The organism is Pseudomonas weihenstephanensis (genome assembly GCF_016812185.1).
GTDB classification, from domain to species: Bacteria; Pseudomonadota; Gammaproteobacteria; order Pseudomonadales; family Pseudomonadaceae; genus Aquipseudomonas; species Aquipseudomonas weihenstephanensis.
The window spans coordinates 401,021-515,336 of record NZ_JAAEBV010000005.1 but is presented as its reverse complement, the minus strand read 5'-3'; the positions used below and the strand labels follow the sequence as shown (position 1 = coordinate 515,336).

The 114,316-nt window shown below is 58.1% G+C and carries 105 protein-coding genes and 4 pseudogenes (2 of these 109 cut by a window edge); 69 read left to right on the top strand and 40 right to left on the bottom strand.

Annotation, left to right across the window (positions count from 1 at the left end):
• A protein-coding gene (locus GYN01_RS18520; RefSeq protein ID WP_053221319.1) for an efflux RND transporter periplasmic adaptor subunit crosses the window boundary here: on the bottom strand, positions 1–59 show its 5' portion. It extends 1,069 nt beyond the left edge of the window; the window shows 59 of its 1,128 coding nt (coding positions 1–59); the start codon lies at positions 57–59; the stop codon falls past the left edge of the window.
• A 23-nt stretch (positions 60–82) separates the two neighbouring features.
• Positions 83–496, bottom strand: a complete 414-nt coding sequence (locus GYN01_RS18515) for a VOC family protein (RefSeq protein WP_048363244.1) — start codon at positions 494–496, stop codon at positions 83–85.
• A gap of 47 nt (positions 497–543) precedes the next feature.
• On the opposite strand from GYN01_RS18515, the gene GYN01_RS18510 reads away from it, so the two are divergent.
• Positions 544–1,470, top strand: coding sequence for a LysR family transcriptional regulator (locus tag GYN01_RS18510; protein ID WP_048363245.1), 927 nt, complete (start codon positions 544–546; stop codon positions 1,468–1,470).
• Here the strand turns inward: GYN01_RS18510 and ribD are convergent.
• The 6 genes from ribD to GYN01_RS18480 form a co-directional block, all read right to left on the bottom strand.
• The gene (ribD, locus tag GYN01_RS18505) at positions 1,449–2,555 is read right to left on the bottom strand and encodes a bifunctional diaminohydroxyphosphoribosylaminopyrimidine deaminase/5-amino-6-(5-phosphoribosylamino)uracil reductase RibD (RefSeq protein WP_048363246.1); all 1,107 of its coding nucleotides are present in this window, start codon (positions 2,553–2,555) and stop codon (positions 1,449–1,451) included. The two genes, GYN01_RS18510 and ribD, sit on opposite strands and share 22 nt — an antisense overlap.
• On the bottom strand, positions 2,552–4,252 hold the full coding sequence (locus tag GYN01_RS18500) for a WD40 repeat domain-containing protein (protein ID WP_203307570.1): 1,701 nt from the start codon (positions 4,250–4,252) through the stop codon (positions 2,552–2,554). The genes ribD and GYN01_RS18500 overlap by 4 nt, the downstream gene beginning before the upstream one ends.
• Positions 4,253–4,321: 69 nt before the next feature.
• Positions 4,322–4,921: a GTP cyclohydrolase II gene (locus tag GYN01_RS18495; RefSeq protein WP_203307569.1), complete on the bottom strand. Its 600-nt coding sequence runs from the start codon at positions 4,919–4,921 to the stop codon at positions 4,322–4,324.
• A 42-nt stretch (positions 4,922–4,963) separates the two neighbouring features.
• Positions 4,964–5,914 carry a formylglycine-generating enzyme family protein gene (locus GYN01_RS18490; protein WP_203307579.1) on the bottom strand — a complete coding sequence of 317 codons (951 nt, stop codon included), beginning with the start codon at positions 5,912–5,914 and terminating at the stop codon, positions 4,964–4,966.
• Between the two features lie 92 nt (positions 5,915–6,006).
• A complete protein-coding gene (locus tag GYN01_RS18485; RefSeq protein ID WP_048400104.1) occupies positions 6,007–6,744 on the bottom strand; it encodes a class I SAM-dependent methyltransferase in 738 nt (245 codons plus the stop codon).
• An 89-nt stretch (positions 6,745–6,833) separates the two neighbouring features.
• A complete protein-coding gene (locus GYN01_RS18480; RefSeq protein ID WP_048363250.1) occupies positions 6,834–7,280 on the bottom strand; it encodes a DMT family transporter in 447 nt (148 codons plus the stop codon).
• Between the two features lie 201 nt (positions 7,281–7,481).
• Here GYN01_RS18480 and moaC point away from each other — a divergent pair, with 201 nt between their 5' ends.
• From moaC to GYN01_RS18460, 4 genes and pseudogenes are all read left to right on the top strand, one after another.
• Positions 7,482–7,955, top strand: coding sequence for a cyclic pyranopterin monophosphate synthase MoaC (gene moaC / locus GYN01_RS18475; protein WP_203307568.1), 474 nt, complete (start codon positions 7,482–7,484; stop codon positions 7,953–7,955).
• Positions 7,952–8,194, top strand: a complete 243-nt coding sequence (moaD, locus tag GYN01_RS18470) for a molybdopterin converting factor subunit 1 (protein ID WP_203307567.1) — start codon at positions 7,952–7,954, stop codon at positions 8,192–8,194. The genes moaC and moaD overlap by 4 nt, the downstream gene beginning before the upstream one ends.
• Positions 8,195–8,199: 5 nt before the next feature.
• A complete protein-coding gene (gene moaE / locus GYN01_RS18465) occupies positions 8,200–8,649 on the top strand; it encodes a molybdopterin synthase catalytic subunit MoaE (RefSeq protein WP_048363690.1) in 450 nt (149 codons plus the stop codon).
• A gap of 241 nt (positions 8,650–8,890) precedes the next feature.
• Positions 8,891–9,106, top strand: a pseudogene (locus tag GYN01_RS18460) (hypothetical protein); the annotation flags it as partial.
• A 190-nt stretch (positions 9,107–9,296) separates the two neighbouring features.
• Here GYN01_RS18460 and rhlB read toward each other — a convergent pair.
• Together rhlB and GYN01_RS18450 are read right to left on the bottom strand one after the other, a co-directional pair.
• Positions 9,297–10,787, bottom strand: a complete 1,491-nt coding sequence (gene rhlB / locus GYN01_RS18455) for an ATP-dependent RNA helicase RhlB (protein ID WP_203307566.1) — start codon at positions 10,785–10,787, stop codon at positions 9,297–9,299.
• 84 nt (positions 10,788–10,871) lie between these two features.
• Entirely contained in the window at positions 10,872–11,528 is a 657-nt protein-coding gene (locus GYN01_RS18450) for an alpha/beta hydrolase (protein ID WP_203307565.1), read from the bottom strand.
• A 418-nt stretch (positions 11,529–11,946) separates the two neighbouring features.
• On the opposite strand from GYN01_RS18450, the gene GYN01_RS18445 reads away from it, so the two are divergent.
• From GYN01_RS18445 to GYN01_RS18415, 7 genes are all read left to right on the top strand, one after another.
• Positions 11,947–12,975, top strand: a complete 1,029-nt coding sequence (locus GYN01_RS18445; protein ID WP_048363255.1) for an amino acid ABC transporter substrate-binding protein — start codon at positions 11,947–11,949, stop codon at positions 12,973–12,975.
• Between the two features lie 68 nt (positions 12,976–13,043).
• Positions 13,044–14,225, top strand: coding sequence for an amino acid ABC transporter permease (locus GYN01_RS18440; RefSeq protein ID WP_048400094.1), 1,182 nt, complete (start codon positions 13,044–13,046; stop codon positions 14,223–14,225).
• Between the two features lie 10 nt (positions 14,226–14,235).
• A complete protein-coding gene (locus tag GYN01_RS18435; RefSeq protein WP_048363257.1) occupies positions 14,236–15,333 on the top strand; it encodes an amino acid ABC transporter permease in 1,098 nt (365 codons plus the stop codon).
• Positions 15,334–15,345: 12 nt separating this feature from the next.
• Positions 15,346–16,110, top strand: coding sequence for an amino acid ABC transporter ATP-binding protein (locus GYN01_RS18430; RefSeq protein ID WP_048363258.1), 765 nt, complete (start codon positions 15,346–15,348; stop codon positions 16,108–16,110).
• Between the two features lie 392 nt (positions 16,111–16,502).
• On the top strand, positions 16,503–17,822 hold the full coding sequence (locus tag GYN01_RS18425) for a CynX/NimT family MFS transporter (protein WP_082152864.1): 1,320 nt from the start codon (positions 16,503–16,505) through the stop codon (positions 17,820–17,822).
• A gap of 65 nt (positions 17,823–17,887) precedes the next feature.
• A complete protein-coding gene (locus GYN01_RS18420; RefSeq protein ID WP_203307564.1) occupies positions 17,888–18,358 on the top strand; it encodes a nuclear transport factor 2 family protein in 471 nt (156 codons plus the stop codon).
• Positions 18,283–18,666 carry a GIY-YIG nuclease family protein gene (locus tag GYN01_RS18415; protein ID WP_238936304.1) on the top strand — a complete coding sequence of 128 codons (384 nt, stop codon included), beginning with the start codon at positions 18,283–18,285 and terminating at the stop codon, positions 18,664–18,666. The genes GYN01_RS18420 and GYN01_RS18415 overlap by 76 nt, the downstream gene beginning before the upstream one ends.
• A gap of 45 nt (positions 18,667–18,711) precedes the next feature.
• On the opposite strand, the gene GYN01_RS18410 is transcribed toward GYN01_RS18415, so the two are convergent.
• Both GYN01_RS18410 and yejK read right to left on the bottom strand, forming a co-directional pair.
• Positions 18,712–19,062, bottom strand: a complete 351-nt coding sequence (locus tag GYN01_RS18410) for a glutaredoxin family protein (protein WP_059764388.1) — start codon at positions 19,060–19,062, stop codon at positions 18,712–18,714.
• Positions 19,062–20,066 (bottom strand): nucleoid-associated protein YejK, encoded by a 1,005-nt coding sequence (gene yejK, locus GYN01_RS18405; protein WP_048363263.1) that lies wholly within the window; start codon positions 20,064–20,066, stop codon positions 19,062–19,064. The genes GYN01_RS18410 and yejK overlap by 1 nt, the downstream gene beginning before the upstream one ends.
• Before the next feature lie 398 nt (positions 20,067–20,464).
• Between yejK and GYN01_RS18400 the strand changes: the two genes are divergently transcribed.
• Positions 20,465–20,746 carry an HU family DNA-binding protein gene (locus tag GYN01_RS18400; protein ID WP_003440137.1) on the top strand — a complete coding sequence of 94 codons (282 nt, stop codon included), beginning with the start codon at positions 20,465–20,467 and terminating at the stop codon, positions 20,744–20,746.
• Between the two features lie 281 nt (positions 20,747–21,027).
• Here the strand turns inward: GYN01_RS18400 and rlmF are convergent, their stop codons facing one another.
• From rlmF to GYN01_RS18375, 5 genes are all read right to left on the bottom strand, one after another.
• On the bottom strand, positions 21,028–22,044 hold the full coding sequence (gene rlmF, locus GYN01_RS18395; protein ID WP_048363264.1) for a 23S rRNA (adenine(1618)-N(6))-methyltransferase RlmF: 1,017 nt from the start codon (positions 22,042–22,044) through the stop codon (positions 21,028–21,030).
• A gap of 147 nt (positions 22,045–22,191) precedes the next feature.
• On the bottom strand, positions 22,192–25,038 hold the full coding sequence (locus tag GYN01_RS18390; RefSeq protein WP_048400090.1) for a valine--tRNA ligase: 2,847 nt from the start codon (positions 25,036–25,038) through the stop codon (positions 22,192–22,194).
• A 196-nt stretch (positions 25,039–25,234) separates the two neighbouring features.
• Positions 25,235–25,624, bottom strand: coding sequence for a hypothetical protein (locus GYN01_RS18385; protein ID WP_048400089.1), 390 nt, complete (start codon positions 25,622–25,624; stop codon positions 25,235–25,237).
• Between the two features lie 7 nt (positions 25,625–25,631).
• On the bottom strand, positions 25,632–26,072 hold the full coding sequence (locus GYN01_RS18380) for a DNA polymerase III subunit chi (RefSeq protein ID WP_048363267.1): 441 nt from the start codon (positions 26,070–26,072) through the stop codon (positions 25,632–25,634).
• Positions 26,073–26,131: 59 nt separating this feature from the next.
• The gene (locus tag GYN01_RS18375) at positions 26,132–27,622 is read right to left on the bottom strand and encodes a leucyl aminopeptidase (protein ID WP_048400087.1); all 1,491 of its coding nucleotides are present in this window, start codon (positions 27,620–27,622) and stop codon (positions 26,132–26,134) included.
• Positions 27,623–27,942: 320 nt separating this feature from the next.
• Between GYN01_RS18375 and lptF (GYN01_RS18370) the strand changes: the two genes are divergently transcribed.
• From lptF (GYN01_RS18370) to pdxJ, 8 genes are all read left to right on the top strand, one after another.
• Positions 27,943–29,061: an LPS export ABC transporter permease LptF gene (gene lptF, locus GYN01_RS18370; RefSeq protein ID WP_203307578.1), complete on the top strand. Its 1,119-nt coding sequence runs from the start codon at positions 27,943–27,945 to the stop codon at positions 29,059–29,061.
• Complete coding sequence (lptG, locus tag GYN01_RS18365; RefSeq protein ID WP_048400084.1) at positions 29,054–30,115, top strand: LPS export ABC transporter permease LptG; 1,062 nt, start codon at positions 29,054–29,056, stop codon at positions 30,113–30,115. The genes lptF (GYN01_RS18370) and lptG overlap by 8 nt, the downstream gene beginning before the upstream one ends.
• Positions 30,116–30,277: 162 nt before the next feature.
• The gene (gene lepA / locus GYN01_RS18360; RefSeq protein ID WP_048363271.1) at positions 30,278–32,077 is read left to right on the top strand and encodes a translation elongation factor 4; all 1,800 of its coding nucleotides are present in this window, start codon (positions 30,278–30,280) and stop codon (positions 32,075–32,077) included.
• Positions 32,078–32,082: 5 nt separating this feature from the next.
• Positions 32,083–32,937, top strand: a complete 855-nt coding sequence (gene lepB, locus GYN01_RS18355; RefSeq protein ID WP_048363272.1) for a signal peptidase I — start codon at positions 32,083–32,085, stop codon at positions 32,935–32,937.
• A 261-nt stretch (positions 32,938–33,198) separates the two neighbouring features.
• Positions 33,199–33,888 carry a ribonuclease III gene (gene rnc / locus GYN01_RS18350; protein WP_048363273.1) on the top strand — a complete coding sequence of 230 codons (690 nt, stop codon included), beginning with the start codon at positions 33,199–33,201 and terminating at the stop codon, positions 33,886–33,888.
• On the top strand, positions 33,881–34,783 hold the full coding sequence (era, locus tag GYN01_RS18345; RefSeq protein WP_048363274.1) for a GTPase Era: 903 nt from the start codon (positions 33,881–33,883) through the stop codon (positions 34,781–34,783). Before rnc ends, era begins: the two co-directional genes overlap by 8 nt.
• 161 nt (positions 34,784–34,944) lie before the next feature.
• Entirely contained in the window at positions 34,945–35,634 is a 690-nt protein-coding gene (gene recO / locus GYN01_RS18340) for a DNA repair protein RecO (protein WP_048400082.1), read from the top strand.
• A gap of 50 nt (positions 35,635–35,684) precedes the next feature.
• A complete protein-coding gene (pdxJ, locus tag GYN01_RS18335; RefSeq protein WP_048400080.1) occupies positions 35,685–36,428 on the top strand; it encodes a pyridoxine 5'-phosphate synthase in 744 nt (247 codons plus the stop codon).
• Positions 36,429–36,503: 75 nt separating this feature from the next.
• Here the strand turns inward: pdxJ and mltF are convergent, their stop codons facing one another.
• Complete coding sequence (mltF, locus tag GYN01_RS18330) at positions 36,504–37,961, bottom strand: membrane-bound lytic murein transglycosylase MltF (RefSeq protein ID WP_048363277.1); 1,458 nt, start codon at positions 37,959–37,961, stop codon at positions 36,504–36,506.
• A gap of 285 nt (positions 37,962–38,246) precedes the next feature.
• Here mltF and purL point away from each other — a divergent pair, with 285 nt between their 5' ends.
• Together purL and GYN01_RS18320 are read left to right on the top strand one after the other, a co-directional pair.
• Entirely contained in the window at positions 38,247–42,143 is a 3,897-nt protein-coding gene (gene purL, locus GYN01_RS18325; RefSeq protein ID WP_048363279.1) for a phosphoribosylformylglycinamidine synthase, read from the top strand.
• Positions 42,144–42,148: 5 nt separating this feature from the next.
• On the top strand, positions 42,149–42,460 hold the full coding sequence (locus GYN01_RS18320; protein WP_048363280.1) for a YqfO family protein: 312 nt from the start codon (positions 42,149–42,151) through the stop codon (positions 42,458–42,460).
• A gap of 73 nt (positions 42,461–42,533) precedes the next feature.
• Here the strand turns inward: GYN01_RS18320 and GYN01_RS18315 are convergent, their stop codons facing one another.
• Positions 42,534–43,100, bottom strand: coding sequence for a L,D-transpeptidase family protein (locus GYN01_RS18315; protein ID WP_048363281.1), 567 nt, complete (start codon positions 43,098–43,100; stop codon positions 42,534–42,536).
• 41 nt (positions 43,101–43,141) lie between these two features.
• Positions 43,142–43,699 (bottom strand): NUDIX hydrolase, encoded by a 558-nt coding sequence (locus GYN01_RS18310; protein ID WP_048363282.1) that lies wholly within the window; start codon positions 43,697–43,699, stop codon positions 43,142–43,144.
• 146 nt (positions 43,700–43,845) lie between these two features.
• Between GYN01_RS18310 and GYN01_RS18305 the strand changes: the two genes are divergently transcribed.
• From GYN01_RS18305 to purT, 5 genes are all read left to right on the top strand, one after another.
• A complete protein-coding gene (locus tag GYN01_RS18305; RefSeq protein WP_048363283.1) occupies positions 43,846–44,448 on the top strand; it encodes a CoA pyrophosphatase in 603 nt (200 codons plus the stop codon).
• A gap of 45 nt (positions 44,449–44,493) precedes the next feature.
• The gene (locus GYN01_RS18300; RefSeq protein ID WP_048363284.1) at positions 44,494–45,018 is read left to right on the top strand and encodes a gamma carbonic anhydrase family protein; all 525 of its coding nucleotides are present in this window, start codon (positions 44,494–44,496) and stop codon (positions 45,016–45,018) included.
• Complete coding sequence (locus GYN01_RS18295) at positions 45,015–45,221, top strand: DUF1289 domain-containing protein (protein WP_048363285.1); 207 nt, start codon at positions 45,015–45,017, stop codon at positions 45,219–45,221. Before GYN01_RS18300 ends, GYN01_RS18295 begins: the two co-directional genes overlap by 4 nt.
• A gap of 153 nt (positions 45,222–45,374) precedes the next feature.
• A complete protein-coding gene (locus GYN01_RS18290) occupies positions 45,375–45,839 on the top strand; it encodes a 7-cyano-7-deazaguanine/7-aminomethyl-7-deazaguanine transporter (protein ID WP_048363286.1) in 465 nt (154 codons plus the stop codon).
• Positions 45,840–45,938: 99 nt separating this feature from the next.
• Positions 45,939–47,120, top strand: coding sequence for a formate-dependent phosphoribosylglycinamide formyltransferase (gene purT / locus GYN01_RS18285; protein ID WP_048363287.1), 1,182 nt, complete (start codon positions 45,939–45,941; stop codon positions 47,118–47,120).
• A gap of 68 nt (positions 47,121–47,188) precedes the next feature.
• Here the strand turns inward: purT and GYN01_RS18280 are convergent, their stop codons facing one another.
• The 3 genes and pseudogenes from GYN01_RS18280 to GYN01_RS18270 form a co-directional block, all read right to left on the bottom strand.
• Positions 47,189–48,505, bottom strand: a complete 1,317-nt coding sequence (locus tag GYN01_RS18280) for an MFS transporter (RefSeq protein ID WP_048363288.1) — start codon at positions 48,503–48,505, stop codon at positions 47,189–47,191.
• A gap of 258 nt (positions 48,506–48,763) precedes the next feature.
• A pseudogene (locus GYN01_RS18275) lies at positions 48,764–49,456 on the bottom strand (transporter associated domain-containing protein); the annotation flags it as partial.
• Between the two features lie 198 nt (positions 49,457–49,654).
• Entirely contained in the window at positions 49,655–50,467 is an 813-nt protein-coding gene (locus tag GYN01_RS18270; protein ID WP_048363291.1) for a cytochrome C assembly family protein, read from the bottom strand.
• Positions 50,468–50,675: 208 nt separating this feature from the next.
• On the opposite strand from GYN01_RS18270, the gene ffh reads away from it, so the two are divergent.
• From ffh to GYN01_RS18240, 6 genes are all read left to right on the top strand, one after another.
• Positions 50,676–52,052, top strand: coding sequence for a signal recognition particle protein (ffh, locus tag GYN01_RS18265; protein ID WP_048400071.1), 1,377 nt, complete (start codon positions 50,676–50,678; stop codon positions 52,050–52,052).
• A 249-nt stretch (positions 52,053–52,301) separates the two neighbouring features.
• Positions 52,302–52,553 (top strand): 30S ribosomal protein S16, encoded by a 252-nt coding sequence (gene rpsP, locus GYN01_RS18260; protein WP_048363293.1) that lies wholly within the window; start codon positions 52,302–52,304, stop codon positions 52,551–52,553.
• Positions 52,554–52,558: 5 nt separating this feature from the next.
• The gene (rimM, locus tag GYN01_RS18255; RefSeq protein ID WP_048363294.1) at positions 52,559–53,098 is read left to right on the top strand and encodes a ribosome maturation factor RimM; all 540 of its coding nucleotides are present in this window, start codon (positions 52,559–52,561) and stop codon (positions 53,096–53,098) included.
• 2 nt (positions 53,099–53,100) lie between these two features.
• Positions 53,101–53,853: a tRNA (guanosine(37)-N1)-methyltransferase TrmD gene (gene trmD / locus GYN01_RS18250; protein WP_048363295.1), complete on the top strand. Its 753-nt coding sequence runs from the start codon at positions 53,101–53,103 to the stop codon at positions 53,851–53,853.
• A 45-nt stretch (positions 53,854–53,898) separates the two neighbouring features.
• Positions 53,899–54,249: a 50S ribosomal protein L19 gene (rplS, locus tag GYN01_RS18245; protein ID WP_003440273.1), complete on the top strand. Its 351-nt coding sequence runs from the start codon at positions 53,899–53,901 to the stop codon at positions 54,247–54,249.
• Between the two features lie 97 nt (positions 54,250–54,346).
• A complete protein-coding gene (locus GYN01_RS18240) occupies positions 54,347–54,760 on the top strand; it encodes an acyl-CoA thioesterase (protein ID WP_048363296.1) in 414 nt (137 codons plus the stop codon).
• 41 nt (positions 54,761–54,801) lie between these two features.
• On the opposite strand, the gene GYN01_RS18235 is transcribed toward GYN01_RS18240, so the two are convergent.
• Positions 54,802–56,607 carry a cation:proton antiporter gene (locus tag GYN01_RS18235; protein WP_203307563.1) on the bottom strand — a complete coding sequence of 602 codons (1,806 nt, stop codon included), beginning with the start codon at positions 56,605–56,607 and terminating at the stop codon, positions 54,802–54,804.
• A 133-nt stretch (positions 56,608–56,740) separates the two neighbouring features.
• On the opposite strand from GYN01_RS18235, the gene xerD reads away from it, so the two are divergent.
• The 6 genes from xerD (at position 56,741) to GYN01_RS18205 (ending at position 64,239) form a co-directional block, all read left to right on the top strand.
• Entirely contained in the window at positions 56,741–57,637 is an 897-nt protein-coding gene (gene xerD / locus GYN01_RS18230; protein ID WP_048363298.1) for a site-specific tyrosine recombinase XerD, read from the top strand.
• A 147-nt stretch (positions 57,638–57,784) separates the two neighbouring features.
• Positions 57,785–58,516 carry a DsbC family protein gene (locus tag GYN01_RS18225; RefSeq protein ID WP_048400064.1) on the top strand — a complete coding sequence of 244 codons (732 nt, stop codon included), beginning with the start codon at positions 57,785–57,787 and terminating at the stop codon, positions 58,514–58,516.
• A gap of 136 nt (positions 58,517–58,652) precedes the next feature.
• Positions 58,653–59,957, top strand: coding sequence for a homoserine dehydrogenase (locus GYN01_RS18220; RefSeq protein WP_048363300.1), 1,305 nt, complete (start codon positions 58,653–58,655; stop codon positions 59,955–59,957).
• Between the two features lie 106 nt (positions 59,958–60,063).
• Positions 60,064–61,473 (top strand): threonine synthase, encoded by a 1,410-nt coding sequence (thrC, locus tag GYN01_RS18215; protein ID WP_048363301.1) that lies wholly within the window; start codon positions 60,064–60,066, stop codon positions 61,471–61,473.
• Between the two features lie 119 nt (positions 61,474–61,592).
• Positions 61,593–63,692, top strand: a complete 2,100-nt coding sequence (locus GYN01_RS18210; RefSeq protein ID WP_203307562.1) for a transporter substrate-binding domain-containing protein — start codon at positions 61,593–61,595, stop codon at positions 63,690–63,692.
• Between the two features lie 136 nt (positions 63,693–63,828).
• Positions 63,829–64,239, top strand: coding sequence for a response regulator (locus tag GYN01_RS18205; protein WP_048363302.1), 411 nt, complete (start codon positions 63,829–63,831; stop codon positions 64,237–64,239).
• 169 nt (positions 64,240–64,408) lie between these two features.
• On the opposite strand, the gene GYN01_RS18200 is transcribed toward GYN01_RS18205, so the two are convergent.
• Both GYN01_RS18200 and GYN01_RS18195 read right to left on the bottom strand, forming a co-directional pair.
• The gene (locus GYN01_RS18200) at positions 64,409–65,293 is read right to left on the bottom strand and encodes a TIGR02285 family protein (protein WP_048400060.1); all 885 of its coding nucleotides are present in this window, start codon (positions 65,291–65,293) and stop codon (positions 64,409–64,411) included.
• 49 nt (positions 65,294–65,342) lie between these two features.
• Positions 65,343–66,542: a CaiB/BaiF CoA transferase family protein gene (locus tag GYN01_RS18195; RefSeq protein ID WP_048363304.1), complete on the bottom strand. Its 1,200-nt coding sequence runs from the start codon at positions 66,540–66,542 to the stop codon at positions 65,343–65,345.
• Between the two features lie 134 nt (positions 66,543–66,676).
• Between GYN01_RS18195 and GYN01_RS18190 the strand changes: the two genes are divergently transcribed.
• The 12 genes and pseudogenes from GYN01_RS18190 to GYN01_RS18135 all read left to right on the top strand — a co-directional run bounded on the left by GYN01_RS18190 (position 66,677) and on the right by GYN01_RS18135 (position 80,171).
• On the top strand, positions 66,677–67,219 hold the full coding sequence (locus tag GYN01_RS18190; protein ID WP_048363305.1) for a YaeQ family protein: 543 nt from the start codon (positions 66,677–66,679) through the stop codon (positions 67,217–67,219).
• Positions 67,220–67,272: 53 nt separating this feature from the next.
• Entirely contained in the window at positions 67,273–68,982 is a 1,710-nt protein-coding gene (recJ, locus tag GYN01_RS18185) for a single-stranded-DNA-specific exonuclease RecJ (protein WP_048363306.1), read from the top strand.
• Positions 68,983–69,122: 140 nt separating this feature from the next.
• Complete coding sequence (locus GYN01_RS18180) at positions 69,123–70,229, top strand: NADH:flavin oxidoreductase/NADH oxidase (RefSeq protein WP_203307561.1); 1,107 nt, start codon at positions 69,123–69,125, stop codon at positions 70,227–70,229.
• A gap of 191 nt (positions 70,230–70,420) precedes the next feature.
• Entirely contained in the window at positions 70,421–71,140 is a 720-nt protein-coding gene (locus GYN01_RS18175; RefSeq protein WP_048363308.1) for a tellurite resistance TerB family protein, read from the top strand.
• A 155-nt stretch (positions 71,141–71,295) separates the two neighbouring features.
• Positions 71,296–71,506: pseudogene (locus GYN01_RS18170) on the top strand (short-chain dehydrogenase).
• A gap of 263 nt (positions 71,507–71,769) precedes the next feature.
• Positions 71,770–73,392: a methyl-accepting chemotaxis protein gene (locus GYN01_RS18165; protein WP_048400051.1), complete on the top strand. Its 1,623-nt coding sequence runs from the start codon at positions 71,770–71,772 to the stop codon at positions 73,390–73,392.
• Entirely contained in the window at positions 73,392–73,907 is a 516-nt protein-coding gene (locus GYN01_RS18160) for a chemotaxis protein CheW (protein WP_048363311.1), read from the top strand. Before GYN01_RS18165 ends, GYN01_RS18160 begins: the two co-directional genes overlap by 1 nt.
• Positions 73,904–75,187 carry a CheR family methyltransferase gene (locus GYN01_RS18155; RefSeq protein WP_203307560.1) on the top strand — a complete coding sequence of 428 codons (1,284 nt, stop codon included), beginning with the start codon at positions 73,904–73,906 and terminating at the stop codon, positions 75,185–75,187. The genes GYN01_RS18160 and GYN01_RS18155 overlap by 4 nt, the downstream gene beginning before the upstream one ends.
• Positions 75,184–75,870 (top strand): chemotaxis protein CheW, encoded by a 687-nt coding sequence (locus GYN01_RS18150; RefSeq protein ID WP_048363313.1) that lies wholly within the window; start codon positions 75,184–75,186, stop codon positions 75,868–75,870. The genes GYN01_RS18155 and GYN01_RS18150 overlap by 4 nt, the downstream gene beginning before the upstream one ends.
• Positions 75,867–78,110 (top strand): hybrid sensor histidine kinase/response regulator, encoded by a 2,244-nt coding sequence (locus GYN01_RS18145; protein WP_203307559.1) that lies wholly within the window; start codon positions 75,867–75,869, stop codon positions 78,108–78,110. Before GYN01_RS18150 ends, GYN01_RS18145 begins: the two co-directional genes overlap by 4 nt.
• The gene (gene cheB / locus GYN01_RS18140; RefSeq protein WP_203307558.1) at positions 78,107–79,117 is read left to right on the top strand and encodes a chemotaxis response regulator protein-glutamate methylesterase; all 1,011 of its coding nucleotides are present in this window, start codon (positions 78,107–78,109) and stop codon (positions 79,115–79,117) included. The genes GYN01_RS18145 and cheB overlap by 4 nt, the downstream gene beginning before the upstream one ends.
• 52 nt (positions 79,118–79,169) lie before the next feature.
• On the top strand, positions 79,170–80,171 hold the full coding sequence (locus GYN01_RS18135; RefSeq protein WP_048363316.1) for a response regulator: 1,002 nt from the start codon (positions 79,170–79,172) through the stop codon (positions 80,169–80,171).
• Between the two features lie 76 nt (positions 80,172–80,247).
• On the opposite strand, the gene GYN01_RS18130 is transcribed toward GYN01_RS18135, so the two are convergent.
• Positions 80,248–81,036 carry a class I SAM-dependent methyltransferase gene (locus tag GYN01_RS18130; protein ID WP_048363317.1) on the bottom strand — a complete coding sequence of 263 codons (789 nt, stop codon included), beginning with the start codon at positions 81,034–81,036 and terminating at the stop codon, positions 80,248–80,250.
• Positions 81,037–81,410: 374 nt separating this feature from the next.
• On the opposite strand from GYN01_RS18130, the gene prfB reads away from it, so the two are divergent.
• From prfB to GYN01_RS18095, 7 genes are all read left to right on the top strand, one after another.
• Positions 81,411–82,506 (top strand): peptide chain release factor 2 gene (gene prfB, locus GYN01_RS18125; RefSeq protein ID WP_203307557.1). Its coding sequence is split into 2 segments (ribosomal slippage): positions 81,411–81,482 and positions 81,484–82,506, totalling 1,095 coding nucleotides; the frame shifts between segments, so codons are not numbered across the junction.
• A gap of 116 nt (positions 82,507–82,622) precedes the next feature.
• On the top strand, positions 82,623–84,125 hold the full coding sequence (gene lysS / locus GYN01_RS18120) for a lysine--tRNA ligase (RefSeq protein WP_048363318.1): 1,503 nt from the start codon (positions 82,623–82,625) through the stop codon (positions 84,123–84,125).
• A gap of 151 nt (positions 84,126–84,276) precedes the next feature.
• Positions 84,277–84,993, top strand: a complete 717-nt coding sequence (locus GYN01_RS18115) for a TetR/AcrR family transcriptional regulator (RefSeq protein WP_203307556.1) — start codon at positions 84,277–84,279, stop codon at positions 84,991–84,993.
• A 12-nt stretch (positions 84,994–85,005) separates the two neighbouring features.
• Entirely contained in the window at positions 85,006–85,554 is a 549-nt protein-coding gene (locus GYN01_RS18110) for a hypothetical protein (RefSeq protein ID WP_048363320.1), read from the top strand.
• Between the two features lie 24 nt (positions 85,555–85,578).
• Positions 85,579–86,856, top strand: coding sequence for a flavohemoglobin expression-modulating QEGLA motif protein (locus GYN01_RS18105; RefSeq protein ID WP_048363321.1), 1,278 nt, complete (start codon positions 85,579–85,581; stop codon positions 86,854–86,856).
• A gap of 52 nt (positions 86,857–86,908) precedes the next feature.
• Positions 86,909–87,823, top strand: coding sequence for an alpha/beta hydrolase (locus GYN01_RS18100; protein ID WP_203307555.1), 915 nt, complete (start codon positions 86,909–86,911; stop codon positions 87,821–87,823).
• Positions 87,820–88,146: a PA3694 family proteiin gene (locus GYN01_RS18095; protein WP_048363323.1), complete on the top strand. Its 327-nt coding sequence runs from the start codon at positions 87,820–87,822 to the stop codon at positions 88,144–88,146. Before GYN01_RS18100 ends, GYN01_RS18095 begins: the two co-directional genes overlap by 4 nt.
• Positions 88,147–88,195: 49 nt before the next feature.
• Here GYN01_RS18095 and GYN01_RS18090 read toward each other — a convergent pair whose 3' ends face one another.
• The 3 genes from GYN01_RS18090 to GYN01_RS18080 form a co-directional block, all read right to left on the bottom strand.
• Complete coding sequence (locus tag GYN01_RS18090) at positions 88,196–89,560, bottom strand: lytic polysaccharide monooxygenase (protein WP_203307554.1); 1,365 nt, start codon at positions 89,558–89,560, stop codon at positions 88,196–88,198.
• Positions 89,561–89,897: 337 nt separating this feature from the next.
• Positions 89,898–90,677, bottom strand: a complete 780-nt coding sequence (lptF, locus tag GYN01_RS18085) for a lipotoxin F family OmpA-related lipoprotein LptF (protein ID WP_048400028.1) — start codon at positions 90,675–90,677, stop codon at positions 89,898–89,900.
• A 65-nt stretch (positions 90,678–90,742) separates the two neighbouring features.
• Complete coding sequence (locus GYN01_RS18080; protein ID WP_048363326.1) at positions 90,743–91,156, bottom strand: DUF4398 domain-containing protein; 414 nt, start codon at positions 91,154–91,156, stop codon at positions 90,743–90,745.
• A gap of 416 nt (positions 91,157–91,572) precedes the next feature.
• On the opposite strand from GYN01_RS18080, the gene ppc reads away from it, so the two are divergent.
• The 5 genes from ppc to GYN01_RS18055 all read left to right on the top strand — a co-directional run bounded on the left by ppc (position 91,573) and on the right by GYN01_RS18055 (position 97,295).
• Positions 91,573–94,203, top strand: coding sequence for a phosphoenolpyruvate carboxylase (ppc, locus tag GYN01_RS18075; protein ID WP_048400027.1), 2,631 nt, complete (start codon positions 91,573–91,575; stop codon positions 94,201–94,203).
• A gap of 286 nt (positions 94,204–94,489) precedes the next feature.
• Positions 94,490–95,137, top strand: a complete 648-nt coding sequence (gene adk / locus GYN01_RS18070) for an adenylate kinase (RefSeq protein ID WP_048363328.1) — start codon at positions 94,490–94,492, stop codon at positions 95,135–95,137.
• A gap of 92 nt (positions 95,138–95,229) precedes the next feature.
• On the top strand, positions 95,230–95,916 hold the full coding sequence (gene tsaB, locus GYN01_RS18065) for a tRNA (adenosine(37)-N6)-threonylcarbamoyltransferase complex dimerization subunit type 1 TsaB (protein ID WP_203307553.1): 687 nt from the start codon (positions 95,230–95,232) through the stop codon (positions 95,914–95,916).
• Positions 95,917–96,125: 209 nt separating this feature from the next.
• Entirely contained in the window at positions 96,126–96,422 is a 297-nt protein-coding gene (locus GYN01_RS18060; protein WP_048363330.1) for a hypothetical protein, read from the top strand.
• 3 nt (positions 96,423–96,425) lie between these two features.
• On the top strand, positions 96,426–97,295 hold the full coding sequence (locus tag GYN01_RS18055) for a DUF72 domain-containing protein (RefSeq protein WP_048363331.1): 870 nt from the start codon (positions 96,426–96,428) through the stop codon (positions 97,293–97,295).
• On the opposite strand, the gene GYN01_RS18050 is transcribed toward GYN01_RS18055, so the two are convergent.
• Positions 97,292–97,912, bottom strand: a complete 621-nt coding sequence (locus GYN01_RS18050; RefSeq protein ID WP_048363332.1) for a hypothetical protein — start codon at positions 97,910–97,912, stop codon at positions 97,292–97,294. The genes GYN01_RS18055 and GYN01_RS18050 overlap by 4 nt on opposite strands.
• A 93-nt stretch (positions 97,913–98,005) precedes the next feature.
• Here GYN01_RS18050 and GYN01_RS18045 point away from each other — a divergent pair, with 93 nt between their 5' ends.
• The gene (locus GYN01_RS18045) at positions 98,006–98,788 is read left to right on the top strand and encodes a class I SAM-dependent methyltransferase (protein ID WP_203307552.1); all 783 of its coding nucleotides are present in this window, start codon (positions 98,006–98,008) and stop codon (positions 98,786–98,788) included.
• Positions 98,789–98,797: 9 nt separating this feature from the next.
• Here GYN01_RS18045 and GYN01_RS18040 read toward each other — a convergent pair whose 3' ends face one another.
• On the bottom strand, positions 98,798–99,436 hold the full coding sequence (locus GYN01_RS18040) for a TetR/AcrR family transcriptional regulator (RefSeq protein ID WP_048363334.1): 639 nt from the start codon (positions 99,434–99,436) through the stop codon (positions 98,798–98,800).
• Positions 99,437–99,526: 90 nt separating this feature from the next.
• On the opposite strand from GYN01_RS18040, the gene GYN01_RS18035 reads away from it, so the two are divergent.
• Together GYN01_RS18035 and GYN01_RS18030 are read left to right on the top strand one after the other, a co-directional pair.
• Positions 99,527–100,627: an efflux RND transporter periplasmic adaptor subunit gene (locus tag GYN01_RS18035; protein WP_048400023.1), complete on the top strand. Its 1,101-nt coding sequence runs from the start codon at positions 99,527–99,529 to the stop codon at positions 100,625–100,627.
• Between the two features lie 5 nt (positions 100,628–100,632).
• The gene (locus tag GYN01_RS18030) at positions 100,633–103,704 is read left to right on the top strand and encodes an efflux RND transporter permease subunit (protein ID WP_048363336.1); all 3,072 of its coding nucleotides are present in this window, start codon (positions 100,633–100,635) and stop codon (positions 103,702–103,704) included.
• A gap of 69 nt (positions 103,705–103,773) precedes the next feature.
• Here GYN01_RS18030 and GYN01_RS18025 read toward each other — a convergent pair whose 3' ends face one another.
• The 3 genes from GYN01_RS18025 to plsB all read right to left on the bottom strand — a co-directional run bounded on the left by GYN01_RS18025 (position 103,774) and on the right by plsB (position 107,209).
• Positions 103,774–104,178 carry a YbaY family lipoprotein gene (locus tag GYN01_RS18025; RefSeq protein WP_048363337.1) on the bottom strand — a complete coding sequence of 135 codons (405 nt, stop codon included), beginning with the start codon at positions 104,176–104,178 and terminating at the stop codon, positions 103,774–103,776.
• A gap of 132 nt (positions 104,179–104,310) precedes the next feature.
• The gene (locus GYN01_RS18020; protein ID WP_048363338.1) at positions 104,311–104,592 is read right to left on the bottom strand and encodes a hypothetical protein; all 282 of its coding nucleotides are present in this window, start codon (positions 104,590–104,592) and stop codon (positions 104,311–104,313) included.
• 121 nt (positions 104,593–104,713) lie between these two features.
• Positions 104,714–107,209: a glycerol-3-phosphate 1-O-acyltransferase PlsB gene (plsB, locus tag GYN01_RS18015; protein ID WP_048363339.1), complete on the bottom strand. Its 2,496-nt coding sequence runs from the start codon at positions 107,207–107,209 to the stop codon at positions 104,714–104,716.
• Positions 107,210–107,450: 241 nt separating this feature from the next.
• Between plsB and GYN01_RS18010 the strand changes: the two genes are divergently transcribed.
• A complete protein-coding gene (locus GYN01_RS18010; RefSeq protein WP_048363340.1) occupies positions 107,451–107,660 on the top strand; it encodes a cold-shock protein in 210 nt (69 codons plus the stop codon).
• Positions 107,661–107,779: 119 nt separating this feature from the next.
• Here GYN01_RS18010 and GYN01_RS18005 read toward each other — a convergent pair whose 3' ends face one another.
• From GYN01_RS18005 to GYN01_RS17990, 4 genes are all read right to left on the bottom strand, one after another.
• Positions 107,780–108,157 carry a hypothetical protein gene (locus tag GYN01_RS18005; protein ID WP_048363341.1) on the bottom strand — a complete coding sequence of 126 codons (378 nt, stop codon included), beginning with the start codon at positions 108,155–108,157 and terminating at the stop codon, positions 107,780–107,782.
• Between the two features lie 80 nt (positions 108,158–108,237).
• On the bottom strand, positions 108,238–109,047 hold the full coding sequence (locus GYN01_RS18000) for a putative RNA methyltransferase (protein WP_048363342.1): 810 nt from the start codon (positions 109,045–109,047) through the stop codon (positions 108,238–108,240).
• Positions 109,047–110,198, bottom strand: a complete 1,152-nt coding sequence (gene dapE, locus GYN01_RS17995; protein WP_048363343.1) for a succinyl-diaminopimelate desuccinylase — start codon at positions 110,196–110,198, stop codon at positions 109,047–109,049. Before dapE ends, GYN01_RS18000 begins: the two co-directional genes overlap by 1 nt.
• Before the next feature lie 134 nt (positions 110,199–110,332).
• Positions 110,333–112,924 carry a glycosyltransferase gene (locus GYN01_RS17990; RefSeq protein WP_203307551.1) on the bottom strand — a complete coding sequence of 864 codons (2,592 nt, stop codon included), beginning with the start codon at positions 112,922–112,924 and terminating at the stop codon, positions 110,333–110,335.
• 277 nt (positions 112,925–113,201) lie between these two features.
• Between GYN01_RS17990 and tcdA the strand changes: the two are divergent.
• Positions 113,202–113,996, top strand: a pseudogene (tcdA, locus tag GYN01_RS17985) (tRNA cyclic N6-threonylcarbamoyladenosine(37) synthase TcdA); the annotation flags it as partial.
• Positions 113,997–114,174: 178 nt separating this feature from the next.
• Here tcdA and GYN01_RS17980 read toward each other — a convergent pair.
• Positions 114,175–114,316: the end of a SufE family protein gene (locus GYN01_RS17980; RefSeq protein WP_048363345.1), read on the bottom strand. 266 nt of this gene lie beyond the right edge of the window; 142 of the gene's 408 nt are visible here — the last part of the coding sequence; its start codon lies beyond the right edge, outside the window — the gene reads right to left on this strand; the stop codon is at positions 114,175–114,177.

Genomic DNA, 114,316 nt, shown 5'->3' with positions numbered 1-114,316 from the left:
ATGGCCCAAAGGGTTTTGTGCCGGATTAACGGGCGAGTGCTTGCTGCAACGTGTGCCATGATCTTTTTCCTTAAAGATGCAGTCAGTAAATCGGCCAACAGCCCGGCGTGAGCAGTTCGATGAGGTTGTGGTCGGGGTCGCGAAAATAGATGCTGGAGCCGCCTTTGGGCCATTCGGTTCGGCCTTCGATGGCCACGCCGCTGTCGCTCAGTGTTTGCTTCCAGCCGGGCATGTCATCGGTGTCGATGGCGAAGCACACGTGGATCGAGCCACGGGCATCGTGCGGGGGGATTTCGCCGCCACTCAGGTATTTGGTTTGCAGTGAGGCGCCGCGTCTAAATAGCAGCAGGGTGTTGAGCCCGCCGACGTTGAATGCAACGAGCACGTCGCTTTCGACCATGACCTCCAAATGGAGTGTTTTATAGTAAAAATTTTTCGCTGCTGTAAGATCTTTCACGTAAAGCGCGGTTTCAATAATCCGTTTGAGTTGCAGCATGATGCGCTCCGTATCGGGCAGGTAGTCCCGGATTGGTGAATGACAGGATGGTCATGGTTTTACTGCGCAATATTGATTTGAACCTGTTGGTGGTGCTCGACGCGTTGCTGACTGAAAAACACGTGACCCGTACCGGCGCCCGATTGCATTTGAGCCAACCGGCCATCAGCCACTCGCTGAGCAAGCTGCGGGTCCTGCTCGACGACCCGATCCTGATTCGTCAGGGCAGCGAAGTGGTGTTGAGTGCCCTGGCGCAAAACCTTCAGGCACCGCTCAAGGAGATCCTCAGCCAGATCGAAATCCTGCTCGGCAAGTCGATCGACTTTGTGCCGGCCAACTCCCATCGCACTTTCCGTTTGGCCATGTCTGACTACGGTGCCGCGATTGTGTTGCCCAAATTGTTGCGCCAATTGCGCGTCGAGGCGCCCAACACCACGCTGGTGGTCACTCAGGACAGCCGTCACGGCATGTTTGAGCAGATCGCCCAAGGCAAAATTGATCTGGCATTGGGTGTGTTCCCCCACCTGACAGCGGACATTTCCAGTGAAGTGCTGTTTGAAGAAACGTTTTCTTGCCTGCTGGACCGCAGTACGTTGCCGGCCAGCGGCCAACTGGACTTGGACAATTACCTGCTGCGCCCGCATATTTCGGTGTCGGTGGACGGCTGCACCCATGGTGAAATTGATCGACTGTTGCGCGCCGAAGGGTTGCAGCGTCGCATAGCGGTCAGCGTTCCCCACTGGCGCACCGCGCCCAGCATGATCAGCAACACCGACCTGATCCTCACGGTGGCCACCCGCACCCTGGACAATGCCCCGCTTGACGATGACCTGGTCAGCCTCAGCCCGCCCTTGCCGATTCCGCCGTTTCCGTTCGTGCAGATCTGGCATAACCGTTTTGGCGAAGACCCGGCCCACATCTGGCTGCGCGAGCAAGTCAGGCAAGTGATGAGTCATGGGGCGCCCGCTACCTGAACCGGTCGCAAGCGCAAGCGCAAATCTTCACCCAGTTGTGTGACGTCAAACAGGGTGAAATTCAGCGCTTGCTTGAGGTGAACCAGCTCCGGCATGTGCACCAACGGGCGGGCCAGATCACCCAGCAGTTTGGGCGCCATATACACCAGCACTTCATCTACCAGCCCGGCCTTTAGAAAGGCGCCCGCCAAGGTGGGGCCTGCTTCGACCATCACCTCGTGCAGACCGCGCAGGCTGAGCTGGCACAGCAGTTCATGCAGATCCAGCCCATAGATATCGCCGTCCACACGCAACACTTCAGCGCTGTGCCCCTGGGGTAACGGCGTGTCGTTGTGCAACACATGCAGGCTCGGTGCGCTGGCGTTAAACACTTGCGCACCCGCCGGCACGCGCGCGCTGCTGTCCAGCACTACGCGCATGGGCGCCACAGCTTCAGGCGATGAAGGTTGGCGCACCGTCAGTAACGGGTCGTCTCCCAACACCGTGCCGCTGCCGGTGATGATGGCTGCACAGCGGGCACGCCAGTGCTGTACATCCATTCGCGCCTTGGGCCCGGTGATCCATTGCGAACGGCCATTACTCAGCGCCGTGCGCCCGTCCAGGCTCATGCCCATTTTCAGCTGCACCCAAGGGCGCTGGCGCTCAATGCTGGAGAGGAAACCTCGGTTCAGCTCACTGGCCGCCTCACGCATCAATCCCACCTTGACCTCGATACCGGCCGCTTTGAGTTCGGCGATGCCTTGGCCGTTGACCTGCTTGAACGGGTCTTCGAGGGCCACCATGACTTGACTGACGCCACTTTCAATCAATGCCTGATGGCATGCCCCCGTGCGGCCAACGTGGCTGCACGGCTCCAGCGTGACGTAGGCCGTGGCGCCTTTGGCCAGGGCACCGGCCTGGCGCAAGGCGAACACTTCTGCGTGCGGGCCACCGGCCCGCCGATGCCAACCTTCGCCCACCACACAATTACCGTGAGCAATCACACAGCCCACCCGCGGGTTGGGCCATGTGGAATGGCTGCCTCGTTCGGCCAACGACAGCGCGTGTTGCATGTGCTGAAAGTCGACTTCGGTGAAATAAGTCATGACACTAAATGCCCGCCTGCACGGGCCGCGATCGGGTAAATACGCCCGTCATACGCACTGGCCAGGAAACCATTGCCGTTGGCGGCCTGGGTCAGGCAGGAGATCCCGCTGGCGGTCGGTTTTTCGAATTTCTCCCAACGGCGGGTGCGCACATCAAACAGGGCTACGGTGCCGCCGTAACTGCCGGTGGCGATCAGGTTCTGATCCTTGGAGATGGCAATGCATTTGATGGAGTGGTGATGCGGTGTCTCGAACACTTCGCTTTCGCCATCACGCCACAGGCGCAGCTTGAGGTCGCGACCGATGCTGGCGAAGCCGCCCTGGATTTGTGTGCAACCGTTGGAGATTCGGTCGTGCGCCTGGTCCAGGTAGGTGTGTTCAGTGAAGTCAGCAATGTTGAAAAAGGCGGCAGCGGCGGTGGCGCACACGCTGAAAATGAAGGTCTCGTCAGCGGCAATGCCTTTGATGGCGTTGTCGTGCATGGCCACTTCGGTGAGGAACTCCGGTTGCTGGTGTTGCAGCTTGAAGATCAACGCTTCACCGGTGTACGTACCAATGGCGGCGTGCAACTGGCCATCTTTGATAAACGTGGTGCCACAGTTTAACGGTGAGCGGTGCTGGTAAATGGCCTGGCCGGTGCGTGCATCGAATACGGTGCCCATTTGGCCGCCGGTCAGCACACTGTCACCAAACGCCAGCAAGAAGTTGCACAGGCTGCCAGCCTTGGTGTTGGCGACGCCGTTGACGTGCAGGATGCCCGCGTCGCCGATGCTGAAAATCTCGTCGTTGACCAGTGCGACCGCGTTCAGGCTGATGGCAGGTTCGATGCCGCCCAAGTCCCAGATCTGGGTGCGGAAGTTCCAGGTGGCGTAGCTCGAACCGAAGGTCACGAATGCGATTTTATCTTCGCCAAGCAGGGCGCAACTGCGTGGCCAGATGATGCTCGGCAGCGAGGTCTCGGCGGTTTTTTCCAGCCGATTGTGGCTGTTCAGGTGCCAGAGCATCACGGAGCGGTCATAGCTGAGGCTGATCAACAGGCGTTGGGCGTCATCCCAAATGATGCGCTTGATACCCGCCGTATGCGCCGGTTGCAGGTAAGTGCCTTGAGCGCTGATCAACGATATTTTGCCTTCGTCATCCCCGGCGAAAATGATCCCGTCACGCGACAAGGCCACGGTGTCGGTTTCAACGCCCCCCAAGTCGATGATTTCCAGTTGCTCGCCGGTCATTGCATCCCAGCGGCGGATCGAGCCGTCGTCGCTGCTCGACACCAGCGTCGCGCCATCCACCGCCCAGCACACCGAGATCACGTCGGCGGTGTGGCCTTTGAGGATGCGCAGGGTGCGGCCATTGAGATCAAAAATACGCAGGGTATGGTCGCGTGAGCAGGTGGCGATGGTCTGGCCGTCTGGCGAGAAGGCTGCCATTTCGATGTCATCGTCATGGCCAATTAAAACCGCCTTCATGCGCAGGCTCGGGACTTCCCAGACACGCGCGGTGTAATCGCTGCTGGCGCTGACCAGCAGTGTGCCGGTGGGGTTGAACGCACACTGGTTGGCCAGGTGGTCATGCACCACGCGCTGGATGGGGGTTTTGGTTTTAGCGTCCCAGAGAATGACCTGATTGTCATAGCCTGCGGTGGCGACATAGCAATCTTTAAACGTGGCAATACCGCTGATAGGGCCGAAGTGTTTCATGGTTATTCATCCTGAATAATGTAAGCGTGCGTCATGCCGTTGAGTTCACGCCGGTATTAACGGCCAGACTTAGTTGAACAAGTTGATGTGGTGGTTCTTCTTATTGATCTTGGCTTGTAAATAAGGGCGGTTATGTTGGGTCAAAAAAACACCGGTCGGGATTACGTCGTCGACGTGCACACCATTGTTTTGCAGGGCGACCACTTTTTCCGGGTTATTGGTGATCACGCGGCAGTGTTTCACGCCCAGGGCGTGCAACATGTTGGCGGCTTCGGTGAAGTCCCTATCGTCTTCACCGAAGTTCAAATGCTGATTGGCTTCGAACGTGTCCATGCCGGTGTCTTGCAGGCGGTAGGCCTCTAACTTGGCATATAAACCAATCCCGCGGCCTTCTTGGCGCAGGTAAATCAGATAACCGCCTTCTTCGTGCATGCGCTCAATGGACTCGGACAATTGCGGGCCGCAGTCGCAGCGTTGGGAACTGAACACATCCCCGGTCAGGCATTCCGAATGCAAACGCACCAAGGGACTGTTGAGGGAGGCCGGTCCCAGTTTAATAACGATGTGCTCTTTATCCGCTTCAAGCCCTGTGAAACTGAAGAACGTACCCGGGATACCCGACTCATTCAGATGAATATCAACCTGGTTTCTAACGCGCAGCGGGTTCATAGAATTCCTTTCCTATTAACAGCATTTTTTTATTCGACAGGGTTACAGCGTTTCAGCGAGCCTGAAGCCCATGACATAAATGTCGCGCGGGTATTTGCCATGGCGGCGGCAATTGCGTGCCAAATCACGAAAGCGTGTAAAGCTGCCGCCGCGTGCGATGCGATGCGTGCCTACCACCTGCACCAAGTCATCGTTGATGGCTTTGCCGCCGGGGTAGGGCGCGTAATTGTCCGCCACGTATTCCTCGACATTGCCAGCCATGTCCAGGCAACCAAAAGGCGATGCGCCCAACGGAAACATACCCACGGGGGTGGTGTTGAAAATGGCCATCTCGGCCGTGTTGGCGTGCTCCGGCAAAAAGCGCTCGCCCCATGGGAACTCGAAGTTTTCAGGCCCGGCGCCGGCGTATTCCCACTCAGCTTCAGTCGGCAGGCGAAAACCGCGCCCTGATCGAGCACTCAACCATGCCACGTAAGCATCGGCATCTTCGGCCTCCAGCCCATAGACCGGGTGATTCGAGCGTTCGACCGGAAACTGCCCAAATGCCCAGTTATTGGGGATGCGCGGCTGTAGCGAGTCTTCGAGAAAGGCTTTGTATTCGAGGTTGGTCACCGGGTACTTGCCGATCGCATAGCGGGGCAGGTGCAGGGTATGGCGCGGCACTTCCTTTTCAATCCAGCTGCGGTCCAGCCCCAACCCTTGCAGGGTATCCATCACGCCGTCGACGTTGGCTTCGTCCAGTCCGCTCTCGACCCAGCCACCTTCGATCGTGATCATCGGCGGGTTAAGCACATCCAGACGCGGGTCCATTGTTTCGGCCAAATAACGCCCGGCGCCCAAGCGCAATGGCAACGCAACTTCTGGGTCTTCTACGCGATGGCACAGCAGGCTGGCTGGCGCCTGGATCAATTGCTGCCACTCAGCTAGCGGCAGTGCCAGGTTGAGTCCGGGCTGGAAGTGCTCTTCCAGGCCCATTAATTGGCGGTCCGTCATTTGCGCCGTCAGTGGGCCGTCAAACACCGGCCAGTGAGCAAATGCTTTGGGTGGGTTAGCCACGTCGAACTCCAATACAAGTAAAAAGGGTGTCAGAGGGTGCAGACCAGACCGGTTTGCAGGCAGTTGCGCTCAAAGTCACCCCAGTAGCCTTCAGGGAATTTCTGACGATTGGCTTTGGAGATCAACGGGCGTTGCCAGTGGTAGTCACTGAAACCCGCCTTGCGAATGGCACGTTCGTAGTCTTCGTGGCTCCAGCGGTAAAAGGTGAACTCGCTGGGTGGCGTGGTGACAAACTCTGACGGGCAACGGAAACCGCCTTCGTGGGCATTTTCACTTTTGACATGAACGCCGTACTTAGTGAAGTTGCCGTCGTCCAGGCGAAAGCTCGGGTCTACGGTGTAGGCGATCAGCTTGCCACCCGCTTGCATGTTGTCGGCCACGGCCTTGAACATGGCGTCCAGTTCGGCGGTGGATTGGGCATAGTTGAACAGCCATGCGGCGGTCACGCGTTCGAATTGCCCCATCACCGGCATGTCGCACACGTTGGCGACATGAAACTCAATGGCTTCGTTATGCTGTGCCGACTCTTTGCGCGCCAGATCAATCATCGCTGCAGAGATATCGACCCCTACCACGCGGGCGGCTCCTCGCCGATAGAGTTCGCGGCCGAAATAACCGTAACCGCACGCCAGGTCTAATACAGACTTGCCTTTGACATCCCCCACCATATGAAAGAATGTCTCGGTTTCAACAGACCGTTGTGAGGCGGTGTCCGTGAACACTTCGAAACGATCGCCAATGGCGTCATACGCAGTAAAAGAACTCATTGCTCACCTATTAAATGTGATTGCTGTTATTAAATGCCGCTGCAATAACCCTGCTCCGGGTCTACAGGTGCACGTCTGGACCTTCAACGTTAACTGCGCACGGCAATAAGAAAGCCGGCCAGCACGACACTCACGCCAATGATTTTTTGTACATTGATCGCTTGTTTAGGCAGCCCGACCAAACCGAAATAATCGATCAGTAGCGAGATGGTCAGTTGGCCGACAATCACCGCCATGATGAAGTTGAGAGCCCCCAGGCGTGGCACCAGGATGAGGGCGGCGGTGATATATAAAACCCCGGCAACGCCACCAAACCAAATCCACCAGGGACCGTCTTGCAACGCCGTCAGGTTTGGACGAGGCACTTTAAATATCAGCATGACCAGCATAATGGCCACGCCACTGACCAGCAGTGAAACGGCCGTGGCCCACAGCGGATGACCTAATAAAACGCCCAGTTTGGCGTTAGTGCCCGCTTGTAAAGGCACGGCAAAACCTGCCAGTAAACTTAAAACAATAGAAACAAATAAGCTCATGGGCGGGGGTGTCCTTTTTTTTAATCTTTTACGGGGAATGTAAAAACAGGGCCAATTCTTTGTTCTAATACGCGATATTCGCGCGCTGGATTGCCGTGCTGTAGCCCTTTGGGCATAAGGCGTGTGAGGCAACTGGCTGATCGGACGTGCGCTTGATTAACCCAGAGGTTTACAATCGGCGCACTTGAATGGAGTAACCCTGTGCTGACTCATTTAGATTCTCAAGGCCGCGCCAACATGGTTGATGTCACCGACAAAGCGGTAACAGCCCGTGAGGCCGTGGCACAAGCCGTTGTACGAATGCGTGCTGAGACGCTGGACATGATCGTCAGTGGTGGGCACCCCAAAGGGGATGTATTTGCCGTTGCGCGGATAGCGGGCATTCAGGCAGCGAAAAAAACCTCCGATTTGATTCCCTTGTGCCATCCGTTGATGCTCACGAGCGTCAAGGTTGAACTCAGCGCTCACGGCACTGACGCGGTACTCGTGGTGGCGCGTTGTAAACTTGCCGGGCAAACCGGCGTCGAGATGGAAGCGCTGACCGCAGCCAGCGTTGCCGCGTTGACGATTTATGACATGTGCAAAGCGGTCGACCGCGGCATGACCATCGAAAGCGTGCGCGTGCTGGAGAAACTCGGCGGCAAGAGCGGGCATTTCACGGCGGATGCATCATGACAATTGCGGTCAAGTATTTCGCTCGCTACCGCGAAGCCTTGGGGTGCGATCACGAGGAGGTTGAGGGCGACTTTGCAACGATTGAAGCACTGCGATCGTGTCTGGTGCAGCGCGGCGGTTATCAGGTTTTGACGGAGGCTAATCTGATGTGCGCGCGTAACGAAGAGTTGTGCAAACTTGATGAGCCGCTAGTCAATGGCGATGAGGTAGCTTTTTTTCCGCCAGTGACGGGGGGCTGATGCACATGACCCTTCGAGTTCAGGCAGCGGCCTTTGACCCGGGCGTTGAAGTGAATGCCATGCATGCTGCCAACGCGGGTGTAGGCGCTGTGGTGAGCTTTGTCGGGTACGTGCGCGACTTCAATGACGGGCGCGACGTGGCGGGTATGTTTCTGGAGCATTACCCTGGCATGACCGAAAAAGCGCTGGGCAAGATTGTCGTCGAAGCTCAACAACGGTGGCCGCTGCTCAAACTCCACGTGTTGCATCGGGTTGGGGCGCTGGAACCGGGCGAACCCATTGTGTTTGTCGGGGTGGCCAGCGCTCATCGCCAAGCGGCGTTCGACGCGTGTGCGTTTGTGATGGACTACCTCAAAACCCGCGCACCCTTCTGGAAAAAAGAACACACCGCTGACGGCCCGCGTTGGGTAGAAGGGCGGGCTAGCGATCAGGCCGCAGCGGATCGCTGGGCGTAACGTCAAACCCGCGCGATCATTAAATCGATCCGTTTCTTCTAAAAATTTCAGAATCCTTCTATGCGTAATGACTGAGCTTATCCATGAGCGTTGCTCTCGGTCTCAGAGCAAACCGGGGGGGCTCACGCTTGCGCGTAATCCGAGTCAGCAATACCTTGGCGCTTACGTTGCCTATAGGCGAAAAAACGAAGTTTATCTGGATGTTGGAACATACGCCGTAGGCTCGGTGGTAATGAGTTTGCGGCCGAAAGGCTGGCCGATGGCGTTGCTGTGGGAGGGTTTTTTCGGGTTATTTATTTTCAATATCGTGCTGATCATTGCTTTGCAGCGCTGGAAGTTAACCCCACCGCCTGATTTGACCTAGCCCGACATCATTGAATGGTCGAAACCATTACCCCCCCAGCAATGGGCCAAACGTTCGCCTGAGCTTGAAGCCGCGATAGCTCAGCGCGAAGCGGAGCTGGCAGCGCAGAAGAACCTGTGGCCGCTGACGAGTAATGCGAGGCTGCGTCCGGGCGCGCAGCGCTCGCTAAACCCTTTAATGCGGTGCTTGAGATGCACCGCAATCATCGGGTTTATGATCACCTCGCAATCGAAAGTTGCCTTCGGCCACGGTTACACAACCTCGGCAATTTTCCGTGGAGCGATCAGGCCGTTTCGCTCGGATCGTGAGGTTTACGTACGGCCCGCACCACGGGGCGCAGCAGTTCGGTCGGCGGGGTTTCGCAACTGATTTTGCGGCCCAGCTTGGTTTCGATTGCGGGCAATTGGTACGAGTCGTCTTCACCGGCAAAGCTGATGGACACGCCGTCAGCGCCCGCGCGGCCCGTGCGGCCAATGCGGTGCACGTAATCGTCCGGAACCTCCGGCAGGGTGAAGTTGATCACATGGCTGATGCCGTCGATGTGAATCCCGCGCCCGGCCACGTCGGTGGCAACCAAGACGCGGACTTTTCCTTCGCGGAAGTTTTCCAGGGTCTTGATGCGTTTGTGTTGCGGTACATCGCCCGACAGTTGTGCGGCGTTTATACCGTCGCGTACCAGGCGTTCTTCGATGCGGCGCACTTCGTCTTTACGGTTGGCAAAAACGATGACCCGCTCCCAACCGTTGTCGTTGACCAGGTTGAACAACAATTTGTATTTGTCAGCACCGGCCACGGCGTAGACATGTTGCTCGACACGGTCGCTGGCGACGTTTTCGGCTTCGATTTCAACAATGGCCGGGTCGGTGGTCCATTGTTTGGCAAGGTTCATCACGTCTTCGGTGAAGGTCGCGGAAAACAGCAGCGTCTGGCGTTCGGCTTTCGGTGGTGTCTGGCGAATGATCTGACGTACTTGCGGGATGAAACCCATGTCCAGCATGCGGTCAGCTTCGTCGAGCACCATCACTTCGATCATGTCCAGGTGCACTTCACCGCGCTGGTTGAAGTCCAGCAGGCGGCCCGGTGTGGCCACCAGAATGTCGCAATGGCGGGCTTCGAGTTGCTTGAGTTGCTTGTCGAAGTCCATCCCGCCAACGAAGGTCATGACGTTGAGGTCGGTGTATTTGGTCAGGTCGGCGGCGTCTTTGGCGATTTGCACCACCAGCTCGCGGGTCGGCGCGATGATCAGTGCACGCGGCTCGCCCATGTAACGCTCTTTGGGCGGCGGGGTTTGCGTCAGTTGGCTGATGATCGAGATCAGGAACGCCGCCGTTTTGCCGGTGCCGGTTTGTGCGCGACCAATCGCGTCACGGCCGCTCAGGGTGTAACCCAATACGCCTGCCTGAATCGGCGTGCAGTACGGGAAACCCAAATCTTGAATGGCGTGCATCAGTTCAGGTGCGAGCTTGAAGTCGTGGAAACGGGGTTTGCCTGCTTGCGGCTCAACCGCAAAGTCTTCGAGTTTCCAGGGAATGACCGGTGGCTTGGGTGCCGCCTCGCGCCGCGGTTTGGCAATTTTTGGTTTTTCGCTGCGCGTGGGTGGCTCAACAGGCTGGGCGTCGGGTGTGTTCACCGAGGCTTGAGCGGGAGCAGGGTGGCCAGGCTGTTGCGCGTCGGTTCGCGGGCTGGGGCTGCTGGAAGGAGGTGTGCAAGCTGGCGCGAGCGGCTCAGCCTCGCTTTTACCGAATATTTTTTTGAGTGCTTTGAGCACGGTCATCTCATCAGTTGGTTAAGGAGTGTACGCCGGGCAGTGTAATGCAAGTCGCGTGCTCGGCGTAGTGAACGGCAGGATGTTTCGGATTTAACCCAGGCGGGCTGCGAGCCAGTGACCGATGTCATGGATTTCTTCGAGTAACACTTCGTGTGCCATTGGGTATTGCTGCCATGTAACGGTGACGCCACGTTTTTTCAGATGTTCATACGCCGTACGCCCCATGGCGTTTTGGACTACATCATCGTACTGCCCATGCAGGCACAAGGCCGGAATGCGTTGCTGGCTGGCGGACAATTCCAGCTCATCACTGAAGGTCGGTGCATAAGTAGAGAGGGCAATTACGCCACCCAATGCGCCTTGCCATTTCAGATAGGCGGTGTGAAACACCACCGCACCGCCTTGAGAGAAGCCCGCCAGAACAATGCGGTTGGCATCAATCCCCGAGGCTTTCTGCGCTTCGATCAAACCGATCACCGTATCGGCGGACTCGTTGAGCTCATCTTCACTGATCGAGCGGGCGGGACTCATGGCCTTGATGTCGTACCAGCTGGGCATGGCATAACCGCCATTGATCGTGACTGCACGTGTGGGTGCCTGCGGCAAAACAAAACGTGTACTTAGCAACTGTTCTTGCAACGCCTCAGCCACTGGCAAGAAGTCATAACGGTCAGCGCCTAACCCGTGAAGCCAGATAACACAGGCGTCTGCGGGCTTTTGAGGCTCGATTGTCAAAGGGGTGTGCATGGCTGCTCCATCGTTGTGCGTGCGCGCAGTTCGGGTGCGCGGCCACGGTGCGTGATCGTTTAACGTTTGACGAAAATGTGTACTGCTTGAACGTTTTTTCTGAAATAGGAGGGCGAAATCACTGAGGCCGCCAGTGTGGTACGCGCTTTGCTATGTGGTCTGGGCGCTTGTGCGTTCCCTCCGGCGGTAACACTAACAGGCAACTGCCGACGGGGGGATAGCAAAAAACCTGAGGGTGAAGTTAGACAAGGAATTCAACAGCTCACGTGAGCGCTTCAGTTTGACGGTTTGTGCGATGCATCCATCGCCCAAGACTTAAGCCGCTTGACCTCATAAAAAGCCAACGCGGGTCAACAGCGCCTCACAAGGGGGCGGCGGGTCTTGTTCAAACACAACAAAAGCAGCACTGGAGGTTTGAATGAAGCAGTTGAAATCCACCTTGGCCCTGGCCACCGCAGTGGTAGTACTGAGCGTCAGTGGTTTTGCTCATGCGGGGGCGACGTTGGACAGCGTCAAGAAGAAAGGCTTTGTGCAATGTGGCGTGAGCGATGGTTTGCCCGGTTTTTCGGTACCGGATGCCTCGGGCAAGATTTTGGGGATCGATGCGGATGTGTGCCGCGCTGTGGCTGCTGCGGTGTTTGGGGATGCCACCAAAGTCAAATTCAGCCAATTGAACGCCAAGGAGCGTTTCACTGCCTTGCAATCGGGTGAAGTGGATGTGCTCTCGCGTAACACCACCTGGACCAGTTCCCGTGATGCGGGGATGGGCATGGTGTTTGCCGGTGTGACGTATTACGACGGCGTCGGCTTTTTGGTGAACAACAAACTGGGCGTAAAAAGTGCCAAAGAGCTGGATGGCGCAACCATCTGCATTCAGGCAGGTACTACCACCGAGCTGAACGTTTCGGACTACTTCCGCGCCAATAACCTCAAATACACGCCGATCACTTTCGACACGTCAGATGAAAGCGCCAAGTCGCTGGAAAGCGGGCGTTGTGACGTGCTGACCTCTGACAAATCACAGCTTTACGCCCAGCGCAGCAAGCTGGCCAGCCCGAACGACTACGTGGTGTTGCCCGAAACCATTTCCAAAGAACCGCTGGGCCCTGTGGTGCGCAAAGGCGATGAGGACTGGTTCAGCATTGTGAAATGGACCCTGTTCGCCATGCTTAACGCTGAAGAAGCGGGCGTGACCTCGAAAAATGTCAAAGAAGAAGCCAAATCGACCAAGAACCCGGACGTTGCCCGCTTGCTGGGTGCTGATGGTGAATACGGCAAAGATTTGAAACTGCCCAAAGACTGGGTGGTGCAGATCGTCAGCCAGGTCGGCAACTACGGCGAAGTCTTCGAGAAAAACCTCGGCAAGAGCACTCCGCTGGCCATTGACCGCGGGCTGAATGCCCTGTGGAACAACGGCGGCATCCAATACGCACCGCCTGTGCGCTGATAGCCCTGTCGCCCGGCAGGCCAACTGCCGGGTGATGGTGTTTTGATCCATTTCTGTTGGGGCACTTCATGCAGACAAAAGTCAGCGCACCCAAGCCGAGGCTCAGTCTCAGCGATCCACGTGTGCGTGCGTGGTTATTTCAGATCATCACCGTTGTGTTGGTGGTCTTCATGGGCTGGTACTTGTTCAACAACACCCAGACCAACTTACAGCACCGGGGGATTACCTCGGGCTTTGACTTTCTGGAACGTAGTGCCGGGTTTGGCATTGCGCAACATTTGATTGATTACACCGAGTCCGACAGTTACGCCCGGGTCTTTGTGATCGGCCTGCTCAACACCTTGCTGGTGTCGGTGATTGGCGTGGTGCTGGCAACGATTCTGGGTTTCATCATCGGTATCGCGCGTTTGTCGCCGAACTGGATGATCAACAAGCTGGCAACCGTGTACGTTGAAGTGTTTCGCAACATTCCGCCGTTGCTGCAAATCCTGTTCTGGTACTTCGCGGTCTTTTTGACCATGCCGTTGCCGCGCAATAGCCACCATTTTGCCGACATGTTCTACATGAGCAGTCGTGGGCTGAATATGCCGGCCGCGATTGGCACCGAGGCGTTCTGGCCGTTTGTGGCCAGCGTGGTGCTGGCGGTGATCGCGGTGGTGTGGATGGTGCGATGGGCTAACCAGCGCTTCGAAAACACCGGCGTGCCGTTTCATAAGTTCTGGGTCGGGTTGGCGCTACTGCTGGTGATACCAGGATTGTGTGTGCTGATGGTTGGCACTCCTGTGCACTGGGAAATGCCGCAGCTCAAGGGCTTTAACTTTGTCGGCGGCTGGGTACTGATTCCCGAGTTGCTGGCGCTGACCATTGCCTTGACGGTGTACACCGCTGCTTTTATCGCCGAGATCGTGCGTTCGGGGATCAAATCGGTCAGTCATGGCCAGACCGAAGCGGCACGTTCATTGGGCCTCAGACCTGGGCCGACGTTGCGTAAAGTGATCATTCCGCAAGCACTGCGCGTGATCATTCCGCCGCTGACCAGCCAATACCTCAATCTGGTGAAAAACTCGTCGCTGGCGGCGGGCATCGGCTACCCGGAAATGGTCTCGCTGTTTGCCGGCACGGTGCTGAACCAGACCGGGCAAGCGATTGAGGTCATCGCCATCACCATGAGCGTTTACCTGGCAATCAGCATCAGCATTTCGCTGCTCATGAATGGGTACAACACGCGCATCGCGCTGATTGAACGGTGAGGACGCGCTTATGACCACTCATGTTTTTAAACCCGACATGCCGCCGCCGGGCAATCGCATCGGCATCGTGGCCTGGGCACGGGCCAACCTGTTTTCCAGTGGGCTCAATACGCTACTGACGTTGTTCGCCTTTTATCTGATTTGGCTGATCGTGCCCCCGCTGCTGAGCTGGACGGTCTTTGACGCCAATTGGGTCGGGACGACGCGTGCCGATTGCACCAAAGATGGCGCGTGCTGGGTGTTTATCCAGCAGCGATTCGGCCAGTTCATGTACGGCTATTACCCGCAGGCGTTGCGCTGGCGCGTGGATGTGACGGTGTGGCTGGCCGTGATCGGTGCCGCGCCGCTGTTTATCTCGCGCTTCAAACACAAGGCCGTGTACGGGCTGAGCTTTTTGGTGGTGTACCCGGTTTTGGCCTACAGCCTGCTGCATGGCGGTTATTGGGGGCTGAGCAACGTGGCCACCAGTCAGTGGGGCGGGTTGATGCTGACCTTGGTGATTGCCACGGTGGGTATCGCGGGCGCATTGCCGTTGGGCATTTTGCTGGCGCTGGGGCGACGCTCGGACATGCCGGCCATTCGCGTGGTGTGCGTGACCTTTATCGAGTTCTGGCGCGGGGTGCCGCTGATCACGGTGTTGTTCATGTCCTCGGTGATGCTGCCGCTGTTTCTGCCAGAGGGCATGAACTTCGACAAGCTGCTGCGGGCGTTGATCGGGGTCATTTTGTTCCAGTCGGCGTATGTGGCCGAAGTGGTGCGCGGCGGGTTGCAGGCCATCCCCAAAGGCCAGTACGAAGCGGCCGATGCGATGGGGCTGGGCTACTGGCGCAGCATGGGGCTGGTGATCTTGCCGCAAGCCTTGAAGCTGGTGATCCCCGGCATCGTTAACACCTTTATTGCCCTGTTCAAAGACACAAGCCTGGTGATCATCATCGGCCTGTTCGACTTGCTCAACAGCGTCAAACAAGCGGCCGCCGACCCCAACTGGTTGGGCATGGCGACCGAAGGTTATGTGTTTGCGGCGTTGGTGTTCTGGATTTTCTGTTTTGGTATGTCCCGCTACTCCATGCATTTGGAGCGCAAGCTGGACACGGGCCACAAGCGCTAGGAGTTGTGTGACATGAGTGAAGCCATCAAAAAAACGGCCAGCGCTGAAGGCATTATTCAGATGCTGGGTGTGAACAAGTGGTACGGCCAGTTCCACGTGCTCAAAGATATCAACCTCAACGTGCAACCGGGTGAGCGGATTGTATTGTGCGGCCCGTCTGGCTCGGGCAAATCCACCACGATTCGCTGCCTCAATCGCCTTGAAGAGCATCAGCAGGGGCGCATTGTGGTAGACGGTGTCGAGCTGACCAACGACCTCAAGCAGATCGAAACCGTGCGCCGGGAAGTGGGCATGGTGTTTCAGCATTTCAACTTGTTCCCGCACCTGACCATTTTGCAAAACTGCACCCTGGCGCCGATGTGGGTACGCAAAATGCCCAAGCGCCAGGCCGAAGAAATCGCCATGCATTACCTGGAGCGAGTGCGTATCCCCGAGCAGGCGCACAAGTATCCGGGGCAGTTGTCAGGAGGTCAGCAACAGCGGGTGGCGATTGCCAGGGCGCTGTGTATGAAGCCCAAGATCATGCTTTTCGACGAACCGACCTCAGCGCTTGACCCGGAAATGGTCAAGGAAGTGCTCGATACCATGATTGGCTTGGCCGAGGACGGCATGACGATGCTCTGCGTGACCCATGAAATGGGCTTTGCCCGCACGGTGGCGAATCGGGTGATCTTCATGGACAAAGGTGAAATTGTTGAGCAGGCAGCGCCGAACGACTTCTTCGACAACCCGCAAAACGACCGGACCAAACTGTTTTTGAACCAAATCCTGCATTAATCCAACCCCTCTGTGCAGGCGCAGGCTGCGAGCTTTTGATCGGGTAAATCGGTTATAAAGCGCGCAGCTGGCGCCAGCTACTGCGTATATGTGGATTGCCCCCTACGCCGTCGTCTGGCTAAGATGTCCGAAAATTCACCCTGTGATTGGATGAAAGGGCGGAACACGTGACAGACGAATCCCCCTGATAAAGCATGCTCGGGTTGACCCCGCCCGCGTTTTATCGGCGCTGCATACTTCCCCGCACCTTGCGCACCGTCTTCAGCCTAGTGCGTAAACCCTTGCTACACATCCGTGTCGCCAATCGATGCTTGACCTGCGCATCGATCACTGGAAGGCCGCGGAACAACAAGACCCACAACGGGCGATGGCGCTGTGCCGGACGTTGATCAATGAACCCTGAACCGGAGAAGGCCATGACCCGCCCCCCGTCCCCTGTTAACGACAGCGTAGATCCTGTGCGTCATCTGGATGAGCTGGATGAACTGCTGATTGACGCCGAGGCGGACGATGAAGCCGTTCAGCAAATGCCGCCCGTGGTGGTGCGTGCGTGGTTATTGCTGTTGGGCATGGTGCTGGTGGCCTTGAACCTGCGTCCGGCGTTGTCGAGCATGGCGCCGTTGTTGGGCGAAGTGTCCGAGTACTTGGGGTTGTCAGCCGCCCAGGCGGGCTTGCTGACGACCTTGCCGGTGCTCTGTCTGGGGTTGTTTGCGCCGCTGGCACCGATTCTGGCCCGCCGTTTTGGTACTGAGCGTGTGGTGCTGGGCATTTTACTGGTACTGGGCGCTGGCATCGTATTGCGCAGTTATCTGGGGGAGACCGGGCTGTTTGCCGGTAGCATTTTGGCCGGTGCCAGCATTGGCGTTATTGGCGTGTTGCTGCCAGGCATTATCAAGCGCGATTTTGCCGGGCATGCCGGCACCATGACCGGTGTCTACACCATGGCCTTGTGCCTGGGCGCTGCGTTAGCCGCCGGGGCAACCGTGCCGTTGAGCCATTACTTCGATGGCAGTTGGCAATTGGGCTTGGGCTTTTGGGCCTTACCCGCCGTCATTGCAGCGATTTTCTGGTTACCGCAGGCAGGTAAACGCAATGGCGCCCACAACGTCGCCTATCGGGTACGCGGTTTGCTGCGTGATCCGCTGGCTTGGCAAGTCACGCTGTACATGGGCCTGCAATCGTCGTTGTCGTACATCGTGTTTGGCTGGCTGCCTTCGATCCTGATCGGGCGTGGCCTGACGCCGACTCAAGCGGGGCTGGTGATGTCGGGCTCGGTAATCGTGCAATTGGTTACGGCGCTGACTGCGCCCTGGCTGGCCACGCGGGGCAAGGATCAGCGCTTGGCCATTGTGCTGGTGATGAGCATGACGTTGGCAGGGTTGTTCGGCTGCCTGTATGCACCGCTGGACGGTTTGTGGGGGTGGGCGATTGTGCTGGGGTTGGGGCAGGGCGGCACCTTCAGTCTGGCGCTGACCCTTATCGTGCTGCGCTCACGGGACGCGCATGTGGCCGCCAACTTGTCAGGCATGGCGCAAGGCATCGGTTATACCGTGGCGTCCATGGGGCCGTTTGCGGTGGGTTTGGTCCATGAGCTGACAGGTGGCTGGAACGCGGTCGGCTGGATTTTTGCCGTGGTGGGCATCGGAGCCATCATTGCCGGGTTGGGCGCCGGGCGTGCGAAGTACGTGAATGTCGTCAGCGAGAAGGTCTGAGACCGTAGTGTTTCTGCTCATTGCAGATTATCGTGCTCAGATTCCAGCCCCGCACGGACCCTGCCATGAGCCAAGCCCACCACGCGTTGATTACCCGCTTCTACCAAGCCTTTCAGCAGCTTGACGCGCAAGCGATGGCGGCGTGTTACACCGATGACGTGCTGTTCAGTGATCCGGTATTTGGTCAGTTGCGGGGCCAGGATGTGGGTGACATGTGGCGCATGCTCACCTCGCGAGCCAAGGATTTTACGTTGACCTTCGATCAGGTTCAGGCCGACGCGCAGCGCGGCAGTGCACATTGGGTGGCCACTTACGTGTTCAGCCAGACCGGGGCAATTGTGGTGAACGACATTCAGGCGCGCTTCGTGTTTCGTGACGGCAAAATATGCGAACACCATGACCGCTTCGACGTGTGGCGTTGGTCGCGTCAGGCGCTGGGCATTAAAGGTGTGTTGCTGGGATGGACGCCGCTGGTGAAAAACGCAATCCGGGCGCAAGCGAAACAAGGCCTCAAGGCCTTTCAGGCGCGTGGTTAAGGGTTGAAACAGTGACTGCGCCCGTTTTGACGAAACCCTGGTTTGTGTACTTGGTGCGGGCGGCTAACGGCGCGTTGTACTGCGGTATCAGTGATGATCCGGTCAAGCGTTTTGCCAAGCACCAAACGGGCAAAGGTGCGCGCTTTTTTGCCTCCAGCCCGGCGGTGGCCTTGGTCTATATCGAGCGCTGGCCCGATAAAGGCGAAGCGCTGCGCCAGGAACGGCTGATCAAAAAATTGCGCAAAAGCGCCAAGGAGTGCTTGGTGCAAAGCCAGGCGGCAGACCCCGACATCGCGCTTGCGCGATGAGGCTCAAGACGGTAGCGACAGGTTTTGTGGCGATCGGCGAGATGTTTATTTCAACGCTTGCAGGATCGCGTCGGGCTTGAAGTCGCGGATCAGCGTGCCGTTCACGTCCAGTATCGGAATCCCGCGCCCGCCCAATGCTTCATAGGCTTTGCGCGCAACGGGATCTTTCTCGATATCAAATTCTGAGTACGGGATGCCTTTCTGGTCGAGAAAGCGTCGTGTGGCTTTGCAGTAACCGCACCAGTCGGTGGCGTACAGCACGACGCGGGCGTTGGCCTGCGTGTGCTGTGAAACAACCCCGGAGGGGTTGAGCACGCGCTCGATCTTGCCCCAGTTCTGAAACACCACCACGACCACCAGCACAAACAGGACTTTTTTCAGGATCCCGTTAAACATTATTTGTTGCGCTTGAGCTGGTCGAGGAGCTGAGTCGGCAAGCCCTTGAGGATCAACGTACCGGCTTCTTCGTCGAATTCCACCTTGGACCCCAGCAGGTGCGCTTCAAAGCTGATCGACAGGCCCTCAGCACGGCCAGTGAAGCGGCGGAACTGGTTAAGGGTGCGTTTGTCAGCCGGGATTTCAGGTGACAGGCCGTAGTCTTTGTTGCGGATGTGATCGTAGAACGCTTTCGGGCGCTCTTCGTCGATCAGTTCGGACAGTTCGGCCAAGCCCATTGGCTCGCCGATTTTGGCCTGGCTGCTGGCGTAGTCGACCAGGGTTTTGGTTTTTTCACGGGCCGATTCTTCCGGCAGGTCTTCGCTTTCAACGAAGTCGCTGAAGGCTTTGAGCAGGGTACGGGTTTCGCCCGGGCCGTCGACACCCTCCTGGCAACCGATGAAGTCGCGGAAGTACTCCGACACCTTCTTGCCGTTTTTGCCTTTGATGAACGAAATGTACTGCTTGGACTGCTTATTGTTCTGCCACTCGGAAATATTGATCCGGGCTGCGAGGTGCAATTGGCCCAAGTCCAGATGGCGCGAGGGGGTCACGTCCAGCTCGGCGTTCACCGCCACGCCCTCGCTGTGGTGCAGCAAGGCAATGGCCAGATAATCGGTCATGCCTTGTTGGTAGTGCGCAAACAGCACATGGCCACCGGCCGACAGGTTGGATTCCTCCATCAGCTTTTGCAGGTGCTCAACGGCGACGCGGCTGAACGCGGCGAAATCGGTGCCACCGTCCAGATACTCTTTGAGCCAGCCGCTAAACGGATGTGCGCCAGATTCAGCATGGAAAAACCCCCACGCTTTGCCTTGCTTGGCGTTATAGCTTTCGTTGAGGTCGGCGAGCATGTTCTCGATGGCCTGCGACTCGGCCAGTTCAGTGTCGCGGGCGTGGAGGACTGCGGGCGTACCGTCAGGTTTTTTCTCAATCAAGTGGACGATGCAATGACGGATCGGCATGGGCTTCTCGGCGAATAATGTGAGGGTTACGGGCGGGCCCCGCAAAAGCACCCAGTGTAACGCACCTGAGCGTCTGGGCAGCCTTTGCGCCGGGGTTTAGGGGGCGAGTGTGCGGCTGAAGGTGTTTTTTTACCGTTTTAACGCGATAAAGCAGACCAAATGGGCAGGTAGAGGCGGATATTTGGCCGTCTCTGTGCTAGTTTTGCCCCGTCTTGCGCCGGGTAACGGCGCAAAGCGCGGATTCAGCATGTGTCAGGTCGAACCAAACCCCGTTTTAGCACTCTACATCCGCGATTCGTCGTGAAAGCAAACGGGCGTGCCAGAGCCCAAATATCTGGCTCGATAGCTGACTTTGCACTCTGCAAACCAAATGAATTTGATAGGGAAGGAACATCTCAATGGCTATTACTAAAGACCAACTGATCGCTGATATCGCTGAAGCTATCGACGCGCCAAAAACTACCGCGCGTAACGCTCTGGACCAACTGGCTCAGATCGTTGCTGATCAATTGGAAAATGGCGGCGAAATCACTCTGCCAGGTATTGGCAAACTGAAAGTGACCGAGCGTCCTGCCCGCACTGGCCGTAACCCTTCGACTGGCGCTGCCATCGAAATCGCTGCCAAAAAAGTTATCAAGCTCGTTGTGGCCAAAGGCCTGACTGACGCTGTTAACAAGTAAGACTGCTGTAAAAAAGCCGCGCTCGGGAGTGATCCCGGACGCGGCTTTTTTGTGGGCGCTGTCTCGTCCTGAATAAGGTTTACACCTTCTGACCTATTTTCAGGACTAGACGCGCAAATCCTGTAGCCGCTGACGAGCTGCGCGAGGCTGCGTTCGAGTGCGCAGCGCTCGTAAAACCTGAGCCCGTAATCTAACGGGCAGACCGCAACTTAAGGTTTTGCGACGGCTGGGCCGTCGAACGCAGCTCGTCAGCGGCTACGAGGTTTCGCGTACTCACACGATTACTTCCAGTTCTTTTCGCGCCACAGTTGCTGTTGATCTTTGTCATGGAACGTCCAGGCCACAAAGCGGCTTTGCTTGTTGCCCTGGGACATGTCCACGACCTGGCTTTCGCGTGCACCGGCCTTTTTCAGCGCGGTCTGGATTGCTGGCAGGTTGGAGGCTTTTGACACCAACACGCTGAACCACAGCACCTGACGGGCCACCTGCACGCTTTCGCGGATCAGTTGGCTGACAAAGCGCTGTTCGCCGCCTTCGCACCACAACTCGGCCGCCTGGCCACCAAAGTTCAGCACCGGCAATTTGCGTTTCGGATCGGCCTTGCCCAGTGCGCGCCATTTGCGCTCACTGCCGCGCGTGGCTTCGTCCAGCGAGGCGTGGAACGGCGGGTTGCACATGCTCAGGTCGAAGCGTTCGCTGCTGTCGAGTACATCCAGCAGGATTTTCTTCGGATCAGGTTGCAGGCGCAGGCTGATGGCTTTGTTCAGGCTGTTGGACTGCACGATCGCCTTGGCCGCTTTGACGGCGGTCGGGTCAACTTCGGTGCCCAGGAACTGCCAGCGGTATTCGCTGTGGCCGATCAAGGGGTAAACGCAGTTGGCGCCCATGCCGACATCCAGCACGCGAACGTTTTGCCCACGCGGGATTTGACCATCGTTCATGGTTGCCAGCAGGTCAGCCAGAAAGTGCACGTAGTCGGCGCGCCCCGGAACGGGCGGGCACAGGTAGTCAGCCGGGATGTCCCAGTGAGCAATGCCGTAAAACGCCTTGAGCAGGGCGCGGTTGAACACACGCACAGCACTCGGGTTGGCGAAGTCGATGCTCTCTTTGCCGTACGGGTTGATGATGACGAACTCGGCAAGCTCGGGGCACACCGAAATCAGCTGCGGGAAGTCATAGCGGCCCTGATGGCGGTTGCGCGGGTGCAGGCTGGGCTTGACGCGCGGCTCGACCGGTTTGGCATCGCTGGCAGCCTTAGGCTTGTGGCGTGTGGCTTTGGAAGTGCGGGGGGTAGTCATGTTCAATTCATTCCACAAAAGCAATCGCGGGCAAGCCCTAAAACCGTGTAGGAGCAAGCTTGCTCGCGATGATCTTGATGACCATCGCGAGGCAAGCTCGCTCCTACACAAGAGTAGGTCTTGCCCGCGATCAGGTGCGCAGCTTAATTACAGGCTGGAAATCCGCGCGTGCTGTTCAGCCAATTTGCTCAAGGCTTGTTCGGCCTCGGCCAATTTGGCGCGTTCCTTGTCAATGACTTCGGCCGGTGCCTTGTCTACGAAGGCTGCGTTCGACAGTTTTGCGCCTACGCGGGCCACTTCGCCGTGCAAACGCTGGATTTCCTTGTCCAGTCGCGCCAGCTCTGCATCCTTGTCGATCAGACCGGCCATTGGCACCAGCACTTCCATTTCGCCTACCAGTGCGGTGGCGGACAGAGGGGCCTCGGCGCCGTCTTGCAGCACGGTGATCGCTTCGAGTTTAGCCAGCTTTTTGAGCAGTGCATCGTTCTCGCTCAGACGGCGCTGATCTTCGGCACCGACGTTTTTGAGGTACAGCTGCAAAGGCTTGCCTGGACCAATGTTCATTTCGCCGCGGATGTTGCGGATACCGAGCATCAGGCCCTTGAGCCATTCGATATCGTCTTCGGCGCCCTGGTCGATACGCGACTCGTTCGCCACCGGCCACGGTTGCAGCATGATGGTCTTGCCTTCAACACCGGCCAGTGGCGCGATGCGCTGCCAGATTTCTTCGGTGATGAATGGCATGAACGGGTGCGCCAGGCGCAGCGCGACTTCCAGCACGCGAACCAGCGTGCGGCGGGTGCCACGCTGACGTTCTACGGGCGCATTCTCGTCCCACAGCACAGGCTTGGACAGCTCCAGGTACCAGTCGCAGTACTGGTTCCAGATGAACTCGTACAGGGCTTGCGCCGCGAGGTCGAAACGGAACTGGTCAAGATGACGGGTCACTTCGGCTTCGGTGCGTTGCAACTGCGAGATGATCCAGCGGTCGGCCAGCGACAGTTCGTAGGCTTCGCCGTTTTGGCCGCAGTCTTCGCCCTTGTCCAGCACGTAGCGGGCGGCGTTCCAGATCTTGTTGCAGAAGTTGCGATAGCCTTCAACGCGGCCCATGTCGAACTTGATGTCACGACCGGTGGAGGCCAGCGAGCAGAAGGTGAAGCGCAGGGCGTCGGTGCCGTAGCTGGCAATGCCGTCGGCGAATTCGTCGCGGGTCTGCTTTTCGATCTTCTTCAGCAGTTTTGGCTGCATCAGGCCGGTGGTGCGTTTGGCCACCAGGTCTTCGAGTTCGATGCCGTCGATGATGTCCAGCGGGTCCAGCACGTTGCCCTTGGACTTGGACATCTTCTGGCCCTGACCGTCACGTACCAGGCCGTGTACATACACGGTCTTGAACGGAACTTGCGGCGTGCCGTCTTCGTTTTTCACCAAGTGCATGGTGAGCATGATCATCCGGGCAACCCAGAAGAAAATGATGTCGAAGCCCGTGACCAGCACGTCGGTGGAGTGGAAGGTTTTCAGCGCTTCGGTTTTTTCCGGCCAGCCCAGGGTGGAGAAGGTCCACAGGCCCGAGCTGAACCAGGTGTCGAGCACGTCGTTGTCCTGTTGCAGCGCAACGTCCGGCCCCAGGTTGTGCTTGGCGCGCACTTCGGCTTCGTCGCGGCCTACGTAAACCTTGCCCGACTCGTCGTACCAGGCCGGAATGCGGTGGCCCCACCACAGCTGACGGCTGATGCACCAGTCCTGGATGTCGCGCATCCAGGAGAAGTACATGTTTTCGTACTGTTTAGGTACGAACGCAATACGGCCATCTTCAACGGCTGCAATGGCAGGTTCTGCCAGTGGCTTGGTCGATACGTACCACTGGTCGGTCAGCCACGGCTCGATGATGGTGCCCGAACGGTCGCCTTTCGGCACTTTCAGGGCGTGATCGTCTACGCTGACCAGCAGACCGGCTTCGTCGAAGTCGGCAACGATTTGCTTGCGCGCTTCGAAGCGGTCCAGGCCGGCGTACTGGGCTGGCAGGGCGCCGTCGATGGTTTCGTTGAGCGTGCCGTCGAGGTTGAACACCTGAGCGGCTGGCAACACTTTTGCGTTTTTGTCGAAGATGTTCAGCAGCGGCAGGTTGTGGCGCTTGCCGACTTCGTAGTCGTTGAAATCGTGGGCCGGGGTGATTTTCACGCAACCGGTGCCGAATTCTGGGTCGCAGTAGTCATCGGCGATGATCGGGATGCGGCGACCGACCAGTGGCAGCTCGACGAATTTACCGATCAGGGCCTTATAGCGTTCGTCTTCCGGGTTCACGGCGACGGCAGCGTCACCCAGCATGGTTTCGGGGCGGGTAGTCGCCACCACCAAGTAGTCCAGACCTTCAGCGGTTTTGGCACCGTCAGCCAGTGGGTAGCGCAGGTTCCACAGGAAACCTTTCTCGTCGTGGTTTTCCACTTCAAGGTCGGAAATCGCGGTGTGCAGCTTGGTGTCCCAGTTAACCAGACGCTTGCCACGGTAGATCAGGCCGTCTTCGTGCAGGCGTACGAAGGCTTCCTTCACGGCGTCGGACAGACCGTCGTCCATGGTGAAGCGCTCGCGGCTCCAGTCTACGGACGAGCCGAGGCGGCGGATCTGACGGCTGATGTTGCCACCGGACTGGTCTTTCCATTCCCAGATTTTGTCGAGGAATTTTTCGCGGCCCAGATCGTGGCGGTTCAGGCCTTGGGCTTCGATTTGGCGCTCGACCAGCATTTGGGTGGCGATACCCGCGTGGTCGGTGCCCGGCTGCCACAGGGTGTTGCGACCCTGCATGCGACGGAAACGGATCAGGGCGTCCATGATCGCGTTGTTAAAGCCGTGACCCATGTGCAGGCTGCCGGTGACGTTCGGCGGCGGAATCATGATGGTGTACGGGTCGCCCGCGCCTTGCGGGGCAAAATAGTTTTCTTCTTCCCAGGTTTTGTACCAGGAAGTTTCAATGGCGTGCGGCTGGTAGGTCTTATCCATGCGCGGCGGGACCCTATTGGCATTAATTCAGGAAAGCCGGCAAGTATAGCGGGGCGGAACGCTGAGGGCGAGGTGTGGGTTGCTTTATGTACCCGCTGCCGCAGGCGGCGATGGAGTGCGTAGCGATCCCGATGTTTTGAAGGCCCTGCGGGCCTTATCGCAGCCTGCGACAGGGGCTACAGGGTTTGTGTCTGCATCAGTTCTGATGTTGGGCGAGCAGGCGCTCCATGTGCGCATCAAGGCGGCGCTTGATCTCGGTTTCGATGTGCGGGGCGAAGTCGTTGATCACGTCTTGCATGATGGTCTGGGCGGCGGTGCGCAGCTCTTTGTCCAGATGAACCAGCAGGGCGTCGGGGGCTTTTTCTGCGTGTGCGGCAGGCGCCATGGCCAGCGGGATTTGCACGGGCGCCGGCGCTGCGGGTGCTGGGGCGATCATGTCGTCGAGCAGCGGAATCTGAATGCCTTCCTCGCCCACCATCTCGGTCAGCAAGGGCGGTTGCAGGCCCTCGTCGCCCAGCAACTGACGAATGGACTCAAGATCATCGAGCAGGTGTGCAGCTTTTTTCGGTGAATTGGGGGTGTCCATCGTGTGCTCAGAGTCGTTGTAACTTGTGGTCTTGCAGAGGATAGCCCTGTTCACGGTAGAAGCGGAAACTCTCCCGTGCGGCCTGTCGAACGGCAGGGTCTTCGACGACCACTTCGGCCACGCGGGCGAAGCGTTTGAAGCATTCGGGGACTTTAAGGTCCAGGTTGATCATTAAGTCTTGATGGCTGGCAGGTGCGTCGGCGATGCCCATCACAATCACGCCATCGGGTTCGTCCTCAACATGGCTGTGAGGCACAAAGCTTTCGCCCTTAAAGCGCCACAGGCGTTCATCCAGCGCTTGGCGTTGGGCTGTGTCCGTGCAGTGCAGGTACACGCGATGCCCGAGGCGCCAGGCTTTGTCGGTGAGTTTGCAGGCGAAGTCCAGTCGCGCGGCGGGGTCGGCGCTGGGCAGGATATAAAAGTCGACTTTGGTTTTTTCAGAGGTCATTGCAGTTCCTGAATCGGGGCTGCACCGCCCTCAAGCGGCGCAGCCTGCGATCATCAGCTTCAAGCGTTGGCGCGATCCAGCAGGTATTGCGTCAGCAACGGAACCGGGCGGCCACTGGCGCCTTTGTCCTTGCCGCCGCTGACCCAGGCGGTGCCTGCGATGTCCAGGTGAGCCCAGTGATAGGCCTTGGCAAAGCGTGACAGGAAGCAGCCTGCGGTGATGGCGCCGGCTTTAGGACCGCCAATGTTGGCCATGTCGGCGAACGGGCTGTCCAGTTGCTCCTGATACTCGTCGAACAGCGGCAGTTGCCAGGCGCGGTCGTCGGCTTGTTTGCCGGCGTCGAGCAGTTGGTTGATCAGTTCGTCGTTGTTACCCATCAGGCCCGAAGTGTGGGCGCCCAGGGCAACCATGCACGCACCGGTCAGGGTCGCGATGTCGATCACTGCCTGCGGTTTGAAGCGCTCGGCGTAGGTCAGGGCATCGCACAGCACCAGACGGCCTTCGGCGTCAGTGTTGAGGATTTCAACGGTTTGGCCGCTCATGGTGGTCACGATGTCACCCGGACGCGCAGCGCCGCCGCTCGGCATGTTTTCAGCGCAAGCCAGAATGCACACCAGGTTGATTGGCAGTTTCAGCTCAAGGACGGCGCGCAGGGTGCCGAACACGCTGGCAGCGCCGCCCATGTCGTACTTCATTTCATCCATGCCGGCGCCCGGCTTGAGGCTGATGCCGCCGGTGTCGAAGGTGATGCCTTTGCCGACCAGCACGAACGGCTTCTCGGATTTTTTACCACCCGAGTAGTTCATCACGATCAGGCGCGGCGGCTGGTCGCTGCCTTGGCCCACGGCGTAGAACGCGCCCATGCCAAGCTCTTTGATCTTCTTCTCGTCGAGAATCTCGACTTTCAGGCCCTTGAACGCTTTGCCCAGTTCTTTGGCCTGTTCGGCGAGGAACACCGGGTGGCAGATGTTCGGCGGCAGGTTGCCCAGATCGCGGGTGAAGGACATGCCGGCAGCAATCGCCTGCGCGTGAGTCACGGCCAGCTGGACCTCGGCCTGAGCGGCTTTGATGGTCAGCAGGGTGATTTTTTTCAGCGCGCGGGGTTCGGCTTTCTGGCTTTTGAAGCGGTCGAAGGTGTACTCGCCATCGACCAGGGTTTCGGCCAGCAGGCGGGTTTTGCTGTAGCTGTCACGGCCTTTGACCACCAGTTCGTCGAGGGCAAAGACGGCGTCGCTGCCGCCCAGACCCTTGAGGACGCCCAGGGCGCCGCTGATGATTTTGCGAAACGGACGGTCGCCCAGTTCTTCATCTTTACCGGTGCCCAGCAACAATACACGCTCAGCCTTGATGTTCGCCAGGTTGTGCAGCAGCAGGCTTTGGCCGGTTTTACCCGCCAGGTCGCCGCGCTTGAGGACTGCGCTGATAGCACCGCCGGTGAGTTCGTCGATGGCTTTGGCGGTGTGACCGAGCTTGCGGCCTTCACCGACGGCGACCACGAGAGTGGCCGTTTTCAACGTTTCTGGGCTAACGCTTTTTACAACCAGTTCCATGTCCGGGTCCCTGAATCAAATGGTCAACGTGCGCCCAAACCCTGGGGTTTGAGTGCTTATGGATGAAACGCTTCACCTGTCTATGCGGGCATGCGTCAAGGCGGGCAGTTTGGACCCCGTCGGTCGCGGCTGACAACCCTCGTGTGGTCTTCAATGAGTGCTTTGTAACCTTGGGTAAGCAAGCGCAGTGACAGGCGAGGGTATTCACAGGATAATGCGCCATCTTTTTAGTCCGCTGCGCTCATCTATGATGAGTGCCTGGCTGGCTGGTAATGCCGTGTGTTTGGCCGCCTTAGCCTGACGACCCTGGAGTGTCTGGTTTGATCGTCTTCCGTTATTTGTCCCGCGAAGTCCTGCTTACATTGAGCGCTGTCAGCGCTGTGCTGCTGGTCATCATCATGAGCGGTCGTTTTATCAAGTACCTGGCGCAGGCAGCTTCGGGTGCCCTGGACCCGGGTTCTTTGTTCCTGATCATGGGCTTTCGTCTGCCCGGCTTCTTGCAACTGATTCTGCCTTTGGGGCTGTTTCTGGGCATTTTGCTGGCCTACGGGCGCTTGTATCTCGAAAGTGAAATGACCGTACTGTCCGCCACCGGCATGAGCCAGCAACGTTTGCTGGGCATGACCATGGTGCCGGCCGCTTTTGTCGCCTTGCTGGTGGCATGGCTGAGCCTGAGCCTGGCGCCGCAGGGTGCCAATCAGTTCCAGTTGTTGCTCAACAAGCAAGACGCGTTGACCGAGTTCGACACCTTGTTGCCGGGCCGCTTTCAGTCATTGAGTGATGGTTCCCGGGTGACGTACACCGAAGAGCTGACCAATGACCGGACTAACCTGTCAGGCGTGTTTATCTCGCAAAAAAATCTCGGTCAGGACGCCAAAGACCGCAGTATTTCTGTGTTGGTGGCCGAAAAAGGCCGTCAGGAAGTACGCCCCGATGGCAGTCGCTGGTTGATTCTGGACAATGGCTACCGTTATGACGGCAACCCCGGTCTGGCGGACTACCGCGCCATCAAGTACGACACCTACGGCGTGCTGTTGCCCAAGCCTGATGCCAGCGATGAAGTGACGGACCGCGACGCGATCCCGACCCTTGATCTGATCGGTAACAAGGAGCCGCGCGCGATTGCCGAGTTGCAATGGCGTATTTCCTTGCCGCTGCTGGTGTTTATCGTGACCTTGATTGCCGTGCCGCTGTCGCGCGTCAATCCGCGTCAGGGCCGCTTCCTCAAGTTGCTGCCCGCCATTCTGCTTTATATGGGTTACCTGACCATTCTGATTTCGGCCCGTGGCGCGCTGGAAAAAGGCAAGCTGTCGCCGACACTGGGCCTGTGGTGGGTACACGTTCTGTTCCTGGCCATTGGCCTGTTGTTGCTGTATTGGGAGCCGCTGCGCTTGAAGCTGGCGAGTCGCCGTAGCGTGAAGGAGATGGCGCGTGGGTAAGCTAGATCGCTACATCGGTAGCAGCGTCTTTATGGCGATCCTGGCTGTGCTGGGGATTATTTTGGGTCTGGCGTCGTTGTTCGCGTTCATCGATGAGATGGGCAGCATCAGTGACAGCTATACCGTGATGGACGTTTTCAGTTTTGTGTTGCTGACGGCCCCACGGCGCATGTACGAAATGTTGCCGATGGCTGCGTTGATTGGCTGTCTGATTGGTTTGGGCAGCCTGGCCAGCAACAGTGAGCTGACCATCATGCGGGCAGCGGGTGTGTCGATCGGCCGGATTGTATGGGCGGTGATGAAGCCCATGCTGGTGTTGATGGTCGCAGGTGTGCTGGTGGGCGAGTATGTGGCCCCGGCTACCGAGACCATGGCTCAGGCCAATCGCGCACTGGCGCAGGGCGGCGGGGATGCACAAAGCTCCAAGCACGGTCTGTGGCACCGCCAGGGTGAGGAATTCATCCACATCAACGCCGTGCAACCTAACGGCACGCTGTTTGGTGTGACCCGTTATCGCTTTGATAAAGAGCGGCACATGCAATCGTCGAGCTTCGCCAAAAAAGCGGTGTTTGATCAGGATCACTGGCAGCTTTCGGATGTCACCACCACGCTGTTTCATGACCGCAGCACCGAAGTGGTCAGTGCGCCGGTCGAGCGCTGGGATGTGGCCTTGAGCCCGCAATTGCTCAATACCGTGGTCATGGCGCCAGAATCGCTGTCGATCAGTGGTCTGTGGAGCTACATCCACTACCTCAAAGACCAGGGGCTGAACAATGGCCGCTACTGGTTGGCATTCTGGGTCAAGGTGTTGCAGCCGCTGGTTACGGCGGCACTGGTGTTGATGGCGATCTCCTTTATCTTTGGTCCGCTGCGCTCGGTGACATTGGGTCAGCGTGTGTTCACCGGTGTGCTGGTGGGCTTCACCTTTAAAATTGCTCAAGACCTGCTAGGGCCGTCCAGCCTGGTATTCGGTTTCTCGCCCTTGTTTGCGGTCATGCTGCCTGCCGGCATCTGCGCGTTGGCGGGCATCTGGTTGCTGCGCCGGGCGGGTTGATTGCTCATTAATGCTTGAACCAAAAGCCTCTATCTCGCGATAGGGGCTTTTTTGTCAGTGTGCATTGGCCTGTGAACGTGACGCTTGGCGCGATCATCAGGTACAATTCCCGGCTATTTTTCGGCGGGCAGTCTGCCTGCGACTTTTTTTGAGTGTTGACCCGTGAGTGATTTGAGTCATATCCGCAATTTCTCCATCATCGCCCACATTGACCATGGCAAGTCGACGCTGGCCGATCGCTTTATTCAGATGTGTGGTGGCCTGACCGCCCGTGAAATGGAGGCCCAGGTACTGGACTCCATGGACCTGGAGCGTGAGCGCGGGATCACCATCAAGGCCCACAGCGTTACGCTGTATTACACGGCCAAAGACGGTATTACCTATCAGCTGAACTTCATTGATACCCCGGGCCACGTTGACTTCACCTATGAAGTCAGCCGTTCCCTGGCGGCCTGTGAAGGTGCCTTGCTGGTGGTCGATGCGGGGCAGGGCGTTGAAGCTCAGTCCGTGGCTAACTGCTACACCGCTATCGAGCAGGGGCTTGAGGTGATGCCGGTCTTGAACAAGATCGACCTGCCGCAAGCCGACCCTGACCGGGTGAAGGAAGAAATCGAAAAAATCATTGGTATTGATGCCACTGATGCCGTGACCTGTAGCGCCAAGACCGGCCTGGGCGTGGACGAGGTGCTTGAGCGCCTGGTGCACACCATTCCTGCGCCAACCGGTAACTATGAAGATCCGCTGCAAGCGTTGATCATCGATTCCTGGTTCGATAACTACCTGGGCGTTGTGTCCCTGGTTCGCGTGCGCCACGGCCGCGTGAAAAAGGGCGACAAAATTCTGGTTAAATCCACCGGCAAGATGCACCTGGTCGACAGCGTGGGTGTGTTCAACCCCAAGCACACCGCCACCACGGATCTGAAAGCTGGCGAAGTAGGCTTCATCATTGCGGGTATCAAGGACATTCACGGCGCGCCAGTGGGCGATACCCTGACCTTGAGCTCCACCCCGGATGTCGACGTACTGCCTGGTTTCAAACGTATTCAGCCGCAGGTGTACGCCGGCCTGTTCCCGGTCAGCTCTGACGACTTCGAAGACTTCCGTGAGGCGCTGCAAAAGCTCACGTTGAACGACTCGTCGTTGCAATACACCCCGGAAAGCTCTGACGCGCTGGGCTTCGGCTTCCGTTGCGGCTTCCTCGGCATGCTGCACATGGAGATCATTCAGGAGCGCCTTGAGCGCGAATACGACCTGGATCTGATCACCACGGCGCCGACGGTAATTTTTGAGTTGCTGCTCAAAACGGGTGAAACGATTTACGTCGATAACCCGTCCAAGCTGCCGGACGTTTCTTCGATTGAAGACATTCGCGAGCCGATCGTGCGCGCCAATATCCTTGTGCCTCAAGAGCACTTGGGCAACGTCATAACCCTGTGCATTGAAAAACGCGGTGTTCAGCACGACATGCTGTTCCTGGGTAGTCAGGTACAAGTGACCTACGACTTGCCGATGAACGAAGTGGTTCTGGACTTCTTCGACCGTCTCAAGTCCACCAGTCGCGGCTATGCTTCGCTTGATTACCACTTCAACCGCTATCAGTCGGCTAATCTGGTCAAGCTTGATGTATTGATCAACGGCGAAAAAGTGGATGCTCTGGCACTTATCGTTCACCGCGACAACGCTCACTACAAAGGGCGTGCGTTGACCGAGAAGATGAAAGAGCTGATTCCGCGTCAGATGTTCGATGTGGCTATTCAGGCTGCCATTGGTGGCCAAATCATTGCGCGCTCGTCTGTGAAAGCGCTTCGTAAAAACGTACTGGCCAAATGCTACGGTGGTGACGTTAGCCGTAAGCGCAAGCTGTTGGAAAAGCAGAAAGCCGGTAAAAAACGCATGAAGCAAGTGGGTAACGTGGAGATTCCACAAGAAGCCTTCCTTGCGGTGCTCAGGTTGGATAGCTAGGTCCTATGTCACTAAATTTCCCGCTGTTGCTGGTCATTGCTGTAGCCGTCTGCGGTTTGCTGGCGCTGCTCGATCTGGTCTTCCTGGCTCCGCGCCGGCGCAAGGCTATTGCCAACTATCAAGCCAGCGTCAAGCCGGCTGATACGCAGGTGATCGAGAAGCTCAACAAAGAGCCGTTGCTGGTTGAATACGGCAAGTCGTTCTTCCCGGTGTTGTTCATCGTGCTGGTGCTGCGTTCGTTTCTGGTTGAGCCGTTCCAGATCCCGTCCGGCTCGATGAAGCCGACGCTGGATGTGGGCGACTTCATCTTGGTGAACAAGTTTTCTTACGGGATCCGCTTGCCGGTGATCGACAAGAAAATCATCGAAGTGGGTGATCCGAAGCGTGGCGATGTGATGGTGTTTCGCTACCCAAGCGATCCGACAGTCAACTACATCAAGCGTGTAGTGGGCCTGCCGGGCGACAAGATTCGCTACACCAGCGACAAAAAACTGTACGTCAATGACCAACTGGTGGCTGAACAACTGGTGGGTTCGGAGCCTGGCACGCTGGGCAGTGCCGAGCTGTACAAAGAGAAGCTGGGCGAAGTGGAGCACATGATCCGCAAGGAAATGAGCCGCTACCGCACGCCGCCCGATCATGAGTGGACGGTCCCGGCCGCGCACTACTTCATGATGGGTGACAACCGCGACAATTCGAACGACAGCCGTTACTGGGATGATCCGAACATTCCCAAAGACGAGTTGGGCATGGTCCCCGACGAGAACATTGTCGGCAAGGCCTTCGCTGTTTGGATGAGCTGGCCCGAACCGAAAACCAGCCATTTGCCGAACTTCTCGCGAGTGGGTCTGATCAAGTAGCCAAGACGGCGCTGTTAATAACAGCGCCGAATGCTTTTCAGGTGTCCGAATAAATCGGTTGCCTGACGGTTCTTACAACCGCTTTGTCGCGTCAGACAGGGCGGTCAACAGTATTCAGGATGTGGATTTGAACAAAGCGTTAAGTGTGACGGCGGCGAGCAGTGTGTTCCCTGTCCATTTGCTATGCGATAAACGAGCATCACTGATCCCTAATATCGGTCCGGTGGTGACATTCGGCCACGAACTCAGCGTGGGTAAATCGTGAGTTTTTCTTTAGAGCGTTTAGAGCGTCAGCTCGGCTACACCTTCAAAGACCAGGAACTGATGATTCTGGCCCTGACTCACCGTAGCTTCGCGGGGCGCAATAACGAGCGCCTGGAGTTTCTGGGTGATGCAATTCTCAATTTTGTGGCGGGCGAGGCGTTGTTTGACCGCTTCCCGTTGGCCCGTGAAGGCCAGCTGTCGCGTCTGCGCGCACGCCTGGTAAAAGGCGAAACCCTGGCCGTGCTGGCCCGTGGTTTTGAGCTGGGCGAGTACCTGCGTTTGGGCTCGGGCGAGCTCAAGAGCGGCGGTTTCCGCCGTGAGTCGATTCTGGCAGACGCCCTCGAAGCGCTGATCGGCGCCATTTACCTGGATGCAGGCATGGATGTTGCCCGCGACCGCGTATTGGCCTGGCTGGCCAGCGAGTTCGAGACGTTAACCCTGGTCGACACCAACAAAGATCCAAAGACGCGACTGCAAGAGTTCTTGCAGTCGCGTGCCTGTGATCTGCCGCGCTACGAAGTGGTAGATATCCAGGGCGAACCGCATTGCCGCACTTTCTTTGTGGAGTGTGAAATTGCCTTATTGAATGAAAAAAGCCGGGGTCAGGGTGTGAGTCGTCGTATTGCCGAACAGGTAGCGGCCGCAGCAGCACTGATTGCCCTTGGCGTGGAGAATGGCCATGACTGATTCAACTGCAACACGCTGTGGCTATGTCGCCATTGTTGGTCGACCAAACGTGGGTAAATCCACACTGCTGAACCATATTTTGGGTCAAAAGCTGGCGATCACCTCGCGCAAGCCGCAGACCACCCGTCACAACATGCTGGGCATTAAAACCGAAGGCGCTGTACAAGCGGTCTACGTTGATACCCCGGGCATGCACAAAGGCGGCGAAAAAGCCCTGAACCGCTACATGAACAAAACCGCTTCGGCAGCGTTGAAAGACGTCGACGTGGTGATCTTTGTGGTCGACCGCACCAAATGGACCGACGAAGACCAGATGGTGCTGGAGCGCGTGCAGTACGTGACCGGCCCGCTGATTGTCGCGTTGAACAAGACCGACCGCATTGAAGACAAAGCCGAAATGATGCCGCACCTGAGCTGGCTTCAGGAGCAACTGCCGAACGCCCAGATCATTCCGATCTCCGCTCAGCACGGCCACAACCTTGAAGCGCTTGAGCGTGTGATCGCCGGGCATTTGCCGGAAAACGAGCACTTCTTCCCGGAAGATCAGATCACTGACCGTAGCAGCCGCTTCCTCGCCGCTGAGCTGGTGCGTGAAAAAATCATGCGTCAAATGGGCGCCGAGCTGCCGTATCAGATCACCGTTGAGATCGAAGAATTCAAGCAGCAGGGCAAAACCTTGCATATCCATGCCTTGATTCTGGTTGAACGTGACGGTCAGAAAAAAATCATCATTGGCGACAAGGGCGAGCGCATCAAGCGCATTGGCACCGAAGCGCGCAAAGATATGGAGCTGCTGTTCGACTCCAAAATCATGCTTAACCTGTGGGTGAAAGTGAAAGGCGGCTGGTCCGACGATGAACGCGCCTTGCGTTCGCTGGGTTACGGCGACCTGTAATCGCAGCCCGCGGCAGTTCCTTCCGCGCGCTGGAGGAGCTGCCAAGGCATGACGCAGCCTCGCTTGCTCCTCAGCGGCTACCTGTACTGATTCCGCGATCCTTGACCGCCAACCAAGTATCTACAGAGATTGTCTGTTGGCCCCCGAGATAGCAGGCAGGCATGTCCAGCAAAACCCCCACCCCCCAACTCGCCTATGTCCTGCACAGTCGCCCCTATCGCGAAACCAGTGCACTGGTCGACTTTATTACCCCGCAAGGGCGATTGCGGGCCGTTTTGCGCAGTGCGCGCGGCAAGGCCGGCTCTCAAGCCCGACCTTTTGTCCCGCTGGAAATCGAATTTCGGGGCCGGGGCGAACTCAAGAGCGTCGGGCGCATGGAAAGCGCAGGCCTTTCAACCTGGCTCAGCGGCGAGGCCTTGTTCAGTGGCCTTTACCTCAATGAGTTGCTGGTGCGCCTGCTACCGGCTGAAGACCCCCATCCCGCCGTATTCGATCACTACGCCGCCACCTTGCTGGCGCTCGCCGAAGGTCGTGCGCTTGAACCATTGTTGCGGGCCTTTGAATGGCGCCTGCTGGATGACCTGGGCTATGGCTTCTCACTGACTCAAGACATCCACGGTGACCCCGTCGCCGTGGACGGCATGTACCGTTTGCAAGTCGATGCTGGCCTTGAGCGCATTTATCTGGTGCAGCCGGGGTTGTTTCACGGTGTTGAACTGCACGCGATGGCGGATGCCGACTGGAGCACGCCCGGTGCCTTGTCTGCGGCCAAGCGTCTGATGCGTCAGGCCTTGGCCGTGCATTTGGCGGGCAAGCCGCTGGCCAGTCGCGAGTTGTTTCGCAAGCCCTGAATAGACCGGTATGCTGTGCGCCGAATCTGCAACTCTTCAGGAGAGCCACCGTGACCCACAGCAATCGCATTCTTCTCGGCGTGAACATCGACCACGTAGCCACGCTGCGCCAGGCGCGCGGCACGCGTTACCCTGACCCGGTCAAGGCCGCGCTGGACGCAGAAGAGGCGGGCGCCGATGGGATCACCGTGCACCTGCGTGAAGACCGTCGTCACATACAAGAGCGCGACGTGTTGCTGCTCAAGGACGTGCTGCAAACCCGCATGAACTTCGAGATGGGCGTGACCGAAGAAATGATGGTATTCGCCGAGCGCATTCGTCCGGCGCACATCTGCCTGGTGCCCGAAACACGTCAGGAACTGACCACAGAAGGGGGCCTGGACGTAGCGGGGCAGCAAGCACGAATCAAGGCCGCCGTAGAGCGCCTGAGCCGGATCGGCTGCGAAGTGTCCTTGTTTATCGATGCCGACGAGCGCCAGATCGAAGCTTCCCGTCGCGTGGGCGCACCGGCGATTGAGCTGCACACCGGGCGTTACGCCGATGCACAGACGCCAACCGAGGTGGCTGAAGAATTGACGCGTGTCGCTGATGGCGTGGCGTTTGGTTTGGCCCAGGGTCTGATCGTTAACGCCGGTCACGGTTTGCACTATCACAACGTGCAAGACGTGGCAGCGATCAAGGGCATCAACGAGTTGAATATTGGCCATGCACTGGTGGCGCACGCACTGTTTGTGGGCTTCAAATCGGCAGTGGCCGAGATGAAAGCGCTGATTGTGGCGGCTGCCAAAGTTTAAGCAGGTGTGACTGTAGTCGCAGCCTTCGTTGCTAGGCAGCGGCTACAGGGTTTGACGGGTTTTATCAGTGCAGGGTTAAAGCTGCGGCTCTTCTTTGGGCTTGGTCTTGTCGATGCCGGGGATGTGCAGTGTGCTGTCGGCGGCCTGGTCGCCTTCCAGCTGCGGCTGCGTGGCCCAGGTCAGGATGTCGTAGTAACGACGGATGTTGGCGACAAAGTGCACGGGCTCGCCGCCGCGGGCGTAGCCGTAGCGGGTTTTGCTGTACCACTGTTTCTGCGCAAGGCGCGGCAGCATTTTTTTAACGTCCAGCCACTTGTTCGGGTTCAGGCCTTCTTTTTTCGCCAGTTTGCGTGCGTCATCCAGGTGCCCGCCGCCAACGTTATACGCGGCCAGCGCAAACCAGGTTCGATCCGGCTCCTGAATGTCGTCGTCCAGCTCGCTCTTGATCAGTGCCAAATACTTCGCGCCGCCATAAATGCTTTGCTTGGCGTCCAGTCGATTGGCCACGCCCATCGCCTGTGCGGTGTTCTGGGTGAGCATCATCAGGCCGCGAACCCCGGTTTTTGATGTGACGGTGGGTTGCCACAGGGATTCCTGATAGCCCATCGCTGCCAGCAGTCGCCAGTCCACGCCTTCTTTTTTGGCGGCCTCCTTAAAGAATTTTTCGTACTTGGGCAGGCGTTGTTGCAGGTGTTGAGCAAAGGTGTAAGCGCCCACGTAACCCAGCACATCGACGTGGCCGTAATAACGGTCTTTGAGGCGCTGCAACGTGCCGTTCTTTTCAACCTTGTCGAGGTAGGCGTTGATCTCGTTCAACAGGCTGTTGTCTTCACCTGCCATCACCGCCCAGCGCTGGCTGCGAGCATCGCCCAGGTCGAAGGCCACGCGCACGTTAGGAAAGTACACCTGGTTCATGGCCACTTCATTGGAGTCAACCAGTGTCAGGTCGATTTGACCTTCATCGACCATACGCAGCAGGTCGACGACTTCAACAGCGTCAGACTCTTCGTACTCAATGCCGGGGTATTGCTTTTTGAGTTCGGCGAGTTGCTCTGCGTGGGAGCTGCCTTTGAGCACCGTGATGCGCTTGCCTGCCAGGTCTGCCGCAGAGGTAGGGCGTGACTGGCCGTTGCGATAGATGATCTGCGGCGTGACCTCAAGGTAGGGGTGAGAAAACTTGGCTTGTTGGAGGCGATTTTCGCTGCTGACCAGTCCGGCAGCAGCCAGCACCGGGCCGTCAGGTTGGCCGAGCTGGGTAAACAGGTCGTCCAGGTTATCGGCTGTTTCGATCTTCAGCTCCACGCCCAGATCATCGGCAAAGCGTTTCACCAGCTCGTATTCAAAGCCGGTTTCGCCGTTGCGATCCTCGAAGTAGGTGGCCGGGCTGTTACGGGTGATCACCCGCAGTACCCCATCCTCCTTTACGCGCTCCAGGGTGCTGGGTTTTTCAACGCAGGCACCGAGCATCAGGAAGAGTCCGGTTGCGAGGAGCCATTTGGCGCAACGCTGGCGGAATACAGATAGAGAAAACATGGGCGCAGTATACGCAAAGCAGCGCGAGTGCCATATCACGGCAATCTGCTGTCAGCCGGTTGATAACCCTCAAATCAGCTCAAACCCTTGTGAAATGGGCCTTTTAGGGTTCTTCAAAGACCCAAACAGACTTGGCCTGGGGACGCTGATAGCCATAAAGAATAAGGCCCTGATCGATTAACGACGTTTGACGTGCGCAAGGTGTGCCGTTTCGGGTGCCGAGACCAAAGGTTTACGTTAGAATGCCGGGCCTCAAAGCACACCCCTCCCGAGGCTGTCCCGAAGATGTTGATCCTGCGCGGCGCTCCTGCCCTATCTGCCTTTCGCCACAACAAACTTCTCGCACAACTGAGCCAAAAGGTTCCAGCTGTCAGTGGCTTGTACGCTGAATTCGCCCACTTCGCCGATGTTACTGGTGAGTTGACCCGCGATGAGCAATTGGTACTGGCTCGTCTCCTGAAGTACGGTCCAAGTGTGCCGGTCCAAGAGCCGAGCGGCCGACTGTTCCTGGTGTTGCCGCGGTTTGGCACCATCTCCCCTTGGTCGAGCAAGGCCAGCGACATTGCCCGTAACTGTGGCCTGGCTAAAATCCAGCGCCTGGAGCGTGGCATTGCGTTCTATGTGGCAGGTCAATTCAGCGACGCTGAAGCCGAGCTGATTGGCGCGACCTTGCACGACCGCATGACGCAAATTGTGTTGGGCGATCTGGAGCAGGCGGCTGGTTTGTTCAGCCACGCCGAACCCAAGCCGCTGACCGCGATTGATGTGTTGGGTGGTGGTCGTGCTGCGCTGGAAAAAGCCAACGTCGAGTTGGGTCTTGCGCTGGCAGATGACGAAATCGACTATCTGGTCAATGCTTTCAACGGTTTGGGTCGTAACCCGCACGACATCGAGCTGATGATGTTTGCCCAGGCCAACTCCGAGCATTGCCGCCACAAGATCTTCAACGCCAGTTGGGACATCGACGGCCAAAATCAGGAAAAAAGCCTGTTTGGCATGATCAAAAACACCTACGTGATGCACAGCGAAGGTGTGTTGTCGGCCTATAAAGACAACGCTTCGGTGATTGTCGGCAGCGTGGCCGGTCGTTTCTTCCCCAACCCTGACACCCGCCAATACGGCGCGGTACAAGAGCCGGTGCACATCTTGATGAAAGTCGAGACGCACAACCACCCGACCGCCATTGCCCCGTTTCCGGGTGCGGCGACCGGTTCTGGCGGCGAAATCCGCGATGAAGGCGCAACAGGGCGTGGTGCCAAGCCCAAAGCGGGCCTTACCGGTTTTACCGTGTCCAACCTGCAAATTCCGGGCTTCGTACAGCCGTGGGAAGTGCCGTACGGCAAGCCTGAGCGCATTGTGACCGCGCTCGACATCATGATCGAAGGCCCGCTGGGCGGCGCCGCGTTCAACAACGAGTTCGGTCGTCCGGCCCTGACCGGCTACTTCCGTACCTTTGAGCAGTCCATCACCACCCCGCATGGCGACGAAGTGCGCGGCTACCACAAGCCGATCATGTTGGCGGGCGGCATGGGCAACATCCGCGCCGAGCACGTACAGAAAGCCGAGATCACGGTCGGCTCCAAGCTGATCGTGCTGGGCGGCCCGGCGATGTTGATCGGTCTGGGTGGCGGTGCCGCTTCCTCTATGGCGACGGGCGCAAGCTCGGCCGACCTGGACTTCGCTTCGGTACAGCGCGAAAACCCGGAAATGGAGCGTCGTTGCCAGGAAGTGATCGACCGTTGCTGGCAGTTGGGTGACAAAAACCCGATCAGCTTCATCCACGACGTGGGTGCAGGCGGCCTGTCCAACGCCTTCCCTGAGCTGGTAAATGACGGCGAGCGTGGTGGTCGCTTCGAACTGCGAAACATTCCAAACGACGAGCCGGGCATGGCCCCGCACGAAATCTGGAGCAACGAATCCCAGGAACGTTACGTCCTGGCAGTGGGCGTAGAAGATTTCGAGCGCTTCCAGGCCATCTGCGAACGTGAACGTTGCCCGTTTGCCGTGGTCGGTGAGGCTACGGCTGAACCGCAACTGACGGTCACCGACAGCCACTTCGGCAACAACCCGGTGGACATGCCACTGGAAGTGTTGCTGGGCAAAGCACCGCGCATGCACCGTTCGGCCGTGCGTGAAGCCGAGTTGGGCGATGATTTCGATCCTGCAACGCTGAGCATCGCCGAGTGCGTTGAGCGCGTGCTGTATCACCCGGCCGTTGCCAGCAAAAGCTTCCTGATCACCATTGGCGACCGCACCATCACCGGCCTGGTTGCTCGCGACCAAATGGTCGGCCCGTGGCAAGTGCCCGTGGCTGACGTGGCCGTGACCGCCACCAGCTTTGACGTTTACACCGGTGAAGCGATGGCGATGGGCGAGCGCACTCCGCTGGCTCTGCTGGATGCTCCGGCATCGGGCCGTATGGCCATCGGCGAAACCCTGACCAACATTGCCGCGTCGCGCATCGGCAAGCTGTCTGACATCAAAATGTCGGCCAACTGGATGTCCGCTGCGGGTCATCCCGGTGAAGACGCGCGCCTGTTCGACACGGTCAAAGCGGTCGGCATGGAACTGTGCCCAGAGTTGGGCATCACCATTCCAGTGGGCAAAGACTCGATGTCGATGCAAACCCGCTGGAGCGAAGAGGGCGCCGACAAGAGCGTCACCTCGCCGTTGTCGCTGATCGTGACCGGTTTCGCCCCCGTGGTGGATATCCGTCAAACCCTGACCCCTGAACTGCGCATGGACAAGGGGCTGACCGATCTGATCCTGATCGATCTGGGCCGTGGCCAAAACCGTATGGGGGCCTCCATCCTGGCGCAAACCTACGGCAAGCTGGGCAAGCAGGCGCCAGACGTCGATGACGCAGAAGACCTCAAAGCCTTCTTCGCCGTGATTCAGGGGCTGAACGCGGACGGTCACTTGCTGGCCTACCACGACCGTTCCGACGGTGGTTTGATGACCAGCGTGCTGGAGATGGCTTTTGCCGGTCACTGTGGCCTGAGCTTGACGCTCGATTGCCTGACCCAAAACGCCAGCGAAATCCCGGCCATCCTGTTCAACGAAGAGCTGGGTGCCGTGATTCAAGTGCGTCAGGACGCTACGGCCGAAATTCTGGCCCAGTTCAGCGTGGCAGGCCTGGGTGAGTGCGTGGCCGTGATTGGCCAGCCGTTGAACAACAGCGAAGTGACCATCAGCCTCAAAGGCGAAACCGTCTTTGAAGGTCAGCGTGGCGCGTTGCAGCGTCAGTGGGCGCAGACCAGCTACCAGATCCAGCGTCTGCGTGATAACGCCGACTGTGCGGATCAGGAATTCGACGTGTTGCTGGAAGAAGACAATCCGGGCCTGAGCGTCAAGCTGGGCTTTGACGTCAACCACAACATCAGTGCGCCGTACATCAAAAAAGGCATTCGCCCGCAAGTGGCTGTACTGCGCGAGCAGGGCGTCAACGGTCAGGTTGAAATGGCGGCGGCGTTTGACCGTGCCGGTTTCAACGCGATCGACGTGCACATGAGCGACATTCTGGCCGGCCGTGTCGACCTGAACGAGTTCAAGGGCATGGTGGCTTGCGGTGGTTTCTCTTACGGCGACGTGCTGGGTGCCGGTGAAGGCTGGGCCAAGTCAGCACTGTTCAACACCCGTGCCCGCGATGCGTTCCAGAGCTTCTTCGAACGCTCCGACAGCTTCTCGCTGGGTGTGTGCAACGGTTGCCAGATGATGTCCAACCTGAGCGAACTGATTCCGGGCAGCGAGTTGTGGCCACACTTTGTGCGCAACCGTTCCGAGCAGTTCGAAGCGCGTGTGGCAATGGTGCAAGTGCAGGAGTCGAACTCGATCTTCCTGCAAGGCATGGCCGGTTCGCGCATGCCAATCGCTATCGCGCACGGTGAAGGCCATGCCGAGTTCGCCAGCGAAGAAGCCTTGCTGCAAGCCGACTTGTCCGGTTCGGTGGCGCTGCGTTTCGTCGACAACCACGGCAAAGTGACTGAAAACTACCCGGCTAACCCGAACGGTTCGCCGCGCGGGATTACCGGTCTGACCAGCCGTGACGGCCGTGTGACCATCATGATGCCGCACCCGGAGCGGGTATTCCGCGCCGTGCAGAACTCGTGGCGTCCCGAGGAGTGGAACGAAGATGCGCCGTGGTTGCGCATGTTCCGTAACGCTCGCGTCTGGGTGGATTAAGCGCGATGTACAAGCTCAGCTTTTTCGTGCCGCCCAGCCATGTCGACGGGGTCAAGGACGCCGTCTTTGCTGCCGGTGGCGGTCGAATCGGCCAGTACGATCACTGCGCCTGGCAGACCATGGGCCAAGGCCAGTTTCGTGCGCTGGACGGCAGTCAGCCGTTTATCGGGCAAACCGGCCAGGTTGAGTATGTGGGGGAGTGGAAAGTTGAGCTGGTCGTTGCCGATGATCTGATTCAAGCCGTGGTGGCTGCGCTCAAGCTCAGCCACCCGTACGAAACACCGGCGTATGAAGTGTGGCGCCTGGCTGATTTCTAGCCCTTTGCTCTACAAAAAAGCCCGCTGAACCGGTAACGGTCAGCGGGCTTTTTGCTGTCGGCGGATTCAGCTGTTAAGGGCGAATCTCAACCATCGTGCCGTCTTTGGTGAGGTTCCACACTTCGCGCATTTCGACATTTTTCATGGCGATGCAGCCATCGGTCCAGTCCAGCGTGTGGAACAGGTTTTCCGGGTTTTCTTCGGTGTCGGGCGTGCCGTGGATCATGATCATCGAGCCGGGGCTTACACCTTCACGGCGTGCGTGGGCAGCATCGCTGATGTTGGGATACGAGATGTGCATCGCAAGGTTGAACTTCTCGCTTTTTTTGCGCCAGTCGACCCAGTACAGCCCCTCTGGGGTGCGTTTGTCCCCCTCGCGGGTTTTCGGCCCTTTAGGCTGCTTGCCCAGCGAGATGCGGTAAGTCTTGATCGGCTTGCCGTCGCTGATCAGCTGCAACTGGCGCGCTGACTTGAGCACGAGGATTTTCTCCACCGGCTTGCTGCCACGGGTGGGCTGAGCCGTATGAACCGGCTTTATGACCGCATTTTTATCGACAGGTTTGCCGTTGATCGTGACGACAACAGCGGCTTGGCACGTAACAGCGAATGACAGGCAAAGGGCGGCGAACAACCAGCGCATGGAGCGGTATCCCTAAAGGTACAAATGGGTGACGGGCGTCGTTATTGTTGGGGCTTGGCCAAACCGGCCAAAGGTGCAACGGCTTCGCTGCGCACGGGGTAAACCTGGTTCGGGCGGTCAGCGAAAAAGCATTCTAAGGTACGACTGACCGTGCGAAAAGCCAGCTCGGACCAAGGGATGTCGGCTTCATCAAACAACCGCACGTCAAGGCTCTCTTCACCGGCCGCATAGTGTGGGTTCAGCATTTGGGCACGGTAGAAAATATGCACCTGATTGATGTGCGGTACATCAATCAGGGTATAGATGCTCAGGTTGGCCACTTCGGCACAGGCTTCTTCACGGGTTTCGCGCTGGGCGGCCTGTTCGACGGTTTCGCCATTCTCCATAAAGCCTGCGGGCAGGGTCCAATAGCCCTTGCGTGGCTCGATTGCACGTCGGCACAGCAACACCTGCGTGCCCCAGGTCGCGACGCAACCGGCGACGATATTCGGGTTTTGATAGTGAATGACCTGGCAGTGGTCACACACATACCGCAGGCGCGAGTCACCCTGCGGGATGTGCTGGCTGACGGAATGACCACACTGGCTGCAAAATTTCATGCTGTGCTCTCTGTTGTGGCGCCTATCTTGGGGGCTGAAGCAGGGCCTGGGCAAGTGTTGCATCGCGACACTGCGACAGTGTGGGGCTTGGGTGCTCCGGGTGATTTGGTGCATGATGCCCGATAAGTGACGGATCGAGATGACCTATGCTGGACGAGCTGCTTGGCCGCGTGCGCCGCTATACCCCGCGAACGCTGGTAACAGAGCGTAGTTTCCCCGAAGCTGCGGTATTGCTGCCAGTGACCCGCAATGACAAGCCCGAACTGATTTTGACCTTGCGCGCCAGCGGGTTGTCGACCCATGGTGGCGAGGTGGCATTTCCCGGTGGTCGGCGTGACCCCGAAGACCTGGACCTCGTATTCACCGCCCTGCGTGAAGCCGAAGAAGAAATCGGCCTGCCGCCGGGTTTAGTCGAAGTTATCGGCCCGCTCAGTCCCTTGATTTCCCTGCATGGCATCCGCGTCACGCCCTATGTTGGCGTGGTGCCCGATTACGTCGAATACCTGGCCAACGATGCCGAAATTGCCGCTGTGTTCAGTGTGCCGCTGGATTTCTTTCGCCAGGACCCGCGTGAGCATACCCACCGTATCGATTACCAGGGCCGCAGTTGGTACGTGCCGAGCTACCGTTTTAGCGATTACAAGATCTGGGGGCTGACGGCAATCATGATCGTTGAACTGATGAACCTGCTTTACGACGACGTGAATATCAACCTGCACACCCCGCCGGAACGTTTTATCAATATCTAGAGCCTTCTATAGAAAGAAGGTCACGCCTGCCTTGAGGACATTCGCATGAAATACCGTTTGGGCGACTCGTTCGTCGACACCCACCCCGACAGCTGGACCGCGCCCAATGCCACCCTGATCGGTAAGGTCCGGCTGGAAGAAGGTGCCAGTGTATGGTTCAACGCGGTGTTGCGCGGCGACAACGAGCTGATCCTGATCGGTAAACACAGCAACGTACAGGACGGCGCGGTGATGCACACCGACATGGGCTATCCGCTGACGCTGGGCACGGGCGTGACCATCGGTCACAACGCCATGTTGCATGGTTGCACCGTGGGCGATTACAGCCTGATCGGCATCAACGCGGTGATTCTCAACGGCGCACACATCGGTAAGCACTGCATCATCGGCGCTAATTCGCTGATTGGTGAAGGCAAGGTCATCCCTGACGGTTCACTGGTCATGGGTTCACCGGGCAAGGTGGTTCGCGACCTGACGGATGAGCAGAAAAAACTGCTTGAAGCCAGCGCTGCGCACTATGTGCAGAACGGCCAGCGCTATGCCCGCGATCTTGAAGAGCAGCCATCGTGAGCGAGCCGGAGCGCCCGGTCGCATCCCCCTGCGTCAATATCTGCGCATTGGACGAGGCGGACATCTGCACCGGCTGTCAGCGCAGCGTGGCCGAAATCACCCGCTGGAGCCGCATGACCAACCCTGAACGGCGCGAAGTGCTGGCGTTGTGTAATGAGCGTGCTGCGTCCAGCGGGGTGGTGTGGCTGCTGGGCAGTGCGTAATGCTTTTGGAGTCGCTTCCGCAGGCTGCGAAGGGTTGCACACCCCGTTGACTTGACGTCTGCATGGGCCTTGTCGCAGCCTGCGGCAGCGACTACACAGTTGTGATTGACTCAAGTACCCTGTGCGCCTTATTCACAGGTGCTGCCCGTTCCCATGCTGTTTCTTATCGCTTATATCGCCAGCGTCGTACTGATCAACTACGCGTTTTCTACCGCCCCGCATCTGGACATCATCTGGTCGGCCTGGGGCGGGCTGGTATTCGTGTTGCGCGACATGGTGCAAATCCGCTTTGGCCACGGCGCCATTGTGGCCATGCTCGCGGCGCTGGTGCTGTCGTATGTGACCTCAGACCCTTCGATTGCCCTGGCCAGCGCCACCGCCTTTGCGGTGTCCGAATGCATTGACTGGCTGGTGTTCAGTATCACCAAGCGCCCGCTGCAAGACCGCTTGTGGATCAGTTCGGCGCTGAGTATTCCGATTGATACCTTCATCTTCTTCGGCATGATCGACGCCTTCACCCCCGGCGTGATCCTCACCGCGATGGGTTCAAAGTTCGCCGGTGTGACCTGCGTGTGGTTGGCGATGGCCTGGCGTTTGCGCAAAGCCGCGGCTCAATAAGGTCACGCGCCCCAGATCATGTAAAATGCCGGCCTTTCTCCCCCAGCAGGCGCTGGCCTGGCGAGCGCCTTCGATGATTTGTTTCCTTGAGGACCTGAAATGACCCGTATCGGAACTCCACTGTCGCCGACCGCGACCCGCGTATTGCTGTGTGGCTGCGGCGAGCTGGGTAAAGAAGTCGTCATCGAATTGCAGCGTTTGGGTGTCGAAGTGATCGCCGTAGATCGCTACGCCAATGCACCGGCCATGCAAGTTGCGCATCGCAGTCACGTGATCAACATGCTGGATGGTGCGGCGTTGCGCGCCGTGATCGAAGCTGAAAAGCCGCACTTCATCGTGCCGGAAATCGAAGCCATCGCCACCGCCACGCTGGTTGAGCTGGAAGCCGAAGGCTTCACCGTGATCCCGACCGCGCGTGCCACGTCCTTGACCATGAACCGTGAAGGCATTCGTCGCCTGGCGGCAGAAGAGCTGGACCTGCCCACTTCGCCTTATCACTTTGCCGACACGTTCGAGGAGTACAGCCGTGCTGTGCAAGACCTCGGCTTCCCGTGTGTCGTCAAACCGGTGATGAGTTCGTCGGGCAAAGGCCAAAGCCTGTTGCGCGGTGCCGATGACGTGCAAACAGCCTGGGACTACGCGCAAGAAGGCGGCCGCGCCGGTAAAGGCCGGGTCATCATCGAAGGCTTCATCGACTTCGATTACGAAATCACCTTGCTCACGGTGCGCCATGTCGGCGGCACAACGTTCTGCGCGCCGGTAGGTCATCGTCAGGAGAAGGGCGATTACCAGGAATCATGGCAGCCACAGGCCATGAGCCCGATTGCACTGGCTGAATCCGAGCGCGTGGCCAAGTCGGTGACTGAGGCGTTGGGCGGGCGCGGCCTGTTTGGTGTCGAACTGTTTATCAAAGGCGATCAAGTGTGGTTCAGCGAAGTCTCGCCGCGCCCGCATGACACGGGTTTGGTGACGTTGATTTCGCAGGACTTGTCGCAGTTTGCGCTGCATGCCCGCGCGATTCTCGGCCTGCCGATTCCCTTGATTCGTCAGTTTGGGCCATCGGCCTCGGCGGTGATTTTGGTGGAAGGGCAGTCGACCCAGACCGCCTTCGCCAACCTGGGTGCTGCGTTGAGTGAGCCGGACACGGCTTTGCGCCTATTTGGCAAACCTGAAGTCAATGGTCAGCGCCGCATGGGCGTGGCCCTGGCGCGTGACGAGTCGATTGAAGCGGCTCGCGCCAAAGCGACCCGTGCTGCCAAAGCGGTCGTCGTCGAGCTGTAAACAGTTGGAAGTTTCCGCAGGCTGCGATCTTTTAGATCAAAAAACGCAGCCTGCGGGATATAGCTTTTTTACCCGACCTTGTTCAGGTCAGCCTCTCTGGTTTCCTTCAAGCACAGCACGGCGATCAAACTGAGTATCGCCGCGCCTGACACGTAGCCGCCCACCCAGCTCAAACCGCCCATGCTTACCAGCTTTTGGGCGAAGAAGGGTGCGGCTGACGCGCCGACAATGCCGCCCAGATTGTAGGCAGCCGAGGCGCCGGTATACCGCACGCGCGTTGGAAACAGCTCAGGCAGCAGCGCGCCCATCGGTGCAAACGTCACGCCCATCAGAAACAGTTCGATGCACAAGAACAGCGCCACGCCCCAGGTCGTGCCGTGGGTGAGCAGCGGTTCCATCAAAAAACCTGACGCGATCGCCAGCACGCCGCCCACGATCAGCACCGGTTTGCGCCCATAACGGTCACTGGCCCATGCAGAAAGGGGTGTTGCAGCGGCCATGAACAGCACGGCAAAGCACAGCAGCCCGAGGAAAGTCTCGCGGGTATAGCCCAGCGTGGACACGCCGTAACTCAGCGAAAACACGGTTGAGATATAAAACAGCGCGTAGCACACCACCATCGAGGCGGCGCCCAGCAGCATCGGTGCCCAGTAGTTGCTTAACAGTTCAACGATCGGCATTTTCACCCGTTCGTGTTGCGCCACGGCTTTGGCGAACACCGGGGTCTCTTCGAGTTTGAGCCGCACATATAAACCGACCATGACCAAGGCTGCGCTGAGCAGGAACGGAATCCGCCAGCCCCATGAGCGAAACTGTTCATCGCTGAGGGTCATTGCCAGCATCAAGAACAACCCGTTGGCCGCCAGAAAGCCAATTGAGGGCCCCAATTGCGGAAACATTCCGAACCAGGCGCGCTTGCCTTTCGGTGCGTTCTCGGTGGCCAGCAACGCTGCGCCGCCCCATTCCCCGCCCAAGCCTAGGCCCTGCCCGAAACGCAGCACGCACAGCAGAATAGGTGCCCAGGCACCGATTGTGGCGTAGCCCGGTAGCACGCCAATCAGCGTGGTACACACGCCCATCAACAGCAGCGATGCCACCAGCGTGGATTTGCGCCCAATGCGGTCGCCATAGTGGCCAAACACAAAGGAGCCGAGCGGGCGGGCGAGGAAGGCAATGCCGAACGTCAGAAACGCCGACAGCATTTGCGCGGTGCCAGAGGTTTGCGGGAAGAAAACCGGGCCGATGACCAGCGCTGCGGCTGTGGCATACACGTAGAAATCGTAGAACTCGATGGCCGTCCCGATAAAGCTGGCAGTGGCCACGCGGGAGGCCGAGTTAACCGGTTTATCGCACGAGGCTTCGCTGAACGTAGTGGTTGTGGTCATGTGCATATCCCTGACAGTTATGTGCCCGTGGCGTTATCTGCCGGTGAGGCCAGACAAGGCTGAGCGATTTTTTATGGTCATTGGCCCTGAGGGATACCAGGGTGCAAGCGCCGCTCGGGATGGGAGCGTGCGCAGGTACAGCCAGCAGCGGCAGGCCGACGACGCTGAGTGCGGGTAGCACGCGTGTCGGCCAGGCTTGGGTAAGCGGGAGTGATTATAGGGAGCGGCCGTGGGATGGAACAAGCTGCGCGGCTGGGATCAGGCCGCAGGCTTGACGCTGTTGTGCCAGATCAGTACGCGGCTGACACGGTTTTCTTCGGTCTCCAGAATTTCCAGTCTGTAACGACCGATTTTCAGGCACACCGTGGTTTCGGGGATGGTTTCCAGTGCTTCAGTGACCAGGCCGTTCAAGGTTTTCGGGCCATCGCAAGGCAGTTGCCAGCCCAGGCTTTTGTTCAACTCGCGGATGGACGCGGCGCCATCCACCACGTAACGGCCGTCGGGCAGTGGTTCTACGTGCGGATTGTCGGCGTTTTGCTCGTCTTCAAACTCACCGACGATCTCTTCAAGAATGTCCTCAAGGGTCACGATGCCCAGCACTTCGCCGTACTCATCCACCACGATGCCGATGCGCCGCTGCTGTTTATGAAAGTTGAGCAGCTGTAATTGCAGCGGGGTGCTTTCAGGAATGAAGTAGGGTTCGTGGCAGACGGCCAGAATCGCCTCTTTGGTCAAGCTGGCATCGGGCAGCATGTGCTGGATGTGGCGCGTATTGAGGATGGCTTCGACCTGATTGATGTCGTTGTGAAACACCGGCAGTCGCGTGCGCTTGGTCTGGCGCAGTTGTTCGATCAAGTCTTCGATCGAGTCGTCCAGGTTCAGGCCCTCGACTTCGCTGCGCGGGATAAGGATGTCGTTAACCGTGATGTTGTCCAGTGCATGAATGCCCGACAGCAGCTGTGGGCGGCTGCCAGGTTGTTCATTATCCTCAGCGGGCTGGGCGTTATGCGGCGGGTGAGCGTCGCCGCGTTGTGTCACGGCCTGAGGCTTGCGCGAAACAATCCCGATACAGAATCCCAGGCCTGCAAACACCAGCGCCAAGAGGGCGAGTAATGGCCCGGGGGGCAAGCTATCCATAATCAACGCCCGTCAGATATGCAGAATGTATTCACGAACCAACTTGCTGCCAAAGTAGGCCAGCATCAGCAGGCAGAACCCGGCAAACGTCCAGCGGATGGCTTTGTGGCCGCGCCAGCCAAGGTGATGACGGCCCCACAGCAGCACGCTGAAAACGATCCACGCCAGGCACGCCAGCAGGGTTTTATGCACCAGATGCTGGGCAAACAGGTTGCCCAAAAACAGCCAGCCCGAAATCAGTGACAGCGACAGTAATGCCCAGCCTGCCCACAAAAAGCCAAACAGCAGGCTCTCCATGGTTTGCAGCGGCGGGAAGTTCTTGATCAGGCCCTTGGGGTGTTTGTGTTTGAGCTGGTAGTTCTGCAATGACAGTAACAAGGCCTGGAACACCGCAATGGTGAACATTCCGTACGCCAGGATCGACAGCAGGATATGGGCCAGAATGCCGGGTTGTTCATTAATGACCTGTACGGTGCCGGGCGGGGCGAACTCGGACATCAGTACCGTGAGTGCCCCTAACGGGTATAACAGCAGCAACAGGTTCTCGACCGGGATACGCGCACACGCAACCAGCGTCACGCTGATGACGGCAACAGCAATCAGGCTGGCCGCGCTGAAAAAGTCCAGCTCAAGCCCGGCAGGGGTCATCAAATGGGTAAACAGGCTCGCAGCGTGGGCGAGGACGGCAAGGATGCCGAGCGTCACCAACAGACGATTGTTTGCCTTCGCGCCGTGGCGCAGGCAATTGCCTTGATAGAAGGTCGCAGCGGCGTATAAGCAGGCGGCGGCGAGGCTGGGGAGCAAACTCGGTGACAAGGGGAGCATAAATCCTGTTAGGCAAGCCCGAAAGGGCTGAGTTTGGCATACAACCGCCTGAACACGAAAGGCCACATAAGCTGACGGTAAGGTGTCCGCCGCGATCAGTCTTCGCTATAATCCGCGACCTGCCCACGCCGCAGGCTCGCCGAGCATCAGTTTTACACGGGCTGGGCCGCAATAACCCCGGTCTACTTTGGGCCTGAAAGGATCGCGCATGTTTGAAAATTTAACCGACCGTCTCTCGCAGACGCTGCGCCATGTCACCGGCAAGGCCAAGCTGACCGAGGACAATATCAAAGACACCCTGCGCGAAGTGCGCATGGCCTTGCTGGAAGCCGACGTGGCTTTGCCAGTGGTCAAAGACTTCGTCAACGCGGTCAAAGAGCGCGCTGTGGGCACAGAAGTGTCGCGCAGCCTGACGCCGGGCCAGGCGTTTGTGAAGATCGTCCAGGCTGAACTCGAAAGCCTGATGGGCGCTGCCAACGAGGATTTGATCCTCAACGTCACGCCGCCTGCTGTTATTTTGATGGCCGGTTTGCAGGGTGCGGGTAAAACCACCACCGCGGGCAAGCTGGCGCGCTTCCTTAAAGAGCGCAAAAAGAAAAGCGTCATGGTGGTTTCGGTTGACGTTTACCGTCCGGCGGCGATCAAACAGCTGGAAACCCTGGCGGGTGAAGTGGGCGTTACGTTCTTTGCGTCCGACATCAGCCAAAAGCCGGTTGCGATTGCGCTGGCGGCTATCAATGAAGCCAAGCTCAAGTTCATTGATGTCGTAATTGTCGATACCGCGGGTCGCCTGCACATCGACGCCGACATGATGGCCGAGATTCAAGCGCTGCACGCCGCGGTCAAGCCGGCAGAAACCCTGTTTGTGGTTGACGCCATGACCGGTCAGGATGCCGCCAACACGGCCAAAGCCTTCGGTGACGCGCTGCCGCTGACCGGCGTGATCCTGACCAAGGTCGACGGTGATGCCCGTGGCGGTGCTGCACTGTCCGTGCGTGCAATCACGGGCAAGCCGATCAAGTTCCTCGGCATGGGCGAGAAGAGCGACGCGCTGGACCCGTTCCACCCGGACCGTATTGCGTCACGCATTTTGGGCATGGGCGATGTGCTCAGCCTTATCGAGCAGGCCGAACAGACCCTCGATAAAGACAAAGCCGACAAACTGGCCAAAAAGCTCAAGAAAGGTAAGGGCTTCGACCTCGAAGACTTCCGCGATCAGCTGCAACAGATGAAAAACATGGGCGGCCTGGGCGGTCTCATGGACAAACTGCCGAACATGGGTGGCGTGAATCTGGCGCAAATGGGCAATGCCCAGGGCGCAGCAGAGAAGCAGTTCAAGCAAATGGAAGCCATCATCAACTCCATGACCCCGGCCGAGCGCCGCGACCCTGACCTGGTCAGCGGTTCGCGCAAACGCCGTATTGCCATGGGCTCCGGCACGCAAGTGCAGGACATCGGTCGCTTGATCAAGCAACACAAGCAGATGCAAAAGATGATGAAAAAGTTCTCGGCTAAAGGCGGCATGGCCAAAATGATGCGTGGCATGGGCTCGATGATGCCCGGCGGCGGCATGCCAAAAATGTAAATCACCTGCGCAAGCGCTTGCGTTTGCGCGGCTCGCAGTAATGCGAGACCCCCAGCAAACCCGCACAGTGCGGGAGCTGACCTGCCGCCATTCGTGGCGGCCTTATAGCAAATCTGGGTGTTATGCCAATAGGCGCCAGAAAAAGACATTTGCAAAAGTCCGGATATTCCTTAGAATATGCGGCCTTTCGGGCACCTATGCCCGCTGTGCATTTAGATTTGCAGCACCGACTACAGGAATGATGTTCACATGCTAACAATCCGTCTTGCCCTTGGCGGCTCCAAAAAGCGCCCGTTTTACCACTTGACCGTTACCGATAGCCGTAACCCACGTGACGGTTCCCACAAGGAACAAATTGGCTTCTTCAACCCGGTTGCCCGTGGTCAGGAAGTTCGTTTCTCCGTTAAAGAAGACCGTCTGGCTTACTGGTTGAGCGTTGGCGCAACTATGTCTGAGCGTGTTGCTCAGCTGGTTAAAGTAAATGCTAAGGCTGCGGCCTGAGCAATATGAGCGTGACGCCTGAAACTGCTGATGATTTGATCGTTATCGGCAAAATCTACTCGATTCACGGCGTACGCGGCGAAGTGAAGGTTTATTCCTTTACGGATCCAATTGATAACCTGTTGGACTACAAAAAGCTGACGCTTCGGCGCGGCAATGATGTACGACAGGCAGAGCTGGTCAGTGGCCGTTCTCATAACGGCAAGTTTCTGGTTGTAAAGCTCAAGGGTCTCGATGACCGTGACGAAGCGGGTCTTCTTCGCGAATTTGAAATCTGCGTGCCGCGTAACCTGTTTCCTGAACTGACCGACGGCGAGTACTACTGGTACCAGCTGCAGGGACTGAAAGTGACCAACCTTGAAGGGCAACTGCTCGGCAAGATTGTTGACCTGATGGAAACTGGCTCGAACGATGTCATGGAAGTCAAACCTTGCCCAGGAAGTCTGGATGATCGTGATCGCTTGTTGCCCTATACAGAGCAATGCGTGTTGAGCGTCGACCTGGCCGCTGGCGAGATGAAGGTGGATTGGGATGCGGATTTCTAAGCGTGGCTAAATTGCGCGTAGAAGTGATCAGTTTGTTTCCCGAAATGTTTTCTGCCATCAGCGACTACGGCATCACCAGTCGCGCGGTGAAACAAGGGCTGTTGCAGCTCACCTGTTGGAACCCGCGAGACTACACAACGGACCGACATCACACTGTGGACGATCGCCCATTTGGCGGTGGTCCGGGCATGGTGATGAAGATCAAGCCTCTGGAAGATGCGCTGGTTCAGGCCAGAAACGCAGCCGGAGAGGCGGCGAAGGTGATTTACCTGTCGCCCCAAGGCCGTCAACTGAATCAGTCGGCGGTACGCGAACTGGCGAATGAGGAAGCATTAATCCTCATTGCAGGTCGTTATGAAGGCATTGACGAGCGTTTTATAGACGCTCATGTCGATGAAGAGTGGTCAATTGGTGACTATGTATTGTCTGGCGGCGAGCTGCCGGCGATGGTGCTGATTGATGCGGTTACACGACTGCTGCCTGGAGCTTTAGGGCATGCAGACTCCGCCGAGGAAGATTCCTTTACGGATGGTCTGCTGGATTGCCCGCACTACACCCGACCGGAGGTGTATGCGGATCAGCGTGTTCCCGACGTATTGCTTAGTGGCAATCATGCACACATCCGGCGTTGGCGTTTACAGCAGTCCCTTGGGCGGACCTATGAACGACGCGCCGATCTTCTGGAAAGCCGCTCGCTTTCTGGAGAAGAGAAGAAGCTGCTCGAGGAATACATCCTCGCGCGGGACGATAGTTAACAACGTATCGATGGTAGATCCGACGATCTACCTTAGGAGCACAGCATGACTAACAAAATCATCCTTGCACTCGAAGCAGAGCAGATGACCAAAGAGATCCCTCCTTTTGCCCCGGGCGACACCATTGTCGTTCAGGTGAAAGTGAAGGAAGGCGATCGTTCGCGTCTGCAAGCTTTCGAAGGTGTAGTGATTGCCAAGCGTAACCGTGGCGTGAACAGTGCTTTCACTGTTCGTAAAATCTCCAACGGTGTTGGCGTAGAGCGTACTTTCCAGACCTACAGCCCGCAAATCGACAGCATGGCTGTTAAGCGTCGCGGTGACGTTCGTAAAGCCAAGCTGTACTACCTGCGTGACCTGTCCGGTAAAGCAGCTCGCATCAAGGAAAAACTGGCTTAAGTCCAGCTTCCCGATGCAGAAAAAAGCAGCCTTCGGGCTGCTTTTTTGTTGCCTGAGATTTGTCAGACCTTTGTCCAGTTGTAGGTAGTAAGCAAGCATGATTTCGCGTGAGCAAGAGATTCAACGCCGGACCGAACTGTCCGTTACCCGCATCACCAAAGCTGTATTCCCTTCGACCACCAACCACCACAACACCTTGTTTGGCGGCACTGCGCTGGCCTGGATGGACGAAGTGTCGTTCATTGCCGCGACCCGTTTCTGCCGGCTGCCGTTGGTGACCGTGTCCACCGATCCTATCAACTTCAACCACCCGATAGCGGCAGGTTCAATTGTGGAACTGGTGGGTCGGGTGGTGAAAGTCGGCAACACCAGCCTCAAGGTAGAAGTTGAAGTGTATGTAGAAAGCATGAGCTGCGATGGCCGTGAATTGGCGATCCAAGGCTTGTTCAGCTTCGTGGCGATTGATGACGACAAACGCCCGGTGCCCGTGTTGCCAGGGTTTGCGCAATAACGGTGTAGCAAGCGCGGTGCACGCCTGTGGGTGCATACTCGTTAGCTGCTACAGGGCTGTCTGATCAACGCCAGTAGCGTCCAGCCAGCGCCTGGCTTCAAGTCGCTGTCAGGTGTCACCACATGCACCCAGCCGGTTTTATCGCGTGCAAACAGCAATGTGGCACGCTCACCATGCAGCGCCTGATAGTCCTCCCACGTGAATGCGTCGGTGAGCAGTGTGCTGTAGATGTCAGCGCCCTGATTCAGGTCGCTCACCAACTGGCTGTAGGTCAGTGCCCGGTCCCCAAAGGCTTGCCCGCGATGTTCATGGCTGGCGCGATGTTTGTCGGTACGACGGCTTTCCTGATTGTTGGTCAGTGCATACAAGCGTTGAGGCCCAAATTCATGCCGAAAGCGTGTGGCAGCCAGTGCGTTGAGCTCACCCGATGGTGACAGCGCAAGCAGGTGGCCCAGGCCGACTAAATCCAGATGCGACTCGGCATGTTCCGACGCCGGGTTGCCAAAGTAAGTCGGCAGGTTGTCCATGCGTGCAGCGCGGATGTTTTCCCAGTTTGAATCCGTCAGCAGCACCCGGCTGCCCAGTTGGTGCAGCGCTTTGGCGATAAGACGGGCAGGGCCGTTGGCACCCACGATCAAAAACCCGCTGGGTGGCGGTTCAGCGACCTTGAGCAAGCGCGCAAGCGGTCGAGCGGTGGCGCTTTGTAACACCACGGTGCCGATGATCACGGCGAAGGTCAGAGGGACCAGCAGCAGTGCGCCTTCATGCCCTGCTTCGTCCAGACGAATGGCAAAAATCGCTGAGACTGCTGCGGCCACAATACCGCGTGGTGCAATCCAGGCCAGCAAGGTGCGTTCGCGCCAGTTCAGCGTTGAGCCAAAGGTGCAAAGCAACACATTCAGTGGCCGCGCGATGAACTGAATGATCAGCAGCAAGACCAGTACCGCCGGGCCAAGGCCGATCATTGCGTTCAGGTCCAGACGGGCGGCCAGTAATATGAACAGGCCCGAAATCAGGAAAATGCTGAGGTTTTCTTTGAAGTGCAGAATATTGCGCACATCAACCCCTTTCATGTTGGCCATCCACATGCCCATCAGCGTGACTGCCAGCAAGCCGGATTCATGCATCACCTGATTGGCCGCGATGAACACCGCCAACACCACCGCGAGCGTGGCGACGCTATGCAGATATTCGGGCAGCCATTGCTTGCGCAATACGTGGCCAGAGACCCAGCCGCCCACGATGCCAAACACACTGCCGCATACAATCACACCGGCAAAGGTCAATAAGCTGTGGCTCAGGCCGTCACCACTGGCGCGGGCAATGATGAAGCTGTAGACCACCACCGCGAGCAATGCACCAATCGGGTCGATGACGATCCCTTCCCAGCGCAAAATATTGGCAATTGATGCTTTGGGCCGTACTACGCGTAACATCGGCACAATCACGGTCGGCCCGGTCACCAGCGTCAGGGTGCCGAACAGCAAGGCCAGGAGCCAGTCAAAACCCAGCAGCCAATGCGTGGCGAGGGTAATCACAGCCCATGTCGACAGTGCGCCCACGGTGACTAGCCGATGTACGACGGTGCCGATTTCGCGCCACTCGGACAGGTGCAGCGTCAGGCTGCCTTCGAACAGAATCAGTGCCACTGCCAGTGATACCAAAGGCATCAGCAGGGGGCCAAACAGCTGTTGCGGGTTTAGCCAGCCCAATACCGGGCCAAGTAAAATCCCCGCCAGCAACAAAAACAAAATGGCGGGCAGCTTCAGCCGCCAGGCCAGCCATTGGCAGCCCAGTGCTGCGACCCCGATGCCACCGAACGTCAGCAGAATCTGTTGTTCATTCATAAAGGGTCCTTTGCGTGCCGAGTAAGTGGAGCTTTGTGTTTATGCCCAGAGCCGGCTATGAAAGACTAGCGGCCACTTTCACCGTTCACTTTTTATTTTTGCGTGGCCTTGTGGCTGTGCCTGTCGAGAACCGATGCCTGCTATAGATGACCCACTGATCGACCGCTTTCTGGATGCCTTGTGGCTGGAAAAAGGCCTGTCCGACAACACCCGTTACGCGTATCGCAGCGATTTGGCGTTATTCAATGGCTGGTTGCATGAGCGTGGCATTGAGTTGATTCATGCCGGGCGCGAGCTGATTCTCGATCACTTGGCGTGGCGCCTTGATCAGTTGTACAAACCCCGTTCAACAGCGCGGTTCTTGTCAGGTGCGCGTGGTTTTTATCGTTATCTGTTGCGTGAAAAGCTGATTGCGGTTGATCCAACCTTGCAAGTCGACATGCCGCAACTGGGACGGCCGCTGCCCAAATCGTTGTCAGAGGCAGACGTAGAAGCCTTGCTGACCGCACCTGATTTGAGTGAGGCCATCGGCCAGCGTGACCGCGCCATGCTGGAGGTGCTTTACGCATGCGGGCTGCGTGTGACAGAGCTGATCAGCCTGACACTGGAGCAGGTCAACTTGCGTCAGGGCGTATTGCGCGTCATGGGAAAGGGCAGCAAGGAGCGCCTGGTGCCGATGGGGGAGGAAGCGATCGTGTGGGTTGAGCGCTACATGCGCGATGCGCGGCATGAACTGTTAAATGGGCGGCCCAGCGACGTGTTGTTTCCCAGCCAGCGCGGTGAACAAATGACCCGTCAAACGTTCTGGCACCGCATCAAGCATCAAGCCCGCGTCGCAGGCATCGACAAGTCATTGTCACCGCACACCTTGCGTCATGCTTTCGCGACCCACCTGCTCAACCACGGAGCCGATCTGCGCGTGGTGCAGATGCTGCTCGGGCACAGCGATTTATCCACCACCCAGATTTACACCCATGTGGCGCGTGCTCGCCTGCAAGACCTGCATGCTCAACATCATCCGCGAGGCTAAGTTGTTTGCCGTGCTCTTGCGTTGGCCACAGTCGGCCTTGAAAGCCATTTGTGGTAGGCTTCGCGGGTTTAGAAAACGGGCCACTGACTCCCTTTTTTGTCTCGGGGCATTCAGGTTTGGCCGTTTTGTCCGCCTTCAGGAGTTTTCATGCGCGTGACCCATATTTTTGCCGCCGCAGCCCTTGCGTTGGTCAGTACCTTTTCATTGGCCGACACCGGCGCCGAGCAAGCCATCCGTAAAAGCCTTGAAACGCTGCAACTGGATGTTCCGGTAGAAAGCATCAGCGCAAGTCCGATGGCAGGCCTGTATGAAGTCAAGCTCAAGGGCAGCCGCGTACTGTATGCCAGCGCGGATGGCCAGTTCATCGTGCAAGGCTATATGTTCCAGCTCAAAGACGGTAAGCCGGTCAACCTGACCGAAAAAGCCGAGCGTGTAGGTGTCGCCAAGTTGATCAACGGGATTCCCGTTGCAGAAACCGTGGTGTACCCGGCCATCGGCGAAACCAAGTCGCACATCACTGTTTTTACCGATACCACCTGCCCTTATTGCCACAAACTGCATGAAGAAGTGCCTGAGCTGAACAAAATGGGCATTGAAGTGCGTTACGTTGCGTTCCCGCGTCAGGGCCTGGGTTCGGCCGGTGATCAGCAGCTGCAAGCGGTCTGGTGCTCGAAAGACAAGAAAAGCGCCATGGACAAAATGACCGACGGCAAAACAGTCGACGCCCCTAAATGCGCCAACCCGGTGGCCAAGCAATTTGCCCTGGGTCAGTCCATTGGGGTCAATGGTACGCCTGCCATCGTTTTGGCCGATGGCCAGGTGATTCCGGGCTATCAGCCGGCAGCACAGGTTGGCAAGCTGGCACTCAGTGTTAAATAATCCTGCCTCGTCACGCTAAGCCTTTGACGAGCATGGCCGGGCAGCTCCGTTGCCCAGTCATTTATAGAGAACCGTGGCAGTCCACGGTTGTATTCCACGGCCGGCCTTGAGTCGGCCGTTTTATGGGGAGTTCAGCGTGAATCCGGTCAAAGTAGGCATCTGTGGACTAGGGACCGTCGGTGGCGGCACCTTCAACGTACTTAAGCGTAACGCCGAGGAGATTGCCCGCCGTGCCGGGCGTGGTATCCAGGTTGCGCAAATTGCCCTGCGTACGCCAAACCCTCAGTGCGACATTACCGGTACCCCCATTACCCACGATGTATTCGCCGTGGCAACCAATCCTGAAATCGACATCGTCATCGAGCTGATTGGCGGTTACACCATCGCCCGCGAGCTGGTGCTCAAAGCCATCGAAAACGGCAAGCACGTAGTCACGGCCAACAAGGCGCTGATTGCCGTGCACGGTAACGAGATCTTCGCCAGGGCGCAGGAAAAGGGCGTAATCGTGGCGTTTGAAGCCGCTGTAGCGGGCGGTATCCCGGTGATCAAGGCCATCCGTGAAGGGTTGTCGGCCAACCGTATCAACTGGGTAGCGGGCATCATCAACGGCACGGGTAACTTCATCCTCACCGAGATGCGTGAAAAAGGCCGCACCTTTGAAGACGTATTGGCCGAAGCACAAGCACTGGGCTACGCCGAAGCCGATCCGACTTTCGACGTTGAAGGCATTGACGCCGCGCATAAGCTGACCATTCTGGCGTCCATCGCGTTCGGTATCCCGCTGCAATTCGACAAGGCTTACACCGAAGGCATCACCAAGCTGACAACCGCTGATGTGAATTACGCCGAAGCACTGGGCTATCGCATCAAGCACCTGGGTGTTGCACGCAGCACGGCCAGCGGCATCGAATTGCGTGTTCACCCCACCCTGATCCCGGCTGATCGCCTGATCGCCAACGTCAATGGCGTAATGAATGCGGTGATGGTCAACGGTGATGCTGCCGGCTCAAGCTTGTTCTACGGCGCTGGCGCTGGCATGGAACCGACCGCGTCTTCGGTCGTCGCAGACCTGGTCGACGTGGTTCGCGCCATGACCAGCGACCCTGAGAACCGCGTGCCGCACCTGGCCTTCCAGCCCGACGCACTGTCCGACCACCCGATCCTGCCGATCGAAGCCTGCGAAAGCGCTTATTACCTGCGCATTCAGGCCAAGGACCATCCAGGTGTCCTGGCGCAAGTGGCCAGCATCTTGTCCGAGCGTGGTATCAACATTGAATCGATCATGCAAAAAGAAGTCGAAGAACACGACGGTCTGGTGCCCATGATCCTGCTGACCCACCGTGTGCTTGAACAAAGCATGAACGATGCCATCACCGCGCTTGAAGCGTTGCAAGGCGTCGTCGGCCCGGTGGTCCGTATCCGCGTTGAGCATCTAAATTAATTAATAGCGGCAAGCGTCTTGTTGCGCGCCACATGTTCAAAGCCCCTGTGCTTGACGTGTGGCCGATGGCCAAACCGCTTGCAGCTCACATCGAAGGTTCGCCCTAATGCGCTATATCAGTACCCGCGGCCAGGCACCGGCCCTGAATTTTGAAGACGTGTTGCTGGCCGGTCTGGCCAGCGATGGCGGTTTGTACGTGCCAGAAAACCTGCCACGTTTCACGCAAGAAGAAATCGCTTCTTGGGCTGGTCTGCCTTATCACGAGCTGGCATTCCGAGTGATGCGTCCGTTTGTGACAGGCAGCATCCCGGATGCTGACTTCAAAAAAATACTGGAAGACACCTACGGCGTGTTTGCTCACGCTGCGGTTGCACCCCTGCGTCAACTCAATAACAACGAATGGGTCATGGAGCTGTTCCACGGCCCGACCCTGGCGTTCAAAGATTTCGCCTTGCAATTGCTCGGCCGCCTGCTCGACTACGTGCTTGAAAAGCGCGCAGAGCGCGTGGTCATTGTTGGCGCGACGTCCGGCGACACCGGCTCTGCGGCGATTGAAGGCTGCAAGCACTGTGAAAACGTCGATATTTTCATCCTGCACCCCCATAACCGGGTGTCAGAAGTGCAGCGTCGTCAAATGACGACACTCTTCGGCGACAACATTCACAACATCGCCATTGAAGGTAACTTCGATGACTGCCAGGAAATGGTCAAAGCCAGTTTTGCCGATCAAGGCTTCCTGAAAGGCACGCGCCTGGTGGCGGTTAACTCGATCAACTGGGCGCGGATCATGGCCCAGATCGTTTACTACTTCCATGCAGCGTTGCAGTTGGGCGGGCCTCAGCGCTCCGTCTCGTTCTCGGTGCCTACCGGTAACTTTGGTGACATCTTCGCCGGTTACCTGGCACGCAACATGGGGTTGCCGATCAACCAGTTGATCGTTGCCACCAACCGTAACGACATCCTGCACCGCTTCATGAGCGGTAATCAGTACGCCAAAGACACCCTGCACGCGACCCTGTCCCCGTCGATGGACATCATGGTGTCCTCGAACTTCGAACGCTTGCTGTTCGATCTGCATGGGCGCAACGGTGCAGCGGTTGCAGGCTTGATGGACACCTTCAAGCACAGCGGCCACTTCAGCGTTGAAGAAGACCGCTGGACCGAAGCACGCCGCCTGTTTGACTCGCTGGCCGTGGATGACGCCCAGACCTGTGAAACCATCGCCCAAGTGTTTGCTGAAACGGGCGAAGTGCTTGACCCGCACACCGCCATTGGCGTCAAGGCGGCCCGTGAATGCCGTCGCCACCTGGACACCCCGATGGTCATTTTGGGAACGGCGCACCCGGTCAAGTTCCCTGATGCCGTTGAGAAAGCTGGCGTAGGAAAAGCGCTGGAACTTCCAGCTCATCTTTCTGACTTGTTTGAGAGAGAGGAGCGGTACACCGTGTTGGATAACGATCTCAAAGCGGTTCAAGCCTTTGTCAGCCAGCATGGCAACCGAGGCAAGTCGCTCTAAGCGGCGTTTTCTTACAAACTTTGAAGCCCGTCGCCTGACGGGCTTTTTAGTGTCTGCGTGGCAAACTTGTCTCGTTCTCGCCCTCTTGGGCGGCTGAGTGGTCGGTCAAGGAAGCTGCAATGTTACGGTCTCTTCAGGCATTTGAATCATGGGTTTGTGCAGTGTTTTTCATGGGTATGTTGAGCCTGGTGCCGTCGGCCAGTGCCGCCCAGGGGTTGCCCTTCAAGCTCCCACAAAGCTTTGCCAGCTTTAACCCCTTGCGTCTGGATAACCAGCAAAAGCGCTGGCTTGAGGCGCATGGAGCGCTGCGTGTAGGCATTACCCTCGACGATTACGAGCCTGTCGATATCACAAGCGACCGTAACCGTTATCAAGGCATCAGTGCCGACTACTTGAGCATCATTCGTGACACCTTGGGTGCAAAGGTTGAAGTGGTTGGCTACCGAAAACGTGCTGAGGCCGTCGCCGACTTGCTGAGTGGCAAAATCGATATGCTCGCCAGCGCCAATGGTTTTGAACGCGGTATCGAAGGTCTCGCTTTTTCTGAGGACTACCTGATTGATCGGCCTGTTATTGTCGTTCGAGCCTCAGAGGCGCAGCCCATCGAAAACTGGGTGGGTAAAAAGATCGGCTTTGTAGACGGTTACGTTGATATACAAACGGCCCATGCCTTTTACCCTGACAGCCAGCTCATTATTACGCCCACCCTGCACAGCGCCATGGAAGCCCTGACTGAGGGCGATATTGATGCTTTTATCGGCAATGAGATCATTGTCCAGTCCTTTAAAAGCGTGAGGCCGTACTCTAAGTTGCGCATCTTGGGGAGCAGTGCCTTGCCCGTGTCCGGGTTTTCATTTGCCACGCGCCAGGCCGACCGGCAAATGGTTGCCCTGATCAATCAAGTGTTGGGGAGTGTGGATGAAACCCTTTGTCGGGAGATTCTTGCGCGCTGGACCCACGGGCTTGAGGGCAGCATCGCGCAGCAACATATCGACCTGCTGCACAGCGAGCGAGAGTGGATCAAGGCCAATCCGGTGGTGATGTTGGCCAGTCAACAATTCCCTTTGTATGCCTTCAAAAATATAGACGGTGATTGGGAGGGATTGAACATTGATATTCTGGCGCGCATTACACGCATGACCGGTTTGCAGTTTGCGCATATAGAAACGTTTTCAACGATGCAAACTCTGGACTTGCTCAAGGGGGGGATCGCGCACATGAATTCAACTCTGTCGATCACTCCGGAGCGAAAAGCGTTTTTGAACTTCAGCTATTCGTATGGCGGCGCGCCTTGGGTTTTTGTTGTACGTAGCCATGACGTCCGGTTGGGTTCGCTTGATCAGTTAGCGGGCAGGGTGTTGGCTCTTCCTGCCAAACACGCGCTTGAAGACATGGTCAGGCGTGAATACCCGACCATCACCGTGAAATCCGTAGATACCTTTGAGCAGGCAAGGGACCTGGTTGAAAGTGGCGAAGCCGATGCGACGATTCAGAGTGAAACGCAGGCGCATCTTTATCCCCAAGGCCGACTCAAAGTGGGGCGCAGTGTGGACGGACGATGGTCCGCCGATACTTTTGCGGTCAATACGCAGCATCCTGAACTTCTGAGCATTCTGAACAAAGCACTGGAAGCCATGCCCATGACCGAGATTCGTAGCTTGAGAAGCAAATGGTTAGGCGGTGGTGGTGCAGCGCCAAGTGTCGGCAATGCCTTACACCACTCCTACTGGTTGTATGCGCTTATGGCGGTGCTGAGTGCATTCAGTCTGTGCTTGTTTTTGTGCAATCGAAAATTGCACAAACAGATTTTCAGTGGGCAAGTGCGAGAAAACGTATTACGTGAAGATATTCTGTTGCATCAGCGTTTTTTGGACGGTATTCCGAGTCCCATTTTTGTGGTCGGTCTTAAGGGTGAAGTCATTAGCTGCAATCACAGTTATGAAGATCGTTTGTCCATTAAGTTAGAGCGCATTCTGGGCTTAAACAGCATTGAAATTAACCTCTATCCGCAAGCACAGGCCGAGCAGTTTCATAGCGAGTTAATGGGCATGTTGCAAAGCCGAAAATCCCTTTATAAAAAGCGGTATGTCGAGTTCAAATCAGGGGGAAGATATATCTACCAATGGACGGTCCCGTTTTACGCAACCTCGGGGGAGTTGGTCGGCTTGATGGGAGGGTGGTTCGATATTTCTGAAATGAAGAAGTGGGACCCCCTGTGACAGGACGTGCGTGCACGCTGTGTCGAATGGCTATTGGTTATTCCTACTGATATTTCGGACTTATCCTATACCTCGCCCATGTTGAGGCCACTAAAGTGCGTCCTCACGGCGAAATCATTCAGCCGGCCGAAGGCTCATGATGCGATCCCTCAAAATATTGATCCTTGAAGACAACCCTTTCCAGTTAATGGCCATGCACCAGATGCTGAATGCATGCCGCGTTTTTGATGTGCTGACGGCTTCAAGCATTGAGTCTGCGCGCAACTCCTTGGCCGTACGCGGTGCTATTGATATCGCCATTTGCGATCTGTATCTGGAAGATGCATCGGGGGTGGAGCTGATCAGTGAGTTGGCTGTAAAGCAGCATGCGTCGGCGTTGATTATTCAAAGTTGTGCCGCGCCCCATATCGTCGAGATGGTGGCACGCGATGCCCGCAGGCAAGGGCTCAAGGTGTTGGGTTGCCTGTCAAAGCCCGTAACCTTGAACCGTTTGAATCAGTTGCTTGAGAAATACCAGGTGGCCAATTTCAGATCCTGTTGCTATTGAGCATTTCATCGGCAAGGCAGGGAACCTTTATTCCGATATGCCTGTCAGATTTTTCATCGACAGGGTCAGGCGTTTTGCTCCGATGCTTGTAGCCTGTCGAGCGGATCATTTTGATCCTGTTAAACCCCGAGTCGACACCCCACGGCTCGGGGTTTTTTTTGGATTTTTTTCACCGGGGCAATTGTGGCTGAAGCGGCGCGGGTTGTGCGTTCAGATAATCATCGTGCTGGTCAGGCGCTTGCCATTGGGTTTGTGAATCGAACAGCGCCTGTGAGTCAATTTTGCTCAGCGCATGGTTAATGCTGACCAGCGCCTCACGTCCTGCCGGTGTCGCCGTACAGCCGATGTAAATGGGTTGATAAGTGGGTGCGCCGTGAATGCGATAAAACACCAGGTTCTCGGGTGACAGGCCTTGCTGACGGGCTTTTGACTGAATTTCGGGCCAGTAGCCCAAAATGGCGCCTATTCGCCCCGCCTGCTGCATTTGCAGCAGGCTGCCCAAGGCATCGTTACCGTAATGGATGAAGACAGCGTCGGCTTCGCCTTGTGCCAGTTGTTCGTCTATCCAGACCCCGTAGCTGCGCTTGGCAACAATACCCAGCCTGATGGCCTGCGCATTGAGCATGTTTTTGAGGTCGACGGTTTGATCGCTGACAAACGGCGCAAGCCGTGCCTGGTCACTGCGCCGAATCACCAAGCCGTTGCTGTGCAAACCCATAATGGGTGTGGAATAAACAATTGAACGAGCGCGGGCCGGGTTCCATACCAGTGCCGGATCACAGGCCAGTGTCGTGTCTTCAAGCATTTGCAGGGCGCGTGCCCGATTGACCTTCACCACCTCGTGCTCATATTGGGGCAGGTTGGCGATCAGAAACGGCATGAGCTGGTCGATCACGCCGCGTCCTTTTTGTGGCCCCTCGAACACCGTCAAGGGTGGTAAGTCACGCATTAGCCAAATGAGTTTTTCGGCTGCGTGGCTGGCGGGCGACCCCATCAACACGATCCATGCGATAAGTCCTGCCCACAGGTTTCGCCGCTGTGAGCGAATGGTCATTGTGCTGATCTCCTTGAACAGCCTCTAAAAATGGCGATCGGCATTCGGACTAAATGGCGCCTGAACGCTTGAGTTCTGCAATGGCGTGCGCGTCATAACCCAGCGCGGCCAATACCTCATGATTGTGGGCACCGAGTTCAGGGCCCACCCAATCGGCTGACCCGGGCGTCTCGGACAGCCTGGGCACAATGCCTGGCATTTTAAAGTCTTTGCCGTCCGGTAGTTTGGCGTGCAAAAACATTTCGCGTGCCAAAAATTGCGGGTCGGTGAACATGTCTTCTGCTGAAAAAATGCGGCTGGCTGGCACTTGTGCCGCATTCAACTGTTCCAGCACCGTCTCAAGCGGTAATGAGGCGACCCAACGATCAATCACCCCATACAACTCATCGCGTCGCACGTCGCGCCCATCGTTACTGGCCAGCGCCGGGTCATTGGCTAAATCATCGCGCCCCAGTGTGTGCATGAAACGTTTGAAAATGGCGTCGCCGTTGGCCCCGATCTGCACGTGTTTACCGTCCAGGCTGGTATGAATCGAGGAGGGGGTAATGCCCGGCATGATGTTGCCGGTGCGTTCGCGAATAAAACCGAATACATCGAACTCGGGGACCATGCTTTCCATCATCGCGAAAATGGCTTCATACAAGGCCACATCCACCACCTGGCCCAGACCGCCATTGACCTCACGATGACGCAGTGCCATCAACGCACCAATCACCCCCCACAGCGCGGCAATCGAGTCGCCGATGGAAATGCCGGTTCGCACCGGTGGCCGGTCCTCAAAACCTGTGATGTACCGCAAGCCGCCCATCGACTCGCCGACCGCGCCAAACCCCGGTTGGTCTTTCATTGGCCCGGTTTGGCCAAAGCCCGACAAGCGCACCATCACCAGTTTTGGGTTCAGTGCGTGCAACACGTCCCATCCCAGGCCAAGTTTTTCGAGCACACCGGGACGAAAGTTCTCGATCAAAATGTCGGCGTCGGCCAGCAGTTCTTTGAGGACGTTCAAGCCGTCAGGGTGTTTAAGGTTCAGCGTCAGGGATTTTTTGTTACGCGCCTGCACAAACCACCACAGCGACGTGCCTTCGTACAACTTGCGCCACTTGCGCAAGGGATCGCCGCCATCCGGGGACTCGACCTTGATCACCTGCGCGCCGAACTCGGCGCAAATGCGCGAAGCAAAGGGGCCGGCAATCAGTGTTCCAAGTTCAACGACGTTGAGGCCCGAAAGGGGTTTGGCGGCGAGCGGCATAAGTAATCCTTGTCCGGGAGCGAGCGGGTACAGCGTTTTAACATAGGACAGTGCCTGCAAGAAGCCGCAGAATTCGTTGAACACGGACGTATCGGTTAGACTTGGCGCCTTTCTCTGTATCAAGAAGCCCGTTCATGGCCCAGCCGTCCACCACGTATAAATTTGAACTCAACCTCACCGATCTCGATCGCGGTGTGTATGAGAGCGTAAAACAGACCATCGCCCGTCACCCTTCGGAGACCGAAGAGCGTATGACTGTGCGTTTGTTGGCGTACGCCTTTTGGTACAACGAGCAACTGTCCTTCGGCCGTGGGCTGTCTGATGTAGACGAACCCGCGCTGTGGGAAAAAAGCCTGGATGACCGCGTGTTGCACTGGATCGAAGTCGGCCAGCCAGACGCAGACCGTCTGACCTGGTGTTCGCGTCGCACCGAGCGCACCAGCTTGCTGGCCTATGGCAGCCTGCGCGTGTGGGAAGGTAAAGTGATCCCGGCGATCAAAAACCTGAAAAACGTCAATGTCGCCGCCGTGCCCCAAGACGTGCTCGAAACCTTGGCCAAAGACATGCCTCGGGTTATCAAGTGGGACGTGATGATCAGCGAAGGCACGATCTTCGTGACCGATGACCGTGGACAGCACGAAGTGCAATTGCAATGGCTGACGGGCGAGCGCGGCTAAGCCGCACGCGCTGCACCCTTTAATCTTCAGTAACAGAGACTCTTCACCCGCTTATGCGCATCGAACCTCGCCCATTGCCACACATCCTGCCTTTTTTGGGCGAAATGCCGACGCTGCTCACACGGTTGTACGCCGCACGGGGCGTGCAATCTGAAGCAGAACTGGACAAAAGCCTGGCGCGGCTGATCCCGTTTCAGCAACTTAAAGGCATCGATGCCGCAGTGGATTTGCTGGTGGTGGCACTGGATCAGCGCCAGCGCATCCTCATCGTGGGCGACTTTGACGCCGACGGCGCCACGGCCAGTACGGTCGGCATGCTGGGGCTGCGCTTGTTGGGCGCCGCCCATGTCGATTACTTGGTGCCTAACCGGTTTGAATACGGCTACGGCCTGACCCCGGAAATCGTCGAAGTGGCCTTGACCCGCGAGCCGCACCTGCTGATCACTGTCGACAACGGCATCTCCAGCGTTGACGGTGTGGCCGCAGCGAAACGGGCAGGGTTGAGCGTGCTGGTCACCGACCACCACTTGCCGGGCACCGAACTGCCTGCGGCTGACGCTATCGTCAACCCTAACCAGCCCGGCTGCGCGTTCCCCAGCAAAGCGTTGGCGGGGGTGGGCGTGATCTTTTATGTGCTGATCGCCCTGCGTGCCCGTTTGAAAGACCTGGGCCGCTATCAAGACAGCAAGATGCCGAACATTGCCGAGCTGCTGGACCTGGTGGCACTGGGCAGCGTGGCCGATGTGGTGCCGCTGGACGCCAACAATCGCATTTTGGTGCACCAAGGGCTTGAGCGCATTCGTGCCGGGCGCGCGCGGCCTGGGCTTAAAGCCATTCTGGAAGTGGCCAAGCGCGATCACTCGCGCATCACCTCTACCGATCTGGGTTTTATCCTCGGCCCGCGTTTGAACGCAGCAGGGCGTCTGGACGACATGAGCCTGGGGATCGAATGCCTGCTCACCGACGACGCCAATGCGGCGCGGGCGATGGCCGTGCAACTGGACGAAATGAACCAGGACCGCAAAGCCATCGAGCAAGGCATGCAACGCGAAGCACTGGCCCAGCTTAAAGAGCTGCCGCTCGATTCAATGCCCTTTGGTTTGTGCCTCTTTGACCCGCAATGGCACCAGGGCGTGATCGGGATTTTGGCTTCGCGCCTGAAAGAGCGTTATTTCCGCCCCACGTTTGCCTTTGCCGATGCGGGCGATGGCGTGCTCAAAGGTTCTGGGCGCTCGGTGCCGGGCTTTCATATTCGCGATGCACTGAGTGTAGTTGCCGCACAGCATCCAGACTTGATCGCCAAATACGGCGGGCACGCTATGGCGGCGGGCCTGACCTTGCCGGTGGCCAATTTTGAGCTGTTTGCACAGGCGTTCGATGCCGAAGTGCGCCGCCAGCTGCGTGAAGAAGACCTGACCGGGCGCCTGTTGTCAGATGGCAGCCTGGCGGTCGAAGAGTTCCATCTCGAACTGGCACGGGCGTTACGCACGGCCGGACCGTGGGGGCAGCACTTCCCGGAGCCGTTGTTCCACGGTGTTTTTCAACTGGTCGAGCAGCGTATTGTCGGTGAGCGGCATTTGAAAGTGGTGCTCAAAACCGAATGCGGCAGCGTGAAACTCGATGGCATCGCGTTTGGCATCGACCGTGAGGTGTGGCCCAACCCGACCATCCGTTTTGTAGAGCTGGCCTACAAACTGGACCTCAACGAGTTTCGTGGCAATGAAACCGTGCAATTAATGATTGCCCATATTGAGCCGCGCTAACCTACGGTGATTTATTGAGGCCTGTGCCTGAATGTGAACCCCACCTCTTTCAGTGTTGTCGACTAGTCTCTGGGTACTGCTTGGTCGCCATCACGGGTCTGAGCAGCTTGGAGCCCGCCCACTGAAATGAGAGGTGACCCATGAGCCTGCTGCTCGAACCCTATTCCCTGCGCCAATTGACCTTTCCTAACCGCATCGCGGTCTCGCCGATGTGCCAATACTCCAGCGTCGACGGCTTGGCCAATGACTGGCACCTGGTGCACCTGGGCAGCCGTGCGGTAGGTGGCGCAGGGCTGATCTTCACCGAGGCCACCGCCGTCACCGCCGATGGCCGCATCACCGCCCAAGACCTTGGGTTGTGGGATGACCAACACATTGAACCGCTGCAACGCATCACCCGCTTCATTCGGGCACAAGGCGCGGTCGCAGGTATCCAATTGGCTCACGCCGGACGCAAGGCCAGCACCCATCGCCCGTGGTTGGGCAAGCACGGCAGCGTGAAAGTCGAAGAGGGCGGCTGGGTGCCGGTCGGGCCATCGCCCATCGCCTTCGACCCCCAACACACCGCACCCACCCAACTGGACGAGGGTCAGATTCAGGACGTGATTCAAGCCTTTGTCGACGCCGCCAAACGTGCGTTAGAGGCGGGTTTTTCAGTGGTTGAAGTGCACGCCGCGCATGGTTACTTGCTGCATCAGTTCCTCTCGCCGTTGAGCAACCAGCGCCGCGACCAGTACGGCGGCTCCTTCGAAAACCGTATTCGTCTGGTCCTGCAAGTCACCGAAGCGGTGCGTGAAGTGTGGCCGCAAGAGCTGCCGTTATTCGTGCGGGTCTCGGCCACCGACTGGGTGGAAGACGGCTGGAACCCCGACGAAACCGTCGAACTGGCGCGGCGCCTCAAAGCGTTGGGTGTGGATCTGATTGACGTGTCATCGGGCGGCACCGCGGCTAACGCAGAAATCCCCGTGGGGCCGGGTTACCAGACGCGCTTTGCCGAGCGCATTCGCAAAGAGTCAGGCATCGCTACCGGCACGGTAGGCATGATCACCGAGCCGGCGCAGGCCGAGCATATATTGCGCACCGGTCAGGCCGACTTGATCCTGCTGGCGCGTGAACTGCTGCGCGACCCTTACTGGGCCTTGCACGCCGATGATGACCTGGGCGGCAAACAGGCCACCTGGCCTGCCCAATACCAGCGGGCCACCTATCGCGATCAGCCGATTCATGAATCGGACCTGCGTGATTGAAGCGGCGCTGTACGATTTGCGTTGTAGGAGTGTCTGATAACGCTGCGGGGCAGGGCGTTATCAGTTGCAGTTAATGTGGGCTTGGCCCACGCGGTGCAACATCTGGAAGCAATCGAACTGACCATAGCCGGTGATGGGGCACTACTCTGTCGGCCTGCTTTTTTCCTTAACCCCGTTGCTAGAGGCCTTGTATGAACACTCGTGGATTACTCGATCAGTTACTCAAGTCTGGCCAGGATTTGTTACAGAACAAAACCGGTGCCGCCAAAAACAGCGCGGGAGCTGACAAAGGCGCATTAGGCGGCCTGCTGGGCGGCGCGGGCGGGTTGGGCAGCTTGCTATCGGGCGCGGGCGGTGGAGCGTTGGCGGCGGGCGCAATGGGCCTGCTGCTGGGCAACAAAAGCGCGCGCAAAATTGGCGGCAAGGCTATCACCTACGGTGGTTTGGCGGCTTTGGGCGTGTTGGCCTACAAAGCCTATGGCAACTGGCAGGCCAACCAGGGCAGTGCGCCCCAAACCGAGCCGCAGACCATTGATCGCCTGCCGCCACCGCAAGTTGAGCAGCATAGCCAGGCCATCCTTAAAGCGTTAATCGCGGCGGCCAAGGCCGATGGCCACATTGACGACCGTGAGCGTCAACTGATCGAAGGCGAGTTCAGCAAATTCAACAACGACCCCGGGACACAGCAGTGGCTGCAAGCCGAGCTGAGCAAGCCGTTGGACCCGGCCGAAGTGGCCCGCGCGGCGAGCACGCCGGAAATGGCGGCTGAAATGTATATCGCCAGCGTGATGCTGGTGGATGAAGACAGCTTCATGGAACGTTCGTATCTGGATGAACTGGCCAGGCAGCTCAAGCTTGATCCGGCGTTGAAAGTCGAACTTGAAAAGCAGGTTCACACCGCAGACCTCTGAGGGGAGGGATCGCCGTGTTGGGCCAAGGATGGCCCGTCACGGCGTGCCCACGCAGCCGTACGCGGGGGCAAGGTCTTGCCCTACCATCCGGCCGCCTACTTTCGTTTGGCGACGAAATGTGTGCAGTTCAATCGTAAGGACTAGCAGCACCACTCATGCCAAAAATCCCTTATATCCCCCTCACCGCCATCGACTGCAACATCCCCTATGTTGATCGACCGCAACGCACCCCTCGACGTATTACATGCCAATGCCACCGCCCGTGTGCTGGCCGTCACACAACGGATGGAAACCTTTGCCAACCGTGAAGTGCAAGAGGCAGACGCCATCGACCTCAAACACCTGGCCACCACGGCAGCGGCGTGACTGCGTGATGGCTGCGACGTGCTTAACGTGCTGGGCTGGCGCCTGCAACCCACCTGAACCGGCTGTGTACCAAGCCGCTCGCCGCCACATGAGGTGGCGGCCTGTCGGTAGAACGCCCTGATGGTGTCGCCTTGGCGATTACAGATGTAATCCTATGTAAGTTTTTTACTTGATCCATGTGAGAGCGGTCTCAAACCTCGTGCGAATCATCTTGCACCCTCGGCTATACTCCCTTTCATTTGAACGGCACCCGAGGATCGACTGTGAAGAACTGGACGTTACGCCAACGCATCTTGGCGAGCTTTGCCGTAATCATTGCCATCATGCTGTTGATGATCGTCGCAGCGTATTCACGCCTGGTCTCGATTGAATCCAGTGAAGACAAAGTGCGCACCGACTCCATTCCCGGTTTGTATTACAGCTCCATGATCCGCAGTGCCTGGGTCGACAGTTACGTTCAGACCTTGCACCTGATGAATGATGTAACCGGTCACCCGCTCACCAAAGAGGAAAAAGACCTCTACGCGTCCTATGAAGCCCGTCTGGAAAAAGAACTGGCCGGTTATCGCTCGACCATCAGCGACGGCACGGATGACTCCGAATATGAAGCGTTTTTAGTGCGCCATAAAGCCTACGACGCCTCGCTGGACACGGTGGTCGCGCTGTTCGAAAAGAACGACATGGATCAAGCTCGTCGCCTGCTGGTAGAGCAACTGACGCCCGCGTGGAACGCAGGCCGTCAGCAACTCAATAAAATGATTGAAGACAACCAGAACGCGGCCATTCTTGCCAGCAACAACATTTCTGACGCGGTGTTGGCGGCCAAGGCCAGCATGCTGGTGTCACTGCTGATTGCCGTGATCGCGGCCAGTGTGTGCGGCTTCCTGTTGCTGCGCGCGATTATGTCGCCGATGCAGCGCATTGTGTCGATCCTCGACGTGATGCGTTCCGGTGACTTGAGCAAGCGCCTGGACCTGGAGCGTAAAGACGAGTTCGGCGCTGTCGAAACCGGCTTCAACGACATGATGGCCGAGTTGACGGCGCTGGTGTCTCAGGCCCAGCGCTCCTCGGTGCAGGTCACGACGTCGGTCACTGAAATTGCCGCCACCTCCAAGCAGCAACAGGCCACCGCCACTGAAACCGCCGCCACCACCACTGAAATCGGCGCCACGTCGCGCGAAATTGCGGCCACCTCGCGTGATCTGGTACGCACCATGACCGAAGTCACGTCGGCGGCCGACCAAGCCTCGATTTTGGCCGGTTCCGGGCAACAGGGTCTGGCGCGGATGGAAGACACCATGCATCAGGTCATGGGGGCGGCCGATCTGGTGAACGCCAAGCTGGCGATTCTGAACGAGAAGGCCGGCAATATTAATCAGGTGGTGGTGACCATCGTTAAAGTGGCCGACCAAACCAACCTGCTGTCGCTCAACGCTGCAATTGAGGCCGAGAAAGCCGGTGAATACGGACGCGGCTTTGCCGTGGTGGCCACCGAAGTGCGCCGCTTGGCTGACCAGACGGCCGTGGCCACGTATGACATTGAGCAAATGGTGCGTGAGATTCAGTCCGCCGTGTCGGCGGGTGTGATGGGCATGGACAAGTTCTCCGAAGAGGTGCGCCGCGGCATGTCCGAGGTGCAGCAGGTGGGCGAGCAGTTGTCGCAGATCATTCATCAGGTGCAGGCGCTCGCGCCTCGCGTGTTGATGGTCAACGAAGGCATGCAGGCACAAGCCACCGGCGCCGAGCAGATTAACCATGCGCTGGTGCAGTTGGGCGATGCCAGCAGCCAGACCGTTGAGTCGTTGCGCCAGGCCAGCTTTGCCATTGACGAGCTGAGCCAGGTGGCGGTCGGGCTGCGCAGCGGCGTTTCGCGATTCAAAGTCTGATGAGCGAACCTCTCGCCCCGCGCGAAGCCGCCAAGGCGTCGAAAAACAGCCTTTTCCTGGTGTTTTATATTGGCGCCGAGCGCTATGCCTTACAGGCTATCGACGTGGTTGAAGTGTTGCCGCGTTTGCCGCTTAAACCCATCGCCCATGCGCCCGCGTGGGTGGCAGGGGTGTTGGCGCATCGTGGCCAGATGGTGCCGGTGATTGATGTGAGTGCCATGACCTTCGGCCAACCGGCGGTCGAGCGCACCAGTACCCGCCTGGTGTTGGTCAATTATCAGGGCCGTTTGTTGGGGCTGGTGCTGGAGCAGGCCAACGAGATGTTGCGCTGCAACCCGGCGGACTTTCAGCCCTATGGGCTGGATAACCGCGAGGCACCTTATTTGGGGCCGGTGCGCAAAGACGCACAGGGGTTGTTGCAGTGGATTCGCGTCAACGATCTGCTAACGCCAGCAGTACGCGGGTTGTTGTTCACTGACGCGGACCTCGATCTGTCTGGGCAGGCCCGCGCATGAGTGCTGATCAGCGTTTTTTTGACTTTCTTAAACGTCAGATCGGTCTGGATGTGGCGTCAGTAGGGCCAGCGATTATTGAGCGGGCCGTGCGCCAGCGGTGTACGGCATTGAACATGGCCGACCACGATCAGTATTGGCAGTGGCTCAATCGCTCGCAGGACGAGCAGCAAGCGTTGATCGAATCAGTGATCGTGCCCGAGACCTGGTTTTTTCGTTATCCCGAATCCTTTGTCACGCTGGGACGGCTGGCCCGTGAGCGTCTGACGGCGCAAAGCAGCCCACGGGTGCTGCGCATTTTGAGCCTGCCGTGTTCAACCGGCGAAGAGCCTTATTCGATTGCGATGGCGATGTTTGACGCAGGCTTTGCCGCGCCTCAGTTCAAGGTCGATGCGCTGGATGTCAGCCCGCTCTCGGTGCAGCGCGCCCAGCGGGCGGTGTATGGCAAAAACTCGTTTCGTGGGCAGAGCATCGAGTTTCGTGAGCGCTATTTCACCCTTGAGGAGGACGGCTATCAGCTGTGCGCGCGGGTGCGTGAGCAGGTCACGTTCCATGTGGGTAACCTGCTCGATCCTGCACTGATGGCCAACCAACCCGCGTATGACTTCGTGTTTTGCCGCAATCTGCTGATTTACTTCGATCTCAAAACGCAGAAGCAAGCACTGGATGTGCTCAAACGCATGACGCGTACCGAGGGTGTGTTGTTTATCGGCCCGGCCGAAGGCAGCCTGCTCAACGGGTTGGGCATGCGCTCAATCAATGCGCCGCAGTCGTTTGCGTTTTGCCACAGCCAGGAGCCGCCGCTTGCGGTGATGCCCGCACTGGTGGAACGCAAGCCGCAAGCGCGGCCTTTTGCGCCGCTCACAGCGCCCGCCAGTCGGCCCTTTATTGCCCGCCCGCAAACGCAAACGCTCACGCGGCCTGCGGCGCAGCCGCCAGCGCCCACGTTGGACGAACCCGCGCAATTGCTCGAAAAAATCGCCACGCTGGCCAATGAAGGCAATAGCCGCGAAGCGCGTGCCGCTTGCGAGCTGAGCTTGCAGCGCCACGGCCCGCAGGCGCAGGTGTTTTATTGGTTGGGCCTGCTCAGCGATGTCGAAGGGCAGACCGCCCAGGCGCAAGCGTTCTATCGCAAGGCGTTGTATCTGGAACCTCAACATGCCCAGGCGCTGGCGCAGTTGGCCGCGTTGCTGGCCTCGTTGGGCGATGTCGCCGGTGCCCAGCGTTTGCAGGCCCGAGCTGCGCGCAATGAGCGCTCGGTTCAGAGTGAGCGTAAACAATGAACGGTTTAACAGCCCAAAGCTTGATCCACACCGAAGCCTTGGCGATTGATGATTGCTGGAACCGCATCGGTGTTTATGGCAATAAATCCTGCCCGTTATTGGCTGAGCATATTCACTGTCGCAACTGTTCGGTGTACTCGGCAGCGGCAACCCGCTTGCTTGATCGCTATTCATTTGAGCAGGACGGCCAAGACCTTGCCGCCCCGCCCGACCTTGAACATAAAGTGGCGACACGTTCGCTGATGATGTTTCGCATGGGCGGTGAATGGTTGGGGCTAGCCACCGGTTGCCTGGACGAGGTGGCGCCGATGCAGTCGATCCATTCGTTGCCCCATCAGCGCTCACGCGCCCTGTTGGGCGTTGCCAACGTGCGGGGTACGCTGGTGCCTTGCCTGTCGCTGGTCGAATTGCTGGGGCTGGACCCGACCGTGAGCGTGACGGCGTCACAGCGGGTGATGCCGCGCATGCTGATTGTGGCCGCGCCGGGCGGGCCGGTGGTGCTGCCGGTGGATGAAGTCGACGGCATTCATAACATTGAACAACGGGTGTTAAACACCGCATCGCTCTCGGGCGAGCACGCCAGCGCCAAATTCACCCGGGGGGTGTTGCCGTACAAGGCCCGCAGCCTGCGCTGGCTGGATGAAGAGCAATTGCTCAGCGCCATTACCCGGAGCCTCACATGACCCCTGAGCAAATGCGCGATGCCTCGTTGCTGGAGCTGTTCAGCCTGGAGGCTGAAACCCAAACCCAAGTACTGAATGCGGGTTTACTGGCGCTGGAGCGCAACCCGACTCAGGCCGATCAGCTTGAAGCGTGCATTGTCGGGGTGGATGCCGGGGTCAGCGTCTCTCATGTGATGGAGGATTGCCTGGTCAGCGCTCAGGAAGGCCGCTTGTACCTGCTGCCTGAGCACATTGATGCCTTGTTGCAGGGCACTGACCTGTTGATGCGCATTGCAACACCGGGCAATACGGTCAGCACGGCGGATGTCGAGGCCTATGTGGCGCTGATGAATCGCCTGCTCGATCCCTCGCAGATCCCCGCACCCGTGGTAGCCCCGGTTTTTGATGTGTCGCAACGGCTGCTGGCACCGCAGCCTGAGGCCCCGCAACCCACGATCGAGCCGCCGCTGGCGGCTGAGCCTGCGCAACGCCCGCAACGACGCACTGAAAGTGGCGAGCGGGTACTGCGCGTCACCGCAGAGCGCCTCAACAGCTTGCTGGATTTATCCAGTAAGTCGCTGGTCGAAACCCAGCGGCTCAAGCCTTATCTGGCCACGTTGCAGCGCCTTAAGCGGATCCAGAGCACCAGCCTGCGAGCGTTGGACAGCCTCAGCGATCAACTCAAAGTGGTCGGTCTGAGCCATGAGGCGCAAGAAGCCTTGGCCGAGGCCCGGCGCTTGTTGGCCGAATCACAGCACGTGCTCAGTGAGCAGACCGCTGAGCTGGACGAGTTCGGCTGGCAGGCGAGCCAGCGCGCGCAGTTGCTGTATGACACGGCGCTGGCATGCCGCATGCGCCCGTTCGCCGATGTATTGGCCGGGCAAGAGCGCATGGTGCGTGACCTGGGCCGCAGCCTGGGCAAGCAGATACGCCTGGAAATTGAAGGCGAAAAAACCCAGGTTGACCGCGACGTATTGGAAAAGCTCGAAGCACCGCTGACCCATTTGCTGCGCAACGCAGTTGATCACGGCATCGAGTCGCCCGAGCAGCGGTTGTTGGCGGGTAAACCGGTTGAAGGGCTGATCCGCTTGCGGGCCTCGCATCAGGCCGGTCTGCTGGTGCTGGAATTGAGCGATGACGGTGCGGGGGTAGACCTTGAGCGCTTGCGCCGCACCATCGTCGAGCGCCAGCTTTCGACCGAGGCCACGGCCGCCCAGCTCAGTGAAGAAGAGCTACTGTCCTTTCTGTTTTTGCCCGGCTTCAGCCTGCGCGACACCGTGACCGAAGTGTCCGGGCGCGGGGTGGGACTGGACGCCGTGCAGCACATGGTGCGCCTGCTGCGTGGGGCGATTGTGCTGGAGCAAACGGGGGGGCAGGGCAGCCGTTTCCATTTGGAAGTGCCGCTGACCTTGTCGGTGGTGCGCAGCCTGGTGGTGGAGGTCGGCGACGAAGCCTACGCCTTCCCGCTGGCGCATATCGAACGCATGCGCGACCTGCAACCCGACGACATCGTACAGCTCGAAGGGCGCCAGCATTTTTGGCATGAGGGCCGCCACGTAGGCTTGGTCGCCGCCAGCCAGTTGCTGCAACGCCCGCCCAGCCAGAACGATGACGAAACCCTCAACGTGGTGGTGATTCGCGAGCGCGATGTGGTGTATGGCGTGGCGGTGGAGCGTTTTATTGGCGAGCGCACGTTGGTCGTATTGCCCCTCGATCCGCGTCTGGGCAAGGTGCAGGATATTTCGGCTGGCGCGCTGCTTGATGACGGCTCGCCGGTGCTGATCGTTGACGTCGAAGACATGCTGCGGTCTGTCGATAAACTGCTCAATACCGGGCGTCTTGAGCGTATTGATCGGCGTAATCGGCACACGGCCGAATTGGCCCGCAAGCGTATTTTGGTGGTCGACGACTCGCTCACCGTACGTGAGCTACAACGCAAGTTGCTGCTCAATCGCGGCTATGAAGTGGCGGTGGCGGTCGATGGCATGGACGGCTGGAATGCATTGCGTGCCGAACACTTTGATTTGTTGATTACCGACATCGACATGCCGCGCATGGACGGTATCGAGTTAGTGACGTTGTTACGCCGTGATAACCGTCTGCAATCGATGCCGGTGATGGTGGTGTCCTATAAAGACCGTGAAGAAGACCGTCGGCGCGGCCTGGACGCAGGAGCCGACTACTATTTAGCCAAAGCCAGTTTCCATGACGATGCGCTGCTCGATGCAGTGGTTGAACTCATTGGAGGAGCCCAAACATGAGAATTGCCATCGTCAACGACATGCCCATGGCGGTTGAAGCCTTGCGCCGGGCGTTGGCATTCGAACCGGCCCATCAGGTGATCTGGGTGGCGCGAGACGGCGCAGAAGCGGTTTTGCTGTGCGCCGAAAACACCCCTGACCTGATCTTGATGGACCTGATCATGCCGGTCATGGACGGTGTAGAAGCCACCCGCCGGATCATGGCAGAAAGCCCCTGTGCGATTGTGATCGTGACGGTCGACCGTCAGCAAAATGTGCACCGTGTGTTCGAAGCCATGGGCTTTGGCGCGCTGGATGTGGTGGACACACCGGCCTTGGGGGCGGGTAACGCCAAAGAAGCCGCCGCGCCGTTGCTGCGTAAAATCTTGAACATTGGCTGGTTGGTGGGCCAACCCGACAAGCGGGTAAAACCGGTGGACACCCCGCCACGTCAGCACAGCATACGCCACGGGCTGGTGGCCATTGGTTCATCGGCCGGAGGGCCAGCCGCCCTCGAAACACTGCTAAAAGGGCTGCCGAGGCAGTTTGAGGCGGCGATTGTGCTGGTACAGCACGTTGATCAGGTGTTTGCAGCCGGTATGGCCGAATGGCTCAGCAGCTCGTGCGGGGTCAATGTACGGTTGGCCCGAGATGGTGAAGCGCCCCAGCCCGGTACGGTGTTGCTGGCCGGCACCAACCACCATATCCGGCTCTTGAAAAACGGCACGCTGGCCTATACGGCAGAGCCGGTGAACGAAATTTATCGGCCCTCGATTGATGTGTTCTTCGAGAGTGTTGCCAGGTTTTGGAACGGCGAGGCCGTGGGGGTGCTGCTGACCGGTATGGGCCGTGATGGCGCGCAAGGGCTTAAACTCATGCGCCAGCAAGGCTTTTTGACCATCGCTCAGGACCAACAGAGCAGCTCGGTGTACGGCATGCCCAAAGCGGCCGCGGCGATTGATGCCGCGGTTGAAATTCGACCCTTGGACACGATTGCGCCACGCTTGCTGGAGATATTTGGCAAATGAGTGACAAAACCCGGCAGGACTGGCTTGAAGGTGGTAATTCAGGTGAACGCGCATGAATGACTTGCAATTGGACGACGTCAAAAACGACGAAAACGCAGCGATGGTGTTGCTGGTCGACGATCAGGCGATGATCGGCGAGGCCGTGCGCCGGGGGTTGGCCCTTGAGCAAAACATCGATTTCCACTTTTGTGCCGACCCGCACCAGGCCATCGCGCAAGCCATTCGCATCAAACCGACCGTGATTTTGCAGGATCTGGTGATGCCGGGCCTCGACGGCCTGACGCTGGTGCGCGAATACCGCAATCATCCGGCGACCAAAGATATCCCCATTATTGTGCTCTCCACCAAAGAGGACCCGCTGATCAAGAGCGCGGCCTTTGCGGCAGGGGCCAACGACTATTTGGTGAAATTGCCCGACAACATCGAGCTGGTGGCGCGCATTCGCTATCACTCGCGCTCCTACATGACGCTGTTGCAGCGTGATGCGGCCTACCGTGCGCTGCGGGTGAGCCAGCAGCAACTGTTGGACACCAACCTGGTGCTGCAACGGTTGATGAACTCTGACGGCCTGACCGGGTTGTCCAATCGTCGTCACTTTGACGAGTACCTTGAACTGGAATGGCGTCGCGCTTTGCGTGAACAAACCCAGTTGTCGTTGCTGATGATCGACGTGGACTACTTCAAGTCGTTCAACGACACCTTTGGCCATCTGGACGGTGATGAAGCGTTGCGCAAAGTGGCCGCCTCCATCCGCGATGCCAGCAGTCGACCGTCCGACTTGCCTGCGCGTTACGGCGGCGAAGAGTTTGCCATCGTGCTGCCCAATACCTCTCAGGGCGGAGCGCGACTGGTGGCAGAAAAACTGCGCCAGGCCGTTGCGGCGCTGAAGATTGCGCACATCTCGCCCACCGAGGGCAGCAGCCTCACGATCAGCATTGGGCTGGCCACGCTCACGCCGCAACACAGCGGCAACTGTCGCGAATTGATATCGGCGGCGGACAAGGGGTTGTACCTGGCCAAAAACAACGGGCGCAACCAAGTGGGTATTGAGTAAGCCAACTCTCGTCAGGCTCCCCTTAGCTGCTGGCGCAGGCTGCGTCTGTGCGTTCAGATGCAGTCCAGCCTGGGCGTTAGCCGCCTTTCTTTCTGAGCAGCATCAGCCCGGTGGCGTACGCCGTTTTATAACGGCCAGCGCAGTAGTGTGCATACAGCGTTTGGTAGTAGTCAGTGATCGCCTGTTCGCGGATGGTTTCGTCGAACTGGCGGCGTACCTGCGTACTGGCGCCCCAATGCCAGTCCCTGAAGTCGCTGAAGTTCTCAAACTCGACGGTTTCCTCAATGCGCTGTGCGCGCACCATGTCAAAGTCGTGCAGGGTGTCCAGAATGTCCCGGCGGCTGAACCTGAAGTCATCAAACACCACCGGTTCAGTGATGCAGGGGTATTGATGGCGGATCTCCATCAAGGCTCGCTCTTGTATAAAACGCTCGTCCGGCAAGTAATCGAAATCCAGCGCGCAGGACAAAAACAAGTCACCGCCGGGCCTGATGGCGGCCGACAGTTTGTCGATCACGGTTTGTTCTTGTGGAATAAACGCTTGCAAGCAGGCCGCGCAAACGACGGCATCAAAGGGCGAAAAGTGGTCCAGGGAGTACGTCAGAAAGTCACTGATGATAAAACGCACGTTGGGCGCGGCATGCGCCAGGTTGGCATAGGTGATTTTGTCCTTGGATTGATCGATGCCGACGTACTGTTCGATGTTGTTCAAGTCCACAAACAGCAGGCTATTGCCGGTGCCACAGCCGACATCCAGCACATTGCCCTGGGGCGTTGCCAATGACAGCAGTAGCTCCAGGCAGCGCTTGTTGACCTGCCGTGAATTGCGTTGAAAGCCTTGTGGGCCACACCTCGGGTTTTCCATTGCCTTGCTCCTGGTGCTTGTTTGTACGGTCAGCCCACGGGGTGTTATCACGCGACAGCAGCGCGTTAAAGGCCGTACTGGTTAGGTATAGCGAGCTTGTTGTGATGTGCAATGAAACGCCGGGTAGTCCATTTCTCTAAAGTTGGGTAACTATTCCCAAGCTGTAGCTGTGATGTGACTTCGCCTGTTTATTGTGGCGTGCCAGATGCAAATTCGCGGTGTGCTGTAGGCCTCGTAAGGCGCGGTCAGTGACGTGTTGCGCCCTGCGGGCTGCGGCAAATGGCCCATATAAGGCCGCCGGGCGGGCTGCTGTAACGGTATATTTTCGGTATACTCTTTGGCTTTGTAAAAATCGCCTACGAGTGCAGTCCGCCATGGAAATCAACCCGATCCTTAACAGCATCAAGGACCTGTCAGAGCGCTCCGAAACCATTCGGGGGTATCTTTGACTACGATCAAAAGCATGAGCGTCTGACCGAAGTCAATCGCGAGCTTGAAGATCCGAGTGTCTGGAACAACCCTTCGTACGCCCAGGAACTGGGACGCGAGCGCTCATTATTGGCGCAAATTGTAGAAACCCTCGATGAGATGCACACCGGTCTGGCCGATGCCAAAGACCTGCTGCTGATGGCTGCCGAGGAAGAAGATCAGGCCGCTGTGGATGACGTTGCCGCTGAGGTTGAACGTCTGCGCGAGTCCCTTGAAAAACTCGAATTTCGCCGCATGTTCAGTGGTGAGATGGACGCCAACAACGCTTACCTGGACATCCAGGCAGGCTCGGGCGGCACCGAAGCGCAAGACTGGGCCAATATCCTGCTGCGGATGTATTTGCGCTGGGCCGACAAGCGCGGCTTCGATGCCACCATCATGGAGCTGTCTGCCGGTGAAGTGGCCGGGATCAAAGGCGTAACCGTGCACATCAAGGGTGAATACGCCTTTGGTTGGTTGCGCACCGAAATTGGCGTCCATCGTCTGGTTCGCAAAAGTCCCTACGACTCGGGCAACCGTCGTCACACCTCGTTCTCGGCGGTATTCGTTTCGCCAGAGATCGACGACAACATCGAAATCGACATCAACCCCTCAGACCTGCGGATCGACACCTATCGTTCCTCCGGTGCGGGTGGTCAGCACGTAAACACCACCGACTCGGCCGTACGTATCACCCACGTACCGTCCAACACCGTGGTGAGCTGCCAGAACGAACGTTCCCAGCACGCGAACAAAGACACCGCGATGAAAATGCTGCGGGCACGTTTGTACGAGCAGGAAGTGCAAAAGCGCAACGCCGCTTCCCAGGCGCTGGAAGACACCAAGTCGGACATCGGCTGGGGTCACCAGATCCGTTCGTACGTACTCGATGCTTCGCGCATTAAAGATTTGCGTACCAATATAGAACGCAGCGATTGCGACAAAGTGCTCGACGGCGACATCGACGAGTACCTGATAGCGAGCCTGAAACAAGGGCTGTAAGTCGCGCAACAACCGTAAAGTGCGCCGCTGAGGCGCTGCCCCGTGAGGGCCGCCAACGCCCGCTTCCCCCTGCCGCAAGGCGGGGGCAACGAACCTGTGATGGAATTTTTTAAGACATGAGCGACCAACAACTCGACCCGCAAGATGTGCAACAGGAAGAAAACGCCCTGATCGCCCTGCGCAAGGAAAAACTTGCAGCCGAGCGCGCCAAGGGCAATGCCTTCCCGAACGACTTCCGCCGTGACAGCCTTTGCGCCGACCTGCAAAAGCAGTACGCGCAAGCGACCAAGGAAGAGCTGGCCGAGGCGGCCATCCCGGTCAAGGTTGCGGGTCGCATCATGCTTAACCGTGGCTCGTTCATGGTGATCCAAGACATGAGCGGTCGCATTCAGGTCTACGTCAACCGTAAAACCCTGCCGGAAGACACCCTGGCCGCAGTCAAAACCTGGGACTTGGGCGACATCATTGCCGCCGAAGGCACCCTGGCCCGTTCCGGCAAAGGCGACCTGTACGTTGAAATGACCAACGTGCGTCTGCTGACCAAATCCCTGCGTCCGCTGCCCGACAAGCACCACGGCCTGACCGACACCGAGCAGCGTTATCGCCAGCGTTACGTTGACCTGATCGTCAACGAAGACGTGCGTCACACCTTCCGTGTACGTTCGCAAGTGATTGCCCACATCCGCAGCTTCCTGATGGCACGCGACTTCCTTGAAGTCGAAACGCCGATGCTGCAAACCATCCCGGGCGGTGCTGCGGCCAAGCCGTTCGAAACCCACCACAACGCCCTTGATATGGACATGTACCTGCGCATCGCGCCAGAGCTGTTCCTCAAGCGCCTGGTGGTCGGCGGCTTCGAAAAAGTGTTCGAGATCAACCGTAACTTCCGTAACGAAGGCGTGTCGACCCGTCACAACCCTGAATTCACCATGTTGGAGTTCTATCAGGCGTACGCCGACTACGAAGACAACATGGACCTGACCGAAGAGCTGTTCCGTGAACTGGCGCAGCTGGTTCTGGGCAGCACCGACGTGCCGTACGGCGACAAAGTGTTCCACTTCGGTGAACCGTTCGTGCGTTTGTCGGTGTTCGACTCGATCCTCAAGTACAACCCTGAGCTGACCGCCGATGACCTAAACGACATCGACAAGGCGCGCGCCATCGCCAAGAAAGCCGGTGCCAAGGTGCTGGGTTTCGAAGGTCTGGGCAAATTGCAGGTGATGATTTTCGAAGAACTGGTCGAGCACAAACTGGAACAGCCGCACTTCATCACCGAGTACCCGTTCGAAGTGTCGCCACTGGCACGCCGTAACGACGATAACCCGAATGTGACCGATCGTTTCGAGCTGTTTATCGGTGGTCGTGAAATCGCCAATGCTTACTCCGAGCTCAACGATGCTGAAGATCAGGCTGAGCGCTTCATGGCTCAGGTGGCTGATAAAGACGCGGGCGATGACGAAGCCATGCACTACGACGCTGACTTTGTGCGTGCGCTGGAATACGGCATGCCGCCAACGGCCGGTGAAGGTATCGGCATTGATCGTCTGGTGATGTTGTTGACCAACTCACCGTCGATCCGCGACGTGATCCTGTTCCCGCACATGCGCCCACAAGCGTAACGTTGCGAAATAAGAAGCCGCCGCCAAGGGCGGCTTTTTATTGCCTGCTGCCCGGTGGTGTATGCCTTGTTGTGGCTGCCGCAGGCGGCGGTTGCGGCTAAAAGGGGCGCATTTGAGGCACAGTCATCGTCTTCAATAAAAGGAAACATTCGTGAACCTTGTCAAGGCACAAACCGGTGCCGTAGATGTTGCCACAGCGGTGGCCGGGAGCGTCCAGTATCAAGGCCGCAAAGCCAGTCGACATGGCAGTGAGCAGCGTCGGCAACTGATTCTGGATGCAGCGATGCGTATTGTGGTGCGCGATGGCGTGCGCGGTGTGCGCCATCGTGCAGTCGCTGGCGAGGCGGGCGTGCCGCTCTCGGCGACCACCTATTACTTCAAAGACATCGATGACCTGATCCACGATACCTTTGCCCAGTACGTGGAGCGCAGTGCGGCCTTTATGGCCAAATTGTGGCAAAGCACTGAGGGCCAGCTGCGCGAAATGGTGGCGTACGGCGATGGTAGCCCGCAATCGCGCTCACAACTGGCCGATGAAATCGCGGCCATGACGGCGCACTATGTGGAGCACCAACTGCTGACCCGGCGAGACCAGTTGCGCGCCGAGCAGGCGTTCCATCAGGCCGCGCTGCTTAACCCGCGGCTGGCCGTACTGGTGCGGGCACACGAGCAAATATTTTTGCAGGGCACGTGTCAGATCTTTCAGGTGCTGGGTTCCAAACAGCCGCAGCAGGATGCCAATGTCTTGACGGCGATTATCGGTCGGATGGAATATCAGGCCCTACTTAATGGCGCGCAGCCAGCAGTCGATGCAGAGCGGCTCGCTATCCTCACGCGCTACATGCACTTGGTGTTGGCCGCTTTATAGAAGGATGCAGGCATGAAAGGTTGGCGCGTAATGCTTCTGGCAGTCTCGTTTTTACTGTTGAACGGTTGTCTGGTCACCTTCAAGCAAGCCCCTTTGGTGGCACAAACGGCCCCGCAGTCGCTGCTGGGCAAATGGAGCAGCAAAGACGCTTGGGGGCAGGCGCGCCATTTGAACATTCGCGCCATCGATAAAACCCGCTATCAAGCCGAGGTTTACCCCAAGGGCGAGCCCAAGGCCCGTAAGCGCTACACCTTCATCGTCGCCCGGCACGGCAACCGTTGGTACGCCTCGGCGGCGTTGCCGGCGAACGTGGGTGGCGATTACACACTCAATGGCTTTGAACTGACCGACGCGGGCGAACTGGTGGTGTATGACCTTGACCTTGAGCAAATCCGTCAGGCCATCAGTCAGTCCGCGTTGAGCGGCGACACGGTGGAAACCGCTGAGGGGACTGGCGTACAGATCAACAGCCCATCGGCTAAAGTCTTTGCTTATCTGGATGACCCGGCGAACTCCGACGTGTTTGTCGAAATCGCCCGCTATCAGCGCGTGGCCAAGTAACAGCCCACATCAAAGGAGCACCGGGTGGACGATTATCAACGCACGATTCGTACCTTGTCAGACCGCATCGTGCTGGCCCAAACCCCGATCCGCGTGCTGGATGCGGTGAAGTGGGATGACAGCATCCGTCAGGGGTTTCTCAAGGCCAAGGGCAAGCAAATGCCAGCCGTGGACCGCGATTACTACCTGGGGCGGCCGCTGTCGTTTGATTCGGGCGCGGTGAAGCTGGAATTTCAGAACATCGAACGTGATATTACCCGCCAGTTGGGTCAGTTCAACCCGGTGGGGCAGATCATGCGCCGCATGTGCAAAGAGTACCGAATGGTGGTGCGCATGCTCGAAGCGCGTGGCACTGAAGATTTCGGGCTGATCTCGCAGGAACTCTACGGCGCGGCCTCCGATGCGTTCCACGCGGGCGACCCGACGCTGGCCGATCTGGGGCTGATGATGTCGGACTATCTGGACAACATCGATGATCGCGGCGCGCTTAAAGACGAAGCCAAAACCCTGACCGCCAAAGACGCGGTGAGCATGCTGCAAAGCCGACTGAACAAGGTGTTCGGTGAGGCCGAGGATACCATTCGCGTTTTTGAGTCTGACGGCATCGTGGCCGATGCGGCGGCAGGTGCGGACTACATCAAGATTCGCACCGATGCGATGTTCAACGAACGTGATGTGCGGGCGCTGGAAGTTCACGAAGGGCTGGTGCATGTCGGCACCACGCTCAACGGGTTGAACCAGCCGATCTGCACCTTTCTGGCCAAAGGCCCGCCGTCTTCGACGGTGACGCAGGAGGGGCTGGCAATTTTGATGGAAATCATCACCTTTGCCTCCTACCCCAGCCGCTTGCGCAAACTGACCAACCGCACCCGCGCCATTCACATGGTGGAGGAGGGCGCGGACTTTATGCAGGTGTATGAGTTCTTCCGTGAGCAAGGCTTTGAAATGCCTGAAAGCTATGGCAATGCGAGTCGGGTATTCCGTGGGTCAGTGCCCAATGGCCTGCCATTTACCAAAGACTTGTCCTACCTCAAGGGCTTCATCATGGTTTACAACTACATTCAGTTGGCCGTGCGTAAAGGCAAGCTGGAGCAAGTGCCGCTGCTGTTTTGTGGCAAGACCACGCTGGAAGACATGCGCACCCTGCGCCAGTTGGTGGATGAAGGGTTGGTGGTGGCGCCCAAATACTTGCCTGAGCAGTTTCGTGACATGAACGCGCTGGCGGCCTGGATGTGCTTCTCCAACTTCCTCAATCATTTGAGCCTGGACCGGATCGAAGCGGATTACTCCAACATCCTGTAACGCTTCGGTAGCTCCCGCGGGGTTACAGGCCCCTCTTTAATAGGATTGCTCCATGAAAACCCTGGCTGCACTCTGCCTGCTGCTTGCCCTCAGCGGATGCAGCTCGCTGCTGTTTTACCCGGAACCCGGCCAGCCCGTCACGCCGACGGCGGCGGGGTTGGCGTACCGCGACGTCACGTTGACCGCCAGCGACGGCACCCGTCTGCACGGCTGGTGGTTGCCGGCCAAGCCCGGTGTGCCGCTCAAGGGCACGGTGCTGCACTTGCACGGCAATGGTGGCAACCTGGCTTATCACTTGGGGGCTGCCGCGTGGTTGCCCGCCGAGGGCTATCAGGTGTTGATGCTTGATTACCGTGGTTACGGCTTGTCACAAGGCTCGGCCCGTTTGCCCGAGGTGTATCAGGACATCGACGCGGCGTTCGACTGGTTGCAGCACCAACCGCAGGCTCAAGGTGTGCCGTTGATTGTGCTGGGGCAAAGCCTGGGCGGTGCGATGGGGGTTCACTATTTGAGCAAACACCCGCAGCAGCGGGCGCGCGTCACAGCGATGGTGCTTGACGGTGTACCGGCCAGTTACCGTGAGGTCGGGCAGTTTGCCTTGAGCACTGGGTGGCTGACGTGGCCGCTGCAAGTCCCGTTGTCGTGGTGGGTGCCGGACGCTGACAGCGCGCTCTACGCGATACCGGACATGGGCAATTTGCCCATGCTGATCTTCCACAGTCTGGATGACCCGGTCGTGCCGCTTTCCAACGGCATCCGGTTGTATCAAGCTGCGCCCCCGCCCAAGGTGCTGCAATTGACGCGCGGCGGGCATGTGCAGACGTTTGCCGACCCGACCTGGCGGCAAGTGATGCTGCGTTATCTGCAAGACCCGCAACACTTCAATGGCGTGCGGCGCCTGGGTGAAATCCCCAATTACCCCGCCACCCCGAATTCGAAAAACGTTGAACCAGAGAGCCAACCATGAGTGAAGAACGTAACGCCATCCCGCTGATCATCACCGGTATTTGCACCATCATCGGCACCGTGGGTGTGCTGTGGTACTACGGCTACCTGCATTTCGCCAAGCCTGAAGATGCCCTGTTGCTCAGCGACTTCACCATGCTCAAAACCATTCCCGGCGAAGATTACAAAGTGTCGCTGACCCCGGCTAACCAAGTGGCGCAGTGCGTCGATGGCATCATCGTGCTGTTCGACACCGAACAGAAAGGCCTGACCGGTGTACTGGTGAACAACAAGAAACAAGCTGTGCGCTGCCTGGGCCAGGAAACGCCCAAGCTGGAGCAGTAAAACCCTGTACCCGGCGCGAGTTGGCCTCGCGCCGGGCGGTCAGGGGGTGTTAGGCGACTTGCGTCCACAGTGTATCCGCTTGCCCTGGGGCCCACGAAACGTTCGAGATATGCGCTTGCAGGCACTGCCAGTGTCTCCCGTTGTGGCTCACCCGCTCATTCACCAAGTACTTCGTGTTAAGTGCCCAGAGCGGATACTCACCGCCACCTTGATCAGCCTCGGTTTTGACCGAGAGCACATTGCTGGGGGCTGACGCTTGAGCACGTTCGTCCAGCGCCGTGACGTAATAGCGGTATTGCGTGTTCGGTGTCAGGCCGGTGTCATCGAATGAAGTCTTATCGGCCTTGACCCGCGCGATCTCCTGGTCGTTACGGTAGATGAGGTACTGCGTGATGGCAGAAGGCCCCGTCGATGCGCCCCACATCACACTTACAACGGTCGAAGTTTGGCCCATGCTGTGCAGGTTTTTTGGCGCAGTGGGAGGCGCATTTTCTCCGCCCTCTGCAGGCGTTATCACTTCAATGGCGCGGCTGGGGGTAGACATATTGCCGAGTTCATCAATGGCGCTGATGAAGTAGGTGTACAGCGTTTCAGGCCTAACGCTGTTATCCATCCAACTGAGCAGCGGCGCGATGACATCCACCGTTGTAGAGCCGTTGCGTATCAATCGATAAGCGGCAATGGGATGAGGGCCAGTGGAGGCACCCCACGTCAGTGTGATGTGCTTGTCAGTCACCTCCCGGGTCATCAGATGGCTCGGCGTAGTGGGGCGCTCTTCGCCTGCGTCATCGGCTAAAAAGTCCAGGTCGATGACCTGATAAAACGCATTGCCCGTGTTTGCCACTTCCCATACAGCCAACAGCACGTGGTAGCCCTCACGCTGGGGGAGCGGAACGCCATGCACGGTGGGCGACGAGGGCATCATCGCATCGGTATGTTCCCAGAAGGGCTGGAGGTTGATTTGCACGGTGTAAAAAGGTTCGGCCTCGAATTGGTCACGGCTTAAAACGCGCTCTGGGTTCCAGTCTTCTTTGGTCATGAAGTAGTTCCAGCGCCGTGTGGCATGGTTGGCGGTGAAGTGCCAGTACACCTCTAAAGCCTCGCCCCCTCGAACCTCATGTTTTTGCCAATGACTACCCGGTGCATCGAGTGCAGCGCCGGTAAGCTGGTTGGCGCTGGCAATCTTTCCGTCCGGCGGAGGCGCCGCATTGAGGGTGTCCTGTTTCGCGTAAACATCCAACTGATCAGCGGCTGTTGTTGGAAAAAACTTGCCTGACTCCCGCTGGTTTAAAGCGCCTTCATCCAGTTCCCCTGCTTGCCACGCAAAGTAGGCCCGTGAGGCGGGTGAAAAAACATGCCCATGACGCGGCACCTTACTTTTGCTGATGACGTTGTTTGTACGAATTTTGGACATTGTGCGCCTCTGATTTTGATAGTCCTAAAGAGAAACATGCTGACGATTAGGCAGAAAATCCCTCAGCAACGGCAATGACCGCTAACGCGACGAGGCTTTGGTACACGCATGGATTGGCCATCCAACCGTGCAGTCAGAGCGTTATATATAGAGAGGGTACGGGGCGGTGAGAACTGTCAGAACTGACAGTTGGTTAGAGCAATTCGAAATTAATTGGCTATTTTTATGTGCGATTTACGTCTATAGGCTGACCTACCGCACGCACAAAAACGCCCCCACTGTCGGGATTGAGTCCGACGATGGGGGCGTGGTGTGCTGCGCAGCTTAGATCAAGCTGTTACTGCATCGACGAACGCGGCGCTACGGGCTGGTTGTCGTTGGAGATGGTCACTTCAACGCGGCGGTTCTGGGCACGGCCGGAGTTGGTAGCGTTGCTGGCCACCGGGTATTCCTTGCCATAGCCTTGAGCCACGATGCGTGATTTATCAACACCAGCAAGTACCAGTGCGTTTTTAACCGCGTTGGCACGGCGCTCAGACAGGCCCTGGTTGTAAGAGGCCGAACCTTTGCTGTCGGTATACCCTTCAACGATCACTTTGCGATCCGGGTTTTTGATCAGGTAGTTGGCCAGCGTGGTGATGCTGTCACGGCTGTTGGACTTGAGGTCTGCACGATCGAAATCAAACAGCACATCACCGAAGGTGACCAGGGTGCCACGCTCGGTTTGCTTGGCATTGAGGCTCTGCAACTGACGGATTTGCGCGTCACGAGCTTCTAGCAGGGCTTGAGCACGGGCGGCAGCGGAGTTTTTCAGCTGGTTTTCAGCAGTGCGTAGCGCGATGGTCTGCTTGGCCACTTCAACACGCTGGTTGGTCAGGTACGCCAGTTGGTCAACCTTGGACTCGTCTTCTTTGTCCAGGTAAGCCTTTTGTGCCTTGTCCAGCCACTCGCTGGCGTCTTTGGTTTCCAGGGCGGCGACCTTGGTGGCTTCCGGGTTGGTTTGCAGCGCCGAGAAGTTGGTCTTGGCGTTTTCCAGGTTGATGTTTGGCTGGTGCGAGCACGCCGCCAAGCCAACGCTGAGGGCCAACAGGGCAGGGATCAGTACTGTGTTACGCATAATATTTAGTCCTTTCTAACGATTAGGAATGCGAAGTCGCAGAGACAGGCAAAAAGGGGCGGCGTTTACTTAACGCTGCGCATGCCTTCCTGACGCAGTTCCTGAACGGCTTTCTGAGCATCCTGAACGGCCTTCTCGGCTTTAGCGGCCTGGGCTTTGCGTTCTGCTACGCGAGCATCCCACTCGGCTTGTTCAGCCAGACGCTTGGCGTCCTTGTAGTTTTTGTCGTGCATGGCCAGCTCGGCTTGCTTGAGCTTGTCTTGCGCCGACTTCATTTCCACCGGGGCGTATTCGGTACCGCCAGCGCTCACGGCGTTATTGACCGCCGATTGAGTCACTGCGTATTGCTCGGACGGCGGGTTGCCAGCACAACCGGCCAAAACGAAGCTGGTACCGATTGCCAACGCAGCCAGTTTTAGCCCGCGCAGGCGAGGTGAGGTGGTTTTGACAGTGCGGGTCATCATGGTCTTCAACTCCATTAGGTAACTCCTGAAAAACTTCAAATTCCATCACGTCTGTGGCGTCAAACAGGATTGCCTGTGATGTCACCCGGAGTGTTGATATCCCTGCCCCGGCAGTGATGGTTAATGGGTGTGACCGAAACGATTTTTGAATAGTTCAAAAAAAAAGATGGCTAATGGCCTAATTATTAGTGACCGATCAGTCACGCTATTTTGCCGCGATCAAAGCGATGCCAAGCACTGATTTAGAGGGCGCGCCGGGTTCTATAAGGGTTTGCGGGCAGACGGTAATATTAAAAAGCCAGCGTACGGTCCTTGCTGAAACGCGTCAGCGTGCAGGTTTTTTTTATCGCACGTGCGGCTTGCCATGCACAACGATTGCGACGCACTCTTGGGCCACGAGCTGTCCCCGGATACTGCTGGAGAAATTGCTGATGACCGATATTGCTGCACGCTTGCGCGATGATGTTCACCTGCTGGGTGAACTGTTGGGTAATACAATCCGTGACCAGTACGGCGAAGCGTTTCTCGCCAAAATCGAACGCATTCGTCAAGGCGCCAAGGATGACCGGCGTGGCACCACTGGCGAGGAGTTGAGCACCATTCTGGGGGATTTGAACGATGACGAAGTGCTGCCGGTGGCGCGAGCGTTTAACCAGTTCTTGAACCTGGCCAACATCGCCGAACAGTACGAACTCATCCACCGCCGTGAAGAGGGGCAGCCCGAGCCGTTTGAATCGCTGGTATTGCCTACGTTGCTGGGGCGTTTGCTGGCTGAGGGGCATAGCGCCGAATCTTTGGCGCGACAGGTTGCGCGCCTGCAGATCGAGCTGGTGCTGACCGCGCACCCGACCGAAGTGACCCGTCGCACGTTGATTCAAAAATACGACGCCATTGCCGCGCAGTTGGCTGCACAAGACCACCGCGACCTCACGCTCAGCGAAAAAACACACATCGAACAACGCCTGCAACGCTTGATTGCCGAAGCGTGGCACACCGAAGAAATCCGCCGCACGCGCCCCACGCCCATTGATGAAGCCAAGTGGGGCTTTGCCGTGATAGAGCATTCCCTGTGGCATGCCTTGCCGAACATGATGCGCAAGGCCGATGAGGCGCTGTACGCCGCCACCGGGCTGCATTTGCCACTGGAGGCCGCGCCGATTCGCTTTGCGTCGTGGATGGGCGGTGACCGCGATGGCAACCCCAATGTGACTGCCAGCGTCACCCGCGAAGTGTTGTTGTTAGCACGCTGGATGGCGGCGGATCTGTACCTGCGCGACCTCGATAAACTGGCGGCTGACTTGTCGATGCAGCAAGGCACACCGGCGTTGTTGGCCGCCGCCGGGGACAGCGTCGAGCCTTATCGTGGCGTACTTAAACAATTGCGTGAGCGCCTGCGCATAACCCGCAATTGGGCACACAGCTCGCTGAGCGTGACCCAGCCTGCACCTGAAAGCGTATTGCATGACAACCGCGACCTGCTGGCGCCGTTGCAGTTGTGTTATCAGTCGCTGCACGCTTGCGGCATGGGGGTGATTGCGGACGGCCCATTGCTTGATTTCCTGCGCCGCGCGGTGACCTTCGGTTTGTTTCTGGTACGCCTCGATGTGCGTCAGGACGCGGCGCGTCACGCCTCGGCGATGACCGAAATTACCGATTATCTGGGCCTGGGGCGCTACGAAGAGTGGGATGAAGACACGCGCCTGACCTTTCTGATGCGCGAACTGGCCAACCGTCGGCCGCTGTTGCCGGGTTATTTCAAACCCGGCGCAGACACCGCAGAAGTACTCGCCACATGCCGTGAGGTTGCCGCAGCGCCAGAAGCCTCATTGGGTTCGTACGTGATTTCGATGGCAGGTGCCGCCTCCGATGTACTGGCGGTGCAATTGCTGCTTAAAGAGGCGGGGCTGGAACGACCGATGCGCGTGGTGCCGTTGTTTGAAACCCTGGCCGACCTCGACAACGCAGGCCCGGTGATTGAACGCCTGCTGCTGTTGCCCGGTTATCGTGCGCGCCTGCACGGGCCGCAAGAAGTGATGATCGGATACTCCGACTCCGCCAAAGATGCCGGCACCACGGCCGCCGCGTGGGCGCAATACCGGGCACAGGAAACACTGGTCAATATCTGCCGCGATCAGCAAGTCGAACTGCTGCTGTTTCATGGTCGGGGTGGCACCGTGGGTCGAGGCGGCGGTCCGGCGCATGCGGCCATCTTGTCTCAGCCGCCGGGGTCGGTGGCGGGGCGTTTTCGCACCACCGAACAAGGCGAAATGATCCGCTTCAAGTTTGGTCTGCCCCAGATCGCCGAGCAAAACCTCAACTTGTATTTGGCGGCGGTGCTGGAGGCCACGTTGCTGCCACCGCCCTTGCCTGAACCGGGCTGGCGCGTGCTGATGGACGAGTTGGCCGCCGATGGCGTCAAGGCGTACCGCAGCGTGGTGCGCGATAACCCGCAATTTGTGGAGTACTTCCGCCAATCCACCCCGGAGCAAGAGTTGGGGCGCTTGCCGCTGGGCAGTCGTCCGGCCAAACGCCGGGCGGGCGGCATCGAAAGCCTGCGAGCCATCCCGTGGATCTTCGGCTGGACCCAAACGCGGCTGATGCTGCCGGCATGGTTAGGGTGGGAAACGGCCTTGAACAACGCGCTCAAGCGTGGAGAAGGCGAAGTGTTAGGGCAGATGCGCGAACAATGGCCGTTTTTCCGCACCCGTATCGACATGCTGGAAATGGTGCTGGCCAAAGCCGATGCCGACATTGCGCGTTTGTACGACGAGCGCCTGGTGACGCCCGAACTGCTGCCATTGGGTGCGCACTTGCGCGACTTATTGTCGCAGGCGTGCGCGGTTGTACTGGGCTTGACCGGGCAGACGCAACTCATGGCGCACAGCCCTGAAACCTTGGAATTCATACGTTTGCGCAACACCTACCTTGATCCGCTTCATTTATTGCAGGCCGAATTGCTGGCCCGTTCCCGGCGCCAGGAAGCGGCGCAAGACAGCCCTCTGGAACAAGCATTGTTGGTCACGGTGGCCGGAATTGCGGCAGGCTTGCGTAACACCGGTTAACGAAAAAACCGGCTCAGTGACCGTGCCCCTCACGACGCAGCCTGTGCACCAACACCTGCACTGGCTGCGTGGGCACAGCACTTTATTGCAAGGCTGCGCGCTGTGACACCCCGTCGCACGGGCCTGTCAGCCTCTGATTATTCCTACTTTTGCCGTCTTGTGTGGCTCGGGCCTGCTGTGTATCTTGGTCAGCCCTTGGCCATTTTGATGGCCATCACCTGATTCTGAGATTGGCCCAAAGAGGCGAGTCTGTTGTCATTTAAATAAAAATTTTAGGAGCACATCGATGCGCGTCATTCTGCTGGGAGCTCCCGGGGCCGGTAAAGGTACTCAGGCAAAGTTCATCACCGAAAAATTCGGTATCCCGCAAATCTCCACCGGTGACATGTTGCGTGCAGCCGTCAAGGCAGGCACCGAGCTGGGCCTGATCGCTAAAAGCGTGATGGACAGCGGCGGTCTGGTTTCCGATGACCTGATCATCAATCTGGTCAAGGAACGCATCAGCCAGGACGACTGCAAAAACGGTTTCCTGTTCGACGGCTTCCCGCGCACCATTCCGCAAGCTGAAGCACTGGTCAAAGCTGGTGTCGAGCTGGACCACGTACTGGAAATCGCCGTAGAAGACGAAGAAATCGTCCAGCGCATTGCTGGCCGTCGCGTGCACGAAGCGTCGGGCCGCGTTTACCACGTCGTCTACAACCCGCCTAAAGTTGAAGGCAAAGACGACGTGACCGGCGAAGCGCTGGTGCAACGTAAAGACGACACCGAAGAAACCGTGCGTCACCGTCTTTCGGTTTACCACTCGCAGACCAAGCCGTTGGTGGATTTCTACCAGAAGCTGGCCGCTGCTCAAGGCAAGCCAAAGTACAGCCACGTTGAAGGCGTTGGCTCAGTACAGGACATCACCGCCAAGGTGCTTGCTGCCCTGAACTGATCGTCGATTTGCCCTGATACAACAGCCCGCTTGCGGGCTGTTGTTGTTTATACTGCTGCACTTTTTAAATTCTGATTCTGACGGGAACACCGATGAGCACCTTGCTGGCCCTGGATACCGCGACTGAAGCTTGCTCTGTTGCCTTGCTGCACGATGGCAAGGTTACAAGCCACTACGAGGTCATCCCGCGCCTGCACGCGCAAAAGCTGTTGCCCATGATTCAAACCTTGCTGGCCGAGGCCGGAGTCAAACTGTCGGACGTTGAGGCCATTGCATTTGGCCGCGGGCCGGGCGCGTTCACGGGTGTGCGCATCGCCATCGGCGTGGTGCAAGGGTTGGCGTTTGCGCTGGAGCGCCCGGTATTGCCCGTCTCCAACCTCGCGGTACTGGCCCAGCGAGCCTACCGCGAGCACGGCGCTACCCAGGTGGCCGCTGCAATTGATGCGCGCATGGACGAAGTGTATTGGGGTTGCTACCGCGAAGTGGCCGGTGAAATGCGCTTGGTCGGGGCTGAAGCCGTATTGGCGCCTGAAGCCGCGCAACTGCCGGACGACGCCACGGGCCAATGGTTTGGGGCGGGTACTGGCTGGGGCTATGCCGAACGTTTGAGCCCTAAGCCGTACGCAATGGACGCGGGCATGCTGCCGCACGCTGAAGACTTACTGACCCTGGCCCGATTTGCCTGGGCACGCGGCGAAGCCATCGTGGCCGACGAAGCCCAGCCGGTGTACCTGCGAGACAAAGTTGCCACCCCCAAGCACCCTGTTCTGGCCTCGTAGCCGCTGACGAAGCCTGCGTGCGGTGGCGTCGCCGTGGTAAAGCTTCACGCCACGATGCCAGCACCACCGGACGCAGCCTGCGCCAGCGACTACAGTTATGGGCAGGGTTTTAAACCTTTTCGCTTTTTTGCAGTCTAGTCTTCACTTGGGCAATTGCTTAGTTCGGCCGGTGCCGCTAAATTGCCATCATTGCAACCGAGCTTATCGCTATGCGCATCGACGGATTTTCCTCACAGTCTTACCCGATCAAGCGCAAGCCGCGTAAAGGCCAGGCGCTGGTTGACGAGTCGGTGGAAGACAGCGAAATCGTCTTCGAAAACGCCCCGCAAGCCGCACGCACGCCTCCCTCCGGTGAGCGCATCAGCCAAGTGCCCGCCCGTCAGCAAGACATGATTTTCCAACGTGTCATGAGCAAAAAAGTCGCCAGTGCCCTGACCAGTTACCTGACCACGGCAGGCTTCGTCGACTGGGACGCTGAAGTGCTGGGGCTAGACCTGTACATTTGAGCCATGACGCAAAATCCTCTCCCGTATTACCTCGGTTGCCCCGCCTGGAGTGAAAACGCCTGGCGCGAAGGCTTGTACCCGCAAAACGCGCGGTCCACCGAGTTTCTGAGCCTGTATGCGCAAGTGTTCAATGCGGTCGAAGGCAACACCACGTTCCACGCCACGCCTGCTCTGGCCACGGTCGAGCGCTGGGCGCAGAGCATGCCCCAACATTTTCGTTTCACCGCCAAGTTCGCGCGGGAAATCAGCCATGGCGGTGATTTGCGTAGCCAAGGGCCAGCCGTGGAGAGCTTTCTTCAGTTGCTGCGCCCGTTAGGCGCGCGCGTAGCACCGTTGTGGCTGCAACTGCCCGCGAGCTTCGGCCCTCAGCGTCTTGCAGAGCTGGTGAGCTTTATAGACGCCCTGGAGCGCCCGTTGGCCGTTGAAGTGCGCCACCCGGCCTTCTTTGCCAAAGGCGATGCCGAGCGCCTGTTGAATCGCGTGCTGAGGGATCGCGGTGTCGAACGCATCTGTCTGGACTCGCGTGCATTGTTCAGTTGCACCTCCACCGCACCCGCGGTGCTGCATGCCCAAGAAAAAAAACCTCGTGTGCCGCCGCGTCCTGCGGCCTTTACCTTGTTTCCACAGGTGCGCTTTATCGGTCGGCCGCAATTGCAAGCCAACGATGCGTTTTTGCTGCCGTGGGTGGAAAAGGTTGCGGGCTGGATCGAAGAAGGGCGCACGCCGTATGTGTTTTTACACACGCCGGATAATCACTTGGCACCCGAGTTGGCGCGGCGTTTTCATGCGCAATTAAGCGAACGGTTGCCGGGAATGCCGGCATTGCCCGTGCTGCACACCCCGCAGACGAGCGAACAACTGGGGCTGCTTTAAGCCGCCAGGCGCAGGTTATTGATGATCAGCGGTCGTGCCCAGCCCAGATCAAAGTCCATTGCGCGCTGCTGCTCAATCAACGTCATGGCATCGAACGGCTCGGCAGGTTTGTCCAGCAAGTCCATTTCGAACTCTGCTATCGGCAGGTGCAAAGGCCGCGGCTCAGGCGCTGGGCCTGGTTCAGGCAGCGGGTGACCGGCGGCCATTACGATCGGGCGCACCCAATGGCTGTCGAAATCTTGCTGATGCTGTTGGGCGAACAGCTCATCCGGCGGGTAAGGCTTGGCAATGGGGGGCAACAAGTCCAGTTCGAACTCGGCAATGGGCAAAAACAGCGCTTCGGGCGGGCGCAGCTCGGTGTCTATCACGTCGCAATGGCGCTGGGTCACGATGCTGCTCAGCAAATCACTGCCGCCGCGGGGTTCGACGTTTTCATCGCTCTCTACCGGTTCGATGTCGAGCGGTGAGAATTCGTCAGTACCGGACTGCTCGACCAATGCCTGGGCGTAGAAGTCCTTCCACAGGTGATTGACACTGCCCGTGATCTGCGAATTGTGACGGCCAAAATCGCCAATTGGCGCGATAAAGCCTATCGATGTGGAATGAATGTCTGACATAGCTCTCGGTCGACGCCCAGCTCTGGCAAAATGCCGGATATTTCATTTATCGGCAGCGTTTGCCGATCATTAAATTTTTGAGCGTGTTTTTAAATGAGTGAGCAAACAGCAGGCTGTCGAATCAACGTCCAGGCACTGGACGAGGCGTACCAAGCCTTGGCCCAGCAGTGGGCCGAGCGCCTTGGCCTGCCGATGGACGAGGCGGATGCCGAGTTCGCCTTGCAAGTCAGTGCGCACGGTCTGCAATTGCAGCAGTTGGGCGCCGATGCGCCGGGGCCGGTACGTGTCGACTTTGTAGAGGGTGGCGCTGCGCACCGGCGTTTGTTTGGCGGCGGCACCGGGCAAATGATCGCCAAGGCTGTGGGCATCCAGCAGGGCGTGCGCCCACGGGTGCTGGACGCCACCGCCGGGCTGGGCAAAGACGCGTTTGTGCTGGCCAGCCTGGGCTGTGAAATGAGCCTGATTGAACGTCAGCCGTTGATCGGTGCGCTGCTGGAAGACGGCCTGGCTCGTGGTCTGGATGACCATGAGGTGGCGCCAATCGTGTCACGCATGAAGTTGCTCAAAGGCAATTCGATTGAGGTGATGCGTCACTGGGAAGGCGAGCCACCGCAGGTGATCTACCTCGATCCGATGTTCCCGCACCGAGAAAAAACGGCGCTGGTGAAAAAAGAAATGCGCTTGTTCCGCCCCTTGGTAGGCGATGACAACGATGCGCCAGCATTGCTCGAAGCGGCGTTGGCGCTGGCAAGCCACCGCGTTGTGGTCAAACGCCCGCGCAAGGCCCCGTGCATAGCAGGCCCCAAACCAAGCCATGCACTGGACGGCAAATCGAGCCGCTACGACATCTACCCCAAAAAAGCCCTCAAGCCCTGAGCCGCCGGGTTAATCCGCCCTGTAGGCGCGCATAAACAATGTCACGACCTCGCGCACATGGGCCTCGGCCTCTTGCGCGCTCAACGGTTCGCCGCAGCCATGCAGCAGGCGAAAGTTGGGTGCGCCCTTGAGCAGGCAAAAAAAGTGCTCGGCCGCATGGTGGGTGTTGTTGATCCGCAGTGTGCCTTGCTGGTGGATGCGATCCAGCAAGCGCTCCATCTCCAGCACCACATGGTGCGGCCCGGCGTCGAAGAATATCTGCGACAGCTTCGGGTCCTGGCTGCCCAACGTGATCATCAACCGGTGCAGGTTTAACGACTCCTCACTGTTGATCAGCGTGTGAAACCCGCGCCCGATGTTTAACAGCACCGTTTCAATCGGCACGCCGTGGGGCAATGCAAAAAACAACTCCGGCAACTGCTCAGTGCACTTGGCCATCACGGCGGCCGAGAACAAGGTCTCCTTGTCGGTGAAATGGCTGTAGACCGTCAGTTTTGACACGCCAGCCAGGTTGGCAACGGCGTCCATGCTGGTGCTGGCAAATCCCTTGCTCAAAAACAGAATTTTGGCCGCATCCAGGATCGACTGGCGTTTTGCCAGATCTTTGGGGCGGCCGGGGGCATTAGGGACTAAAGGTTGGTCAGACATTTCCGTTTATTACTGGACTGGTGAGTTTAGTATTAATAACATGCCGCCCAGTATAAATATTCCAAGCCCTATAAGCGAAAGGTCGTCTCCATGTTGCGTCATGCCTTGCCCCGCGCTGTGCCTGTCTGTTTGGTATTTTTGTTAGCTGCGTGCGGGCATGAAGAGCCTGCTCAGGTCAGCATCAGCCCGGCGATTGTGGTGCAACCCCAACCTTCGGCGCTGGCGACCCAAAGCTATCCAGGCGAAGTGCGCGCACGGTTTGACCCGCAGTTGGCCTTTCGCATCGGCGGCAAAGTCACGCGCCGGTTGGTCGATGAAGGTGAGCGGGTCAAGGCCAACCAGCCATTGGCTGAGCTGGACCCGCAAGACGTTCGCCTGCAACTGGACGCGACCCGCGCTCAAGTGGCGGCTGCACAGGCCAACCTTAACCTGGTGCGCTCCGAACGTGATCGTTACAAAACGTTGCTCGACCGTCAGATGGTCAGCCGTTCCCAGTTCGATAACGCCGAAAACCTTTATCGCGCAGGCGAGGCCAAATGGCAGCAGTTGCAAGCCGAGCAAAACGTCGCCAGCAACCAGGCCAGCTATGCCGTATTACGCGCGCCGCAAGATGGCGTCATTGCCCAGCGCCAAGTGGAAGTCGGACAGGTCGTGGCCGCAGGTCAGACCGTTTTTACGCTCGCTGCCGACGGTGAGCGTGAAGTGTTGATCAGCGTGCCCGAGCAGGCGTTCGCGCGGTTCAAGATTGGCCAGCCGGTGTCGGTTGAGCTGTGGTCCCAGCCCGATCAGCGGTTTAGCGGGCGGATTCGTGAGTTGTCGCCATCGGCCGATCCCAAGTCGCGAACCTTTGCAGCCCGTATCGCCTTCACGGCTGGCAAAGTGCCTGCCGAGTTGGGGCAAAGTGCGCGGGTCTTTATCCAAAACGAAGGCGTGAGTTCGTTGTCGGTGCCGCTGTCGGCACTGAGTGCTGAAAACGGCGCGGCCTATGTGTGGCGGGTTGGCCTTGGCAACAAGCTGGAGCAAGTGCCTGTGCGTGTTGGTCCGTATGGCGAGAAAACAGTGCCGGTGCTGGAAGGCCTCACGTCTGTGGATTGGATCGTCGCCGCCGGGGCGCATGTGCTGCATCAAGGGCAGGAGGTACGGCCTATTGATCGTTCCAACCGAACGATCAATGTCATGGCGAAGGAGTAATTCCCATGGGTTTCAACCTATCTGCATGGGCGTTGCGCAATCGCCAGATCGTCCTGTTCCTGATGCTGTTGCTGGCCATCGTCGGTGGGCTTTCCTACACCAAATTGGGCCAAAGCGAAGACCCACCGTTTACGTTCAAAGCCATGGTGATTCGCACGCTATGGCCCGGCGCCACGGCTGAAGAGGTCTCGCGTCAGGTCACTGAGCGCATCGAGAAAAAACTGATGGAAACCGGCGAGTACGAACGCATCGTGTCGTTCTCGCGCCCCGGTGAATCGCAAGTGACGTTTATGGCGCGCGATTCCATGCACTCCGATGAAGTCCCGGCGCTGTGGTATCAGGTTCGCAAAAAGATCAGCGATATCCGCCACACCTTGCCGCCCGCCATTCAGGGACCTTTCTTCAACGACGAATTTGGCACCACATTTGGCAATATCTACAGCCTGAGCGGCGAAGGTTACGACTACGCAGTGCTCAAGGACTACGCCGATCGCATCCAGATCCAGCTGCAACGGGTCAAGGATGTGGGCAAGGTCGAGCTGCTGGGCCTGCAAGACGAAAAAATCTGGATCGAACTGTCCAACCTCAAGCTGGCTACGCTGGGTTTGCCGCTGGAGGCAGTGCAAAAGGCCCTGGAGGAGCAAAATGCGGTCTCGACCGCCGGTTTCTTTGAGACCCCGACCGAGCGTGTGCAACTGCGCGTCAGCGGCAACTTCAAGACTGTCGAAGAGATCGAGCGCTTCCCGATTCGTGTCGGTGAGCGCACCTTGCGCATTGAAGACGTGGCGGATGTACGCCGTGGTTTCAATGATCCGCCTGCGCCGCGTATGCGCTTTATGGGCCAGGACGCCCTGGGTCTGGCTGTGGCCATGAAAGACGGTGGTGACATTCTGGTGCTGGGCAAGGCGCTGGAGACTGAGTTTTCCCGTATCCAGAAAAACCTGCCGGCCGGTATGCACCTGAGCAAGGTCTCTGATCAGCCGGCAGCGGTTAAAACCAGCGTCGGCGAATTCGTGCAGGTGTTGGTCGAGGCCTTGGCGATTGTGTTGCTGGTGAGTTTTTTCTCGCTGGGCGTGCGTACCGGCATGGTGGTGGCGTTGACCATTCCGCTGGTGCTGGCCATGACGTTTGCCGCCATGCATTACTACGGCATCGGCCTGCATAAGATCTCGCTGGGCGCGTTGGTGCTGGCCCTGGGTTTGTTGGTCGATGACGCCATCATCGCAGTGGAAATGATGGCGATCAAAATGGAGCAAGGCTACGACCGCTTCAAGGCGGCGAGCTTTGCGTGGACCAGCACTGCCTTCCCGATGCTCACGGGCACGTTGATAACAGCCGCCGGTTTTTTACCTATCGCCCTGGCGCAGTCGAGTACGGGTGAATACACCCGCTCGATCTTTCAAGTGGTGACCATTGCGCTGCTGGCGTCGTGGATTGCGGCGGTGGTCTTTGTGCCTTATCTGGGCGCCTTGCTGTTGCCAGATTTGGCCAAGCGCCATGCCGCCAGGCATGGCACCGGTGATGGCGCAACAGACCCTTACGGCACGCCGTTTTATCAACGTATCCGGCGGTTGGTGGAGTGGTGTGTGCGGCGGCGCAAAACCGTGATTACGCTGACCGTGCTGCTGTTTATCGGTTCGGTGGTGGTGTTCAAGTACGTGCCCCAGCAATTCTTTCCGGCATCGAGCCGTCTGGAACTGATGGTGGACTTGAAGTTGGCCGAAGGCGCGTCTTTGAGCAACACCACTGAGCAGGTTGAGCGTTTGGAAGCCTTGCTCAAAGACCATCCCGGCATCGTCAACTACGTGGCCTACGCCGGGACCGGTTCGCCGCGTTACTACTTGCCGCTGGACCAACAATTGCCTGCGGCCAGCTTCGCGCAGTTTGTGGTGCTGGCCAGCAGCATTGAAGACCGCGAGCGCCTGCGCAGTTGGCTGATTGACACCTTGAACGAGCAATTCCCGACGGTGCGCTCGCGGGTGACGCGCCTGGAAAACGGCCCGCCCGTGGGCTACCCGGTGCAGTTTCGGGTCACGGGTGAGCACATCGAGGAGGTACGGGCACTGGCGCGTAAAGTCGCGGCGAAGGTGCGTGAAAACCCTCATGTGGTGAACGTGCACCTGGATTGGGAAGAACCGAGCAAAGTGGTGTATCTCAATATTGACCAGGACCGTGCACGGGCCTTGGGCGTGAGCACTGCTAACGTGTCGCGGTTTTTGCAAAGCACGCTGCTGGGTTCGACGGTCAGCCAATATCGCGAAGACAACGAATTGATCGAAATCCTGCTGCGCGGCACGCCCCAAGAACGTACGCAATTGACGTTGCTGCCGAGTCTGGCCGTGCCGACCGATAACGGCCAGAGCGTTGCCTTGTCGCAAATCGCCACGCTTGAATACGGGTTCGAAGAAGGGATTATCTGGCACCGCAACCGTCTGCCCAACGTGACCGTGCGGGCTGATATTTACGGCAAGGAGCAACCGGCTTCGCTGGTACAGCAGATCTTGCCGACGCTTGAAGGGGTGCGTGCCGAACTGCCCGATGGCTATTTGCTGGAAGTCGGTGGCACGGTGGAAGACTCTGCCCGTGGTCAGAATTCGGTCAAGGCCGGAGTTCCACTGTTTATCGTGGTGGTGCTGACCTTGCTGATGGTGCAACTGCGCAGCTTCTCACGCGTGGCGATGGTGTTTTTGACCGCACCGTTGGGGTTGATCGGCGTGACGTTGTTTTTGCTGGTGTTCAACCAGCCGTTTGGTTTTGTGGCCATGCTGGGCACCATTGCGCTGTCAGGGATGATCATGCGCAACTCGGTGATTTTGGTGGACCAGATCGAGCAGGACAAAGCGGCGGGGCTGGAGGCTTGGCAGGCGATCATCGAAGCGACCGTGCGCCGTTTTCGTCCGATTGTGCTGACCGCGCTGGCGGCGGTGCTGGCAATGATTCCGCTGTCGCGCAGTGTGTTTTTTGGGCCGATGGCAGTGGCGATCATGGGCGGGCTCATTGTCGCGACCGCACTCACGTTGCTGTTTTTGCCCGCGTTGTATGCCGCGTGGTTCAAGGTGAAGAAGCCGAGTGCGTAGGTGCTGCCGCAGGATGAGAGCTGTGTGGGTGCAAAAGATCGCAGCCTGCGGTAGCGCCTACAGGGTTCGTTATGAAGCTGGAACTTGATCGACTCGCAGACGCAGCGGTTGCGGCGTTTTGTCGTTGAGGTCAACGCTATTGCGTTCGGTGGTGATGAACAGCAATTGGCCGTTGTCTTCAATGCGGGCGCTGACGGCGTAGGTATGGCCGGGCTTGACTTGAGCAGGGTCGTAGCTCAAGTGAAACGGCAACGGAACCTGGCCTTTGATCTGGCCACTTTGTTTGGCAAGGGTCACGGCCGGGGCGTCAGCCAGTGAAACATCTTGCAGGCTGACTTCCAGAGTGGCGGTTGGCGGCAAGGCGATGCGTTGCAGGTAGAACACTTCGCCGTCGAGTGTGGCGTGTGGGGTTGAGTTCATTGAGCTACAGGCTCCAAGTAGTGCAGCAAGGCTGAGCACAAGCAGTTTTTTCATGGCAGAAAACTCCGTTTCTATCCCTGAGCAAGTGATTTCACCCAGGGAAGCTGAAGGGATTCTAACAATGAAAAGCGGCTTGGGCGCTGGTGGGTGGCCAACATCGCTGTGACCACGGTGCTGGATGTGGCCTTAGCCGTTGTTGCCGCCGTGAACGCCACCGTCCGGATGGTCGATGCGCCAAGGGGTGCCAGGAGGTGTTTCTTTGTCCGGTACGCCTTGAGTGTCTGCGTCGTTGCCAAGGTCTGGGCGGCCTCGGGTTTCGGCATCGCCGCCAAAATCAGGGCGGCCTCGGGTCTCGGTATCGCCGCCAAGGTCAGGACGGCCTCGGGTTTCGGTGTCGCCGCCAAGGTCAGGTCGGCCGCGGTTTTGAGCGTTATGTTCTACGTGAGTGCCTTCATTTTCTTGAGTCATGTTTGATGTCCTTATAGGTTGACTAGCCTGGGTATGTGCCGATTCATTCGGTACATGCCAAGGCTAGTTGCTTATAAGTCGTCGAAAAATGATCGAGAGCTTTCTGCGTTGTTTTGAAGACTTACCCTACGCTCTGCGGTGTGTCAGCGGCATCTTCTGCACGGTGCAGGGCCACCTGACGGATCGACAGACGAATCTCTGCCGGCAATACGCGTTTGGCTGCGCCTTCGGCCAGTTCCCCCAACAGTTCGTGGTAACTCAACTTGCCGTTGGCATCGCGGCGCAGTACCTCTTCTTCAAGCAGCGTCTGGATAAAGTGGCGGAACAAGCTCTTGTCGAAGAACTCCGGGGCATTCAGGCCATGCAAAATGGACAGGCGTTGAGCCATCATGGTGCACAAGTCTTCCAGTTCTTCGGCGCTCAAGGTGTTTTGACCGCTGTTGAGCAGCAGTGAAATCGCCATGTAAAAGCGTTGCAGGGTTTGCGCAATGCTCTTGGACAACAGCGTCAGCAGCACAAAGTGGCGCGAGCTAGGAGCAGGGCGCAGGTACACCTCGTTTTCGAAACGCAGCAAACCTTGCTCGACAAAAGCCTCCAGCCATTGATCGACGACGCCATCCAGTTCGTCCAGCGTCCAGCGGATGAACAATTCCGATTGCAGGTACGGATACAAGGCGCGGGTGTAGCGCAGGATCTGCTCACGCGTCATTCGCGAAGCGCTCTGGAAGAAGCTGGCCAGTAACGAAGGCAGCGCGAAGATGTGCAGCACGTTGTTGCGGTAGTAAGTCATCAGGACGGCGTTCTGCTCATCCAGATACAGAATTTTGCCCAATGCATCGCTTTGCTCGGACAACAAGTCCATGTCCTTTACATGCTCGATCAGCGCGCGGCCATCCCCTTCAGGCAAGGTGGTGTGCGGTGAATACGGCACGCGGCGCAGCAGCGCCAGATAGAGGTCGAGCACGCGGGCCATAGCGCGATCATCCAGCGCCAGCTTGCTGGTGGACAACAACGCCAGTGCCACCAGATTCACCGGGTTGATGGCGGCCGCTTCGTTCAAGTGCTGAGCCACTTTCTCACCCAAACGATGAGTGGTGGCGTTCAACCATTCAGGACGGTACGACGGTGCGAGTTCCTGTTGGCGCCAGTTCGGTTGTTCGGTGTCGAGGAATTCCGCCAGTTTGATCGGTTCGCCAAAGTTAACCGCCACTTGACCAAAACGCTGTTTGAGCGCGCCAATGACTTTGAAAATGTCGAAAATCGACTCTTTCTTCTTGCTCGCACCGCGCAATTCACCCAGGTATGTACGGCCTTCAAGCACACGTTCATAGCCGATATACACCGGCACGAACACGATGGGCATGCGCGAAGAGCGCAAAAAGCTGCGCAGGGTGATGGCCAGCATTCCGGTTTTGGGTTGCAGCATACGGCCGGTACGCGAGCGCCCGCCCTCAACGAAGTACTCGACCGGGAAGCCTTTGGTGAACAAGGTGTGCAGGTATTCGTTGAATACAGAGGTGTAGAGCGGATTGCCCTTGAAGGTACGGCGCATGAAAAATGCCCCGCCACGGCGCAACAAACTGCCGATGACCGGCATGTTGAGGTTGATCCCGGCGGCGATGTGCGGCGGAGTCAGACCGTTGCGAAACAGCAGGTAGGAAAGCAGCAGGTAGTCGATATGGCTGCGGTGGCACGGCACGTAAATAATTTCGTGACCTTGCGCGACGTCTTGCACGCCTTCGATGTGGTTGACCTTGATCCCGTCGTAAATCTTGTTCCAAAACCAGCTCAGTACCACTTCCAGAAAGCGAATGGCGGTGTAGGTGTAGTCCGAGGCGATTTCGTTGGCATAGCGCAGGGCTTGTGCCTTGGCCTTATCGGGCGAGATGTTTTCGCGCTCGGCTTCGTCGAGAATCGCCTGACGCACGGTTGGCTCATTGACCAGGCCTTTGACCAGATTGCGCCGGTGCGACAGGTCGGGGCCGATGACCGCGGTTTTAAGGTTGCGAAAGTGTACGCGCAAGATGCGCTGAGCCATGCGCACGGTGCGTTCATGGCCTTTGTTATGGTCGAGCAGTTCACGCAAATGAATGGGCGCCGAGAACTGCACGCGGGTCTTGCGGCCCAGAATAAGAATGCGCAGCAGGCGACGCAGACGCCCGGTCACTGCCCAGCTGTCAGCAAACAGCAACTTCCACGGGCTGGACTCGCTGTCAGGGGATTGGCCCCAGAACACACTGACGGGGATGATTTGCGCGTCTTCGCCGGGGTTGGCGGTCAGGCTGTCCACCAAACGGGTCAGCGTCGGCGGGGCCCCGCGTTTGTCCTGGCGCCCTAGCCAGTCGGGTTCTGGAGTCAGGTAAAAGAAGGCGGCAGGTTCAACCATTTGCCCCACGGCCACCGGTAATACCGGGCGCGGCAGGCCCGCCTTGGTGCATTCGGCGTCGACCACCGCCAGTTCTGTCACGGAGGGCGATTGCAGGACGTAGAACACCGGCCGGCTGCGGTCCAGATTAAGGGTGAAGGACGACTGATTAATGGTCTCCGAGCGTACCCACAGGTACAGCAAGCGACGCAAGGCGCCAAACACTAGACGACGGAACGGGGAACGGGTCATACGGCTTCTGCATGAGTGGATTAAAACGAGTGTTTACTCGGGCGGGTAGTGTGCCGTATCTCTGGAAAATCGGCAAAAAAGCTGCGAACTAATATTGATTGAGTGTTTTTCGCGCTGTCTTATACTCGATGCTCTTTCGCCATCAAGTGTAAGACGTTTTCAGCAAACTATAAGTTCGAGCGAAAGTGCTCAATGGGCTGAATCAGCAAGCCCGCTCAAAAATAATAAAGGGGATGCACGCATGACTACGCGGTTTACAGGCAATGTGAAATGGTTCAACGATGCCAAAGGCTACGGGTTTATTCAGGGCGAAGAGGGCAAGGATGTGTTTGTGCACTACCGCGCAATTCGCGGTGAAGGCCATCGCAGCCTGGCTGAAGGTCAACAGGTCGAATACAACCAGGTGACGGGTGACAAAGGCTTGCAGGCTGAGGATGTGGTAGGGCTGTAACGGTAAAACCTGTAGCCGCTGCCCAAGGCTGGATAAGGTCCGAAGGGCCTTCGCTTTTCAGGGGATGGGTCGCTGTGCAACCCATCGCAGCCTGCGGCAGCGGCTACAAGGCCTGTGGGTCAGGAGCCGGTTTTCCAAGTGATTTCTTCTTCGCCGTCTTCGCTGATGCGCACCCAGCGGTCAGCGTCGGCTTCGCCTTGCTCTTCAACCCAGCTACCCGGCGCGCAGCGCACTTCGATGTTCAGTGCCTTGAAGGCGGCGTGGGCACAGGCGATGTCGTCTTCCCAAGGCGTTTGATCGCTGTCCAGGTACAAACTGTTCCATTTGCCTACGGCTTTTGGCATCCAGGTCACGGGAACGTTGCCAGCGGTACACTTCCAGGTTTCGCCTTTCTTTTTCCATTCCGAGCATGTGCCCAGAACCTCTGAAAGCCAGACTTCTACGTCTTTGTAGGTGACGGTTTCTTTCAGGTAAATCTCAATGTCGGGTTGGCGCATGGATGTCCTCACTGCGGGTCTGAAAAATCCATTCGCGGATTAGTCGGGCCTGGGGCGTGTGCCCCTGGCCGTAAAGTGGGTTATTGAAGCACGAAATAATCGTAGCGCATGGACACCGTCACGATTAAAGGCTCGGGGTGTTCGATGACTTCGGCGCGACGTTCGGCGCTGGCGCGCCAGCCGTGCGGGGTCATGGCCAGCAAGTTGGCGCGATCTTGCGGTTCGCTCAAGCGCAGTTTGAACTCCAGTGTTTCACTGTGTTGCAACTGCATGCCTTCAGGTATCAGCGCCAGATGCTTGTCGTCTGCGTATTCACGCACTTCGTCGTACAGGCGTTCGCGCAATTCCATCAGGTGCCCGCGTGTGGGGCCGACACGCATCAGCCCGCCGCCGGGGCTGAGCAAGCGCTTGGCCTCAAGCCAGTCGAGCGGGCTGAACACGCTGGCCAAAAACTGGCAGCTGCCGTTAGCCAAAGGCACTCGGGCCATGCTGGCGATCAACCAGGTCAATTGCGGATTGCGCTTGCAGGCCCGTTTGACCGCCTCGCGGGAGATATCGAGGGCGTAGCCATCGGCATGGGGCAGGGCGTCGGCGATTTGTGCGGTGTAGTAACCCTCGCCACAACCGATGTCCAGCCAGCGCTGCGGGGCGCGCTCGGCAGCCAGCTCCGCCAGGCGCTTGGCCACAGGCGCGTAATGACCGGCGTTGAGAAAGTCGCGACGGGCTTCAACCATTGCCTGATTGTCGCCAGGGTCACGGCTGTTTTTGTGCTGCACGGGCAACAGGTTCAGGTACCCCTGACGCGCACGGTCAAAACGGTGGCCTGCCGGGCAGACCACGCCATTATCGACCGCACTCAGCGGCTCAGAGCAAATAGGGCAGGCGAGCATCAGGCGAGCAACTTGATCAGGGTTTGGTAGTAGATCTCGGTCAGCACATCGAGATCGCTGGCCAGTACGCGTTCGTTGACCTGGTGAATGGTCGCGTTGACCGGCCCCAGCTCAACCACCTGGGTACCCAAAGTGGCGATAAAGCGCCCGTCAGAGGTGCCACCGCTGGTGGAAGCCTTGGTTTCGCGACCGGTCACTTGTTTGATGCTTGAGGCGACGGCATCGAGCAATGCGCCCGGCTCGGTCAAAAACGGCAGGCCCGACAGTGCCCACTCGATGTGCCAGTCCAGATCATGCTTGTCGAGGATATCCGCCACGCGCTGTTGCAATCCTTCGACCGTAGATTCGGTCGAGAAGCGGAAGTTGAACACCGCCACCAGATCACCGGGAATGACGTTGGTGGCGCCGGTGCCCGAGTTGAGGTTGGAAATCTGGAAGCTGGTAGGCGGGAAGAAGTCGTTACCGTTGTCCCAATGCTCGGCGGCCAGTTCAGCCAGCGCCGGAGCCGCCAGGTGAATCGGATTTTTTGCCAGGTGCGGGTACGCCACGTGACCTTGAACCCCGCGCACCGTGAGCTTGGCGCCGAGGGAGCCGCGGCGGCCGTTTTTCACCACGTCACCCACCAGCGTGGTGCTCGATGGTTCACCCACGATGCACCAGTCCAGACGCTCTTTGCGGGCGGCGAAACGCTCAACCACCGCTTTGGTGCCGTGATGCGCCGGGCCTTCTTCGTCGCTGGTGATCAGAAACGCGACCGAACCTTTGTGGTCCGGGTAGTCGGCGACAAAGCGTTCGGCGGCCACCAGCATCGCGGCCAGGCTGCCTTTCATGTCGGCAGCGCCACGCCCGCAGAGCATGCCGTGTTCGTCGATCAGCGCATCGAACGGGTCGTTCTGCCACGCTTGTACCGGGCCGGTTGGCACCACGTCGGTATGACCGGCGAAGCACAGCACAGGGCCGTCGTGTTTGCCGTGGGTGGCCCAGAAGTTGTCCACGTCTTCGATGCGCATAGGCTCCAGTGCAAAGCCTGCATCACCCAAACGCTGCATCATCAGCTTCTGGCAATCGGCGTCGATTGGCGTCACGGAAGGGCGACGGATCAGATCGCAGGCAAGTTGCAGGGTCGGCGAGAGGTCGGCGTGGGCCGTCATGGTGGTGGACTCCGAAGCTGGGCGTGTAGGGAAGCAAACTTTGAACGCTCGCGCCTGTAAGGCTGGGCGCAAAAGGGCGGTTATCTTAAAGCAAAACGGCGGCCAGAGGCCGCCGTTTAGTGGTTGCGGTCAATTTATGCCGCAGGCTGCTCTTTCGGTGCGTCCACCGGTTTAGGCAGAGAGGACATAAAGGCCATCACCAGCGCTGCCAGATATGGCAGCGATTGCACCAACAGCATCACCACCCAAAAGCGCATGTCGTTGCTCGGTAACCCTTGTACGAAGCAGATCCCCAAGGCTGCGCCCCAGAGCAACAGCATGATGAAGACTTCTTCCCGTGCTTCGGAGAGCGCGACCCAAAAACCGTGGTTGTCGGCGTTTTTAGGCGTACGAAAGAAGGGAATGCTGGTGGTGAAAAAGCCATACAACACGGCCTTGGCAATGGTGTGCGACAACGCCAGCCCGGCCAGGGCCGCGGCAAATGCATCCTTGAGGTTGACCCCCACGGTACGGCGGTACAGGAAGATGATTTTGCCCACCTTGAATACAAACAACGCCAGCGGCGGGATCGCAAAGATCAGCAGCGGTGGATCGACCCGCGTCGGCACAATAATCATCGCGGCCGACCACAGCAGCGCGCCCACGGTGAAGAAGATGTTCATGCCGTCAGCGACCCACGGCAACCAGCCCGCCAGGAAGTGATAACGCTGGCCACGGGTCAGTTGCGAGTCCTTGCCACGCAGCAGGCTTGAGGCATGACGCTTGATAATCTGAATCGCTCCGTAGGCCCAGCGGAATCGCTGTTTCTTGAAGTCGATGAAGGTATCGGGCATCAGCCCTTTGCCGTAGCTGTTGTGGGAATAGGCTGCGGAATAGCCTTTCTCAAAGATCCGCAGGCCCAACTCGGCATCCTCACAAATACACCAGTCGGCCCAGCCCAGCTCTTCGAGTACCGAACGGCGGGTCATGGTCATGGTGCCGTGCTGAATGATCGCGTCGCGGTCGTTACGGGTGACCATGCCGATATGGAAGAAGCCCTTGTACTCGGAGTAGCAGAGCTTTTTAAAGGTGCTTTCGTTCTGGTCGCGGTAGTCCTGGGGCGATTGCACGATGGCGATTTTAGGGTCGGCAAAGTGCGGCACCATGTGCTTGAGCCAGTTGCGGTCTACGCAGTAGTCAGAGTCGATGACTGCGATGACTTCGGCATCCGGCGCGGTGTGTGGGATCAGGTAATTGAGTGCGCCCCCCTTGAAACCGGCCAGCGGGGCAACGTGGAAAAACTTGAAACGCGGGCCGAGGGTGGCGCAGTAATCGCGCACCGGCTCCCAGACCGCCGGATCTTTGGTGTTGTTGTCGATGATCAACACTTCGAAATCCGGGTAATCCAGATTGGCCAGCGCGTCGAGGGTCTGTTTCACCATCGCGGGTGGCTCGTTGTAGCAGGGCACATGGATCGAAACTTTCGGGCGGTAGGCGTCGTCGGCTTCGACCGGTAAAAATTCCCGGCGGCGCTTGCGAACCCATACCGCTTCGGCCAGTTCGTGGGCTTCGGTCAGCAACACGATAAACACCCCGAGGGCGCCCAAACCCAGTAAGAACCCTACCGTGAGGCTGAACCAGGTGCTGTATTGCTGGCTATAGTCGTAAGCGATCCACACCAGTACCGAACCGCATAAAAAGGCGGTGAACGTGAGGAACGTTCGGCCGCGCTGACGCAGTGCGGAGCCATCAATGAGCAGCAACGCCAGCGACAGCAGGCCCATCACCACCGAGCCGATGGCCAGTACGCGCCACTGCGGGATCGCGACCACTGGGCCTTCGAAGTTGAATTTCTGCTGGCGTGCGGCGTTGTACACGCCCCAGTACGCCCCCACCGAGCCTTCGTCGCTGGCCTTCCAGGGCTGATCGAACGCTTCGATCACGAAGTAGTTGTAACCCCGACGGTTCAGGGTATTGACCAGGTTACGCAGGTAAATAGCCTGGTCAGCCGGGGTCGCGTCAGCACCACCGCGCATGCGGCCGTTACTCGGCCAGCCAACCTCCGACAGCAGCAAAGGCTTTTTCGGGAACATCTTTTTCAGATCCCGGGCACGGTCCAGTACAAATTCGCCAGCCTTGTCCACCGGGATAAATTCCCAGTAGGGCAAAATGTGCGCGGCAATCAGGTCAACGTGCTTGGCCAGTTGCGGGTATTTCTCCCAGATATGCCATTGCTCGGACGTGGTGACGGGCACCTTGACCGCAGCGCGCACCCGGTCCAGCAGTACGATCAGCTCTTCGGGTGTGATTTCTTCGCGGAACAGCGCTTCGTTACCCACCACGACCCGCACGATGCTGCGCGAGTTATTGGCCAGCTCAATGGCTTTCTGGATTTCCCTCTCGTTGCGCTCCAGGTCAGGGCTGATCCAGATCCCGATGGTCACGCGCAAACCGAACTCTTCGGCCAACTTGGGAATGTCACTCAAGGTGCCATCGACTGAGTAGGTACGAATGTTGTCGGTCAGCTTGCTCATGATCTCCAGATCACGACGCATTTCATCGTCGGACGGATATTGGTCTTTCTGCGGGTATTGGCCTTGTTGAAACGGCGAATACGAAAAACCGGAGATTTGCTCTGGCCAGTTGGGCGCCGAGACCGGGCGATTGATCAGCGCCCAGAAACCGGTGAAGAGAGCGGCGATGGCCAACACCACCACCAGATTGAGTCCAAATTTACGCGATGACATAACTATTTCGGGTTCCAAAAGGAGTGGAACGAAGATCGCTCGGCAGGTGCCAAACGGCGCGCATCCTACACTGGGATTTAACTTAACGTACAGCGCATGGAAAACGGCTTGGCGTTTGGCAGCGATCGCCAGCTTAAGTTCTTTCTTTATTACTTGTAGCTCTTATCTTGCTACTAGGTCGGCTATTAAAGCAGGCTTGGTCGGATGACCCGTAGGAAATGTACTCAACATCGGTAAGACCGCCCTATAATGCGCGCCGGTTTTTGGGGTGTTGGTTATGAGTACAGAAGATCCGCGGTTTGCCGGTGTCGCCCGGTTATATGGTCTGGAAGGCATGGACCGTCTGCGTGCGGCGCATGTGGCGATCATTGGTGTAGGTGGCGTGGGGTCATGGGCCGCCGAAGCGATTGCGCGTTGTGGCGTGGGTGAAATTTCGCTATTTGATTTGGATGATGTCTGCGTCAGCAACACCAACCGCCAGCTGCATGCATTAAGTTCGAACGTTGGTCGGGACAAGGTTGAAGTAATGGCTGAGCGCCTGCGTCAGATCAACCCGGATTGCACTGTGCACGCGGTGGCGGACTTCGTAACCCGCGAAACCATGGCCGAGTACATCACCCCCGACATCGACTGCGTGATCGATTGCATCGACAGCGTGAATGCCAAGGCGGCGCTGATTGCCTGGTGCAAGCGCCGCAAGATCCAAATCATCACCACTGGTGGCGCGGGCGGGCAAATTGACCCGACGCTGATTCAAGTGTGTGATTTGAACCGTACCTTTAATGACCCGCTGGCCTCGAAAGTGCGCTCCACGTTGCGTCGTGATTATGGTTTTTCTCGGACCGTGACGCGTCATTACAGCGTGCCGTGTGTGTTCTCGACCGAACAGCTGCGCTACCCCAAGCCCGATGGCAGCATTTGCTTGCAGAAAAGTTTTGTGGGAGATGGGGTCAAGCTTGACTGCGCGGGTGGGTTTGGCGCGGTGATGATGGTCACGGCGACCTTTGGCATGGTGGCGGCGACCAAGGCGGTCGACAAAATCGTGGCGGGTGTGCGTCGGCCTTCAGAAAAACTCAAGCAAAAACAAAGCCCTCACCCTAGCCCTCTCCCCAAGGGAGAGGAGATTGAACGCGTGGAGTCGGCCACATCGGCAGCCTGAAGTTACGCCACGATTGCGGGCGGGCAGTATTTCTCAAGAACTCACCCATCAGTCCCCGCTCCCTTTGGGAGAGGATCAGGGTAAGGGGATTTTAGCCGAGCGCCAATTCCCGCATCCGCACTAAAACGGCATTCAAGCCATTGCTGCGGGACGGCGACAATTGGCGGCTCAAGCCCAACTGTTCGAACCACCCCGGCAAATCCACTTGCAACAATTGCTCAGCGCTTAAACCG

Bases quoted from the DNA above. Each gene is read 5' to 3' on its own strand.
- GYN01_RS18410 (WP_059764388.1), bottom strand. From the start codon at position 19,062: ATGTTTAACGGGATCCTGAAAAAAGTCCTGTTTGTGCTGGTGGTCGTG.
- GYN01_RS18500 (WP_203307570.1), bottom strand. From the start codon at position 4,252: ATGAAACACTTCGGCCCTATCAGCGGTATTGCCACGTTTAAAGATTGC.
- GYN01_RS18100 (WP_203307555.1), top strand. From the start codon at position 86,909: ATGAAAACCCTGGCTGCACTCTGCCTGCTGCTTGCCCTCAGCGGATGC.
- GYN01_RS18160 (WP_048363311.1), top strand. From the start codon at position 73,392: ATGAGCGAACCTCTCGCCCCGCGCGAAGCCGCCAAGGCGTCGAAAAAC.
- purT (WP_048363287.1), top strand. From the start codon at position 45,939: ATGACCCGTATCGGAACTCCACTGTCGCCGACCGCGACCCGCGTATTG.
- ppc (WP_048400027.1), top strand. From the start codon at position 91,573: ATGACCGATATTGCTGCACGCTTGCGCGATGATGTTCACCTGCTGGGT.
- lptF (WP_048400028.1), bottom strand. From the start codon at position 90,677: ATGCGTAACACAGTACTGATCCCTGCCCTGTTGGCCCTCAGCGTTGGC.
- GYN01_RS18450 (WP_203307565.1), bottom strand. From the start codon at position 11,528: ATGCACACCCCTTTGACAATCGAGCCTCAAAAGCCCGCAGACGCCTGT.
- GYN01_RS18110 (WP_048363320.1), top strand. From the start codon at position 85,006: ATGAAAGGTTGGCGCGTAATGCTTCTGGCAGTCTCGTTTTTACTGTTG.
- lepB (WP_048363272.1), top strand. From the start codon at position 32,083: ATGTCACTAAATTTCCCGCTGTTGCTGGTCATTGCTGTAGCCGTCTGC.
- GYN01_RS18510 (WP_048363245.1), top strand. From the start codon at position 544: ATGGTCATGGTTTTACTGCGCAATATTGATTTGAACCTGTTGGTGGTG.
- GYN01_RS18000 (WP_048363342.1), bottom strand. From the start codon at position 109,047: ATGCTCGCCTGCCCTATTTGCTCTGAGCCGCTGAGTGCGGTCGATAAT.
- rimM (WP_048363294.1), top strand. From the start codon at position 52,559: ATGAGCGTGACGCCTGAAACTGCTGATGATTTGATCGTTATCGGCAAA.
- GYN01_RS18320 (WP_048363280.1), top strand. From the start codon at position 42,149: ATGTACAAGCTCAGCTTTTTCGTGCCGCCCAGCCATGTCGACGGGGTC.
- GYN01_RS18385 (WP_048400089.1), bottom strand. From the start codon at position 25,624: ATGGACACCCCCAATTCACCGAAAAAAGCTGCACACCTGCTCGATGAT.
- era (WP_048363274.1), top strand. From the start codon at position 33,881: ATGACTGATTCAACTGCAACACGCTGTGGCTATGTCGCCATTGTTGGT.
- GYN01_RS18240 (WP_048363296.1), top strand. From the start codon at position 54,347: ATGATTTCGCGTGAGCAAGAGATTCAACGCCGGACCGAACTGTCCGTT.
- GYN01_RS18175 (WP_048363308.1), top strand. From the start codon at position 70,421: ATGAACACTCGTGGATTACTCGATCAGTTACTCAAGTCTGGCCAGGAT.
- moaD (WP_203307567.1), top strand. From the start codon at position 7,952: ATGACAATTGCGGTCAAGTATTTCGCTCGCTACCGCGAAGCCTTGGGG.
- GYN01_RS18290 (WP_048363286.1), top strand. From the start codon at position 45,375: ATGCTGTTTCTTATCGCTTATATCGCCAGCGTCGTACTGATCAACTAC.
- rpsP (WP_048363293.1), top strand. From the start codon at position 52,302: ATGCTAACAATCCGTCTTGCCCTTGGCGGCTCCAAAAAGCGCCCGTTT.
- tsaB (WP_203307553.1), top strand. From the start codon at position 95,230: ATGAGCACCTTGCTGGCCCTGGATACCGCGACTGAAGCTTGCTCTGTT.
- GYN01_RS18270 (WP_048363291.1), bottom strand. From the start codon at position 50,467: ATGCTCCCCTTGTCACCGAGTTTGCTCCCCAGCCTCGCCGCCGCCTGC.
- purL (WP_048363279.1), top strand. From the start codon at position 38,247: ATGTTGATCCTGCGCGGCGCTCCTGCCCTATCTGCCTTTCGCCACAAC.
- GYN01_RS18080 (WP_048363326.1), bottom strand. From the start codon at position 91,156: ATGGAGTTGAAGACCATGATGACCCGCACTGTCAAAACCACCTCACCT.
- GYN01_RS18020 (WP_048363338.1), bottom strand. From the start codon at position 104,592: ATGACTCAAGAAAATGAAGGCACTCACGTAGAACATAACGCTCAAAAC.
- GYN01_RS18490 (WP_203307579.1), bottom strand. From the start codon at position 5,914: ATGACGGACCGCCAATTAATGGGCCTGGAAGAGCACTTCCAGCCCGGA.
- rhlB (WP_203307566.1), bottom strand. From the start codon at position 10,787: ATGACCGTGCTCAAAGCACTCAAAAAAATATTCGGTAAAAGCGAGGCT.
- GYN01_RS18515 (WP_048363244.1), bottom strand. From the start codon at position 496: ATGCTGCAACTCAAACGGATTATTGAAACCGCGCTTTACGTGAAAGAT.
- GYN01_RS18400 (WP_003440137.1), top strand. From the start codon at position 20,465: ATGGCTATTACTAAAGACCAACTGATCGCTGATATCGCTGAAGCTATC.
- GYN01_RS18445 (WP_048363255.1), top strand. From the start codon at position 11,947: ATGAAGCAGTTGAAATCCACCTTGGCCCTGGCCACCGCAGTGGTAGTA.
- mltF (WP_048363277.1), bottom strand. From the start codon at position 37,961: ATGTTTTCTCTATCTGTATTCCGCCAGCGTTGCGCCAAATGGCTCCTC.
- GYN01_RS17990 (WP_203307551.1), bottom strand. From the start codon at position 112,924: ATGTCATCGCGTAAATTTGGACTCAATCTGGTGGTGGTGTTGGCCATC.
- GYN01_RS18200 (WP_048400060.1), bottom strand. From the start codon at position 65,293: ATGACCATTCGCTCACAGCGGCGAAACCTGTGGGCAGGACTTATCGCA.
- GYN01_RS18145 (WP_203307559.1), top strand. From the start codon at position 75,867: ATGACCCCTGAGCAAATGCGCGATGCCTCGTTGCTGGAGCTGTTCAGC.
- GYN01_RS18430 (WP_048363258.1), top strand. From the start codon at position 15,346: ATGAGTGAAGCCATCAAAAAAACGGCCAGCGCTGAAGGCATTATTCAG.
- ffh (WP_048400071.1), top strand. From the start codon at position 50,676: ATGTTTGAAAATTTAACCGACCGTCTCTCGCAGACGCTGCGCCATGTC.
- lysS (WP_048363318.1), top strand. From the start codon at position 82,623: ATGAGCGACCAACAACTCGACCCGCAAGATGTGCAACAGGAAGAAAAC.
- GYN01_RS18195 (WP_048363304.1), bottom strand. From the start codon at position 66,542: ATGCCGCTCGCCGCCAAACCCCTTTCGGGCCTCAACGTCGTTGAACTT.
- recO (WP_048400082.1), top strand. From the start codon at position 34,945: ATGTCCAGCAAAACCCCCACCCCCCAACTCGCCTATGTCCTGCACAGT.
- GYN01_RS18190 (WP_048363305.1), top strand. From the start codon at position 66,677: ATGGCCCAGCCGTCCACCACGTATAAATTTGAACTCAACCTCACCGAT.
- GYN01_RS18130 (WP_048363317.1), bottom strand. From the start codon at position 81,036: ATGGAAAACCCGAGGTGTGGCCCACAAGGCTTTCAACGCAATTCACGG.
- GYN01_RS18040 (WP_048363334.1), bottom strand. From the start codon at position 99,436: ATGTCTGACCAACCTTTAGTCCCTAATGCCCCCGGCCGCCCCAAAGAT.
- rplS (WP_003440273.1), top strand. From the start codon at position 53,899: ATGACTAACAAAATCATCCTTGCACTCGAAGCAGAGCAGATGACCAAA.
- thrC (WP_048363301.1), top strand. From the start codon at position 60,064: ATGCGCTATATCAGTACCCGCGGCCAGGCACCGGCCCTGAATTTTGAA.
- xerD (WP_048363298.1), top strand. From the start codon at position 56,741: ATGCCTGCTATAGATGACCCACTGATCGACCGCTTTCTGGATGCCTTG.
- recJ (WP_048363306.1), top strand. From the start codon at position 67,273: ATGCGCATCGAACCTCGCCCATTGCCACACATCCTGCCTTTTTTGGGC.
- GYN01_RS18390 (WP_048400090.1), bottom strand. From the start codon at position 25,038: ATGGATAAGACCTACCAGCCGCACGCCATTGAAACTTCCTGGTACAAA.
- GYN01_RS18045 (WP_203307552.1), top strand. From the start codon at position 98,006: ATGAGTGAGCAAACAGCAGGCTGTCGAATCAACGTCCAGGCACTGGAC.
- dapE (WP_048363343.1), bottom strand. From the start codon at position 110,198: ATGACGGCCCACGCCGACCTCTCGCCGACCCTGCAACTTGCCTGCGAT.
- GYN01_RS18495 (WP_203307569.1), bottom strand. From the start codon at position 4,921: ATGAACCCGCTGCGCGTTAGAAACCAGGTTGATATTCATCTGAATGAG.
- GYN01_RS18210 (WP_203307562.1), top strand. From the start codon at position 61,593: ATGTTACGGTCTCTTCAGGCATTTGAATCATGGGTTTGTGCAGTGTTT.
- GYN01_RS18030 (WP_048363336.1), top strand. From the start codon at position 100,633: ATGGGTTTCAACCTATCTGCATGGGCGTTGCGCAATCGCCAGATCGTC.
- GYN01_RS18060 (WP_048363330.1), top strand. From the start codon at position 96,126: ATGCGCATCGACGGATTTTCCTCACAGTCTTACCCGATCAAGCGCAAG.
- GYN01_RS18050 (WP_048363332.1), bottom strand. From the start codon at position 97,912: ATGTCAGACATTCATTCCACATCGATAGGCTTTATCGCGCCAATTGGC.
- GYN01_RS18440 (WP_048400094.1), top strand. From the start codon at position 13,044: ATGCAGACAAAAGTCAGCGCACCCAAGCCGAGGCTCAGTCTCAGCGAT.
- GYN01_RS18010 (WP_048363340.1), top strand. From the start codon at position 107,451: ATGACTACGCGGTTTACAGGCAATGTGAAATGGTTCAACGATGCCAAA.
- GYN01_RS18485 (WP_048400104.1), bottom strand. From the start codon at position 6,744: ATGAGTTCTTTTACTGCGTATGACGCCATTGGCGATCGTTTCGAAGTG.
- GYN01_RS18035 (WP_048400023.1), top strand. From the start codon at position 99,527: ATGTTGCGTCATGCCTTGCCCCGCGCTGTGCCTGTCTGTTTGGTATTT.
- GYN01_RS18005 (WP_048363341.1), bottom strand. From the start codon at position 108,157: ATGCGCCAACCCGACATTGAGATTTACCTGAAAGAAACCGTCACCTAC.
- cheB (WP_203307558.1), top strand. From the start codon at position 78,107: ATGAGAATTGCCATCGTCAACGACATGCCCATGGCGGTTGAAGCCTTG.
- GYN01_RS18135 (WP_048363316.1), top strand. From the start codon at position 79,170: ATGAATGACTTGCAATTGGACGACGTCAAAAACGACGAAAACGCAGCG.
- GYN01_RS18380 (WP_048363267.1), bottom strand. From the start codon at position 26,072: ATGACCTCTGAAAAAACCAAAGTCGACTTTTATATCCTGCCCAGCGCC.
- moaE (WP_048363690.1), top strand. From the start codon at position 8,200: ATGACCCTTCGAGTTCAGGCAGCGGCCTTTGACCCGGGCGTTGAAGTG.
- GYN01_RS18305 (WP_048363283.1), top strand. From the start codon at position 43,846: ATGCTGGACGAGCTGCTTGGCCGCGTGCGCCGCTATACCCCGCGAACG.
- GYN01_RS18300 (WP_048363284.1), top strand. From the start codon at position 44,494: ATGAAATACCGTTTGGGCGACTCGTTCGTCGACACCCACCCCGACAGC.
- GYN01_RS18055 (WP_048363331.1), top strand. From the start codon at position 96,426: ATGACGCAAAATCCTCTCCCGTATTACCTCGGTTGCCCCGCCTGGAGT.
- GYN01_RS18235 (WP_203307563.1), bottom strand. From the start codon at position 56,607: ATGAATGAACAACAGATTCTGCTGACGTTCGGTGGCATCGGGGTCGCA.
- yejK (WP_048363263.1), bottom strand. From the start codon at position 20,066: ATGCCGATCCGTCATTGCATCGTCCACTTGATTGAGAAAAAACCTGAC.
- rlmF (WP_048363264.1), bottom strand. From the start codon at position 22,044: ATGACTACCCCCCGCACTTCCAAAGCCACACGCCACAAGCCTAAGGCT.
- GYN01_RS18280 (WP_048363288.1), bottom strand. From the start codon at position 48,505: ATGACCACAACCACTACGTTCAGCGAAGCCTCGTGCGATAAACCGGTT.
- ribD (WP_048363246.1), bottom strand. From the start codon at position 2,555: ATGACTTATTTCACCGAAGTCGACTTTCAGCACATGCAACACGCGCTG.
- GYN01_RS18155 (WP_203307560.1), top strand. From the start codon at position 73,904: ATGAGTGCTGATCAGCGTTTTTTTGACTTTCTTAAACGTCAGATCGGT.
- GYN01_RS18025 (WP_048363337.1), bottom strand. From the start codon at position 104,178: ATGAAAAAACTGCTTGTGCTCAGCCTTGCTGCACTACTTGGAGCCTGT.
- GYN01_RS18225 (WP_048400064.1), top strand. From the start codon at position 57,785: ATGCGCGTGACCCATATTTTTGCCGCCGCAGCCCTTGCGTTGGTCAGT.
- GYN01_RS18315 (WP_048363281.1), bottom strand. From the start codon at position 43,100: ATGCGCTGGTTGTTCGCCGCCCTTTGCCTGTCATTCGCTGTTACGTGC.
- GYN01_RS18425 (WP_082152864.1), top strand. From the start codon at position 16,503: ATGAACCCTGAACCGGAGAAGGCCATGACCCGCCCCCCGTCCCCTGTT.
- GYN01_RS18090 (WP_203307554.1), bottom strand. From the start codon at position 89,560: ATGTCCAAAATTCGTACAAACAACGTCATCAGCAAAAGTAAGGTGCCG.
- plsB (WP_048363339.1), bottom strand. From the start codon at position 107,209: ATGACCCGTTCCCCGTTCCGTCGTCTAGTGTTTGGCGCCTTGCGTCGC.
- GYN01_RS18415 (WP_238936304.1), top strand. From the start codon at position 18,283: ATGGACGCCGCTGGTGAAAAACGCAATCCGGGCGCAAGCGAAACAAGG.
- GYN01_RS18310 (WP_048363282.1), bottom strand. From the start codon at position 43,699: ATGAAATTTTGCAGCCAGTGTGGTCATTCCGTCAGCCAGCACATCCCG.
- adk (WP_048363328.1), top strand. From the start codon at position 94,490: ATGCGCGTCATTCTGCTGGGAGCTCCCGGGGCCGGTAAAGGTACTCAG.
- GYN01_RS18480 (WP_048363250.1), bottom strand. From the start codon at position 7,280: ATGAGCTTATTTGTTTCTATTGTTTTAAGTTTACTGGCAGGTTTTGCC.
- GYN01_RS18150 (WP_048363313.1), top strand. From the start codon at position 75,184: ATGAACGGTTTAACAGCCCAAAGCTTGATCCACACCGAAGCCTTGGCG.
- GYN01_RS18420 (WP_203307564.1), top strand. From the start codon at position 17,888: ATGAGCCAAGCCCACCACGCGTTGATTACCCGCTTCTACCAAGCCTTT.
- GYN01_RS18435 (WP_048363257.1), top strand. From the start codon at position 14,236: ATGACCACTCATGTTTTTAAACCCGACATGCCGCCGCCGGGCAATCGC.
- GYN01_RS18180 (WP_203307561.1), top strand. From the start codon at position 69,123: ATGAGCCTGCTGCTCGAACCCTATTCCCTGCGCCAATTGACCTTTCCT.
- GYN01_RS18205 (WP_048363302.1), top strand. From the start codon at position 63,829: ATGATGCGATCCCTCAAAATATTGATCCTTGAAGACAACCCTTTCCAG.
- GYN01_RS18375 (WP_048400087.1), bottom strand. From the start codon at position 27,622: ATGGAACTGGTTGTAAAAAGCGTTAGCCCAGAAACGTTGAAAACGGCC.
- GYN01_RS18095 (WP_048363323.1), top strand. From the start codon at position 87,820: ATGAGTGAAGAACGTAACGCCATCCCGCTGATCATCACCGGTATTTGC.